The organism is Agrobacterium tumefaciens (assembly GCF_013337285.1).
In the GTDB taxonomy this organism is placed as follows: domain Bacteria; phylum Pseudomonadota; class Alphaproteobacteria; order Rhizobiales; family Rhizobiaceae; genus Agrobacterium; species Agrobacterium burrii.
Map to the genome: position 1 here is coordinate 1 of NZ_SUPW01000009.1, position 115,343 is coordinate 115,343.

At 60.0% G+C, this 115,343-nt stretch carries 101 protein-coding genes and 3 pseudogenes; 47 read left to right on the forward strand and 57 right to left on the reverse strand.

Features of this window, described 5'->3' with window-relative positions; genetic code table 11:
• Positions 1-188, forward strand: a 188-nt coding sequence (locus FCH38_RS23390) for a hypothetical protein (protein ID WP_210267266.1), incomplete at its 5' end; no start/stop codon positions are given.
• Positions 189-246: 58 nt separating this feature from the next.
• Here FCH38_RS23390 and FCH38_RS19935 read toward each other — a convergent pair.
• On the reverse strand, positions 247-909 hold the full coding sequence (locus FCH38_RS19935) for a class I SAM-dependent methyltransferase (protein WP_336510815.1): 663 nt from the start codon (positions 907-909) through the stop codon (positions 247-249).
• Between the two features lie 422 nt (positions 910-1,331).
• Here FCH38_RS19935 and FCH38_RS19940 point away from each other — a divergent pair, with 422 nt between their 5' ends.
• The 10 genes and pseudogenes from FCH38_RS19940 to FCH38_RS23515 all read left to right on the forward strand — a co-directional run.
• The gene (locus FCH38_RS19940; RefSeq protein ID WP_174374881.1) at positions 1,332-2,390 is read left to right on the forward strand and encodes a LacI family DNA-binding transcriptional regulator; all 1,059 of its coding nucleotides are present in this window, start codon (positions 1,332-1,334) and stop codon (positions 2,388-2,390) included.
• A gap of 1 nt (position 2,391) precedes the next feature.
• Positions 2,392-4,002, forward strand: a complete 1,611-nt coding sequence (locus FCH38_RS19945) for an FAD-dependent oxidoreductase (RefSeq protein ID WP_174374882.1) — start codon at positions 2,392-2,394, stop codon at positions 4,000-4,002.
• 29 nt (positions 4,003-4,031) lie between these two features.
• A complete protein-coding gene (locus FCH38_RS19950) occupies positions 4,032-5,291 on the forward strand; it encodes an ABC transporter substrate-binding protein (protein ID WP_174374883.1) in 1,260 nt (419 codons plus the stop codon).
• A gap of 54 nt (positions 5,292-5,345) precedes the next feature.
• The gene (locus FCH38_RS19955) at positions 5,346-6,272 is read left to right on the forward strand and encodes a carbohydrate ABC transporter permease (RefSeq protein WP_078052173.1); all 927 of its coding nucleotides are present in this window, start codon (positions 5,346-5,348) and stop codon (positions 6,270-6,272) included.
• Positions 6,262-7,104 (forward strand): carbohydrate ABC transporter permease, encoded by an 843-nt coding sequence (locus FCH38_RS19960; protein ID WP_153516796.1) that lies wholly within the window; start codon positions 6,262-6,264, stop codon positions 7,102-7,104. Before FCH38_RS19955 ends, FCH38_RS19960 begins: the two co-directional genes overlap by 11 nt.
• A 15-nt stretch (positions 7,105-7,119) precedes the next feature.
• Positions 7,120-8,163, forward strand: coding sequence for an ABC transporter ATP-binding protein (locus tag FCH38_RS19965; RefSeq protein WP_174374884.1), 1,044 nt, complete (start codon positions 7,120-7,122; stop codon positions 8,161-8,163).
• Positions 8,164-8,176: 13 nt separating this feature from the next.
• On the forward strand, positions 8,177-8,656 hold the full coding sequence (locus FCH38_RS19970) for a hypothetical protein (RefSeq protein ID WP_236776665.1): 480 nt from the start codon (positions 8,177-8,179) through the stop codon (positions 8,654-8,656).
• A gap of 180 nt (positions 8,657-8,836) precedes the next feature.
• Complete coding sequence (locus FCH38_RS19975) at positions 8,837-10,255, forward strand: SecDF P1 head subdomain-containing protein (protein ID WP_174374885.1); 1,419 nt, start codon at positions 8,837-8,839, stop codon at positions 10,253-10,255.
• Between the two features lie 152 nt (positions 10,256-10,407).
• Positions 10,408-12,795 carry a hypothetical protein gene (locus tag FCH38_RS19980; protein ID WP_174374886.1) on the forward strand — a complete coding sequence of 796 codons (2,388 nt, stop codon included), beginning with the start codon at positions 10,408-10,410 and terminating at the stop codon, positions 12,793-12,795.
• A 143-nt stretch (positions 12,796-12,938) separates the two neighbouring features.
• Positions 12,939-13,169, forward strand: a pseudogene (locus tag FCH38_RS23515) (VOC family protein); the annotation flags it as partial.
• A gap of 30 nt (positions 13,170-13,199) precedes the next feature.
• On the opposite strand, the gene FCH38_RS19985 reads toward FCH38_RS23515, so the two are convergent.
• On the reverse strand, positions 13,200-14,012 hold the full coding sequence (locus tag FCH38_RS19985; protein WP_174374887.1) for a nickel-binding protein: 813 nt from the start codon (positions 14,010-14,012) through the stop codon (positions 13,200-13,202).
• Positions 14,013-14,252: 240 nt separating this feature from the next.
• On the opposite strand from FCH38_RS19985, the gene FCH38_RS19990 reads away from it, so the two are divergent.
• From FCH38_RS19990 to FCH38_RS20005, 4 genes are all read left to right on the forward strand, one after another.
• Entirely contained in the window at positions 14,253-15,317 is a 1,065-nt protein-coding gene (locus FCH38_RS19990) for a class I SAM-dependent methyltransferase (protein WP_174374888.1), read from the forward strand.
• Between the two features lie 61 nt (positions 15,318-15,378).
• Complete coding sequence (locus FCH38_RS19995) at positions 15,379-16,566, forward strand: AraC family transcriptional regulator (protein WP_236776666.1); 1,188 nt, start codon at positions 15,379-15,381, stop codon at positions 16,564-16,566.
• Positions 16,567-16,840: 274 nt separating this feature from the next.
• Positions 16,841-17,038 (forward strand): hypothetical protein, encoded by a 198-nt coding sequence (locus tag FCH38_RS20000; protein ID WP_174374889.1) that lies wholly within the window; start codon positions 16,841-16,843, stop codon positions 17,036-17,038.
• A gap of 394 nt (positions 17,039-17,432) precedes the next feature.
• Entirely contained in the window at positions 17,433-20,426 is a 2,994-nt protein-coding gene (locus FCH38_RS20005) for an autotransporter domain-containing protein (protein ID WP_174374890.1), read from the forward strand.
• Between the two features lie 314 nt (positions 20,427-20,740).
• Here FCH38_RS20005 and FCH38_RS20010 read toward each other — a convergent pair whose 3' ends face one another.
• The 8 genes and pseudogenes from FCH38_RS20010 to FCH38_RS20045 all read right to left on the reverse strand — a co-directional run.
• Positions 20,741-21,070 (reverse strand): cytochrome C oxidase subunit IV family protein, encoded by a 330-nt coding sequence (locus FCH38_RS20010; RefSeq protein ID WP_153516790.1) that lies wholly within the window; start codon positions 21,068-21,070, stop codon positions 20,741-20,743.
• A 27-nt stretch (positions 21,071-21,097) separates the two neighbouring features.
• Positions 21,098-21,820 carry a heme-copper oxidase subunit III family protein gene (locus tag FCH38_RS20015; RefSeq protein ID WP_153516811.1) on the reverse strand — a complete coding sequence of 241 codons (723 nt, stop codon included), beginning with the start codon at positions 21,818-21,820 and terminating at the stop codon, positions 21,098-21,100.
• Between the two features lie 12 nt (positions 21,821-21,832).
• Positions 21,833-22,534: a cytochrome c oxidase subunit 3 gene (locus tag FCH38_RS20020; RefSeq protein WP_174374891.1), complete on the reverse strand. Its 702-nt coding sequence runs from the start codon at positions 22,532-22,534 to the stop codon at positions 21,833-21,835.
• Entirely contained in the window at positions 22,531-24,309 is a 1,779-nt protein-coding gene (locus tag FCH38_RS20025; protein WP_174374892.1) for a cytochrome c oxidase subunit I, read from the reverse strand. The genes FCH38_RS20020 and FCH38_RS20025 overlap by 4 nt, the downstream gene beginning before the upstream one ends.
• A 46-nt stretch (positions 24,310-24,355) precedes the next feature.
• A complete protein-coding gene (locus FCH38_RS20030; RefSeq protein WP_174374893.1) occupies positions 24,356-25,156 on the reverse strand; it encodes a cytochrome c oxidase subunit II in 801 nt (266 codons plus the stop codon).
• A gap of 46 nt (positions 25,157-25,202) precedes the next feature.
• Positions 25,203-25,589, reverse strand: coding sequence for a c-type cytochrome (locus tag FCH38_RS20035; RefSeq protein WP_174374894.1), 387 nt, complete (start codon positions 25,587-25,589; stop codon positions 25,203-25,205).
• A 101-nt stretch (positions 25,590-25,690) separates the two neighbouring features.
• Positions 25,691-26,506 (reverse strand): DUF2189 domain-containing protein, encoded by an 816-nt coding sequence (locus FCH38_RS20040; protein ID WP_174374895.1) that lies wholly within the window; start codon positions 26,504-26,506, stop codon positions 25,691-25,693.
• A 315-nt stretch (positions 26,507-26,821) separates the two neighbouring features.
• Positions 26,822-27,172: pseudogene (locus tag FCH38_RS20045) on the reverse strand (transposase); the annotation flags it as partial.
• A gap of 20 nt (positions 27,173-27,192) precedes the next feature.
• Between FCH38_RS20045 and FCH38_RS20050 the strand changes: the two are divergent.
• Both FCH38_RS20050 and FCH38_RS23395 read left to right on the forward strand, forming a co-directional pair.
• Positions 27,193-27,639 (forward strand): DUF3732 domain-containing protein, encoded by a 447-nt coding sequence (locus tag FCH38_RS20050; protein WP_210267268.1) that lies wholly within the window; start codon positions 27,193-27,195, stop codon positions 27,637-27,639.
• 273 nt (positions 27,640-27,912) lie between these two features.
• Positions 27,913-28,083 (forward strand): hypothetical protein, encoded by a 171-nt coding sequence (locus tag FCH38_RS23395; protein ID WP_194287730.1) that lies wholly within the window; start codon positions 27,913-27,915, stop codon positions 28,081-28,083.
• Positions 28,084-28,147: 64 nt separating this feature from the next.
• Here FCH38_RS23395 and FCH38_RS20060 read toward each other — a convergent pair whose 3' ends face one another.
• Positions 28,148-29,071: an SRPBCC family protein gene (locus FCH38_RS20060; RefSeq protein WP_153516783.1), complete on the reverse strand. Its 924-nt coding sequence runs from the start codon at positions 29,069-29,071 to the stop codon at positions 28,148-28,150.
• Positions 29,068-29,409 (reverse strand): ArsR/SmtB family transcription factor, encoded by a 342-nt coding sequence (locus FCH38_RS20065; protein WP_153516782.1) that lies wholly within the window; start codon positions 29,407-29,409, stop codon positions 29,068-29,070. The genes FCH38_RS20060 and FCH38_RS20065 overlap by 4 nt, the downstream gene beginning before the upstream one ends.
• 286 nt (positions 29,410-29,695) lie before the next feature.
• Here FCH38_RS20065 and FCH38_RS23520 point away from each other — a divergent pair, with 286 nt between their 5' ends.
• From FCH38_RS23520 to FCH38_RS20080, 4 genes are all read left to right on the forward strand, one after another.
• Positions 29,696-29,914 carry a hypothetical protein gene (locus tag FCH38_RS23520; protein WP_149901330.1) on the forward strand — a complete coding sequence of 73 codons (219 nt, stop codon included), beginning with the start codon at positions 29,696-29,698 and terminating at the stop codon, positions 29,912-29,914.
• 46 nt (positions 29,915-29,960) lie between these two features.
• Positions 29,961-30,365 carry a hypothetical protein gene (locus FCH38_RS20070; protein ID WP_046800489.1) on the forward strand — a complete coding sequence of 135 codons (405 nt, stop codon included), beginning with the start codon at positions 29,961-29,963 and terminating at the stop codon, positions 30,363-30,365.
• A gap of 322 nt (positions 30,366-30,687) precedes the next feature.
• Entirely contained in the window at positions 30,688-31,581 is an 894-nt protein-coding gene (locus tag FCH38_RS20075) for a DMT family transporter (protein WP_174374896.1), read from the forward strand.
• Positions 31,582-31,731: 150 nt separating this feature from the next.
• Positions 31,732-33,741 carry a hypothetical protein gene (locus FCH38_RS20080; protein ID WP_174374897.1) on the forward strand — a complete coding sequence of 670 codons (2,010 nt, stop codon included), beginning with the start codon at positions 31,732-31,734 and terminating at the stop codon, positions 33,739-33,741.
• A gap of 452 nt (positions 33,742-34,193) precedes the next feature.
• On the opposite strand, the gene FCH38_RS20085 is transcribed toward FCH38_RS20080, so the two are convergent.
• The 3 genes from FCH38_RS20085 to FCH38_RS20095 form a co-directional block, all read right to left on the reverse strand.
• Positions 34,194-36,983 carry a bifunctional aconitate hydratase 2/2-methylisocitrate dehydratase gene (locus FCH38_RS20085; RefSeq protein WP_174374898.1) on the reverse strand — a complete coding sequence of 930 codons (2,790 nt, stop codon included), beginning with the start codon at positions 36,981-36,983 and terminating at the stop codon, positions 34,194-34,196.
• 241 nt (positions 36,984-37,224) lie between these two features.
• Positions 37,225-39,168 carry a methyl-accepting chemotaxis protein gene (locus FCH38_RS20090; protein WP_149901335.1) on the reverse strand — a complete coding sequence of 648 codons (1,944 nt, stop codon included), beginning with the start codon at positions 39,166-39,168 and terminating at the stop codon, positions 37,225-37,227.
• Positions 39,169-39,469: 301 nt separating this feature from the next.
• Entirely contained in the window at positions 39,470-40,360 is an 891-nt protein-coding gene (locus FCH38_RS20095) for a LysR substrate-binding domain-containing protein (protein ID WP_174374899.1), read from the reverse strand.
• Positions 40,361-40,471: 111 nt separating this feature from the next.
• On the opposite strand from FCH38_RS20095, the gene FCH38_RS20100 reads away from it, so the two are divergent.
• Positions 40,472-42,004 (forward strand): MFS transporter, encoded by a 1,533-nt coding sequence (locus tag FCH38_RS20100; RefSeq protein WP_174374900.1) that lies wholly within the window; start codon positions 40,472-40,474, stop codon positions 42,002-42,004.
• An 88-nt stretch (positions 42,005-42,092) separates the two neighbouring features.
• Here FCH38_RS20100 and FCH38_RS20105 read toward each other — a convergent pair whose 3' ends face one another.
• Genes FCH38_RS20105 through FCH38_RS20115 form a run of 3 tightly spaced genes read right to left on the reverse strand, consistent with a single transcriptional unit; the run spans position 42,093 to position 44,840 of the window.
• Positions 42,093-43,172 carry an alpha/beta hydrolase gene (locus FCH38_RS20105; protein WP_174374901.1) on the reverse strand — a complete coding sequence of 360 codons (1,080 nt, stop codon included), beginning with the start codon at positions 43,170-43,172 and terminating at the stop codon, positions 42,093-42,095.
• A gap of 19 nt (positions 43,173-43,191) precedes the next feature.
• Positions 43,192-43,650 (reverse strand): cyclophilin-like fold protein, encoded by a 459-nt coding sequence (locus FCH38_RS20110; RefSeq protein ID WP_174374902.1) that lies wholly within the window; start codon positions 43,648-43,650, stop codon positions 43,192-43,194.
• Positions 43,647-44,840, reverse strand: a complete 1,194-nt coding sequence (locus FCH38_RS20115; RefSeq protein ID WP_174374903.1) for an MFS transporter — start codon at positions 44,838-44,840, stop codon at positions 43,647-43,649. Before FCH38_RS20115 ends, FCH38_RS20110 begins: the two co-directional genes overlap by 4 nt.
• A 122-nt stretch (positions 44,841-44,962) precedes the next feature.
• Between FCH38_RS20115 and FCH38_RS20120 the strand changes: the two genes are divergently transcribed.
• Together FCH38_RS20120 and FCH38_RS20125 are read left to right on the forward strand one after the other, a co-directional pair.
• The gene (locus FCH38_RS20120; RefSeq protein ID WP_174374904.1) at positions 44,963-45,856 is read left to right on the forward strand and encodes a LysR family transcriptional regulator; all 894 of its coding nucleotides are present in this window, start codon (positions 44,963-44,965) and stop codon (positions 45,854-45,856) included.
• 65 nt (positions 45,857-45,921) lie between these two features.
• Positions 45,922-46,389, forward strand: a complete 468-nt coding sequence (locus tag FCH38_RS20125; protein ID WP_174374905.1) for a heme-degrading domain-containing protein — start codon at positions 45,922-45,924, stop codon at positions 46,387-46,389.
• Positions 46,390-46,435: 46 nt separating this feature from the next.
• On the opposite strand, the gene FCH38_RS20130 is transcribed toward FCH38_RS20125, so the two are convergent.
• From FCH38_RS20130 to FCH38_RS20170, 9 genes are read right to left on the reverse strand one after another with little or no spacing between them, the layout of a single operon-like run.
• Entirely contained in the window at positions 46,436-47,383 is a 948-nt protein-coding gene (locus FCH38_RS20130) for a LysR family transcriptional regulator (protein ID WP_174374906.1), read from the reverse strand.
• 38 nt (positions 47,384-47,421) lie between these two features.
• Positions 47,422-48,930, reverse strand: a complete 1,509-nt coding sequence (locus tag FCH38_RS20135) for a carboxylesterase/lipase family protein (protein WP_174374907.1) — start codon at positions 48,928-48,930, stop codon at positions 47,422-47,424.
• 1 nt (position 48,931) lies between these two features.
• A complete protein-coding gene (locus FCH38_RS20140) occupies positions 48,932-49,720 on the reverse strand; it encodes an ABC transporter permease (protein WP_149901344.1) in 789 nt (262 codons plus the stop codon).
• Positions 49,721-49,728: 8 nt separating this feature from the next.
• A complete protein-coding gene (locus FCH38_RS20145) occupies positions 49,729-50,604 on the reverse strand; it encodes an ABC transporter permease (RefSeq protein ID WP_174374908.1) in 876 nt (291 codons plus the stop codon).
• Positions 50,604-51,659 carry an ABC transporter ATP-binding protein gene (locus FCH38_RS20150; protein WP_174374909.1) on the reverse strand — a complete coding sequence of 352 codons (1,056 nt, stop codon included), beginning with the start codon at positions 51,657-51,659 and terminating at the stop codon, positions 50,604-50,606. Before FCH38_RS20150 ends, FCH38_RS20145 begins: the two co-directional genes overlap by 1 nt.
• A 20-nt stretch (positions 51,660-51,679) precedes the next feature.
• Positions 51,680-52,753: an ABC transporter substrate-binding protein gene (locus FCH38_RS20155; protein ID WP_174374910.1), complete on the reverse strand. Its 1,074-nt coding sequence runs from the start codon at positions 52,751-52,753 to the stop codon at positions 51,680-51,682.
• Positions 52,754-52,782: 29 nt separating this feature from the next.
• A complete protein-coding gene (locus FCH38_RS20160; RefSeq protein WP_174374911.1) occupies positions 52,783-53,784 on the reverse strand; it encodes a dipeptidase in 1,002 nt (333 codons plus the stop codon).
• Complete coding sequence (locus FCH38_RS20165; protein ID WP_174374912.1) at positions 53,781-54,422, reverse strand: 2-hydroxychromene-2-carboxylate isomerase; 642 nt, start codon at positions 54,420-54,422, stop codon at positions 53,781-53,783. The genes FCH38_RS20160 and FCH38_RS20165 overlap by 4 nt, the downstream gene beginning before the upstream one ends.
• Positions 54,415-55,914: an NAD(P)-binding domain-containing protein gene (locus tag FCH38_RS20170; protein WP_174374913.1), complete on the reverse strand. Its 1,500-nt coding sequence runs from the start codon at positions 55,912-55,914 to the stop codon at positions 54,415-54,417. Before FCH38_RS20170 ends, FCH38_RS20165 begins: the two co-directional genes overlap by 8 nt.
• Positions 55,915-56,299: 385 nt before the next feature.
• Between FCH38_RS20170 and FCH38_RS20175 the strand changes: the two genes are divergently transcribed.
• From FCH38_RS20175 to FCH38_RS20190, 4 genes are all read left to right on the forward strand, one after another.
• Positions 56,300-57,625: an LLM class flavin-dependent oxidoreductase gene (locus tag FCH38_RS20175; RefSeq protein ID WP_174374914.1), complete on the forward strand. Its 1,326-nt coding sequence runs from the start codon at positions 56,300-56,302 to the stop codon at positions 57,623-57,625.
• A gap of 153 nt (positions 57,626-57,778) precedes the next feature.
• The gene (locus FCH38_RS20180; RefSeq protein ID WP_174374915.1) at positions 57,779-58,774 is read left to right on the forward strand and encodes an aliphatic sulfonate ABC transporter substrate-binding protein; all 996 of its coding nucleotides are present in this window, start codon (positions 57,779-57,781) and stop codon (positions 58,772-58,774) included.
• Positions 58,771-59,640 carry an ABC transporter permease gene (locus FCH38_RS20185; RefSeq protein ID WP_174374916.1) on the forward strand — a complete coding sequence of 290 codons (870 nt, stop codon included), beginning with the start codon at positions 58,771-58,773 and terminating at the stop codon, positions 59,638-59,640. The genes FCH38_RS20180 and FCH38_RS20185 overlap by 4 nt, the downstream gene beginning before the upstream one ends.
• Complete coding sequence (locus FCH38_RS20190) at positions 59,637-60,365, forward strand: ABC transporter ATP-binding protein (RefSeq protein WP_174374917.1); 729 nt, start codon at positions 59,637-59,639, stop codon at positions 60,363-60,365. Before FCH38_RS20185 ends, FCH38_RS20190 begins: the two co-directional genes overlap by 4 nt.
• On the opposite strand, the gene FCH38_RS20195 is transcribed toward FCH38_RS20190, so the two are convergent.
• On the reverse strand, positions 60,358-62,283 hold the full coding sequence (locus FCH38_RS20195) for a helix-turn-helix domain-containing protein (RefSeq protein WP_174374918.1): 1,926 nt from the start codon (positions 62,281-62,283) through the stop codon (positions 60,358-60,360). The two genes, FCH38_RS20190 and FCH38_RS20195, sit on opposite strands and share 8 nt — an antisense overlap.
• 121 nt (positions 62,284-62,404) lie before the next feature.
• Between FCH38_RS20195 and FCH38_RS20200 the strand changes: the two genes are divergently transcribed.
• Together FCH38_RS20200 and FCH38_RS20205 are read left to right on the forward strand one after the other, a co-directional pair.
• Positions 62,405-63,628 carry an MFS transporter gene (locus FCH38_RS20200; RefSeq protein WP_174374919.1) on the forward strand — a complete coding sequence of 408 codons (1,224 nt, stop codon included), beginning with the start codon at positions 62,405-62,407 and terminating at the stop codon, positions 63,626-63,628.
• A gap of 9 nt (positions 63,629-63,637) precedes the next feature.
• A complete protein-coding gene (locus FCH38_RS20205; protein ID WP_174374920.1) occupies positions 63,638-65,029 on the forward strand; it encodes an amidohydrolase in 1,392 nt (463 codons plus the stop codon).
• Positions 65,030-65,119: 90 nt separating this feature from the next.
• Here the strand turns inward: FCH38_RS20205 and FCH38_RS20210 are convergent, their stop codons facing one another.
• The 5 genes from FCH38_RS20210 to FCH38_RS20230 form a co-directional block, all read right to left on the reverse strand.
• Entirely contained in the window at positions 65,120-66,028 is a 909-nt protein-coding gene (locus FCH38_RS20210; RefSeq protein WP_153516756.1) for a homocysteine S-methyltransferase family protein, read from the reverse strand.
• A gap of 77 nt (positions 66,029-66,105) precedes the next feature.
• Entirely contained in the window at positions 66,106-66,795 is a 690-nt protein-coding gene (locus FCH38_RS20215; protein WP_149901392.1) for an ABC transporter permease, read from the reverse strand.
• A gap of 12 nt (positions 66,796-66,807) precedes the next feature.
• Positions 66,808-67,533: an ABC transporter permease gene (locus tag FCH38_RS20220; RefSeq protein WP_174374921.1), complete on the reverse strand. Its 726-nt coding sequence runs from the start codon at positions 67,531-67,533 to the stop codon at positions 66,808-66,810.
• A gap of 11 nt (positions 67,534-67,544) precedes the next feature.
• Positions 67,545-68,318 carry a transporter substrate-binding domain-containing protein gene (locus FCH38_RS20225; protein WP_174374922.1) on the reverse strand — a complete coding sequence of 258 codons (774 nt, stop codon included), beginning with the start codon at positions 68,316-68,318 and terminating at the stop codon, positions 67,545-67,547.
• Positions 68,319-68,362: 44 nt separating this feature from the next.
• A complete protein-coding gene (locus FCH38_RS20230) occupies positions 68,363-69,142 on the reverse strand; it encodes an ABC transporter ATP-binding protein (protein WP_174374923.1) in 780 nt (259 codons plus the stop codon).
• A 167-nt stretch (positions 69,143-69,309) separates the two neighbouring features.
• Between FCH38_RS20230 and FCH38_RS20235 the strand changes: the two genes are divergently transcribed.
• Positions 69,310-69,774, forward strand: coding sequence for an Lrp/AsnC family transcriptional regulator (locus FCH38_RS20235; RefSeq protein WP_149901396.1), 465 nt, complete (start codon positions 69,310-69,312; stop codon positions 69,772-69,774).
• Positions 69,775-69,819: 45 nt separating this feature from the next.
• On the opposite strand, the pseudogene FCH38_RS20240 reads toward FCH38_RS20235, so the two are convergent.
• Positions 69,820-70,068: pseudogene (locus FCH38_RS20240) on the reverse strand (substrate-binding domain-containing protein); the annotation flags it as partial.
• A 9-nt stretch (positions 70,069-70,077) separates the two neighbouring features.
• Positions 70,078-70,971 (reverse strand): LysR family transcriptional regulator, encoded by an 894-nt coding sequence (locus FCH38_RS20245; protein ID WP_174374924.1) that lies wholly within the window; start codon positions 70,969-70,971, stop codon positions 70,078-70,080.
• 153 nt (positions 70,972-71,124) lie between these two features.
• Between FCH38_RS20245 and FCH38_RS20250 the strand changes: the two genes are divergently transcribed.
• From FCH38_RS20250 to FCH38_RS20280, 7 genes are all read left to right on the forward strand, one after another.
• On the forward strand, positions 71,125-71,769 hold the full coding sequence (locus tag FCH38_RS20250) for a hydrolase (RefSeq protein WP_174374925.1): 645 nt from the start codon (positions 71,125-71,127) through the stop codon (positions 71,767-71,769).
• A 451-nt stretch (positions 71,770-72,220) separates the two neighbouring features.
• Positions 72,221-73,372, forward strand: a complete 1,152-nt coding sequence (locus FCH38_RS20255; protein WP_174374926.1) for an extracellular solute-binding protein — start codon at positions 72,221-72,223, stop codon at positions 73,370-73,372.
• Between the two features lie 32 nt (positions 73,373-73,404).
• A complete protein-coding gene (locus FCH38_RS20260; RefSeq protein WP_336510816.1) occupies positions 73,405-74,253 on the forward strand; it encodes an ABC transporter permease in 849 nt (282 codons plus the stop codon).
• Position 74,254: 1 nt separating this feature from the next.
• Positions 74,255-75,079, forward strand: coding sequence for an ABC transporter permease (locus tag FCH38_RS20265; RefSeq protein ID WP_174374928.1), 825 nt, complete (start codon positions 74,255-74,257; stop codon positions 75,077-75,079).
• A gap of 8 nt (positions 75,080-75,087) precedes the next feature.
• Positions 75,088-76,122 (forward strand): ABC transporter ATP-binding protein, encoded by a 1,035-nt coding sequence (locus FCH38_RS20270; RefSeq protein WP_174374929.1) that lies wholly within the window; start codon positions 75,088-75,090, stop codon positions 76,120-76,122.
• A 2-nt stretch (positions 76,123-76,124) separates the two neighbouring features.
• Positions 76,125-76,961, forward strand: coding sequence for a glycerophosphodiester phosphodiesterase (locus tag FCH38_RS20275; protein WP_174374930.1), 837 nt, complete (start codon positions 76,125-76,127; stop codon positions 76,959-76,961).
• Positions 76,958-77,764 carry an inositol monophosphatase family protein gene (locus FCH38_RS20280; RefSeq protein ID WP_174374931.1) on the forward strand — a complete coding sequence of 269 codons (807 nt, stop codon included), beginning with the start codon at positions 76,958-76,960 and terminating at the stop codon, positions 77,762-77,764. The genes FCH38_RS20275 and FCH38_RS20280 overlap by 4 nt, the downstream gene beginning before the upstream one ends.
• A 63-nt stretch (positions 77,765-77,827) precedes the next feature.
• Here the strand turns inward: FCH38_RS20280 and FCH38_RS20285 are convergent, their stop codons facing one another.
• The 9 genes from FCH38_RS20285 to FCH38_RS20325 form a co-directional block, all read right to left on the reverse strand.
• Complete coding sequence (locus FCH38_RS20285; RefSeq protein ID WP_174374932.1) at positions 77,828-78,589, reverse strand: SDR family NAD(P)-dependent oxidoreductase; 762 nt, start codon at positions 78,587-78,589, stop codon at positions 77,828-77,830.
• Between the two features lie 3 nt (positions 78,590-78,592).
• Positions 78,593-80,275, reverse strand: coding sequence for an SMP-30/gluconolactonase/LRE family protein (locus FCH38_RS20290; protein ID WP_174374933.1), 1,683 nt, complete (start codon positions 80,273-80,275; stop codon positions 78,593-78,595).
• Positions 80,272-81,255: an NAD-dependent epimerase/dehydratase family protein gene (locus FCH38_RS20295; RefSeq protein WP_174374934.1), complete on the reverse strand. Its 984-nt coding sequence runs from the start codon at positions 81,253-81,255 to the stop codon at positions 80,272-80,274. The genes FCH38_RS20290 and FCH38_RS20295 overlap by 4 nt, the downstream gene beginning before the upstream one ends.
• Positions 81,252-82,334, reverse strand: coding sequence for an ABC transporter ATP-binding protein (locus FCH38_RS20300; RefSeq protein ID WP_174374935.1), 1,083 nt, complete (start codon positions 82,332-82,334; stop codon positions 81,252-81,254). The genes FCH38_RS20295 and FCH38_RS20300 overlap by 4 nt, the downstream gene beginning before the upstream one ends.
• Before the next feature lie 2 nt (positions 82,335-82,336).
• On the reverse strand, positions 82,337-83,167 hold the full coding sequence (locus FCH38_RS20305) for a carbohydrate ABC transporter permease (protein ID WP_174374936.1): 831 nt from the start codon (positions 83,165-83,167) through the stop codon (positions 82,337-82,339).
• 10 nt (positions 83,168-83,177) lie between these two features.
• A complete protein-coding gene (locus FCH38_RS20310; RefSeq protein ID WP_142843108.1) occupies positions 83,178-84,104 on the reverse strand; it encodes a carbohydrate ABC transporter permease in 927 nt (308 codons plus the stop codon).
• An 83-nt stretch (positions 84,105-84,187) separates the two neighbouring features.
• Complete coding sequence (locus FCH38_RS20315; RefSeq protein WP_174374937.1) at positions 84,188-85,459, reverse strand: ABC transporter substrate-binding protein; 1,272 nt, start codon at positions 85,457-85,459, stop codon at positions 84,188-84,190.
• Positions 85,460-85,483: 24 nt separating this feature from the next.
• On the reverse strand, positions 85,484-86,650 hold the full coding sequence (locus FCH38_RS20320; RefSeq protein ID WP_174374938.1) for a mandelate racemase/muconate lactonizing enzyme family protein: 1,167 nt from the start codon (positions 86,648-86,650) through the stop codon (positions 85,484-85,486).
• Complete coding sequence (locus FCH38_RS20325; RefSeq protein ID WP_174374939.1) at positions 86,647-87,555, reverse strand: dihydrodipicolinate synthase family protein; 909 nt, start codon at positions 87,553-87,555, stop codon at positions 86,647-86,649. Before FCH38_RS20325 ends, FCH38_RS20320 begins: the two co-directional genes overlap by 4 nt.
• A gap of 115 nt (positions 87,556-87,670) precedes the next feature.
• On the opposite strand from FCH38_RS20325, the gene FCH38_RS20330 reads away from it, so the two are divergent.
• The gene (locus tag FCH38_RS20330) at positions 87,671-88,582 is read left to right on the forward strand and encodes a 2-dehydro-3-deoxygalactonokinase (protein ID WP_174374940.1); all 912 of its coding nucleotides are present in this window, start codon (positions 87,671-87,673) and stop codon (positions 88,580-88,582) included.
• Positions 88,583-88,754: 172 nt separating this feature from the next.
• On the opposite strand, the gene FCH38_RS20335 is transcribed toward FCH38_RS20330, so the two are convergent.
• On the reverse strand, positions 88,755-90,089 hold the full coding sequence (locus FCH38_RS20335) for an aspartate aminotransferase family protein (protein ID WP_174374941.1): 1,335 nt from the start codon (positions 90,087-90,089) through the stop codon (positions 88,755-88,757).
• Positions 90,090-90,192: 103 nt separating this feature from the next.
• Here FCH38_RS20335 and FCH38_RS20340 point away from each other — a divergent pair, with 103 nt between their 5' ends.
• Positions 90,193-91,041: a LysR family transcriptional regulator gene (locus FCH38_RS20340; protein ID WP_174375005.1), complete on the forward strand. Its 849-nt coding sequence runs from the start codon at positions 90,193-90,195 to the stop codon at positions 91,039-91,041.
• Here FCH38_RS20340 and FCH38_RS20345 read toward each other — a convergent pair.
• The 3 genes from FCH38_RS20345 to ampC form a co-directional block, all read right to left on the reverse strand.
• On the reverse strand, positions 91,038-92,366 hold the full coding sequence (locus FCH38_RS20345; protein WP_174374942.1) for a solute carrier family 23 protein: 1,329 nt from the start codon (positions 92,364-92,366) through the stop codon (positions 91,038-91,040). The two genes, FCH38_RS20340 and FCH38_RS20345, sit on opposite strands and share 4 nt — an antisense overlap.
• A 196-nt stretch (positions 92,367-92,562) precedes the next feature.
• The gene (locus FCH38_RS20350) at positions 92,563-93,972 is read right to left on the reverse strand and encodes a sensor domain-containing diguanylate cyclase (RefSeq protein WP_174374943.1); all 1,410 of its coding nucleotides are present in this window, start codon (positions 93,970-93,972) and stop codon (positions 92,563-92,565) included.
• 200 nt (positions 93,973-94,172) lie between these two features.
• On the reverse strand, positions 94,173-95,330 hold the full coding sequence (ampC, locus tag FCH38_RS20355) for a class C beta-lactamase (protein ID WP_174374944.1): 1,158 nt from the start codon (positions 95,328-95,330) through the stop codon (positions 94,173-94,175).
• 133 nt (positions 95,331-95,463) lie between these two features.
• Between ampC and FCH38_RS20360 the strand changes: the two genes are divergently transcribed.
• Positions 95,464-96,342 (forward strand): LysR substrate-binding domain-containing protein, encoded by an 879-nt coding sequence (locus tag FCH38_RS20360; protein WP_174374945.1) that lies wholly within the window; start codon positions 95,464-95,466, stop codon positions 96,340-96,342.
• 6 nt (positions 96,343-96,348) lie between these two features.
• Here the strand turns inward: FCH38_RS20360 and chrA are convergent, their stop codons facing one another.
• The 5 genes from chrA to FCH38_RS20385 all read right to left on the reverse strand — a co-directional run bounded on the left by chrA (position 96,349) and on the right by FCH38_RS20385 (position 101,933).
• A complete protein-coding gene (chrA, locus tag FCH38_RS20365) occupies positions 96,349-97,557 on the reverse strand; it encodes a chromate efflux transporter (RefSeq protein ID WP_174375006.1) in 1,209 nt (402 codons plus the stop codon).
• Positions 97,558-97,743: 186 nt separating this feature from the next.
• Entirely contained in the window at positions 97,744-98,226 is a 483-nt protein-coding gene (locus FCH38_RS20370) for a hypothetical protein (protein ID WP_174374946.1), read from the reverse strand.
• Between the two features lie 119 nt (positions 98,227-98,345).
• Positions 98,346-98,888 (reverse strand): hypothetical protein, encoded by a 543-nt coding sequence (locus FCH38_RS20375; protein WP_174374947.1) that lies wholly within the window; start codon positions 98,886-98,888, stop codon positions 98,346-98,348.
• 227 nt (positions 98,889-99,115) lie between these two features.
• Positions 99,116-100,984 carry a tyrosyl-tRNA deacylase gene (locus FCH38_RS20380; protein WP_174374948.1) on the reverse strand — a complete coding sequence of 623 codons (1,869 nt, stop codon included), beginning with the start codon at positions 100,982-100,984 and terminating at the stop codon, positions 99,116-99,118.
• Between the two features lie 49 nt (positions 100,985-101,033).
• Positions 101,034-101,933: a hypothetical protein gene (locus FCH38_RS20385; protein ID WP_174374949.1), complete on the reverse strand. Its 900-nt coding sequence runs from the start codon at positions 101,931-101,933 to the stop codon at positions 101,034-101,036.
• A 566-nt stretch (positions 101,934-102,499) separates the two neighbouring features.
• Here FCH38_RS20385 and FCH38_RS20390 point away from each other — a divergent pair.
• Both FCH38_RS20390 and FCH38_RS20395 read left to right on the forward strand, forming a co-directional pair.
• The gene (locus tag FCH38_RS20390) at positions 102,500-103,330 is read left to right on the forward strand and encodes a hypothetical protein (protein ID WP_153516726.1); all 831 of its coding nucleotides are present in this window, start codon (positions 102,500-102,502) and stop codon (positions 103,328-103,330) included.
• Positions 103,331-103,414: 84 nt separating this feature from the next.
• A complete protein-coding gene (locus FCH38_RS20395) occupies positions 103,415-104,131 on the forward strand; it encodes a GntR family transcriptional regulator (protein WP_153516725.1) in 717 nt (238 codons plus the stop codon).
• Between the two features lie 46 nt (positions 104,132-104,177).
• On the opposite strand, the gene FCH38_RS20400 is transcribed toward FCH38_RS20395, so the two are convergent.
• Complete coding sequence (locus tag FCH38_RS20400; protein ID WP_174374950.1) at positions 104,178-105,158, reverse strand: 3'-5' exonuclease; 981 nt, start codon at positions 105,156-105,158, stop codon at positions 104,178-104,180.
• Positions 105,159-105,341: 183 nt separating this feature from the next.
• On the opposite strand from FCH38_RS20400, the gene FCH38_RS20405 reads away from it, so the two are divergent.
• The 4 genes from FCH38_RS20405 to FCH38_RS20420 all read left to right on the forward strand — a co-directional run bounded on the left by FCH38_RS20405 (position 105,342) and on the right by FCH38_RS20420 (position 111,642).
• Complete coding sequence (locus FCH38_RS20405) at positions 105,342-106,244, forward strand: hypothetical protein (protein ID WP_149901421.1); 903 nt, start codon at positions 105,342-105,344, stop codon at positions 106,242-106,244.
• 140 nt (positions 106,245-106,384) lie between these two features.
• Entirely contained in the window at positions 106,385-106,894 is a 510-nt protein-coding gene (locus FCH38_RS20410) for an RNA polymerase sigma factor (protein ID WP_174374951.1), read from the forward strand.
• A gap of 86 nt (positions 106,895-106,980) precedes the next feature.
• Positions 106,981-107,907 carry a FecR domain-containing protein gene (locus FCH38_RS20415; RefSeq protein WP_174374952.1) on the forward strand — a complete coding sequence of 309 codons (927 nt, stop codon included), beginning with the start codon at positions 106,981-106,983 and terminating at the stop codon, positions 107,905-107,907.
• A 147-nt stretch (positions 107,908-108,054) separates the two neighbouring features.
• Positions 108,055-111,642, forward strand: coding sequence for a TonB-dependent receptor domain-containing protein (locus FCH38_RS20420; protein ID WP_236776668.1), 3,588 nt, complete (start codon positions 108,055-108,057; stop codon positions 111,640-111,642).
• Between the two features lie 68 nt (positions 111,643-111,710).
• Here FCH38_RS20420 and FCH38_RS20425 read toward each other — a convergent pair whose 3' ends face one another.
• From FCH38_RS20425 to FCH38_RS20435, 3 genes are all read right to left on the reverse strand, one after another.
• Positions 111,711-112,124, reverse strand: a complete 414-nt coding sequence (locus FCH38_RS20425; RefSeq protein ID WP_149901423.1) for a hypothetical protein — start codon at positions 112,122-112,124, stop codon at positions 111,711-111,713.
• 148 nt (positions 112,125-112,272) lie between these two features.
• Positions 112,273-113,181, reverse strand: a complete 909-nt coding sequence (locus tag FCH38_RS20430) for a lytic transglycosylase domain-containing protein (protein WP_369809600.1) — start codon at positions 113,179-113,181, stop codon at positions 112,273-112,275.
• Positions 113,182-113,410: 229 nt separating this feature from the next.
• A complete protein-coding gene (locus FCH38_RS20435; RefSeq protein WP_174374953.1) occupies positions 113,411-115,195 on the reverse strand; it encodes a methyl-accepting chemotaxis protein in 1,785 nt (594 codons plus the stop codon).
• Positions 115,196-115,343 lie beyond the last annotated feature (148 nt).

Consider the following 115,343-nt stretch of genomic DNA (forward strand, 5'->3'; position numbering starts at 1 on the left):
AGCAATATAAATCAGGCAAACAGGGCGGGCATGAACGGGGAAACAAAAAGCCTTCCCCGAAGCTAAAGAATCTAGGGGAACAGCGTCAATTCGTTGAAAACATACATCCTTTCAAGTCGAAATATGCAGGCGGCAACCACGGCTGCCAGTCAAAACAACTTTTCGCTTTGGCTTCATCGACAAGCTAGCATGATTATGTCCACTTCTGGCCCTGAACGGATATCATTTACAAGAAATTATGTTCGCTCATGCGTAGGCTACCCAGCCGCGGAAACTGATTGCTTGATAAAATTGCGTGATGCTCGTGAAACCTGCTTCCTGCAGATATTCTCGCTCTTCTTCCGGTGACCTTATGAAGGCTTTTCTCATCCCTATCTTAGCTGCGTTAAGTCTATCGGCGTCCATCTGTGAAGAAGCGCCAAATTTGACATGCCGTTCGATCCAGGTTGAGTAAGCTGGTTCGCTCAATGGGAAACTGACGTGAGCTAGAACGAACGGCGAGCCCGGTCGTAGACGCTGGCGAATGCCATCAAGCGTGACCTTCCTATCCTCGGGCGAGATATGGTGGAATACGAGCAGACATACTGCACCATCGAAAGGCCCAGCGGGTGCAACAGAGATGCTGCCATTGTGAAGAGCTATGCGCTCAATAAGGTTTCCAATCGTTTTTTGTGCCAATGCAAGCATGTCCGATGACGGATCGACACCATCAAATTTCCAACCTGGCTGCTGTTCAGACAGTGCTTTTAGCTCAAGGCCACCACCCGCACCGACCACGAGCACTCGCCCGTCTTGGGGCACCCGTTCGGCCAAAAGCAGTCCCGCCATGCGATGAAGTCCATCGAGCCCCGGAACGTTGCGTCTAGCTCCTTCGATATAATCAGCCTGCCTTCCATCAAATGTACCCACAGCGACAACTCCTTTTTGCGCCTATCGTAACAACATAAGTTACGTAAGGCGCCGGTGCAATACCTCACATCAGGACAGCGAGCACCGCGGCGACCGCTAATGGCGCAAAGACGCCGCCCACCCATGTCGGCCATCAGCCCAAAGCCGTCGTCGAGCTGCTTTGATATCCAGGTAGAAACGACGTGTAGACATTGCAGCGGGGCCACTCGAACCCATCAGATAAAAATCGCTGCCAAAACAACACGGTGCTGCTGGCGGCATCGGGTCTATGGCTGGGAAATGTCCGATAGGTCCCATAAATGGAACGGTTTGCTCTGACGCATTATCGTGATGTTTCTCACTCTTGACATCCTTTCGCAAACCTTGTTTATACGCATAAGCAGCTAATACGAATTAGCAGAGCAGCAGGAAACGGGGTTTCGATGGTTAGGCGCTTGACGCAACGTGACATTGCGATCTTCGCGGGGGTCAGCCAGGCAACGGTTTCGCTCGTGCTCAACGAGGCGAAATCCGCTGAAGGCCGTATCCCGCCTGAAACGCGGGAGCGCGTGCTGAAGGCCATTCGCGACACGGGTTATGTGGCGGATCCCATTGCGCGCAGCATGGTCAAGGGCGCCAACCGGATTCTGGGTGTATTCACCTACCAGCCGGCTTTCCCGATTGCGCAGGCGGATTTCTACACGCCTTTTCTGATGGGAATAGAGGAGGAGGCGGAGAGGCTGGGCTACGACCTTCTGCTGATGACGGCCGCCGCGCGCGACGATAACGGCCGCAAGCGCATCTTCGGGGAAACAGGTCGGCTTCGACTTGCTGACGGGTGCCTGATTCTGGGCAGCCAGTTCGATCGCGATGAGCTGGCCCAACTGGTTGCCGGTGACTACCCTTACGTCGCAGTCGGTCGCCGTGACGATGCCGGTGGGCCTGTGCGTTATGTTGGCGCGGATTACGTCACCGCCACGCATGCTCTTGTACGAGAGGCACTTGCCGCCGGCCATCGCCGTTTCGCCTTCATCGGCGCGACGGGTCCGGCGGAATCCATCAGCGACCGCTGGCGTGGTTTTCTCGCCGCAATCGAGGGCGCGGCGGAGCTGGTTTATTCCCATGAAAGTGAAAATGGCGATCCGGCCGAGCAACTGGCCGCCGTTCGCGCCAGCGGAGCAAGCGTCGTTTTTTTTGCCGAAGTGGCCGAAGCGGTGGTCTTCGACAATCACGCCCGTGCGCAGGGGGTGAGCGTCCCCGGCGATCTTTCCATCGTCGTGCTCGGCAGCGGCACGCGCACGCATACGCTCCGGTTGCAACGTGTCTTCACCTCCTATGCCATCCCCCGCGAAGAGATGGGCCGGCAGGCGACCTCCATGCTGGTCGAAACACTCACCAGTCCCCCCGGCCCCGTAAGGCAGATACTGCTGGGCTGCGACATCGTGGCGGGCGAAACGCTTGCTTCCCCAACTCAAGGCCCAACTCAAGGAAAGAGAACCTGACGTGAGAGAGTACAATGCAGATATTCTTGTGGTTGGCGGCGGGCTTGGCGGCGTGGCCGCGGCGCTTGGGGCCCTGCGCAACGGCCGCAGCGTTATCCTGACGGAAGCATTCGAGTGGATTGGCGGCCAGCTGACCAGCCAGGCCGTGCCACCCGACGAGCACAGCTGGGTCGAACAGTTCGGAATCACCGCCAGCTATCGCGCGCTGCGCACGGGCGTGCGGCAATATTACCGCGACCACTATCCGCTGACGGACGCCGCCCGGGCGGATCTGACGCTCAACCCCGGTGACGGCAACGTATCTCGCCTGTGCCATGAACCGCGCGTTTCGCTGGCGGTGATGGAGGCGATGCTTGCCCCTTACGCGGCCGGCGGCAAGCTGACCATTCTCAAGCCGTATGAGCCGATCGCCGCAGAGGTCGACGGCGACACCGTGCGGGCCGTGACGCTGCGCCATTGCAATACGGGCGATCTCGTTTCCTGTTCGGCCCGCTACATCATCGACGCCACCGAACTGGGCGATCTGCTGCCGCTGACCGCAACCGACTATGTCACCGGTTTCGAAGCGCAATCCGAAACCGGCGAGCCGAGCGCGCCGGCCGAAGCGCAACCGCACAATCAGCAGGCCGTCTCGATCTGTTTCGCCGTCGATCAGGTTGACGGCAATCATGTCATCGACAAACCCGCCCGGTACGACCACTGGCGTCAGGTTGCCCCCGAATTCTGGGGCGGCCCGCTGTTGAGCTGGGACTCGCCCAATCCGCGGACGCTGGAGCGCAACCGCCGGTTCTTCGATCCCAACCCGGTCGATAACGCAACACGCGACGTTGCCGACCAGCGCCACAGCGCCGGCGATATGAGCCTGTGGATATTCCGCCGCATTGCCGCCCGGCATACATTTCGGCCCGGCGCCTATGCCAGCGATATCTGCCTCGTGAACTGGCCGATGATCGATTATTTCGAAGCACCGATCATCGACGTTACCCCCGAACACTATGCCGAGCGGCTGGCCGACGCGGCAAGCCTGTCCTATTCCATGTTCTACTGGATGCAGACCGAGGCGCCTCGCCCGGATGGTGGCCAGGGCTTTCCGGGCCTTCGCCTGCGCGGCGACGTTACCGGCACGGAACATGGCCTGGCCATGGCGCCCTATATTCGTGAAAGCCGTCGCATTCGTGCCCTGACCACGGTGGTGGAACAGGATCTGTCGCTTGCCGTGCGCGGCGATCGCGGCGCGGTGCATTACCCTGATAGTATCGGTGTCGGCATGTACCGCATCGACCTGCACCCCTCGACGGGCGGCGATAATTACATCGATGTCGGCGCCTGCCCTTTCGAAATTCCACTGGGTGCCCTTATTCCCCGCCACAAAACGAACCTGCTGGCGGCATCCAAGAATATCGGCACCACGCATATCACCAATGGTTGCTACAGGCTGCATCCGGTCGAATGGAACATCGGCGAAGTGGCCGGCATGCTGGCCGCCTATTGCCTTGACAGGGGCGAGACCCCGCATGGCGTGCATGCCGATGAAAAGCGGTTGGCGGAGTTTCACACCCACATCGAACGCCAAGGGGTGGAGCGCCATTGGCCCGATATTCGCGGCTACTAGCCAAAACGTATAATCTGGGAGGATTATTCATGCGCAGGAGTATAGTCAAAATTGCATTGACCGGTTTTCTGGTCACATCCGGGCTGGTTTCGCCAGCTTTGTCGCAGGAATTGCGGATGGCCATCTGGAGCGCCAACGAAGCCCATCTCGCCCTCTTCAACGAGATCGCCGATGAGTTCGAAGCCAGCCATCCCGGCGTCAAGATCACCTACGATTCGCTTGCCTACGAAGGTTATGCCACCACCTTGACCACCCAGATCGCCGGCGGCAATCCCCCCGACCTGGCCTGGCTGTTCGACACGACCGCCCCTGACTTCATGGCGGCCGGGGCGCTTTATCCCCTTACCGAAACCTTTGCCAATACCAAAGGTTACGACATGGACGACTTCCCCCCCGCAACACTCACCGCCTGGTCGTATGAAGGGGTACAATATCTCTATCCCTTCTCGACATCGCCCTTCGGCGTTTTCGTCAACAACGACATGATCCGGGCGGCAGGCGCAAAGACACCCGCCGAGATGATCGCTGCCGGCGAATGGAACTGGGACAGTGCCATTGCGACAGCCGCGAAAGTTGCGGCCACCGGCAAACAGGGATTGATCATTCGTGATTTCGAATACAAGGCCTGGGAAAACCTTGCCGAAGTCTATACCGGGTGGAATGCCTATCCCTGGTCGAAGGATACCAAGTCCTGCGCTTTTGCCAGCCAGGAGATGGTTGATGCGATGCGCTTCATTCACGATGCGATCTTCGTGAAAAAAGCCATGCCAGGCCCCGGTGTTTCTGCCGACTTTTTTGCCGGGGATGCGGCGATGACGACCACCCAGATCAGCCGCGCAGCGCTACTGCCGAAAGGCGACAAGGCCTTCGATTGGGATCTCGTGCCGTTGCCTACAGGACCTGCAGGTGACTATGCCGTAACAGGTCGGGCAGGCATTGGCGTCATGGCCAGCGGCAAAAACCCAAAGCTCGCGGCGGAATTCCTGGCGTTTTTCTCCTCCAAGCCTAATGTGGCCAAGCTCGCGCGGTTTTTCCCGCCGGCACGGCAGAGCTTGCTCACCGCCGATGTCCTCGCGGCCGCCAACCCATTGCTGTCGCGTAAACAGATAGAGGCCGTGGTCATTCGCGGCGTCGCCACCGGTCAATCAACGCAGCAGGTCCGCAATTTTGCCCGGCTGCAACAGACCGTTCGCGCTGGCCTTGACGGTCTCTGGCGTCCCGATGCCGATGTCGCGGCTGTCCTGCAAGCGCTCTGCGGCCGTCTCGATCCGTTGCTGGCGGCCAATTGACGCTTGGTAGTCATTCGATTTCCGCGGATGCGAAAGGCAGAAGGAAGAAAAGCCATGACGCTTGCCCTCCAGACAGCGCAGACACAGGCCCGGCGCGGTTTCTGGACCATGGCGCGCCGTGACGCCGCCACCGGTTATCTGTTCATAGCGCCGCAACTCATCGGTATCGTTGTCTTCGTGCTCGTGCCGCTGGTGCTGGTCTTCTGGTATTCACTGCATGAGTGGAACGTGCTGGCAGGCTCGTTCCGGTTCACCGGCGTCGCCAACTACCAGAAGCTGCTCAGCGACCCGGCCATAGGCGAAGTGCTGGCCGTGACCGCCGTATTCTCCGCCGGGCTTGCCCTGCTCAATATGAGCCTGGCGCTGGGGCTTGCGTTGCTCCTGAATCAGAAGCTGGCCTTCATGACCGTGTTTCGCACACTGTTCTTTTCGCCTGTGGTGGTGTCGCTGGTCGCATGGACAATCGTCTGGAGTTTCTTGCTGCAGAACAATGGCGGCATCAACGGCCTCCTGCAAATGATCGGCGTCGAGGGGCCCAACTGGCTGCGCCACCCCACGACGGCGATGATCTCGGTCATCGTCGTGCAGGCGCTCAAAAATCTCGGCCTCAACATGATCCTGTTTCTAGCCGCGCTGCAGGGCGTGCCGCGTGAACTGTTCGAAGCCGCGCGCGTCGACGGCGTGCCGCGCTTCAAGCAGTTCTATCGCATCACCCTGCCGATGATCAGCCCGACGATCCTGCTCGCCTCCATCGTCACCATCGTCGGCGCGTTGCAGGTCTTTGCGCAGATCATGATCCTCACGCAGGGCGGGCCGGGCTTTTCCACGACGGTTCTCGTTTATTACCTCTATCAGCAGGCCTTCCAGTTCTACCTCTTCGGTTATGGCTCGACACTCTCCATCATCCTGCTGGTCATTGTCGGCGCTCTCACCTTCATCCAATGGCACCTGCGCAGAAAGTTCGTATTCTATGAAAACTGAACTCAGCCCACGCGCGCAGGCGCTGATCTATTTCATACTCTGCGTGCTGCTTGTCCCCTTCGTCTTTCCGACCTGGTGGATGGTGACGTCATCGGTAAAACCCGTCAGCCAGATATTTGCCTTTCCACCCGACATCTGGCCACGCGCCTTTGATTTTTCATCCTATTCCGACGTTTTCAGAATACAGCCCTTCGCGCTGCAATACTGGAACTCCGCCTATATCGCCGCAATCGTCACCATCGGCACCATGGCCGTGGCTTCGATGGCCGGATATGCCTTTGCGCGCATCAGGTTCCCCTTCGCCAACGCCATCTTCATGGTGGTGCTGGTGGGATTGCTGATCCCGTCCGAAGTGACACTGGTTCCGCTGTTCCGGATGTTTCTCAAATGGGGCATGATCAACACGCACTGGCCGCTGATCCTGGTGCCGATCTTCGGCGCGCCGGCGGTCTTCGCCACCTTCATCATGCGCCAGTTCTTCATCTCCTTACCCGTGGAGCTGGAGGAGGCCGCGCGGGTCGATGGTCTCGGCCGGTTCAAGATATTCTGGACCATCGCCCTGCCGCTTTCCCGTCCGGCGCTGGCCGCCGTTGCGATCTTCACGTTTCTCGGCAGCTGGAATCTTTATCTCGAACCCATCGTCTTTCTTTCCAGCCCCGATAAGTTCACCCTGCCCCAGGCGCTGACACAATTTACCGACGCCTATGGCGGGCCGATGTGGAACATCCAGCTTGCCGCCGCAACGATGACCGCCATTCCCGTACTCATCGTTTTCATCGTTGCGCAGAAACAATTCGTCGAAGGCCTCGCCCATACCGGCCTCAAAGGCTAATCGAAAGGCTGACCCATGGCACCCGTTACCCTTAGATCCGTAAAGAAAAGCTATGGCGCATTCGCCACCATCCATGGTGTCGACATCGATATTGCCGATGGCGAATTCGTTGTCCTCGTCGGCCCATCGGGCTGCGGCAAATCCACCCTGCTCCGGATGATCGCAGGCCTTGAAACCGTGACCAGCGGCGATATCTCGATCAGCAGCCGTGTCGTCAACGAGATCGAACCGAAAGACCGCGACATCGCCATGGTCTTTCAGAACTACGCGCTTTATCCACACATGAGCGTGGCCAGGAACATGGCGTTTTCGCTCGAACATCGCGGCGGCAGCAAGGCCGAGATCGCCGAACGGGTGAACTGGGCAGCCGACATATTGGGGCTGACGCCGTTGCTCGAACGGTTCCCCCGCCAGCTTTCCGGCGGGCAACGGCAGCGTGTCGCCATGGGCCGCGCAATCGTCCGCAATCCGCAGGTTTTTCTGTTCGACGAACCGCTCAGCAATCTCGACGCCAAGCTGCGCGTGGTGATGCGCGGTGAAATCAAGGGGTTGCACCAGCGTCTGGGGGTCACGACCGTCTATGTCACGCATGACCAGGTGGAAGCCATGACCATGGCCGACAAGATCGTGGTGATGAATGCCGGACGGGTCGAGCAATGCGGGGCGCCGCTCGAGCTTTATGACCGGCCCGCCAATCCCTTCGTCGCGGGCTTCATCGGTTCTCCGGCGATGAATTTCATCAAGGGGCGATTTACCGCCGATGGCTTCGAGGCTGACGGTATCGTCTTGCCCCTTCCGCCCGGCCCGGCCACAGGCGAAGCGATATATGGCGTCCGCCCGGAACATTTCGAACTGGTCAACCATGGCCTCCCCGCAACCGTTTTACTGGTGGAGCCAATGGGGTCGGAAACGCAGGTCACGATGATGCTCGGCCATCACCAGGTCATCGGCGTCTTCCGCGAGCGTGTGCAGGCGCAGCCGGGCGCGACCATCCAGGTTCAGCCCGACCTGAAATCGATCCATTTGTTCGATGCCGCGACCAATCAACGCCTCAACTAACGAACCCCTCGCCATGACACGCCATCGCAAACCGGGTCTGAAGACGCATCGCGCCGACAGGCCACCTCCCGGCGTATTTTCACCATCCGAAATTGCATCGGATCCCTCATGGGTTCCGGATATGGCTGCTTCAGGCGAGCCGGCGATGACTGCGGAAACCTATATTGCCGCATATCTTGCCGACGTCGATGCATGGTGGTGGTCAACGAACCTGCATCACGAGCCAGGAGGTTTAGCGTTAAAACGCACCCTCGCTATTATCGCGCAAGCAAGGATGCCCGATCAACGAGCTCTCGGCCAGTTGGGTGTCGATCCACTGGAGAATATGATGTCCGATGAACTGCTTGAGCTTTTGAGAGCCTGGATGCCGTTCACTCCCGCAATGTGCTACGCCCTCGGCTGCGTGCGGATGGAGTTCGAACCGCCCCAACTGCAACGCCGCCTGAGTGCAATGGTAGCGGAATCGCGACGCAAAACAGAATTCAATGATTAAAAATCGCTGCCCGGAAACGCCATGTTGGGTTGAACTTGGGATGACCATATGAAATCGACGTGTCAGGTGTTGGAAAGCCGTAATCGAAGGGACAGGCAAATTCGCACGAATGTAACGCGCCGTAATATCGGTCTGGTTCCTCCCCTCTTTCTCGCTGCCGGGCTGATATTCCAGGCAACGATGGCAGTCAGCCCGGCCCAGGCGGCGGAGAGCGTGACCGTTCCCCCTTATGAACCTGCCATCGGGGCCGAGAGCCATTATCGCGTTCAAAAGACGACCGAGACCGACATGTCGCTTTGGCTCGACAAACCGGAAGCATCGTCCGCTGTCATGCGTGGCGATTTCCGTCAATCGGCAACTGTCCTGTTGCGCGACGCCGACGGAATGCGGATGAAATGGAGGCTTTCCGCAGACATTCCACCGGACGCGACAGGCGCTGCGGATTCCTATGCGATGAACGCCCTGTTTCGCAATTCGCTCGCCGCTTATGGTGTGAAGGCGCTGGAATTCGACGCCGATCCGAGCGGCACTCCGACGGCGCTTGTGGGCGCCGATCAGATCATCGCCAATATGGAAATGCTTCTGTCCACGTCCGCGTCAGATAACACGGCCTCCCGCATGCTCCAGACCGTTAAAGGTAATCCTCTTGTCGTTATCGACGTGCTTGCGCCGGAAAGCATGATCCTTGCGCTTGGGCAATCATCCGAAGCTTTCACGACAGATATCGGACGGGAATGGACCGTTGAGGGAAGCGAAGAACTGAAGGGGATGCTCGTCCCGACAAGTACCGTCTGGAAACTCGAAGCCGCCGACAGGATCAGGCAAACAGCCACGTTCAGCGCGACGGTAACCTACGATCCGGTTGCCCTGCTGCAATCCCAGCAATCTTCGATCGATGGCATGATCGCAAGCTTCGCTGACCGGGCGAAGCAAATGACCGACGCGCAACTGGCGCAGGCCAGAAGCGCCGGCAAGTCGCGGACTGTGACCTATGTGAATTCAACACGTGACGGCTCGACAATCGAGGTGCTGGAAAACACGGTCGCAAATGTTGGCGGCATGAAAGTCACCGTGGCCATGCATATCTGGCGAGAGGATCAGCCACCGGTCCTGCCTGCGCCACATGCATGGACTGCCCAGCCCCTGTCCGGCCAACGCGTTGAGCCGTTACCCGAAAACAATACGCAAGCTTCGATCGATCTGGACCAGTACCGCCCGAAGACCGATGCCGATACCGCTTCCTCTTCCAACCAGAATGATGGTGACAAAACTTCTAAAGACAGCGGCGGCGGGCACATTGCACCGATTTCGCTCAAGGTCGCAAAGGTGAAATCCTCGGTCGATCCCGCTGCCGGACCTACGGTGGAAATTGCGTTGACGCCGGAAAGCGCCAAGGCCTTCGGGGATTTCACACGCGCAGCTCTCGGGCAAAAGACCCAGCTGCTGGTTGATGGAGACGTCATCTCCGAACCGGTGGTGAGAGAGCCGATTATGGGCGGCAGCGTCACCGTCAATGGTCTTGATTCAGCGCAGGCTCTGGCCATCGAGCAACGATTGTCGTCTTCCGAGGCCACGATCATCGTGCGGTTGGCACCATAATCTTGCAACGAGGAATTCTTCCGGTGAGGGCAGATTGCTCGCTTCAGAGGCGAGTGACATTATAGATTGAACGCGAGACCCAGTGGAATTAGGTATGGCTGTAATATCTCGTCTGAGAAGATTGTGCACAAAGGGCGTGGGAAAGTCAGCTGATGAAGAACGATAAATCGTCGCAAGGGCTGAGTGAGATCCTGCGTGATCTCGTCCAGGAGGGCGGCCAGCTGGCGGAGGCGTTACGGCTCACAGAAGCACATCTTGCCAGTGCGCCTGACGATACGGACATCTTGGAATGGCATATTCGCGTGCTCGAGCAAATGGATCGCAGCGAAGAAGCCCTGGTTGCATTCGAGCCATACAAGACCGCAGTTCTTGGCCGAGAGCCTGAAAGCCCGCATCGCTGGCAAAAACTCGGGTTCGCGCTCTTTCGGCAAGCAGAGATTTGCCGCGCTCTGGGCCGCAAGGAAGAGGCGCGGCACCTGGTTCTTGAGGCAGTGACCAGGATCGGCAGCTTTAGCGATCACACGGCCTGGATGACGGCAGCGCGATGGTTCTGGGACGACGGCGAATTCAATGGCGCCGGGCGGCTCTGGTACGATATCATGTTCAGGAGCAACGCCGACGATGGCCTTGCCGCCAAAATTCTCGAAACCACAACGACCCTGGGCGACGAGCACAACCATGATTGGGTATGGCTCGCACGCATGCGGGCGACACTGGCCGCCCGAGAGCGCAGACGCGAGCGCATCGAGGCGATGTTCCTCCGTGTTGCGCATCAGCCGCTCGCCTGGCGCATCAGGGCCAGGGCGCGTGCGATGGCGGATGATCTCGACGCGGCCTCCGCCGATCTTGATCATTATCTCGAACTCGGCGGCGACCCCAGGGCACAGGTCTGGCGGGCGCAGCTCAACCATCAAATGGGGCATGCACACGGCCTGGAACAGATCGTGTGGAACAGGACGAGCGACGCGGGCGCACGCGACTATTATGCGGCGGGCTGCGATGTCATGGGATTCATCGAGGAGCTCCAGGAGGAAGGGCAATATGTCGGTGCCGAGGATTTTGCGCGCGCCCGTCGAGTGGAGGCCGAGGTCTATAAACTCGGAGCGGAGCGTTTCGAGCATTACTTCGCGACTGGGGAAGGCAATAGTGAGGACGCCGATCCACACGTCTATGCCATGTTATGCAACAATCTCGGTTCGTCTTGGGGCATCAACCAGGAACGCTACCTTGAGGGCATTGCCTGGCATGACAAGGGTTGGGCAGTTTCGCCATTCTGGGAGCAATACAGTAACCGGCTGCGCAATCAGCTCCATGCTCGCCAGTGGGCGGGCGTGATCGAATCCTATGAGGTCCTGCGTCAGGCTTTCGGCAGGGGCTGGCAATATGAAAAACGGTTGAATGGCGTTGGCTATGCCTATGATCAGCTCGGACGCCATGGAGACGTACTCGCTCTCTATGACGAATTCGCCGACTGGTGCTGGACATTCGAGACGAACTCGCTCGAATTCGATGAGGAAGAAAACCAGATCGGGCTGTTGTTGCGAGCAGCAAAGGCTGCGGTGCACGAGGGACGCAACGATCTGTTGCGTGAAATCACGCACCGGCTGCGGGCCTCCGATCGCCTGACCCCGAATATGGCGGACTTTCTCGCCACGGCTTGGGCGGATCACGGTGATCCGGCCGAAGCCCAGCTTTGCCGGCAGGCGCTCACCCCGCCGGAGCCACCGGCGATGCCCGATATGCCGAGGCTTCCTGACCTCGTGACACTGCAGCGGATTCACGATGGCGTGCCGCTGAATTCGGGTTATGGCGCCCTCACTCTGACAGCGGAAGATGAGCAGGGCTGGCATTTCACGGTCACGCGTTATCTCGCGCCGGCCAATGGCGATGCCTTTTGTCCCGTCAATATCGAGGCGCAGCGCGGACAGGAACCAGGCACGCTTGCCTGGCAGGTCGGCCAAGTCGAGGAGCCAGCTGGATGGCTGGCGCGCCTCGGTGGCCGCAAGATCAATCGACGTGTCCAACTCACCCGCTCTCCCACAGGATCGCCCGATGCCGAGGCGCTCCAGACTGCGGACGAGGCGGAGATCGAGGCTTTCTGGCCGCAATTCCTGCGCCGTTACGAGAGAGCGGACAATATCTGGCAGCAATTGTCGGGCACGATCACCATCGAGCAAATCAGGGTGCTTCTCGCCGAACTCGAGGCTGCCGGTTATGATTATGACCAATCACTGAATCTGGGCATCTGCACGGTGCAGCGCACACTCATCAACGGCCGGCAGGAGATCAGCCTTTGTTTCGACCGTCTGCGGGATGGCGATCCCGCCCGCCCGGGCAAGGCCTGTGATTTCTACTATCACCGCTATCAGATCGCCGGGACTGAAGAGGAGCCCGTTCTCTGCTATATGTATCAGGACAAAAACCATCAGACAGCCCGGGATGTCGAACCGAGCGACTCCGATCTGGCGCTGGCCTCACTCGCTCACTTCCGGCGCATGATGCGCCGTCTGGAACGGCATCGTAAACTACAAAAGAGCTGACAGGCCGATCGCGATCGCCTTGGAAGACCCATATTGGTTCCGCATCGGCGGCGTATAACGTGTATGCCGGCGTTCCCCTGTCCGCGTAACGGCGCCGATAGAAGTGGCTCGGTTTGTCTGAACAGTTTCGGGCGTTTTGCTAAGTGGATTTCCGCCTCGATTATGCTGCCACCATCATTGGTGCCAGCGCGTGGGCCGGTCGCGTCACGGGTCTCGGCGACCAGCATGTCGAGATCGCCATGATGCGCACTCCGGACGGACACGGTCGGCTGGAGCTTTCGCGCTTCCTCCGTCCTGAAATCGTTGCCGATCACCGGACTTCTCCCGTGAACGCTCTTGGATATCTGCGTACCATGTTCACAGTCGGCGACGTCTATTTGTGCATGAGATTTCAAATCGCGCAGCTAGTGCAACCATTCACACTGATAGGCCAACACCGGTTCGGCAAATCCTTTCAGTCTGTAACGATCACCATGCACGAGGACATCGGCGCTGCCATATTCCTGGAAGGTCTTGTCCGATATCAGGATTTGATCGCTCCCAGCGGCCGCACAAAGCCTTGCTGCCAGTTGCACGGTCGTGCCGAAGAAATCATTGTGGTCTTCGACTGGCTCACCACAATCCAGCCCGATGCGGATGTGAATGGGCTCGCCGTTGTCGCTGTTGTAGCGATGGAATTCGCGTTGGATATCAATGGCGCAGTCCACGGCAAATGGCGTGGAGGAGAACACGGCCATGATGCCATCACCGGTGTGCTTGACCTCCCGCCCCGATCGTCGCCCAAGGCAGCCACGAACCAGAGCGTCATGCGCCCGGACGAGTTCAGCCGACATGCGATCGCCAAGGCGGGACGTCATTTCGGTTGAACCGACAATATCTGTGAAAAGGATCGCACGGTGGCCGGCGTCCATGGCTTGCGAGACAGCCCCAACCGTAACGGGATCCTGTATTCGCCCGAGAAATGCTTCTACGGCTGACAGGGCAACTTCCACCACTTCACTGGCGATAAAGCCGTGCGCTTCCCGATGCACGCACTGCGCGGTTTCAGCGTCCGGGGCATCCATAAGGCAAAACGCCGTACCACGCCTTTCATCAAACCAGTAGGTCAAAAACCTGACGCCATACTGATCCTGGATGTTGAGATCTTTAAGGTGTGCGGCGGCAATATCAGCCGCTGAAACTCCGGCAAGCTCGTGCCGGTCCATGAAGATAGGCATTGGTTTCCTCCCAAGAGTATATCGTTGCCTCCTCTGCCGGCGAGTTTACGACTTCCCCGAACTATCGTCTATCGCTCTTACGGGTGACCCTTGACAGTGACGGATCACCGGAAAGAGCGATATGCGTTTGCGTGACAATTTCAGCGCATTCGGCTATGTTACAAGGCCTACGAGCATTCACTGACGCATCAATTTGCGGTCAGCCTTTGCCCGCCAACGAAGCGAATTGGGGGGAATGCGATGACACAGCTCGATGAAACAAAACTGAATTCTCTCATTGGCAAAATGCTGGGCGACCTTGGAGGAGCCTTCAGCGTTCCAACCGTCAGGATTGGTTTGAGACTGGGCCTGTTCGAGGCGCTGCATCGCGTCGGGCCGGTGACGTCCGCAGGCCTGTCGGCAGCAGCTGGCGGCCTGTCGGAGCGATATGTCAGGGAGTGGGCACTGGCACAGGCGGCAAACGGCTACATCGACTACGACAGCGGTTCCGGGATGTTCAGTCTCTCACCCGAGCAGGCGATGGTGTTCGTCCACAAAGACAGCCCGGTGTATCTGGAAGGCGCTTTCGATCTGGTAGCCGCGATGATCGAGGGAGAGCCGAAGGTTGAGCGCAGCTTCCGAACCGGCGGCGGGGTGCGATGGGGAGACACCGCAGGTTGCCTGTTCTGCGCAACGGGGGCGTTCTTTCGTCCGGGTTATGTGAACAACATCGTGCAATCGTGGCTGCCTGCCCTTCAGGGCGTCGAGGAAAAACTGGTGAGAGGCGCCAGGGTGGCCGATGTCGGCTGTGGTGTCGGTTTTTCGACCATTCTTATGGCCGAGGCATACCGCAACGCCAGCTTCATCGGCTACGACTTCCACGAGCCATCGATAGAAGAAGCGAATAAACATGCCCGAAACCACGGGGTGGACGACCGGGTGAAGTTCGTGGCGGCAACGGCCAAGGACATCAAGGATACGGACTTCGATCTCATCACCAGCTACGACTGTCTGCACGACATGGGTGATCCGCGTGGATGCGCGGGGCACATGTCTCGCATTCTCAAGAAGGACGGCACCTGGATGATCGTCGAACCCATCGCAGGCGACCGCCCGGCGGACAATATGAATCCCGTCGGCCGTCTCTATTACAACGCGTCAACCATGATCTGCGTGCCCACCTCACTTGATCAGGAGGTCGGTGAAGGATTGGGCGCGCAGGCCGGCGAAGCGAAGCTTTCCGAGGTCATCCGCTCGGGTGGCTTTACCCATGTCAGGCGCGCCTTCACGGGACCCTTCAACATGGTCCTGGAGGCGCGCGCCTAGGATGTCTTGCCTTCTACTGTAAGGGGGCATGGCGCGGCGCGGTTGACCACGGTCGGGCGCCATGACTGTGCGTCTCAAATGCTTGACCGAGCGTCCCAGGCAATTGACTACTTCGACAATTGAATATCTTCTCATACGGTTCGGTCGGTGCGGTGCCGGTACAGAAGACAGTCGAAAATTCAAACACTGGTTCCGGATGCGCAAAGCCGACAGCACTTTTGATATGGCTTCGTCACAGCGAGTTGATTGGCCATTTCCACCAGGCGAAGAATGTTTCGCAGCTTGGAAAAGTGCGCTTTCTCTGCTGGTAGACTGTTCCATACCCCGGGATGCAGATCCTGCGCTTTTCGATTTTCATGGTTGCAGCTGGCAGCTTCCGGGAGCCTTTCTGCATGCGAACGGCGGATCGGCGATGGTGATGTCGCGGACGCAGCAGGTCATCGATGAGCGACCGACCCCGCATATGGTGCTGTTCATGCTCCTGGAAGGGCGGGTCACGAGCAACTATGACGGGCTGATTCAGGCGCATGAACCCGGAGACATCGTCATCGTCGACTATTCGTTGCCCTATGAGAGCGAAACCTCGGGCTTCGAGGCGATCGCGCTGACCTTCGACAAGGCCAATGTGCTGGTCGAGTTTCTGAATAATGCCCACGGTCTTGTGCTGACGCCGAACGAGCATGCCGGCGCTATGCTTGGAACCCAGATCAAGGCACTCGTGGAGCATATTGGCGGTCTCAGCATCCACCAGAGCCAGGTGGCGGTCGATGGCATCCTGCGTTTTGCCGCGGCCGCCTTTGCGGCCCCCGCAACGCGAGAAAGACGCGACAAGCGTTTCCTTTTCCAACGCGCATCTTCGAGCGCGCGACAAAGGCTGTCCGATCCCGACTTCGGTCCGGATGAGTTGGCGGCGGTCCTGGGGGTTTCCCGGTCGAAACTGTTCCGTCTGTTCGAACCGCATGGTGGCGTACAGCGCTGGATGCTCGTGGAACGGCTAAGAGGAAGCTTGCAGAGCATCATGCGATCGACGCCAGATCACAAGATCGCCGTCATCGCCCGTAACCACGGGTTTCGCAGCGAGGCGCACTTCAGCCGCGCGTTCCAGAAGCGATATCAGACCAGTCCGAGTTCCGTCCGAGCTCTCGCCAAGGATTCAGTGCGAATAGCCGCATATGAGACCTTGTTGAAGCAAGGCGGCGGAAACGGAGCAGCGATCGTCGAAGCCTGGCTCGCTTCCGCCCGCGTTTGATTCCGCCCAGCCGCATCAGCTCCTGACACGACGATTGCTCCCTGCCGGCCGAGCCGACCATCGCTGATCGGAATTCGTCATTCGGCACGCCGGGCACGATGACCCTACGTCTCATCTTGATGACTGAACGTCCCAATATGCGCGGCAAGCTCGCTCGGGGCAGTGACAGTGCGAGCGACATCGCAGACAGATGTTTTCGGTTTTGGATTCAGGCCTTCTGGCTGGCCATGGGGGCGGCAAGAATGAGCAATGGGGAGGCACGGATATGTCGGACGTGGCAGTTCAGACGCAGCAGATTACCGATACGGAGCACCCCGCGCACTGGCCGTCGTATCTTGGCAGGGCACTCAGCAAGGCATGGGCTCTGGTAACGCCGGCCGACCCGCGCGAACAAGAGCCGGACGGTCTGGAAGTGCTCGATATGCTCGGCGGCTGGGAAGGCTCCGACGCCAGGCGGCGCAGCATCAGCTAGCACCCTGCCAGTCAACTTGCCCGCAACGGCAGGCAGGCAAATGAAAATTCCATTGACCAGGATTGACCGGCCCAGGACGTTTTTCGCGTTCAGGGCGCAGGCAGATTGTCACCTCAAAGCCTGACGCTCTCAGGTCTTCGGACACATTGGCAACCACCGAAACCGGCCTCGATCTCGACCCATCCGCGACGCTTCAGCCTGCTGAACCCAGCAACACGGCTTCAAGGCCAACTTCAACATGAGATTCATGCGCATCAGTTCATTACCCTGTTCAACGACAAGCCCTGCCGATGAATCTTCCATTATGCGTCCGCCCCGCTTCGGGCGTCTGCGGCCCCAGACGTTGCGGGGTTCGACGACGCTATGCGGGTTCGTCTCCGCCGGTGTTTACTCTGTGTTGGCGGTAACGGCGCTGGGTTTGGCTGCGCAGCCGGCTCTCGCGCAATGCGCTCCAACAGCGGGCGGCTTCGCCTGCTCCGGAGCCAATATAACGGGGCAAGACATCGACGCCGACGATACCACTGTCACGACGGCCCCTGGCTTCAGCGTCGATACGACGGCGCCGGGCGAACACGCCCTCTCCATTCAGGGGTTCGGCCATATCAGCTACATCGACGGCAATGGGGCGGCCCTCACGGCGGGCTCGGGTCAAATTGGTCTGAACATCCAGGCGAATGGCGATAACGGCGCAACTCCGGGCGCAATAACGGTCGTGACTGGTGGGGCCGTCACCGGCGGTGACTCAGGTATCGTGGCCATCAACTATGGCACCGGCACGACCTCCGTTACCGCGACAGCCCAGGTGACCGGGACCGATAGCAGCGGCATCTACACCGAGAATGCCATCACGGCGAGCGACCTGACGGTGAACGCCGCAGGCGTCACCGGCGGCGACACCGGCATTAACGCCGCCAATAACGGCACTGGCGCGACCTCCGTCACCGCAACAGGCCAGGTGACCGGGATCGGTCTCAACGGCATCTGGGTCCAAAACGCCACCACGACAACCGACCTGACGGTAAGCGCCGCAGGCGTCACCGGCAATGCCGACGGTATTTACGCTTACAATGACGGCACAGGTGCGACGAGCGTTACCGCGACAGGCCAGGTAAGCGGCACCAATGGCATCGGCATCAACGCCTGGAACGCCACCACGGCGACCGATCTGACTGTCAACGCTGCGCGTGCTACCGGCCGCGACACGGGCATTCTCGCCTATAACGGCGGCACCGGCGCGACCAGCGTCATCGCGACGGGTCTGATCACTGGGATCGAAGGGAACGGCGTCCAGGCCTATAACGGCGCTACCGCAAACGGCCTCAATGTGAATGTCGTGGATGTCACGGCCGACAGCTTCGGCATCAACATCTCCAACTACGGCCGGGGGGCGACAACGATCACCACGTCCGGTCAGGTGACGGGGGCCGACGACACCGGCATCTATGCCTATAATCACCTCGCGACAACCGACATGACGGTCAATTCCGCAGGCGTCGCCGGCAGGCTGTATGGCATCAAGACAAGTAATAACGGCACCGGTGCGACCACCATCACGACCAGTGGGCTCGTGGAAGGCGGGGTCAGCGCCATCTCGGTCCAGTCCGGCGGCCAACCGATCGCCATCGTCACCAACGGGTTGGTGCGCAATACCTCACACGATTCGACACGACTTGCGATCGAGGCTTTCGGCGGCCCGGTGGCGCTGACCAATGCCGGCGGCATGATTGGCACGGTCGACTTCGGCGTGGGCGCCAATATCATGACCAACAACGCGGCCTGGAACACGGCGGGCGGCGAAAACCACTTCGGCGGCGGCACGCTGACCAATAGTGTCAATGACACAATTATCGGCGGTGGAAATGGCGCCGTGCCGGTGCAGACCCTGTTTGACAACCTCGGCAGTTTTGTCAATCACGGCACGCTCACCATGGCCAATGGCGTGGCTGGCGATGTGGTCAGCCAGACCGGCGGCAATGCGCGGTTCGAAGCAGGATCGGTTCTGGTGATCGACGTCAATGCCCTGGGACAGGCGGACAAATTCATCACAACCGGAAGCGCGACGCTGGCCGGCGGCACGGTAGCAATCCCTGACGTGGGCGGGGTCTATCTGTCGGGCCGCCAGTGGACAATCCTCACTGCGGCCGGCGGTGTCAGCGGCACCTTTGCCGCGCCGTCCGAAGGTCTGCCCTATATCGACGTGTCGCTCGGCTATGACGCCAGCAACGTCTATCTCGGTGTCGCCCGCAACGGCGTCGCCTTCTGCCTCACCGGCTTCAGCGGCAACGAATGCGCAAGCGCCAGTAGCGTCGAATTGCTCGGTCAGGGCAACACCCTCTACGACCTTGTCGCTTCGCAGGCGAGTGCCGAGGCTGCGGCCTACGTCTTCAACCAGGTCTCGGGCGAAATCCACGCTTCGGCCAGGGGCATGCTGCTCGAAGACAGCCGTTTTGTCCGCGACGCCGCAGGCGATCGCCTGCGTGCTGCTTTCGGCGGCACCGGCGCTGCGCGCGCGCCAGTGCTGGCCTATGGCGAGGGTGGGGCCGAACTCGTCGCGGCGGATACCGACCGCTTCGCCATCTGGGGTCATAGTTTCGGCTCGTGGGGCGGCACAGGCGGCGACGGCAATGCCGCCGCGTTCGACCGCTCCATCGGCGGATTTTTGCTGGGCGGTGATGTCCCGGTCGGCGATGCATGGCGTGCAGGTCTTGTGAGCGGCTTCAGCCGTTCCTCCTTCGATGTCGACAACCTCGCATCTTCCGGCAACGCCACCAGCTACTCTTTCGGTGCCTATGGCGGCGGCCAATGGGGCGCGGTGTCGTTACGCGCGGGTGCCGCCTACAGCTGGAACAGCATCGAGACCCGCCGCGCGGTGGCGATCCCTGGCCTGTCCGAGGTGCTGTCGGCCGACTATGACGGCGCCACGGCACAGATATTCGGCGAGGCCAGCTACCGCATCGACACGGCGGCAGCGACTTTCGAGCCTTTTGCCAATCTCGCTTATGTCAATTTACGCACCGGCGGGTTCACCGAGACGGGTGGGGCGGCAGCCCTTTCACAGGCGGGTTCGAATGCCGATACCACCTTCACCGCGCTCGGTATCCGCGCCTCGGACGACTTCGCGCTCGGCAACATCAACGTGACTGCGCACGGCATGCTGGCCTGGCGTCATGCGTTCGGCGAAGTGACACCATTGTCGACCGGAGCCTTTGCCGGCGGCAACACCTTCACCATCGCCGGCGTGCCGATCGCAAGGGATGCCGCGGTGCTCGAGGCCGGCCTCGACTTCGATATTGCGCCCATGGCAAAGCTCGGCGTCTCCTATACCGGGCAGTTCGGCTCGGGCGTTTCCGACAATGGCGCCAGGCTGGATCTCAACGTCAGGTTCTGAACCGCCCGCGCCCGCGATTTGCCGGCCGAGTACAAGGCCTGCCCATCGAAGCAAGCTGCGGCTTCCGCCAGGAAACCGCAGCTTGCCGTTCGCCGGCAGGTTCGTTTTCCGCTGCGCCGGAAACACCCGAAACTCAGCAGGATGGCCTGAGTAACGAACGGAATGCTGAACGCAGAAATCGACCGGCAATCAAATGCAGATCGTTTCCGACCTTGAAAGATTGCGCGAGAGGTTTGGCGGACACGCAACGCTTTCTTGCGCATCAGGCCATTGGCCGACAATGAAAACGGCGTACCAGAGGAAACAGCCTGATCCTACGGGCCGCCCAAAAAGGCCAATCGGTTAAACACCGTGTACTGGGATTCCGACACCATCAAAGCGGTAAAGACAAGCACGATGACCGGAGGAAGGAGGATGGCGTAAATCAAGGCCAGCCTTTCCCACGCCATGTGCATGAAAACCGCAACGATCAGCCCCGCCTTCAGGGCCATGAACAGAAGGATCAGAGCCCATCTGGCATAACTCTGGATGCCAAGGTAATCGACGAGGTAAGAGAAGGTGCTGAGGACGAAAAGCAGCCCCCAGACCACCAGATAAAGTCTTATCGAATGCTGTTGTCCCGAATGCGCCTGCTCTTGTGCCATGATGTCATCCTCACGCGGATAGAAGCCTCACCACAGATAGAAGAATGCAAAAATGAATACCCAGACCAGATCCACGAAGTGCCAGTAAAGCCCGGTTATCTCTACGATCTCGTATTGGCCCTTGCGGCTGGTGAAAAATCCCCGCCTTTCCTGATCGAAGTCCCCCCGCCATACCTTGCGCGCCATGATGAGAAGGAACAGCACGCCGATTGAAACATGGGTGCCGTGAAAGCCCGTGATCATGAAGAAAGACGAGCCGAATTGCGCGGCACCGAACGGGTTCTCCCAGGGGCGAACCCCTTCCCGGATCAGTTTGGTCCATTCGAATACCTGCATTGCCACGAATGTCGCGCCCAGCGCCGCCGTCGCAACCATCAGCGCGGCGGTTTTGCGGCGATCGCGGCGATATCCGAAGTTGACGGCCATGGCCATCGTGCCGCTGCTGCTGATGAGAACGAAGGTCATGATGGCGATCAGGATCAGCGGTACGTCCTTGCCCGCGATCGTCAGGGCGAAAACCTCGCTCGGATTGGGCCAGGCCACGGTGGTCGACATCCGCGCTGTCATATAGGCCACGAGAAAACAGCCGAAAATGAAGGTGTCGCTCAGGAGGAATATCCACATCATCGCCTTGCCCCACGAGACGTTTTTGAACGCCCGCTGGTCCGATGAGAGATCGGCGGCAACGCCGCGCAGTCCCTTCACCTGGCGGTGGGGATCATGTGCCGGTCTTTCCATGGATGTGGTCATCATCGAACCTCCTCAGCTGACCAGTTGACGGCAGAGATCGACGAAACTGTTCGCCCAGCCGGCAAACAGCGCAAAAAGGACGAGCCAGACGACAAACATGAAGTGCCAATAGATGGCGCAGAGACCCACGCTCAGACGAATTCTCGCTACAGGGCCGATCCGGGCGCGGATTGTGGTGCGTCCAAGCACGAGAAGCCCGCCCAATATATGCAGGCCATGCAATCCTGATATCATGTAGAAAAAGCTGTTCGAGGGGTTATCCGCCAGCACATAACCCGCAGACGCCAGCTGCCGCCACGCCAGAACCTGCCCGGCAACGAAGAGGACAGCCATGACGAAAGCCGCCGCAAGCGCCGTGTTCAGCCTGTCGCGGCGGTCCCTCTGGGCTTCTGTTTTCGCCCATTGCAGCGCGACGCTGCTGGCGGCAAGGGCCGCAGTGTTCACCCATAACAGCCGCGGCATGGGAATACCCCACCAGTCGGCGCCGCTCATGCGGCCGAGATAGGCGCTGATGAGCAATGTGAACAATGCGCCGACGACGGCAAGAAAAATTCCGAGCCCGAGTTTCGCGATTGTTTCCGATGATCCCCGCATCCCCGGCGCATCGCCTGCCAGACCCTGTTCCAGCCAGGGCTTCGAGGTGAGCCGCTGGCTTGCCATCCACCAGCCTATGATGCTGGCGATACCGGCCATGAAAATGAGAATGGCGCTCATGACAACGCCCTCTCGGACGGCCCGGCCACAGCCGGCTGGTTTTGCGGCAGGAAATCCTGCGCCGCTCCGGGCACGCTGTAATCATAGGGCCAGCGATAGACGATCGGCAGCTCCCTGCCCCAGTTTCCGTGAACCGGCGGCGTTTGCGGCGTTTGCCATTCCAGTGTCGTTGCCCGCCACGGATTACCGCCCGCCGGTTTGCCCCAGCGAAGGCTCCAGGCGAGATTGAACAGGAACAGCAGCTGCGCCGCACCGACGATCAGCGCCGCGACGGTGATGAACATGTTCAGCGTATGTGCCGATGGTGGAATGAATGCGGTTTCGCCCAGTTCGTAATAACGGCGCGGCACGCCCATCAGGCCGAGATAATGCATCGGGAAAAAGATGGCATAGGCGCCGAGAAAGGTAATCCAGAAGTGGATATGCCCCATCGTCGCATTGAGCATGCGACCGGTGACTTTCGGATACCAATGGTGGATCGCGCCGAAGACCACCATGATGGGTGCGACCCCCATGACCATATGGAAATGGGCGACGACGAACATCGTATCGGAAAGCGGCACATCAACGACGACATTGCCGAGGAAGAGACCCGTCAATCCGCCATTGAGGAATGTCACGATGAAGGCGAGCGCAAACAGCATCGGCAAATTCAGATGGATATCGCCGCGCCAGAGCGTCAGCACCCAATTATAGACCTTGATCGCCGTCGGCACGGCGATGATCAGCGTCGTGGTGGCGAAAAAGAACCCGAAATTCGGGTTCATGCCGCTGACATACATATGATGCGCCCAGACGACGAAGCTGAGCGCCGCGATGATGACGATCGCCCAGACCATCATCCGGTAACCGAAGATGTTTTTGCGCGCATGGGTGCTGATCAGGTCCGAAACGATGCCGAAGGCGGGAAGTGCGACGATATAGACTTCCGGATGGCCGAAGAACCAGAACAGATGCTGGAACAGGATGGGACTGCCGCCCCCCTGCTTTGACTGTTCGCCCATCTCGACAATGGCGGGCATGAAGAAACTCGTGCCGAGCAGCCGGTCGAACAACATCATGACGGCGGCAACGAAGAGCGCCGGAAAGGCGAGCAGCGCCATGACGGTTGCGGTGAATATGCCCCATATCGTCAGGGGCATGCGCATCAGCGTCATGCCGCGCGTGCGCCCCTGCAGCACGGTGACGACATAATTCAGCCCGCCGAGCGTGAAGCCGATGATGAACAGGATCAGCGAAGACAGCATCAGGATGATGCCCCAGTCGCGCCCGCCCGGCGTTCCCGACAGCAGAGCCTGCGGCGGATAGAGCGTCCAGCCCGCGCCTGTCGGCCCGCCCGGCGCAAAGAAGCCGGCGACCAGCACCAGGACGGCGCAGAAATAGAGCCAGTAGCTCAACATGTTCGCATAGGGGAACACCATATCGCGGGCGCCGAGCATCAGGGGGATGAGATAATTGCCGAAACCGCCGAGAAACAGCGCAGTGAGCAGGTAGATCACCATGATCATGCCGTGCATGGTGATGAACTGATAATAATGCTCGGCGTCGATGAAGGAGAAGTAACCGGGAAAACCGAGTTGCAGGCGCATCAGCCAGGACAGCACCAGCGCGACCATGCCGATCGATACGGCGGTCAGGAAATACTGAATGGCGATGATCTTGGCATCCTGGCTGAAGACATATTTCGTCCACCAGCTTTTCGGATGATAAAGCTCCACATCCTCGACTTCAGCGGGTTGGATGACCTCTCCCGCGCCGGATCCAATCTCGACCATGCTGCATCCTCCCTGTTTCCTCCGGTGACGTCGACCTCACCGCCGATCACTCCGCCGACGCCACCGATTTTGCGAAGGTCGGCTGCTGTTGCAGCCAGGCCTGATAATCGGTCTCGTTATCGACGACGACGGTGCCGCGCATCTGCGGATGGCCGACGCCGCACAGTTCCGCGCAGAGAACCTCGAAGGTTCCCGTCCGTGTCGGCGTAAACCAGTAATAGGTGACCGTACCGGGGATCATGTCCATCTTGGCCCGGAATTCCGGCACGTAGAAATCATGCACGACGTCGATCGAACGCAGCAGCATCTTGACCGGCCTGCCGGCGGGCAAATGCAACTCGCCGCCTTCAACGATGACATCGTCCATTCCGGCGGGATCCTGCCTGTTGAGGCCGAGCGGATTGTCGGCTGTGACATCGCGCGTGTTTACCCGCCCCAGCCGTCCGTCCGCTCCGGGCAGCCGGAAACTCCATTGCCATTGCTGGGCAAAGACTTCGACCTCGGCGGCGCCATCAGGGACCGTGACGAACTGTTTCCAGACGAAGAGGCCTGGCAGCAGCATTGCGGCCACCCCGATGCCGGTTCCCCCCGCCAGCCACCATTCCAGCCGCTTGTTTTCGGGCTGATACGCCGCCTGATTTCCGACCCGGTGCCGGAAGCGGAGAACGCAATAGGCTATGAACAACACGACGGCTGCGAACACAAAACCGGTGATCCAGAAGGTGATGGTGATCGTATTGTCGATGTAGCTCCAGTTCGAAGCGATCGGCGTCCACCACCACGGGCTGAGCAGATGGAACGCGATCGATCCCACCACCAGCAGAACAAGAACCACGACGACAGCCATTGCCTCCTCCCAGACCCGGCCACGACTATTTCCACGCTCCAATTTGCTATTTGGAGTATTGCTTCAGATAGGCGATGAGATTGGTGATATCGGTATCGTCTTTCAGCCCGGCAAAGGCCATTTTCGTGCCCTTCACCTTCGCTTTGGGGTCAGGCAGATAGTCGCGAAGCGACGTCTCGTTCCATATCAGGCCGGCCTTGCCTGCCTCCTGCATCGCCGGGGAATAGGCGAAGTTCGGATGCGTGCCGGCCGTCCTGCCAAACAGACCGTTCAGCGATGGCCCGACCTTGTTTTGGTCGGTTTCGGCTACATGGCAGATGGCGCATTTTTTGAAAACGATGGCCCCTGCGGCCGGGTCGCCTTCCTGGGCGCGCGCGTCAAGCGGAATGGTAATGGCGAAAAGCAGACAGATCGGAAGAAAACGATACAACATGGCATCCTCACGCTCTCCATCGCCATCCCGGCCGGAATGGCTGCCACCAGGCAGGCCGCAACGACAGGGAAGTGATCTACAGGCAGATTTCCTTTGTGAATTCAGGGCATACGGCTTGGATAAACGGGAACGATCAGTTTTCGATAGAGATGCCAGGTCGCATGTCCGAGGACCGGCATGATGACCGCGAGGCCGACGAAGACAGGGATGGTGCCAACGACGAGCAGCGCCGCGACAATTAGTCCCCAAAGTGCAACCGGTACGGGATTGGCAAGTGTGGCGCGTATGCTCGCATCCACGGCCGCGACCGCGCCGACATCACGATCCAAGAGCAACGGGAACGCCACCACCGTCGTCGCCAGCACAATGACGGCGAAAACGAAACCAGCGAGGTTCCCCCAGATGATGAGGGAGAGACCCTGCTGGGTCGTCAGGACGTCCGACAGAAACGTCGAGAGCGAGATCGGACCGGTTGCGTCGAAAGTCGAGGTATAGAGGTTTTGCGCAACAATCAGCCAGACGATGAAAAGCGCAAACAACATAAGGCCGACAGCGATGATCGACGGCATCGCCGGGGAGTGACGAACCTCCAGCGCATAACGCCATGAGCTATCCATTCCCTGCTCGCGCCGTCGACTGATTTCATAGAGACCGATGGCCGCGAGCGGACCAATCAGCGCAAAACCTGACATCAAGGGATAAATCAGCGGCAACAGATTAGCGCCGGAACTCCACATGACCAGAAAAACACCCGCGATCGGATACATAAGACAGAGAAAGACATAGTGGGACGGCTTCTCTTTGAAGTCAGCAAGTCCCAACCGCAATGCATCGACAATATCCGCGATACCAATCTTACGGACCTCCGGGCGCGCAAATTCGCCGCGCGCACCGGCCATGACATGGAACGCCGTCATAGCACTTCTCCTCCTGCGCCATGATCCGGCTGGCAGTATAGGAACGCCCGGTGACCCTGTTATCCGCGCGTCAAACCGCAACCGGCAGACTTGTATTTTATCAAATCCTGCCACCCTTGTCGCCTATTCTTTAATTTGGGGAAATTAGATCCTCAGCGTGGGCGAGTGACGCTTTGCGACCGATGGCCGCATCCGGCGGATTCCGTTGAAAAACTCTCTGGATTTGCTTCTCATCCGCCCTTTTTGTTTTTCCGGGCGGTGTACCAATGCTTTTGTGCCCCGCGCCTCGGCGCAGGGTGCTGGTCGATGCCGTCCTCAGGCGGCAATGGGACCGCATGGCAGTATCTGAGGCCTGAGTTTGGCCAGTCTCCTCAGGTTCTGTGCCGTTGCCGCAAGCAGGAATTCGTCTCGCGCACCACACGGTCCCCGAAGTCGAAGACGCGCCATCCGTAGAATGCGTTTGAGATGCGCGAAGAGCATTTCGACTTTCTTCCGGCGATGACGCGACAGTTCATATTCTGGTGTGGTCGCAATCGCTCTGGCAACATCGCGCGCATCCTCATTGAGATCGCGCGGCACCTTCCGCATAGGCGTGTTAGGGCAACAACGCTGCTTCAGGTCACAGACATCACAGTCCTTTTTGCTGGCACGATAAATCCGTGTTCCTTCGGCCGTAATCCCCAATCTTGGCGTATCGTAAGTGCGGTGGAACTGCTTCGCATCCTGACCGAAAGGACTATCTTTGGGAAATAGGCAGCGGTGCGAACTGGCTAGCGTACCATGTGGCCGTGACCCTTGCATTGCAGCATTTCTTCAGAGGATTACCCAATCATCCGGTCCCTGGATTTCTTGTCTACGATCAGCCGAGCCAAGTTTACTTTCCCACCGGATTCGAAGATGATCGCAAACAACGACCCGGACGATCACGCGATCAGGACATTGCCGCGGTTAGAGCGATATTCACCGCCATCGCTGATGAAATCGTGGGCGCGGAGGGCCAACTGCAGGCTATTGTCCTAGACCATGCAGGGCCTGACGTCTGGGGTGGCCTCATGGGTGTCACGCTCGCCGCTGAGTGGCGTGGCGACGAGGCGCTAGTTCCGCAGAGTTGGCTCACAGATAGAAATGCATGATCCGGCGACAATCGCAATGATGGTCTGTTCGGACGGACACCGTAGGCGTCACCTGCGGATAACGCGAATGAGGATCAGGAATTGAACGTCATTACAGGAACCGGATTCACCGCTGCCACCCTGCTTTTTTCGAGCTCTGCCGCCTTTGCCGCGCCGACATATCTCAGTTGCGAATTCGCCGGTTCGAAGGGAACCCCTCAGGTGTTCAATTTCGTTCTCGACGAAGCCGCCGGGACATTTGGAGTTTATGTCCCGGTTTCTGGAAGTCAGAGAATGGAGAAAGGCACCTTTGCCGGTGGTAAGGCGAGCCTGAATGAAGGCTCGGTGGCATGGGAGATCGACATCGCCAAGGGTTCAGTCATTCGTGACAAGCGCATGGTTGGCGAGAAGGATGGCGGGACCTGCAAGACGATCTCGCACGCGCAGAGCGGCTTTGAAGAGTAATTGCCGCTCTGGACAAGAGGCCAGTATCGAGACCTCTGCACATGGAGCTGACGGCCCGGCACATCTATAGCGCCCTGGCGAAGCGCTCCAGTTTGCCCAGCGTTTGCTGACCCAGCTCCACGGCGCCGAAACCCTTCGCTTGCTGGAACTCGGCTTCCGTGCTGAACACCATGCCCAGCACAACTTTTGTTGCGCCATCCTGATCTTCGAACGAGGCCCAGGCGTCGGCATGTTTTGGCCCGTTTTCGCCCCACAGCAGCGTATAGGCGAGCCGCTCTTCGGGCCGGACCTCGACATAACGATGATGGTTCGGGAAAACTGTGCCGTCAGGGCCGATCATGTCAAAGACCCATTCGCCGCCGGTCCGCAGATCAATCCTCTTCGTGCGGCAGGAGAACCCGTCAGGACCCCACCATCGCGGCAGCGTCTTCTCGTTCATCCAGGCTTTCCAGACTTTGTTTCGCGGCACCTTTATCACTCGCTCCAGAACCATGGTTCGCCCGGCCACGCTGGCCAGATTGTTGAGACCGGCGCTGAAACCCTGTTGATAACCATCCCGCATATCCTCTGCCAGCGAGGAAAGCTGAACCGTTACGGTCAAGCGGCTACGCTCTTCCACAGCCTGAAAATCGGCAGTGATCAGCGCTGCCGACTGCGTTACGCCGCCGGAGGAAACCACCTCGTAATTCACGCTGCGGCGGGCCGGCTGCAACTCCAGCCAGCCGCATTCACAGCGAATATCCGGCTGGCCGGCAACCTTGCAGAGCGAAACTTCGCGACCGCCAAGCCTGCTGTCCGCCTCCAGGAACTCCACGGTGATCGCGGGTGTGGGAGAAGCCCACACCGCCCGGGCGGCGGGTGACAGCCAGACCTGCCAGAGCGCCGATGGCGGAACGGCAATTTCCCGTTCAAAACTCAGCGTCGCAAAACGGTCCTGTGTCAGATGCGGTTCGGCGCGTGCGCCTTCCTGACCCGGCTTCGTCGTCATTCGGAATCCTCCTTCATGGCCTGCATTGCAAATGCCTCCAGCCGGTCAAGCCGGCTCTCCCACATGGCTCGCTGCTCATCGAGCCACGTGCGCACCGGCTCCAGTGCTTCCGGCACGATCGCACAGGTGCGCACTCGCCCATCCTTGGAGGTGATGATCAGCCCCGCCTCCTCCAGCACGGAAAGGTGCCGCATAACCGTGGGCAGACGCAGCCCCGTGGGAGCGGACAGTTCCATGACCGGTGCCGGCCCTCCGCCAAGCCGCGCCAGAATTGCCCGGCGCGTCGGATCGGCAAGAGCCTGGAAGATCAGTGATAGCTCCTGATAATGCTTAGTCATGTTGCTAACTATCACGGTCCATCGTGGCGGCGCAAGGAAAACTTAGTGAATCAACTAAGTTTTCCTTGGTGGAGTGGTGCCGGGAATAAGGCGCCGATGCCTCCCCCCGGCATGTCGTTCAGGCAACCGAGCCTTTCGTCTCTCCAGCGCCTTGGGGTCGGCAGCCGGCGGCAGATGCAACTATCGAGTCGGGAATTAGCCATCAAAAGTTGCAGAAAAGGATTGACTCTCGTAGCTGTGTGAGTGAGCCTTGCCCGGAAAAAGACGGGGAAAATATCAAATCATCATGTTACCAGAACGCTTTAATCAATGCCTGCGGGTCATCCGCTGGACGCCGATCAACATTGCGTCAGCACTGCAATGTGAGCTTTCGTGGATCGAGGCACTGGAGGCGGGCAATGAGGAGGTTCCCGCCGGTCTGGCCACATGGCTTGAAACGCTTGCACAGGCCCATGAAGCTCTCCCGCCCCCATCAACCTACAGAGGAAAACGGTCGGCATTCTGATGCGGCCGATAACTCTCAACCTTCACCAACAACTGGATTACTCGAAATGAAATATGTCATAGCAGCTCTTGGCCTGATCAGCTTCTCAAGCCCCGCCTTTGCGGCATCCTGCGAGAAGAACTTCGCTGTCTCCGGCGTGCCCATGGTGACGGCTGTCTCTTACAAATCATGGCAGGAATTGCCAAAGGCAAAAGCGCCCGCCGTGCTTCAAAAGCTCGCCCAGGCTGTGGCAGCGGAAGGTTTTTCCGGCATCCAGATCAACAAGGCGCTGTCTTCCATTGATGCGCACCAGGAGACCAGCGGCAGCGGCAGAATTCAGACGCTGCGGGTTGTGGCCCGGCAGAAAGGCGCCGGCGTGCGGATCGACGCTGTTTTCAACATTCAGGCAGGACAGATTGCGGACAAGAACGTCATCCGCGAGGGCATTTGCAATATCATCAACGGCGTGTGAAGTGCTGTAGATAAGACTGTCCTTTCGACGGAGCGGGGCCAGCCGCTTCATCTGCGTCGGCCGTAGCGTGATGGCCGCTTCTGCGGGTGGCAACAGGAAGCAGGCCCGGGCCTCACCATTCATGCGCAGTCTTGATGACGGTGCACACCGACATCGGGAATGGCACGCCGTCGGCTCGCCCGGCACGGGCGGTGAACCAGGCGCTGCTCCACGCTGTTTATGACGATGCTTATGGTATGGCGGGCGAACCCGGAATCTGCGACGGGTGCAGGCAGGGATAGTGTCCGTGGCCGCAAGCGCGCCATGAAGCGACGGGGAAAAGATGCCGATTTATGAACTGGCTGCCGTGGGCGCCGCAACCTGCTGGGCGATGACCGGACTTCTGGCGGCACGTCCGGCGGGGCATCTGGGAGCGCTCGCCTTCAACAGGACGCGGCAGCTTTTTGTCGCTTCCCTGCTGGGGGTCTATGTTCTCGCTTCGGGAACCTGGCGGGAACTGCAGCCCGAGGCGCTATCGGCGCTTCTGCTATCCGGTTTCATCGGCATCTTCGTTGGCGATACGCTGCTGTTCACCTGTCTCAATCGGCTGGGGCCACGCCGCTCGGGAATCCTGTTTGCCCTCAACGCCCCAATTGCCGCGCTGCTGGGATGGGCGGTGCTTGGCGAGGAGCTTTCCGCGACAACGGTCACCGGTATAGGCCTGACGCTGTGTGGTGTTCTGCTCGCAATCCTCTTTGGCAAGCGCAAGGCGCAGCTGCACGAATGGGAGAGAGTGAAGGGACCGCTTTGGCTGGGCGTGCTCCTCGGCCTGCTGGCCGCACTCAGTCAGGCCGTCGGCTCGCTGATCGCAAGACCCGTCATGGCGACCGGGATCGATCCGATTGCCGCTTCCATGCTGCGCGTTGGGGCCGCGGCGCTCTGCCTGACGGCGCTTACCATGCTGCCCATCAAGGCAGTTCGTCCGAATGGACCGCTGACGAAGAGCATTTTCCTGCAGACGGCGCTTACCGGCATCATCGCGCTTGCCTTCGGCATGACGCTGCTTCTTTTCGCACTTTCCGGCGGCAAGATCGGCATCGTCTCGACGCTGTCTGCAACAACACCTGTCATCATCCTGCCATTGCTGTGGCTGAGAACGCGGGAATTGCCGGCACCCGGCGCATGGGCCGGGGCCGCTCTGGTCGTGGCCGGCATGGCGCTGATGTTCTGGAAGTGACCGAAGCCTTAAGCGCCGCAGATGACGCCGCTGGTGCCACGATATACTATTGCAAATAATGTCCAGCTGTCTCGGCCGTACACTTGCGCGGCAACTTTCGCGTGTCTAAAAGACGCGAAATGTTAATTCGCATTACAGAGGACCAACTTCGTGGAACAGGTAAACACTCCAGTCGGCAAGGGCCGGCGCAAGGCTTTATGGGCAGCGGTTGCGATTATTGCCATCGCGGCTGCAGGTGTCATCGGTGGTAAAGCCTTCTACGAAGCAAAGGTCGATGAACTGATTGCACGCAGCGGCGCAACGGCCCGCTCCGTGAACGTTGATTTTCTCGGACAAATCCATATTCGCGAGCTGACCCTGCCGCTTGAAGACGGCAAGAACATCCAGATCGCAGCGATCGACGGGCGTCCCAGACTTCCTTTCCTGGAAGGCGCGCTTGATATGAACGGCATCGATATTGACGTGCCGACCGGCAAGATCTCCATGGCGCATGCCCGTGTCGAGAATGCCGCCTTCAAGAAAGTGGCAGCGGCATCTGGCGATGGCAATGCAAACTCCCTGTCCAGACGCATGGAGCGCTTTGCAGCGACGCGCATTTCGACGCCTGAACTGACATTCACCCAGTCCATCGCCGACACCGAGCAGAAGACCGTTTACAACAACGCGGCTCTCGTGGACATCGCCGATGGCCGGGTCGCCCGCTATACGGTCGACAATGCCAGCTATGACATCAAGATGGCTCTGCCGGACAGCACTGGCACGATGGAAAAGAAGCACATGGTCGTCTCGACGGGTGCAATAACCGGCCAGGACTTCGACGCCGCCTACCTTGCAAGGCTCTACACGGAAAAAGCAGGTCCCGAAGACAAGGAGGCAAAACCTCTTTACGGACCACTCTCCGTCAGCAAGATTTCCTTCTCCGACGGTGACGGTCGCTTCAGCTACGACGAAATACGCAGCGACGGCTTTACCGCTCGCATGCCGGCCGAGCCGCTGCTGGAAACCCTGAAGGCGCTGACGACAACCCAGAATGCCGATGAGCTTTCACCACAGGAGCGGCAGGCATTTTTCGGCAAGGTCGTGTCCATTCTGGACATGATGGGCAAGAGCAACATGCAGCTGCTGGGCTTCAAGGTCGACGCGCCTGATCAAAGCGAAGGGGCGGACGGCAAGCGGGTCAAGGCCACCATCGAGCGCATCGACATGCAGATGGACAGCCGCAAGCTCGATTTCGGCCTGAACGGCATGTCGATTGGCGATGGCGACGGCAAGATCGAAGTCGCCGAGGCAAGCCTCAAGGGCTTTGACTGGAGTTCCACAATCGAAGGTCTCTCCCAGATCGTCGGCTTCGATGAAACGAAGATGGAGACATTTCCGTTCAATCGGCTGATACCGGAACTTGGCAGGGTGCGTGTCGGTGGCATCAACGTTGATATCGCCGCACCGGAAAAGACGGATGAAGAGGCCGCAGGCACGCCTGAACGCATCAAGTTCACGCTCAAGAATTTCGAGATGGGCCTGACAAAGCCCTTCAATGGCATCCCGACCGATATCGAGATCAGACAGGAAGACCTCTCCCTGCCCATCCCGGCGGATTCGACCGAGGAAGTTTTTGTTGAAGCGCGCAAACTGGGTCTGGAGTCGATCGCCCTGTCTTATGCCATGGCCGCAGGCTGGGACGAGCCGAACAAAAATCTGGTGATCCGCGAAGTCTCGTTCAGCAGCAAGGATATTGGCAGCGTCAATTTTTCCGGTCTGGTGAGCGGGTTCACGGAAGAGTTTTTCTCCTTCGACTTCGGTCGCGCCCAGGCTGCGCTTTTCGGGCTTGCCGGTCGTGAGGTCAAATTCACGATCAAGGACGAGGGCATGATGGCCAAGGCGATCAAGCTTTATGCCCTGCAGAACGAGATGACCGAGGATCAGGTGCGTGGCACTTTGACGTTGGTTGCCAACGTGATGCTGCAGCAGGTGGCCGCCGAACAGCCGAAACTCCAGGATGCGGTGAACGCACTCGTCCAATTCATCAACACGCCGGGAACCTTGACCGTCACGGTCAAATCAACAGGCCCAAATGGCCTTGGCCTTTTTGACCTGGCTGCAGCCTCGGATAATCCGATGCTTCTTCTTGACAAGGTCGATATTCAGGCAACAGCCGAATAAGCCGGCCTATCGGCCGCCAATTATCTCAAGCTCAGTTTCCTGAGCTTGAGAAAACCTGAATATACATTTTTCCGCACCATTTGCGGGGCGGCATATTGAAACTTCGAATAGGATTTTTACAAGCTTATTTAATAAGCTATTCCGAAAATCGGAAGTCATGCATTAACAGCAATCACAGATGGAAGCCTGAATATCGCTCCATGGGTTCGGCTCTTCCGCAGCCGACGGAAGGCACCCGACATATTTTCACGCACCGGCCGAAAAGACGGACCGTCTTCTCATCAACGGTGCGGCCGTCGGGCCGGCGATGCGACAATGGCCGCCTCCATGTTGCGATGGACCAGCGTATGGTTTCGGATGCCCGCCCTTCGGCAGGCATCCGTCAGATCGCTATGACGTTCTTCAGATAACACGTCATGTCCGGGAGGTTTTCACCTCCCGGCGCCCAAACCTCAATAATGGACCGAGAGGGAATCGATCGGCGTGCCCTTCGACGGGGTGAACTTGGTCAGGTCGATCCCTTCGACGGCTGCCTTGTATTCCTCAGCGCTTGGCGTGCGGCCAAGGATTGCCGACAGGACGACGACCGGGGTCGAAGCGAGAAGCGACTCGCCCTTCTTTTCGGCCGTGTCTTCCACGACGCGCCCCTGGAACAGGCGAGTCGAGGTGGCCAGAACGGTATCGCCCTTTTCCGCCTTCTCCTGGTTGCCCATGCACAGGTTGCAGCCCGGGCGCTCCAGATAGAGGATGTTCTCGTATTCGGTGCGGTTGGAGGTCTTCGGCTTCAGGTCGTCGAATTCGAAGCCGGAATACTTCTGCAGGATTTCCCAATCCCCTTCCGCCTTCAGCTCATCGATGATGTTGTAGGTCGGCGCGGCAACGACGAGCGGCGCCTTGAACTCGACCTTGCCTTCGGCCTTTTCGATGTTCTTCAACATCTGGGCGACGATCTTCATGTCGCCCTTATGCACCATGCACGAACCGACGAAGCCCAGATCGACCTTCTTGGTGCCGCCGTAATAGGACACCGGACGGATCGTATCATGGGTGTAACGCCGGGAGACATCGGCATTGTTGACGTCGGGGTCGGCAATCATCGGTTCGTCGATGACATCCAGATCCACAACGACTTCGGCGAAATATTTCGCATTGTCGTCGGGGGTCAAGGCGGGCTTTTCACCCGAGCGGATTTCGGCAATACGCTGATCCGCCTTGGCGATCAGGCCCTTCAGCGTCTGGGCCGCATTGTCCATGCCCTTGTCGATCATGATCTGGATGCGCGACTTGGCGATCTCCAGCGACTCGATCAGCGTCTCGTCCTCAGAGATGCAGATCGACGCCTTGGCCTTCATCTCGGCCGTCCAGTCGGTGAAGGTGAAGGCCTGGTCGGCGAGCAGCGTGCCGATATGGACTTCGATGATGCGGCCCTGGAAGACGTTGTCGCCATGCTGCTTCAGCATCTGCGCCTGCGTCGCATGCACAACATCGCGGAAGTCCATATGCGGCTGCATCGCGCCCTTGAAGGTGACCTTGACGGATTGCGGGATCGGCATGGTCGCCTCGCCCGTCGCCAGCGCCAGCGCAACTGTGCCCGAGTCGGCGCCGAAGGCGACGCCCTTGGACATGCGGGTGTGGCTATCGCCGCCGATGATGATCGCCCAGTCATCCACGGTGATGTCGTTCAGCACCTTGTGGATCACGTCCGTCATCGAATGATAGACGCCCTTCGGGTCGCGCGCGGTGATGACGCCGAAATTGTTCATGAAGGACATGAGCTTGGGAATATTCGCCTGCGCCTTCTTGTCCCAGACGGAGGCCGTGTGGCAGCCCGACTGATAGGCGCCGTCCACCAGCGGCGAAATGACGGTTGCCGCCATCGCCTCAAGTTCCTGCGCGGTCATAAGGCCGGTCGTATCCTGCGAGCCGACGATGTTCACCTTGACGCGAACGTCCGAACCGGCATGCAGAACCTTGCCGGGCGTTACGCCGACGGCGTTGCGGTTGAAGATTTTCTCAACGGCGGTGAGGCCCTGACCTTCGATCGCAATTTCCTTGTTCGGGGCAAAGACCGGCGTAGCCTCGACGCCGAGCGTCTGAGCCGCAAAGGTCTGCAGCTTCTTGCCGAAGACGATGGCGTAGGAGCTGCCCGCCTTCATGAATTCCATCTTCTGGGGCGTGAAGGCACCGGCGACGTCGACCAGCTCATTGCCGCTTTCGTCGCGAAGCTTGCGGTTCTTGGCGTCGATCTTGAGGACAGTGCCGGTCTCGACCGAATATTTCTGCTCGAGGATCGGGTTGCCGTCATTGTTGAGGATCGGCTTGCCGTCTTCACCGAGCTTCTTCACCCAGTTCTTCAGGTTGATGCCGATGCCACCAGTCACGTCGACGGTGGTGGCGAAGATCGGCGATATGCCGTTGGTGCCGGCCACGATGGGGGCGAAATTGACGAAGGGCACATAGGGGCTGGCCTGCTTGCCGGTCCACAGCGCCACGTTGTTGACGCCGGACATGCGCGACGAGCCAACGCCCATCGTGCCCTTTTCGGCGATCATCATCACCCGCTTATCGGGGTGCTGTTTCTGAAGCGCGACGATTTCCGCCTGCGCTTCCGGCGTGATCATACACTGGCCGTGCAGCTGGCGGTCGGAGCGCGAATGCGCCTGGTTGCCGGGCGACAGAAGGTCGGTCGAAATATCGCCTTCTGCGGCGATGAAGGTCACGACCTTGATCTCGTCTTCGACATCCGGAAGCTTGGTGAAGAATTCGGCCTTGGCGTAGCTTTCAAGAACACCCCTGGCGATGGCATTGCCCGCCTTGAAGGCGTCACGCAGCCGGAACATGTCGGCGTCGTAAAGGAAGACCTGGGTCTTCAGGACCTCACCTGCCTGCCCGGCAAGTGCCGCGTCATCACCGAGCGTGATGTCGAGCAGCACTTCGACGGAGGGGCCGCCCTTCATGTGCGACAGCAGTTCCAGCGCGAAGGTGGGCGTGATCTCTGGCACGACCGCTTCGCCAAGGATGATCTCCTTCAGAAAAGCCGCCTTGACGCCCGCGGCACTCGTGGTGCCCGGCAGGGAGTTGTAGATGAAGAATTTGAGAGCATCCGTCCGGTATTCGCTACCGGCATCCTTGATCAGCGCAATGATTTCAGCGGTCAATGCGCCGTCATCGATCGGCTTGGGAGCGAGCCCTTGTTGTTCTCTGCTTTTGATCTCAGCCAGGTAATCCAAGTAAAGGTTCATCGCAATCCCAACGTCCTGATATGTATGGAGCCAAAACCCAGCACCACCGAACTGTCACGTCAATAGGTCTGGGTCTTTTATCGGTTTCGAGTACGCCAACCGGGGCCGGCTGACAAGATGTCGCATTTCAGTATAATCGTTTCAATCGTTCCGTTGTCCGACTGTCGCGACAAAAATGGGCGGCCCGTCTCCGAACCGCCCGTTCTTATATCAGACCAGCGTCATGCCGGCGCGACAATCATCAAAACTCCTCCCAGCTATCTGCAGACGTTTTCAGTGCAGCATTGCCGGAAAACGCCGCCTTGATCCTGCTGCCGAGGGCACGCGCCGGGGACGCTGTGGGCCTGTCTGACGAAGAGACGGTGCGGACCGGGGCGGAAGCTTCACTGTAACCGCCTTCGGACAGTTTGAACTGGGCAATAAGCCCGTTGAGCGAAGAAGCCTCACGTGCAAGGCCATGGCTTGCAGCCGTGCTTTCCTCCACCATCGCGGCGTTTTTCTGGGTGTCCTGATCCATCTGGTTCACGGCCGTGTTGATCTGCTGGAGGCCGGAGGACTGTTCCTGCGCCGATTCCGCGATTGCCGCGACGTGCCGGTTGATTTCCTGCACTTCCGTGACGATCAACTCCAGCGCCCTGCCGGTTTCGCCAACCAGTTGCACGCCCTGCTGCACCTGACCGTTCGATGTCGTGATCAGGTTCTTGATCTCCTTGGCCGCTCCCGCGGAACGCTGCGCCAGTTCACGAACCTCCTGCGCGACAACGGCAAAGCCCTTGCCCGCATCACCGGCACGGGCGGCTTCCACGCCGGCATTCAGGGCCAGAAGGTTGGTCTGGAAGGCGATCTCGTCGATCACGCCGATAATGTTGGAAATCTCATCGGCGGATTTGGCGATCTGCTCCATCGCGGAGACGGCTTTCTGCACCACTTCTCCGGACTTTTCCGCGCCGATCTTTGCGCGGCTGACGAGCTGACCCGCTTCCTGGGCGCGTTTGGTGGAATCCTTCACCGTGACGGTGATCTCTTCCAGCGCCGCCGCGGTTTCTTCAACGGCTGCCGCCTGCTGCTCCGTACGTCTTGCCAGATCGTCTGCGGCAGACCTGATCTCGCCCGCACCGGCATCGATGCCGCGCGCATTCTGCGCCACCTGGGTCAGCGTCGATTGCAGCTGTTCGGCCGCCCTGTTGAAGTCGCCGCGAATGCCGTCGAGGCCGGATGCGAAAGGTTGAGCAATGCGGTAAGTCACGTCGCCCTGGGAAATCTTCGAAAGGGCCGTGGCAAGGTTATCGACGGCGAACTGCACGTCGGCGGCTTCCCTGGCCTTCTGTTTTTCGCGCTCGATCCGGTCTTTCTCCGAAGTCGAGCGGTTGGCTTCCGTCTCGTTCTCAAGCCGGATGCGCTCGATTGCATTCTCACGGAACGCCTGAACGGCAGCGGCCATCTGGCCGACTTCATCCTTGCGGTCCATTCCGTCGATTTCGCTTGCCGTATCACCGGCCGCCAGAGATCCCATGCGGGCGCGAAGCCGCGCAATCGGGGTGGTGATGCCACGCGAGGAAACAAACAGGCCGAGTGCGATCAATGCCAGCGAAATGAGTGCTATGCTGACCAGAGCTGTCCAGATCGTCGTATTCGTGCTGGCGGTGAGCTGCTGCCTGCCATCATTCATCACCTGAATAAGCTGCTCGTTGCCCGCGCTGATCTTCGGCGACACTTCGCCGATTTTCCGAAGGACGTTCAGCGCCATCTGCTGCGCTTCGGCGGTTTTTCCCGCCTGCATCAGGGTGATGACCTGATTGCCGATTTCCTCGACTTCAACGACACCTTTCAGGATATCGCGGGCGGCATCCGTGCGGGCCGGCACCAGTTCCATGATTTTGTTCTGGCGTTCTTCGAGTTGTTTGCGGTCTGCCCTGAAAGTCTTGACCGCCGATTCGAAATCGCTGCCGGCCGGATCATTAAGGCTGGCGCGAAGCATCTGCATGCCGAGTGCATTGAGATTGCCGCTGGTTCTGGCGTTCAGTACCGCCGCAAGAGCCTCATTGGCGATGAAATCGCTATAGACCTGATCGGTATTTTTGTATTGCAGGCTGACGTAGCTAATTCCGGACAGCGACATCAAACTCATCAGCGAAATGACAAAAACGACCTTCGTTTTTATCTTGGTATTCTTCAGGAAAGACATGAATGGCCTCAAGGCAAGCGCTCCGCCAGCCGCCCGTTAGGGAGGCCGGGGAAACATAAAATGAAACATCGCGGGTAGCTGTTGCCCCTCCTCATGGGGCGACAAGCGGATGCCCTTGTCCGAGCTGCCACGAGGCAGACCGAGGGGGCCGCTTGTTCTACCGGCTCCGCCGATGAAACCTTGGAACCTGCCTGTTTAGATTTCACAAAACCACTGAATGAAGTGTTACCTAATATATGCAAGTGCTCATAATTCGCTGCGCTGCAACCTTATTCGAGAAGCGATTTCGGGTGGAGCACCGTCAGTTTTCGACGAACAGTTTTTCGACTGCAAAATCGATGAAAACCCGCAGCCTTGGAGCCATGAACCGGGCAGACGGCCAGACTATCGAGAACTGACCCGGCGCGGCGAGATGTTCGTTCAAGACTGGCTCGAGCAGACCATCCCGGATGGCGTCCATCGCCAGAAATTCAGGCATGTAGGCGAGGCCCATCCCATCGATCGCCGCCGCCCGTATCGCTTCCATATTGCCGCAGGTGAGAGCGACACGCATGGTCGACAGGGGGTTATCACCATCTTCCAGCAGCCATTCCTGAAACTTGCCGGAGGTCGGAAAGCGGAACCGCAAAGCTTCATGGTTCGAGAGTTGGTCAGGATGACGGGGCATGCCCATTCGTTGAAAATAGGCTGGCGACGCGCATAAAACGAAACGGAACGGTCCCAGACGTCGTGCGATCAGGCTCGAATCGTCAAGCTCGCCGCTGCGGATTGCCGCATCGAAGCCGCCTTCGATCAGATCGACCCGCCTGTCGTTGAAGTCGAGTTCCAGCTCGATATCAGGATATCGTCGACGGAATTCAGGCACGATCGGCAGCAGAAATCGGTAGCCGATCGTCGGAAGCGTCACCCGCAGACTGCCGCGCGGCAGAGCCTGATTATCCGTGACCGCCTCATGGGCGTCGCGCAGATCGGTCAAGATGGCGCGATACCGCTCAAACAGCATCGCCCCTTCATTGGTCAGCGTGACCTTTCGTGTGGTGCGGTTGAACAGCCGCACGCCCAACGACGCCTCCAGCCGGGCGATACTTTTTCCGACCGCAGACGGTGACAGTCCGAGGCTTTGCCCGGCCTTGGCGAAATTAAGCCTTTCGGCAACGCGCACAAAAGCATCGATCTCGCTCAACTTATCCATAGTCGTTTATTAGAGAATTTTGATCCGCAATGAAAGGCCGACAAGGCCGATTATCGAACTGCATTCGTCGGATGAGAATGTCGCGACATCATTTTCACTATCGGAGTTCGCATGATCGACACTTCTTACAGGCCATCCGTCAGCCGAAATTCGGTTTTGGCGGCGGTATGTCTCGCCGCCCTGACACTTCCCTTGAACTTCTCCGCCGGCGCGGTCGCCACGCCGGCGATTGGACGCGATCTTGGCGGGTCGCCGGAATCTCTTACCTGGATCACCAACGCTTTCATGCTGGCTTTCGGAAGCCTGTTGATGGCGGCCGGCGCGCTGGCGGATCGATATGGCAGACGGCGCGTGTTTCTGATTGGCCTTGCGCTATTTGTCGGCTTTTCCTTCGCGCTTGGGCTGGCGCCTTCAGTCTGGATCATCGACCTGTTACGCGCCGGTCAGGGCGTGGGTGCTGCTGCCGCACTGGCTGGCGGAACGGCGGCGCTGGCGCAGGAATTCGACGGCCATGCCAGAACGCGCGCCTTTGGGCTATTGGGAACGACCTTCGGCGTCGGGCTTGCCTCCGGTCCGCTGCTGACGGGATCGATGATCGAGACCGTCGGATGGCGGGCGATATTCCTCGCCGGCGGCCTGATCGGCCTTCTGGCCCTGGTCCTCGGCCCGCCACGGATGCGAGAAACGAAAGATCCCGATGCTGCGCAGCTCGACTGGCCGGGAGCAGCGAGTTTTACCCTCACACTCACTCTGTTCACCGTGATGATGATCGAGTTGCCTGTTCTCGGGCCTACTGGCGTTACCGTTTTCAGCCTCGGATTTGCGATTTCGCTCGCGGCCTTCATCATGATCGAGATGCGGACGGCGCGGCCGATGCTGGACCTGTCGCTGTTCCGTTATGCGCGGTTTGTGGGTGTGCAATTGTTGCCGATCGCCACCTGCGCCTGCTTCGTCGTTCTTCTGGTTATCATTCCCTTGCGCCTGATCGGCATCGAGCAACAGGGAGCGATCAAGGCGGGGCTTATCATGCTGGGACTGTCGGCCCCGATGCTTGTCGTACCCATCGCGGCGACGATGTTGGCCCGTCATGTTTCACCCGGCCTGCTCTGCGGCACCGGCCTGCTGATCGCCGCTGCCGGCCTCGTCTGGCTTGCCGGTTTCACCGCAGAAGATGGCAGCATGATCGTTCTGCCCATGCTCGTCATCGGCATTGGAGCCGGCCTGCCCTGGGGCCTGATGGACGGCCTGTCCGTCGGCGTCGTGCCGGTGGAACGCGCGGGAATGGCGACGGGCATATTCAGCACTGTGCGGGTTGCCGGTGAAGGCATTGCGCTGGCAATCGTCAGCGCTGCTCTTTCCGCCTTGATTTCAGCCTCGCTCGGACGGTTGACACCCCTCTCCGCATCTCTTTTAAACGAGACAGGGCAACGGCTGGCAGTCGGCGACCTGAGCGGGGCTGCGGCAATATCGTCCCACATCGGGGATGGTGTCTTGGGTGACGCCTATCAGACTGCGTTTTCGACGCTTTGCTGGTGGCTTGCCGCAGTGACGGCGCTCTGCGGGATCGCAATTTTCATCCTGCTGCCGAATGCTGCGACGGTCGCAAACGGTGAGGTCGAGCAACAGACAGCCGCGCAAGGGTAGAGACCGAAAACCCACGGACGCGCGCGGGGCGCGTCGGCCTATCCTGTGATGTGTGCCGGCTGCTATAGCCGACACACTGTGCATTCGATCAAGCCAGATGCTGGTTGAAGAAGCCGGCGATCCGGTCGAACGGGATTTTGTCCGCGCGATCGTAAAGATCGACGTGATGGGTATCCGGAATGATTACGAGTTCTTTCGGTTCAGCTGCGGCGGCGAAAGCAGTTTCACTGAAGTAGCGGGAATGCGCCTTCTCGCCATGGATAATCATGACCGGACGCGGAGATATCTCGGCGATATAGGTCAGGATCGGCATATTCATGAACGACAGCGGTGTGGTCTGCGACCAGGCATTGCCGGAATTGACGGCACGCGCATGATAGCCACGCGGCGTCATGTAGTAGTCGTGGTAGTCGATCAGGAACTGCGCTTCGCCACCCTTTAGTTCGTTATAGGCCGGCTGGTAGGCGGGCGTTCCCTTCTCGGCGTCCACCCAGCGCTGCCGGCTCATCTGCTCCAGCGCCTGTGTGCGTTGCTCAAGGGTGACGCTGTCATTGTAGCCTTTCGACATCACCCGCGTCATGTCGTACATGGTGCTGGCCACGACGGCCTTCACGCGCTTGTCTGAAGCAACCGCATTCAACGCCATGCCACCCCAGCCGCAAATACCGATGACGCCGATACGTTCGCGATCGACATAAGATTGCAGGCCGATGTAATCCACCGCCGCGCTGAAATCCTCGGTATTGATATCAGGCGAAGCAATGTTGCGAGGCTCGCCACCACTTTCTCCGGTATAGGACGGATCGAACGCCAGCGTGGCAAAACCGCGCTCCGCCATGGTCTGCGCGTAAAGTCCCGAGGACTGCTCCTTCACGGCACCGAACGGACCGCTGATGACGAGGGCCGCCAATGGCTGACTTCCGCGGTTCTTCGGCAGGTAAAGGTCGCCCACCAGGGTGATGCCATAGCGGTTTTTGAACGAGACCTTCTCGTGGTCAACATTGTCGCTCTTCGGGAACACCTTGTCCCAGGCAGCTGTCTGGGCGAAGGCCGGTGTCGTGCCTGCAGCCTGCACCATGCCGATTGCGGCAACGGCGATGCCCGTTGCCTTCATCAGGTTGCGCCTGCCGGTGTTGACTGTCTCGGTGGTTTTAATGTCGTTGGTCATGGGAGGTCTCCTGTGTGGATTAAATGCGTTCGATACGCAGCGGAAACTCCCCGGGGAGATGCAGCGCTTCATAACCTTGTTCGAAGCGTCCCAGCCGGATGAGGCCGGGATGCTTGTAGTCGGCATAGAACATCGCCAGATTGCCCCAGGGCATGTAATAACAGAGGTCGTATGGTCGCTTGTTGTCGAACGGCCCATGGCCTTCGACGGTGAGTTTTCGCGGCAGATGAGCGATCTTCTCGTTGGAACTGAAGTCGGCAATCTTGAGATCAAGCGGCAGCATGGATGCGAAGTCGCGCGCCGATGGATTGTCGTAAAGTACGGCAATCATCGTGTTTTTTCCTGATGTCAGCTTGATTTTCACTTCAGTCCGCTCCTGATTGTTCGGGCCGCTTTTACTGAAAGCCCGGCCGGGGACGATGATTGCAGCGATTGCCAGCGCCAGCAGTTCACGTCGTTTCGCATGGGCAAATCTCATGCGCCTGCTGGTCTCCGTGTCACCCGCCAGGCGACAAGGGAAACGAGCGAGGAACAGCTGAGCAGCAGCGCGCTCATGGTGAAGGCCGACCACCACCCGAAAGCGTCGAATAAAACCCCGCCGAACGAGGCTCCGGCCGTAATCGCCAGCTGGATGACAGCGACCTGCAGCCCGCCGCCCGCCTCGGCGTCATCGGGGAGAATACGGCTGAGCCACGTGCCCCAGCCGACGGGCGCGGCGGTTCCAAGAAAACCCCAGCCGACAAGTGCGGCGACGACGGCAATTTTCACATCGCCCAAGGCGACCATGACAAGAGCGATACCGGCCATCAGCAAAGGGATGATCACGAGAATGCTGAACAGGCGTTTGTGCAGCAGCCTTCCGATGACCCATGTCCCGACAGCCCCCGCCAACCCCATGATCAAAAGGAGAAACGACAGCGTTTCGATTCCTACCTGTGTGACCTTTTCAAGAAATGGCCGCAGATAGGTGAAAAGCGCGAACTGCCCCATGAACAACAGGAAGATCGCGGTCATGCCTGCCGCGACAGGCGGGCGGGCGAGCAACCGGAAAACATTGGCGGATTTGCGTTCGCTCCGGGGTGGAAGTGCAGGCAGGGTGATCCACTGCCACAGGAGCGCCAGCAGCCCGATCGGCACGACCAGAAAGAAGGCGCCGCGCCAGCCGATATAGGCGCCCAGCAGGCTTCCGAGTGGCGCAGAAACCGTTGCCGCAACGGCGTTACCGGCGTTGAGCAAAGCTAGCGCCTTTGGCACTTGCTCGCGGGAAACGAGCCGCATCACAATGGCGGTGGACATCGACCAGAAGCCGCCGATCGAAATGCCGAGCAATGCCCGGCCGAGCATCAAAACGGGGAAAGACGGCGCAAAGGTCACGACCAGACCCGATACCATCAGCAGCGCCGTGAGGCCGAGGACGACGATACGCCGGTCAAGCCGCTGCGTCAGGCTGGCAATGAACAGGCTGGTCACCACCGCAAAAATACCCGAGATGGAAATCGCCTGCCCCGTATTTCCTTCCGAAACCCCGAGATCGGCGGCAATCGGCGTGAGCAGGCTGACGGGCATGAATTCCGACGCGATCAATACGAAAGCGCACAGCGTCATGCACAGAACGGCGCTCCACGCCGCGCCTTTGCTTTCTATGTTTTCATTATAGATAAGGGTCACTCGTTCGGTCCCGTCGAAATTTGTTTCTGTGTTCGGACCGGAAGATATTGCCGGGAGACTTTGCCGACAATCCGTGCTAATCCGCATGAACTTATCGAAACTCAATATCAATCGAGGCTTTGATGCAGCGCGAGGACATGAAGGACCTGCTGTGGTTCATGGAGGTGGCCAAGGAACGCAGCTTCACAAAGGCTGCGGCGACGCTTGGAACGTCGCAATCGACATTGAGCTATACCATCAAGCAGCTGGAGGCCCGATTGGGCGTTCGTCTTTTGACAAGGACGACACGCAGCGTTGCAACGACAGACGCCGGCGAGCGGCTGTTTCTGTCACTTGCGCCACGATTTGAGGGCATTGCAGCCGATCTGGTGGACCTCGTCGCTTTCAGGGAAAAGCCCTCCGGCACCGTGCGCCTCACCCTGTCCGACCACGCTTTGCAGATGACCGTCTGGCCGAAATTGGCCCGTGTTCTTTCGGACTATCCGGACATCCATGTCGAGCTTTATAGCGACAACGGCATGCGCAATATCGTTGAGGAGCGCTTCGACGCCGGCGTGCGCTTAGGGGAAAGCGTCGACAAGGACATGATCGCAGTGCGGATCGGCCCGGACTGGCGTCTCAGGGCCGTGGCTTCACCGGACTACTTTTCAAGGCACGGCATCCCGGCCACACCGCAAGATCTGGTCGGCCATACCTGCATCAACACACGCCAGGCAACCTGGGGCGGATTTTACGCCTGGGAGTTTGAGAAGGACGGACACGAGCTGCGCGTCAGGGTTGACGGCCAGTTGAGCTTCAATTCCTCGATGTCCCAGATCGATGCGGCCATAAAGGGTTACGGGATCGCTTACGTTCCGGAGGATATCGTTGAGGAACATATCACTGAGGGCAGATTGCAGGCGGCTCTCGATAACTGGAGCGAGCCCTTCACCGGCTACCATCTGTATTACCCCAGCCGACGCCAGATGTCGCCAGCGATGAAGGTGATCGTCGATGCCCTTCGGCATCATGTTTGATACACCATGACGATGCTACGTCATGATCCGAATAATCCCAATGTCAAAACAGGAGAACCGCTAACATGACAGTACCAACACCATCATTGGCGGCCTTGGCCGAAGAGCAAAAGTCGCTGGAGCTGTCGGCATTCAACTACGAGTTCGCCTGGACGCTGGGAAAACGAATTCGTCACAGGGCGTATGAGGGCAATTTGCCGGTGGCTATCGAGGTTCGCCACGGCATGGACGTTGTTTTTGCAACGCTTGTCGGCGGCGCAACGATCGACAATTTCGACTGGACTCGCCGGAAATGCGCAGCAGTTCACCGTTTCCATCGCAGCTCGCTGCAGCTCAGACTGGAGGCGGAGGAAGGTGGTTATGATTTCAATCAAAAATTCAAGCTTCCGCCGGCCGATTACGTCGCAAGTGGCGGCGGCGTTCCATTGATACTGAAAGGTGGAACGCTCATCGGTACAGTTGCGGTCAGTGGCCTTCCCAATGTCGAAGACCACAATCTCGTGGTGGCCGTTCTCAGGGAGCTCCTGTCATAGATGGCAATTGCGGCTTGGCAGTCGAAGCGACCGCATCAGAGAAAATTCAGTCAGATACTGGGATTTGCGATATTTTGTCGTAGACGACGGCTTGCGGAATATCCGCCACCATTTGTCTTGCGGTGGCCACCAGTTGTTCCACTTCGAAGATGACCGGCCGGCCGGCCGCCGTGACGAGGCCCCACTGGAACGGTATGTGGAATGAAAGGGGCAGAACGCGGACCCCTTCCACCGGCAGACCCCAGAGGGTGATCGATTCGACGATGGCGACGCCGAGCCCCATGCGCGCCAGCGAAAGGGAAACATAGGTCGCATTGCTGTCGATGACAGAGGAAAGATCGACACCGAGACTGGAAAGTACGTCGTTGATCCGCATGCGAAGGCGGAAGGGGTTGGCGGAGGCGATAAGCCGGTGTCCGGCAAGGTCCTCCGCAGAGATCACCGCCTTTTGCGCCAGTGGATGATCCTCCGCAACCACGGCCACGCATGGCACCTCCCCCAGCCAGTGAATGTCGATGCCGGGATTGTCGAGCGGAAGGCTGACCGCACCCAGATCCGCCGTGCCGGCCATCACTGCCTGCACGACATTTTCCGAAGAAATGCTCTGCAGATGCACGTGATCGGGAAACCTGTCGGCCGGCAGGGCCGCGAGCGCCCTCGGCAGAAGGCTGGAGGCAATCGCCGGAATGGCCGCCACCTCGATGGCCGTGCGGCGCGCGGCCCGGATGTGCCGTGCGCTTTCGCTGATCGTTCTGAGGCCGCTGAGAAACAGCTCCGCCTGGGCAAAAAAGGCGACACCCTTTTCGGTAGGGGTGATGCGCGGGCCGTTGCGATGCAGCAGCGCAAAACCGATTTCGCCCTCAAGGTCCTGAATGAGGCGCGTGACGACGGGTTGCGACTTGCCCAGCGCTTTTGCAGCACCGGTAATGCTGCCGATCGAAACCACCGCCACGAAAGCCTCGAGCTGCCGCGTATCGAGATAGTCAGACACCATTTTCCACTCCACCCCGAGACATGTGTTTTTCCGTATCGTCAACGCGCTATACCGGCCGGTTCGCCCGTCTGCAACCAAAGCGCCGCACGCCGGTCAAAGGGATCGAGAGTAGCGCCAAACCCGGCCACAAGCGCCCGCAGAACCATCGGCTTTTCGGCGTGATAAAGCGGCCATTCGCCATTCGGCGCGGCGGGCCGTTCGTCCTTTATGAATGAGACCCACAGTTGGTGGATTGCCTTAGCAAAATCCGTATCCGTCACCCGTTGACGCTCCGGCAGGTCACGGCTGTTGGAGCCATCGCGATACCAGACGGAGCCGACTTCCGCCCCGTGCGGCGCACCCAGTTCATCGGCCTCCAGTGGGCCGTAGAGATATTTATAGACCGGGTTGAAACGGGCATGCAGCCTGGCGAAACGGATAGCGGGGAGCTGGAAAACCAGATCGCCGGCAACCGCGCGCCAGATGCCGCGTGCACTGTGGCCCGGCAAGGCGGCACGATAGCGTTCGACAATGCCGGAACCGGCAAGGCCAAGCGGCAGAACACGCTCATGCAGCAGTTTCGCGCAGAGTGTGAAATCCATCTTCGGCTGCGCCGTCGCGTGGGTAACGTACTCTCCCGTCGTGCAGCCGATCATCATCGGCACGGCGGCGGTGCGCCCTGCCTGCGCGGCAGTTTCCGGGTGTTCCGACAGGCTCACCCCATCGACAACAGGCACAAATGGCACGCCGAGCATCGCCGCCGTCCCGTCGCGGGCAAAATCATGCTGCCCATAGGACTGGTTGCAGAGATCGCGCTGGATTTCGAGCAGCCTGTCCATTGGAAGAGCCGCAAGCGACGCATCGTCCGTATCTGCCGCCGCCAGAAAGCGGTGCGAGAGTTTGGCGGCGTCCTCAAGGGACGCAATTGCCGTGCTTGCCCCGCTCTGCGGCATGGCCCGGTGAAAAAGCCCTTTCGCCCGAGGCATGGCCATCAGCGTCGCGACCGCAAAGCCGCCCGCCGAGCGCCCTGCCAGCGTCACGCGGTCAGGATCGCCACCGAAGGCGGCGATATTGTCGCGCACCCATTCGAGCGCGGCAATGAGATCGAGCAGACCGCGATTGTCAGGCTTGCCCTCGACATGGAGGAAACCCAGTGCACCGAGGCGATAATTGACCGTGACCTCAACGATGCCGCTTGCCGCGAAAGCGCCGCTCTGCAGCACCGGCTCATTGGCCGAACCGACCGCATAACCGCCGCCATGGATCCAGAACAACACCGGCGACCGGCCCGCCGGGTCCGGCGTGCGGATGTTGACGGTGAGAAAATCCTCGCCGAATGCAAGTTTAGAGGTCGCAGCGGTGCCGACCGGACCATAGGTCGGGATTTGTGGACAGACGGGGCAAAGCCGGGTGGCATCGCGCACATCCTGCCACGGCAAAACCGGCTGCGGCGCTTCGAAACGCCGCTCCGGCATGACTGGCGCGGCATAGGGCACGCCGAGAAAGGCGTGAATGCCGTTTTCCCTGATACCCTGCAGCGCGCCGGCTGCCACTTGAACAATCGTCATGTCACAGCACCTTGCGCAATCCAATCAGCCGCTCCACCGCCACGACCACACCGACGGAAATGAGGATGAGGATGACGGAAAGAGCGGCAATCTGCGGATCGGTGGAATATTCAAGATAATGATAAATTTCAGTCGGTAGCGTCGAAGACTTCACAGAGACGATGAAGAGTGAGATCGTCGCTTCGTCGAAGGAAATCAGGAAGGCGATGACCGCGCCGGCGATGAGGCCGGGTCGCACGAGCGGCAGCGTGATGCGCCACAATACCATGGCGGGCGATGCGCCGTGAACGCGCGCCGCTTCCTCGATACGGCGATCCACCGCCATCAGGCTCATGGTGATGGTGCGCACCGTATAGGGCGTGGTGATGCCGAGATGGGCGAGGAAGATGCCGGTATAGCTGTCGAGCAGGCCAAGCGGCCCAAGCACCAGCATCACACCCACGGCCAGCACGATATGCGGCACGAGGAAGGGTGCAAGGATCAGAAAATTGAGCGCGCCCTTGCCGCGGAATTCGTGCCGCGACAGCGCCAGAGACAGAAGCAGCCCCGCAAAGATCGACACGAAACCGACGAGCAGGCCGATGCCGAGGCTTCGCCAGAAGGCGCTGATGAACTTGGCATTGGCGAACACCTTGGCATAGGAGCCGAAGGAGAAACTTTCCGGCGGAAACGCCAGATATTGCCGCGTATCGAAAGAAATGATCAGAACGACGATGATCGGCGCCAGAAGAAACAGATAGAGCAGCGTCAGCAGCAGCGCGTGGGCGAGACGTCCGAATTTCGCGTCCATGGTCGGCCTCACGTCTCAAGCGCGCGCATGGCGCGCTGGTAAATCACGATCACGCTGCCGAACAGGACGAGCAGCAGCACGGAAAGTGCGGCCGCCAACGGCCAGTTCAGCGTCACCGTCGCCTCGTTATAAACCTCCGTGCCGATGACGAAGACACGGCCACCGCCCATGAGGCGCGGCGTGACGAAGGAGGAGATGGCCAGCACAAAGACCAGAAGGGCGGCGGTCAGAACGCCGGGCAGCGACAGCGGCAGCACGATGCGAGTAAACACCCGCAGCCGGTTTGCCCCGAGCATGGCGGCGGCCTCCTCAAACTGCGTGTTCAGCCGGCCGAAACCGCTCAGCATCGCAAGGATCGCATAGGGCATCAGGATTTCGACCAGTGCGACGGTCGCGCCGAAATAATTATTGGTCAGCCGGACGACGCCGTCCGTCAGCCCGGAGGATTGCAGCGCCGTGTTGATCACACCCCTGTCCCCCAAAATGACCATCCAGCCATAGGTGCGCACCACCGAAGAGGTGAGAAGCGGCGCAACGGCAAGTGCGGTCAGCACACCGCGCCAGCGGCTCTGGGTGCGGGCAAGAAAGAGAGCGATGGGATAGGAAAGAACGACCGCCAAAACCGCGACATTCACGCCGAGATAAAGCGTGTTCCAGGCGATTTTCCAGTAGAAAGGGTCGAAAAGAACGGTGCGGTAGGATTCGAGCGTCCAGTCGCCGCCGCGAAGGGCGGCCATCGCCGAGGACGCGAACGATGCCCGCACCAGCCAGATGAGCGGCAACAGGAAGGTCGTCAGCAGCGCGACAAGACCCGGCAGGAGCAGAAGAAGCAGGATGCCGCGATGCGATGCACCGCCACTGGCAGAATGGCTTGCCACCGCCATCAGGCCGCCTCCCCGATCAGCGTCACATCCTCGGGCGCAACGGAAAGCGTCACCCGCTCCCCCCTGGCCGGCAGGGCGGCGGCATGGGTCGGCAGATCGGCCTGCAGGCGATGCTCGCCCGCGCGCACGCCGAGCGTCAACACCTGCCCACGATAGGTAACGTGTTCGACGATGCCGGAAAAGGCGTTGACGCCTTCGCCCAGCACGAAGCGGTGCGGGCGGACCAGAAACCGCGCTTTCTGGCCAGCAGGGATTGCGCCTGAGAAATGCAGGACACCGAGACCGGGGATTTCCGCCCGGCCCGGCGCAACCACGGTACCCGCGAGAAACGAACCGGCACCGATGAAGGAGGCGACGAAATCCGTTTTTGGCCGGTCAAAAATCTCGCGCGGCGTGCCGATCTGCTCCAGCCGCCCTTCCGACATGACAGCAAGCCGGTCGGCCATAGACAGGGCTTCATCCTGATCATGGGTGACGAAAATGCTGGTAACGCCGGTGCGGTTCTGGATGTCGCGGATTTCATCGCGCATCTCATCGCGCAGTTTCGCATCGAGATTGGAGAGCGGCTCGTCGAACAACAGCAGCGCAGGTTCGATGACGAGCGAGCGGGCGATCGCCGCCCGCTGCTGCTGGCCGCCGGAAAGCTGGGAGACACGCCTTTCGCCAAGGCCGGAAAGCTTGACCAGATCAAGCGCCCTCGCCACGCGGTCCTTGCGCTCCGATTTTGGAATGCCGCGCATTTCCAGCCCGAAGGCGATGTTTTCCGACACATTCATATGCGGAAACAGGGCATAGGCCTGAAACACCATGCCCATATTGCGCTTATGGACGGCGGTTGCGGAGATATCGCGGCCATCCAGCCGGATTTCGCCCGATGTTGCCGGGATAAGACCGGCGATCATACGCAGGATCGTCGTCTTGCCGCAGCCGGATGGCCCCAGCAGCGCCAGCATTTCCCCGCGCGGCAGGGAAAGGCTGACGTGATCCACGGAGGGCTTGAGGGCGCCCGGATAGGTCTTCACGAGATTGTCGATCTCGACATGATGATCGGCCATGGCGTCCTCTGCTTCCTGTCTCAATTGGCCGCGATGACCTCGCGGTTGATCCGCTGTATCCATGCCGAATATTTGTCCGCCACGAAGCTCCAGTCGAGCGAAGACTGCGCTGCCTGCGCTTCCTTGCTGCCATATATGCGTGCGGCGACCGGCTCGCTCAGAGAAACCTTGCTGTTGACCGGGCCGTAGAAGCTCTTTTCGGCGAATGTCGCCTGCGCCTCGGCGCTCAGCGCATAATTCACGAAAAGCTCGGCGGCCTCCTTGTTGGCGGAACCTTCGACGAGACCGATCGTGTTCGTCTGGCCGATGGAGCCTTCCTTCGGCAGGCCTACGCCGATCTTGCCGCCCTGCGTGTCATGCAGATATTGCGCGCGGCCATTCCAGCAAATGGAAAGATCAACTTCGCCGCTCTGCACCACCGCATAACAATCCGGCGCCGGCTCGAAGGTCGAGACGCTCGGCGCAATCTCTTTCAGGAAATCGATGCCCGGATCGATGGAGGTCTTGTAGTCGCCGCCCTTCAACTTGGTGAGGATCGGCAGCAGAATGACGCCGCGGGTATCGGAAAGCTTGGCGGCGATCTTTCCCTTGTATTTCGGATCGGCAAGATCGGCCCAGCTTGTCGGCGGCTCCTTCACCGTTTCGGTATTATAAAGGATGGCAAGATTGTCCTGCGAGAACGCGATGGCGCGGTCGCCGTCGATGCGCGCCCATTCCGGCTGGTCTGCAAGGTTCGGCACCTTGGCGGCGTCGAGCCTGGTGAACAATTCTTCCTTGTTCGCCTTGATCGCAACTGAAACGTCGATCAGGGCGACATCGACCTTCGGCTCGGCGCGCTGAAGGGTGAGCAACGCCAGCGTTTCGGCCGAATTCTTGCTCTGTTGATAATTCACCTCAATGCCGGGATGCTGGGCCTTGAAGGTGTCGATGATGAATTTCTGATAGTTATCCGCAAAGACGCCGGAGAAGCCGACGATATTGACGGTGCCTTTCGTCGCATCCTGCGCAAAGACGGTGCCCGAGAGCGATGCGATCCCGGCGGCAACGATGCCGGCGACAATCGCGGCCTTACGGCGCTGATGAGCATTTTTCATTTCAATTGCCTCCGTTTTTTTTGATATTGTCAGTTTATGGGCCGCCAGGCGGCATCCAGCACGCGCAGCCAGTTCTGGCCGAGAAGTTTGAGAACGAGCGTTTCGCTCCAGCCGCGCGCCAGCATGCGGGCGGTGATATTGGGAACCTCGCCAATGCGCTCGATGCCCTTCGGCTTGGAAATCTTGACGGTCGCGAATTCCGTCAACGTGCGCGCCGTGCCCTTGTCACGGTTGGCCCAGAGCTGCCAGGGACCGGGGCGCGGCCGCTCCTGCGAGAAATCCGTGCCGATGCCGACATGATCTTCGCCGACGAGATCAATGACATAGGCCATGGCATCGAGATAATCCTCGACCGTCGCATCATTTCCGGCAGCAAGACCCGGTGCAAAAAGACTGATGCCGATAATGCCGCCCTTTTCGGCGCAGGCCGTCAAAAGTTCATCCGGCTTGTTGCGCTTCACATCGCGCAGCGCGCGCGGCAGCACATGCGAGATGCAGACCGGCGATTTCGAGCGGGCGATGACATCCGCCGTGGTTCTGTCGCCGACATGGCTGAGATCGCAGACCACGCCGACGCGGTTCATCTCCCCAAGCACTTCGCGGCCGAAGCCGGTCAGGCCGCTGTCGTTTTCTTCGAGATAACCGGCACCGGAATAGTTCTGGGTATTATAGGTGAGTTGCATGATGCCGACGCCGAGATCCTTGAATATCTCGACATAATCAAGCCTGTCCTCAAGCGGCGAGGTGTTCTGCCAGCCGATGATGATGCCCGTCTTGTTTTCCGCCTTGGCCGCGTGAATATCGGCCACCGTGCGCACCGGGCGGATCAGGTCGTCGTTTTCGCGCAGAAAACGTTTCCATTCGCTGACATAACCGATGCCCTCGCGGAAATTTTCCCAGATCACGCTCGAAACGTTGACGGCGGTGAGGCCGCCCGCGCGCATGTCCTCGAATATCGAGCGGCTCCACTGGCAGGTTTGCAAACCGTCGATGACAATGGCTTCATTATGGAGTTTTGCGGCATCGGTCATGCGGATGTCCTCACGGCGGATGAAAATTGCTGCTTGAGCGCCCCAAGGGCGCGGCTGGCGAATTCCAGACGGTCCTGCCCCCAGAAAAGCTCGCCGTTCACCACATAGGTCGGTGTTCCGAAAATGCCGAGGCGCTCGGCCTCAGCGAGATTTCCTTGCCACTCCGCCACGATGTCTTGCCGCTGCGGATCGCGCACCAGTGCCGCAGCTTCAGCACCGAGAACGGTCTGCGCGATAGTGCGGAGTGTGTCGAGATCGGCAATGTCGCGATCTTCGCTCCACAATGCGCGCTGGATGGCGAAGGACAGGCTGATCGCATCAAGACCGGCCTTCTGCGCGGCGATGACGAGCTGGGCTGCACGTTCGATGGTGGCGCAGGGGTAATATTTCGGTGCAAGATTGAGCGGCATGTCGAGATAACGACGCCACCGGTCCAGCTCCACGGCATGATAATTCTGTCGGGCATCCGGGCGGTTGCGCAGCGGAATGCCGCCATTGGCCTCAATGATGCGGATGGGGCGCAGCACGATGGCCGCCCCATGGGTGCGGGCGACTTCGACCGCCCGTGGCGCGCCGAAATAGGCCCATGGTGAGGAGATGCCGTAAAATATCTCCAGTTTCAGCACCGGTTCAGCCATTGGCATGCTCCCTTATCTTGTCCTGCGCATCCGCGTCGCGCCATTCCTCGCCGGTGATTTCAGCGGCGTCGTGGTTCATGAAAGTATCGAAATGGCGGGCGCGATCTTCCACGAACAGCGAACGGGCGATGCCCTGCGCCAGACGCTCCGCCCCCTGGCTGACGGCCGGAACGCCGCTGGTGATTTTCCCGTGGGACGGGACGGCCGGATAGGCAAAACAATGAATACGGGAAATTGTCTCCGCCTCCGTGGCGGGCAGACCCGGTTTCGGCAGAAATTCGAAGGCCGCGCCGAGATAAGGATAGGACCCCAGCGCATCGTTGCTCTGTCCGGCAGGCGGTCGATAGGCGTCGCGCCAGAGCAGGACGCGGCCGCTCAGGGTTGCAAATTCCGGCCGCCGGGCAAAATCGACATCAAAGCCGGTGGCAAAAATGATAGTATCCGCCGGATAGCGACCCTTCGGCGTCTCGATTTCCACCGCATCGCCCAGTTCGGTCAGGCTGAGGATGGGACTGGCCAGATGGAAGAAGGCGTTGGCGTGGCGCGAGACCCTGAGGACGCTGTGACGCGGCGGCGGTATCTGCGTGCGCTCCGCTTCGACCATGAAGGCCCAGCGATCTGCATCTGGCAGGCCGATATAACCATGGGTCATGCCAAGGCTGGCGACGCCGCCGAATTTTTCCACGCGCGGAATATCGGCTCTGCGAATGAAGAGATCGACGCGCGCAGCCCCTGCCTCCAGCGCTGCTGCCGCATTGTCCATTGCCGAAGCGCCGGCGCCGACCACGGCAACACGCTTGCCGCGCAATGCGCTCACGTCGAATATATCGCCGCTATGGCGCACGAAGCGGGCGGGCACCGTTTTCGCCACGTCCGGCAGGCGCGGCGCACCGAGACCATCAAGCCCCGTTGCCAAAATCACCCGACGCGCCAGAACATTGCTGCGGCCTTCCGGCCCCTGTAGTTCGAGGTCGAGCAGACCATCCTCACGCAAACCGAGGCCGGCAAGTTCGGTATCGTTGCTCACCGGCAGCGCCAGCACAGTGCGATACCAGACCATGTAAGCCATCCACGCTTCACGCGGGATAAGCTGCATCTCCTCATAAGCGGCTGCGCCGAACTGCGCTTCGAACCATGCGCGGAATGTCAGGGACGGCACGCCGAGAGCGGGACCTGCAAGTTCCTTGCGAGTGCGCAATGTTTCCATGCGCGCGCTCGTTACCCACGGCCCTTCCAGCCCGCTCGCCGCCTTGTCGAAAGCCCTGATATTATCGATCCCGGCAAATGACAGGGCGGCAAGCGCGGTGAGCCCGCAGAGCCCGGCACCGATGACGGCGACATCCAGCACCTCGGCACCGCCGAGATGGGTGCGCGGCACCCACGGCTTTGCCGGCCGCTCGAGCAGGGCAAGTTCCTGCGCAAGCTTCGCCTCGAGCGCCGGCAAGCCACCCGCATCAGCGGACACAGCATTGTTTTTGCGATCTTCAATCATGTTATTTCTGAATTAATGCGCGTTAAACATTCTATTTAAGCATTATAAGAAACACAGAAGTGCGAATGCGGAAAGCAAAATTCTTCTAATCATTTGCGGTTTTCAGCAAATTTTGGCGCAAGCCGCCGGAAGCGCGGCTCGGTCGCCCGCCTGTCGCGGCCAACTGGGGGTGAAGCTCTTGCCCCACCGGCCACGCTATCTCGCGAAATAAAGAATTTCGGAAAAAATCTTTCGGTTTGCAAATCATAATCGGAATAGTCTTTGCCGCGCCAAGTCCCCGGCAGGGATATCGTCGCGATGACGACCGGGCCTGCCTTCGCCTGCCAGAGACCATCGGCAAGACCAGCAGCCCGGATCAGAACCCACGACGAAAGAGTGAAGCCCCATGGCAAATGATCGCAAACTGCATCTCGGCGCCTTTATGCGGCCCGTCAGTCTCCACACTGGCGCATGGCGCTATCCGGGTTCCTTCCCGGATGCGAATTTCAATTTCGCCCATCTGGCGCGCTTTGCACAGCAGCTTGAAGCCGCGAAATTCGACGCCTTCTTCATGGCCGATCATCTGGCGGTGCTGAACATGCCGACGGAAGCCCTGCGCCGCAGCCATACCGTGACGTCTTTCGAGCCATTTACGCTGCTTTCGGCGCTCGCCGCTGTTACTTCCCGCATCGGGTTGGTCGCCACCGCATCCACCACATTCGATGAGCCCTATCATGTGGCACGGCGTTTCGCCTCGCTCGATCACCTCAGCAATGGCCGCGCCGGATGGAACATCGTCACCACCTCAAACCCGGATGCGGCGCGGAATTTCGGCCGCGACGAGCAGCCTGATCACACCGAGCGTTATGGGCGGGCGCGCGAATTCTACGATGTCGTCACCGGTCTCTGGGACTCCTTCGCTGACGACGCCTTCATCCGGGATGTCGATAGCGGGTTGTTCTTCGATCCTGAACAAATGCATGTGCTCAATCACAAGGGACCGGAATTTTCCGTGCGCGGGCCGCTTAATATCGCCCGTCCGGTGCAGGGCTGGCCTGTGATCGTTCAGGCCGGCGCATCCGAGCCGGGACGCCAGCTTGCCGCCGAAACCGCCGAGGTGGTTTTTGCGGCAACACCCACGCTTGCGGCAGGAAAGGCCTTTTATAAGGACGTCAAGGACAGGACTGTCGCCGCAGGCCGTTCCCGCGATGACATTGTCATCCTGCCGGGCGCTTTCGTGCTGGTCGGCGAGACCGTGGAAGAGGCGAGAGCCAAACGCGCCAAGCTGGACAGTCTCGTCCATTATGACAGCGCCATTGCCTCGCTGTCGATCGCGCTCGGTCACGATGTTTCCGGCTTCGACCCCGATGGTCCGCTGCCTGATATTCCGGAAACGAATGCCAGCAAATCAAGCCGTGAAAGGGTCATCGAACTCGCCAGAATCGAAGGACTGACGGTGCGCCAGCTGGCCCAGCGGCTGGGAGGCTATGCCGGTCTCGCCTTCGTCGGCACACCCAAAACCATCGCCGACGAGATGGAGCAATGGCTCCACGAAGAAGGCTCGGACGGTTTCAACGTCACCTTCCCCTTCCTCCCCGTCGGCCTCGACGACTTCACCACCCAAGTGGTGCCGGAACTGCAACGGCGTGGGCTGTTTCGAAAGGACTATGAGGGGCCGACCTTGCGTGACCATCTGGGGCTGCAACGGCCGGCCAATCGTTTTTTCCCTTAAATAACGGGCCATCGCGCCGATTGCGACAAAGCTAGGGAGATTTTCCACACCCGCCCTGAAGTTTGGCATGAGGTTCCAGAAGGGCGGATTGACCTCAAAAACACCCGCCCGTACCTTTTAATTACACAAAATACATAAATTAGGTGAATTAATATGAAGGCTGAACATTCCCGCCGCCAGATCCTCAAATTCGGCATTGCCGGTGCTCTCGCAGCACCGTTTGTCTCAGGCAGTGCGCTGGCACAAAGCTCCCCGGATTTCCCCGCCGAGCTGAAGCTGGACTGGGGATTTTACTCCTCCCACACGCTTTTGATAAAGAACAAGGGCTGGCTTGAGGAGGCTTTCAAGGATGTCGGCACCAGGATCACCTGGGTGCAATCCCGCGGCAGCAACAATTCGCTGGAATTCCTGAAGGTCGGCTCGACGGATTTTGCCGGCTCGGCCGCACTATCCGCATTTCTGGCTCGTGCCAACGGCGTGCCGCTGAAGGTTATCTATGTGGCAAGCTGGGGCGGCTCCTCGATCATTCAGGTGCGGCCGGATTCGCCAGTCAAGACCGTCGCCGATCTCAAGGGCAAGACCATTGCGGTCACCAAGGGAACGGCGCCCTATTTCACACTCGTCCGCGCCCTTGACCAGAACAAACTGTCGATCGACGATCTGAAGGTCGTGAACCTGCAACATCCTGAGGGCTTCAACGCGCTGCAGCAGGGGCAGGTCGATGCCTGGGTTGGTATCGATCCGCATACATCCCAGGCCGAGCTTGCCGGCGACAGGGCAATTTTCGACGAGCGCAGCTGGCGCGATGGCAGCGTCTTCAGCGTGTCGGAAGAGTTTCTGGCCAAGCACCCGAAAGCGGTCGAGCGCCTGCTCGGCGTCTGGGTGGAAACGCAGAAGTGGATCCGCGACAATAACCGCGAATTCATCGATTTCGTCACCAAGGTCACTGGTAACGATGCCAAGATCACCGAGCTAACGATTAACAAGCGCGACTGGAAGGACCCCGTTCCGGGCGAGGAATTGCTGAACTCGATCCGCATCGTTACGCCGCTGTTGGGCGACGACGTGCTGCGGCCAGGCGTCAATGTCGACAATGTCCTTTCATCGCTGATCGATCCGGCACCGGCGAAAAAGGCGCTTGGCGCATGAATTCCCATCCGCGCGAATTCCGGCGCGTGAAGCAGACTGAAAAACAAGCCTCCTCCCGACTGCCGCTTTTGCAGCGGGCGGGGAATTTCCTTGGGCGGTTCGACCTGCGCGGCGCGATCGTGCCGGTCGGCTCATTGGTGTTGCTCGAGCTTTTCGTCCGTTTGGGCTGGGTCAGTCCCTATGTGCTGCCGCCGCCCTCCGAGCTATACGAGACGTTTCTGCGGCTTGCCGAAGGCCCGTTGTGGACGAATGTCGCGGCCAGTACCGCGCGTGTCTTTGTCGGTTTCGTCATCGGCTCTCTGCTGGCAGTCGTCGTCGGTTCGCTGGTCGGACTGGTGATTGCCGCTGAACGCTATCTCGAACCGACGTTTCAGGCGCTCAGAGCCGTTCCGAGCCTTGCATGGGTGCCGCTGCTGATGATCTGGTTCGGCATCGGCGAGACCTCGAAAATCGTGCTGATTGCCAAAAGCGCGTTTTTTCCGGTCTATCTCAACCTCTTCTCCGGCATCCGGAATGTCGACCGCAAGCTGGTGGAGGTCGGCGAGATGTATCGCCAGCCGCTGCCCGTTCTGGTGTGGCGGATTTTCATTCCCGCCTCTTTGCCGCATCTGTTCACCGGCCTGCGTTACGGGCTGTCGCTCGCCTGGCTGAGTGTCGTCGCAGCCGAGCTTCTGGCCGCCTCCGAAGGCATTGGATACATGCTGTCCGACGGGCGGGAACTTTCGCGGCCCGATCTGGTGATGATCGCCATTGTCTGCCTTGCGGTTCTGGGCAAGATTTCCGACAGCCTGTTCAAGATCGTCGAGGAGCGCTGCCTGCGCTGGCGTGACACCTATTCCCTTCACGACGGAGGGCGGCTGCGATGAGCCTGCTCAATGTCGATGTGCGCGAAAAGGCTTTCGGCGATACGGTGGTGCTTCAGGATATCCACCTGACGCTTGGCGATGGTGAAGCGGCGGTTCTGCTTGGCCCCAGCGGCTGCGGCAAGAGCACCTTGCTGCGTATCGCCGCCGGTCTCGACCGGCGTTTTTCCGGCACGGTGAAGGTTCAGCAGGCGGAGGAAGACCAGACCTCTCCTCCCATCGCCTTCGTGTTTCAGGAACCGCGCCTGATGCCCTGGCTGACGGTTGCCGAAAACATCGGTTATGCCGCCGGCAGGAAATATGATGTCGAGCGGGTGGAGGGCCTGATCAACGATGTGGGCCTGAGCGGCCACGCTGGCGCGCTGCCGAAGGCCCTTTCAGGCGGCATGGCGCAGCGGGTGGCCATCGCAAGGGCGCTCTATACCCGGCCGCGCATCTTGCTGCTGGATGAACCCTTCAGTGCGGTGGACGCCTTCACGCGGATGAAATTGCAGGATCTGGTGCTGAAAATCGTCGAACAGCGCGGCATTTCCTTCCTGCTCGTCACCCACGATATCGATGAAGCGCTCTATCTCGGTGACCGCATTTACATGATGGGCGCCCAGGACGGCCGCATCCAGCAGCGGATCGAGGTGGACGTGCCGCGCCCGCGCGACCGAAGGTCACCGCACCTCGCCAGCCTCAAGAACGAGGTGCTGACCGCCCTGCACAACGCCCACGTCATCTGAGGGCGGCGGCCTCACCCGAATAATCGGCGTGAAGCTGGCAGGCGAGGCTGAGCAGGGTAAAATCGGCGGCATCGGCAAGCCTGCGGCCGGTCAGCGTTTCGACCCGCTGCAGCCGCTGGTAGAGCGTGTTGCTGTGGATGTTCAGCGCCTGCGCCGTGCGGGCAACGGACTTCCCCTCCTGAATGTAACGCGAAAGGGTTTCATGCAGGGAGCGATGCCTGGAATCGCGCAGCAGCGGCGCCAGAATCTGTCGGGTGAATTCCATGATATCCTGCCGCGCCCTGCCCTCCAGCAACAGTTCCACACCCATGTCGCGGTGGCGCAGAAGCCCCGATTGGCCGCGCCGCAGCAAAGCCTCGCTTGCCTGCGCCGCCATTTCCCGCGCGGCGGGGTGGCCTTCATTCGCGTCATAAATCTCGCTCGTGCCGACGCAGATGGCCTCCTTGTCGGCAATCTCGGCAACCGCCCGCAGGTTTCGCTCGAGCGCCGCAACGGTGGAGGCGGAAACCAGCATGACAATCTGCTCGTCTTCGTGAAAGATAAGGGAATTCGACGCCGTCATTGCCTGCTGCAAATCTGACTGGGACTTGTAGAGAGACAGCCGTGGATTGGCCGAAACATCGCGGCGCGGACCCCGCGCCACAAACAGCTGATGATAACGATCAAGCCGAAAGCCCTGATGGCTGCGACGGCCATCGGGGTCGACGCCGGCGGCAAGCGCTTCGAAATGCGCCTTCCGGCGCGCATTCAGTACATCCATCCGCGACATATCATGCACGAAGTCCAGCGCCACGAATGTCGCCAATGTGCCGAAAAGCACTTGGTGGAAACCGGCATCCCCCGAGGCTCTGAAATGAAACTGGCCGACAGGCGCTTCGGCGACTTCCACTGTCTGCCGCAGTGTTTCACCCTCTTCCGTCCACCCGGCGGAGCGGTAATCAAGACCCAGTACGCTCTCAAAGCGGAAATCGACGCGAAACAGGTCGGCAACGGCATGAAGCTGCTCCGTCATGCCACTTCCCGCTGCGAAGATGCGCAACAATGCCTCGTGCAATGCGACGGCACGGTCCAGCTCGGCATTCTTGCGTGCAAGATCGCTGCGCATCTGCTCCAGTCGATGCGACGTGGCAACGGCGTTCTGATAGGCAAGCGAGCGCTGATAGGCGACTGCGATCTGCGTCGCCAGCGATTCCAGAACCGTCCTGTCGAACACCGAAAACGCACCGTCGCTGGAAAAACACAGCGTCGTTAACGTGCCCAGACGCTTACCCTCCGCCATGACGGGAACGCAGAGCAAGGCATTGGCGATCTCCGACCGCTCCATGAAAGACTGGCTTTCGGGACGCATGACGCGGTGCGCTGCAATGATGTTCTGCCTGCCATTGTGAATGGCCGGCTGGCCGGTGGCGAAAACCACGCCCGAAACGGACTCATTCGGCTGGACGCGATAATGGGTATAATCGTCGGGCAACCCCTCATGCGAAACAGGAATGAGAAAACCGCTCTCCTCGTCAAACAGGCGAAAGACCCCGGCGTCGCAGTGCGGCAGCACGTTCATCACTTCCCGCAGGACGTTATGGACGATCTCCTTTTCATCCAGCGAATTGATGACCGCTGAATTGACCGAAGCCAGCATTTCGAAAGTTCTTGTCTGAAGGGCGATAACCGCTTCGTGCACAGCCTGAAGGATTCGCCCCGTTATCTCCTCGCCGCCCTCCCCGCGGATCGCAAACTCGGTGCGCTTGGCGGTATAATAGGAATGATCGACCGAAAGATTGAGGCTTTCTTCTTCGCGTTCAATGACATGGGAAATCAGGCTAGACGATTCCCGGCCATCGGCATCGATGGTTCTCAGCTGAACGGCCCGCGATTGCATCAGCTCCCGCAGGACTGGATGCGCATGGAGATCAATTTTCAAGCGCACCGCCTCCTGTGTTAACGCACATTAAATTTCAGATTTTTATGGCGGTTTCAACATATGAATTTTTCGTGACGGTGACACAAACGTTAAAAAGCAAAATACAAAGGGAACCACTAAAATGCTTTCTGCGATAAAACGCCGTCATATTATTATTGGAATGCTGTTCATCTGCTGGGTCGTCGGCTTTCTGGACAAGACCGCAATCAACTACGCAATCATCCCGATCAGCGAAGAGTTCGGTCTGGCCACCGATCATCAGGGCATGATCATCAGCGCCTTTTTCCTCGCTTATTCAATGACGCAACTGGTTGGCGGTTATCTCGTCGACCGCTTCGGTTCACGCCGGGTACTGAGCTCGGCGGTGGCCGTCTGGTCGCTCGGCACCGTCGCCTCCGGGGTCGTCACCAGCGCGGTCGGACTGGCCGCCGCGCGGGCGATCACGGGTTCCGGGGAAGCCATTTTCCCGGCCGGAGGATCGGTCGCGATCACCGAGAATTTCGAGAAAACCCAGATGGCGCGCGCCAAGTCGGTGCTGCAATCGGGCGCCTCCGTCGGCTTCGCGCTCGGTGCGATCGTCATCACCACGCTGATTTCCTTCTATAGCTGGCGCATCATGTTCTTCGTTCTGGGTTCCGTCGGCGTCATCCTGTCGATTGCGCTCTTCACCGTCATGAAGCCACGCTCGCAGACGCTGGCCGCCCGGGACGCCGGCCCCAAGCTTTCCGAAAAGCAGCGCATCGCCGCATTGCTGAAAAACACGCTGACCTGGAAGATCGCCTCGGTCTATTTCTTCACCAATATCGTCTTCTGGGGCCTGCAATCCTGGCTGCCGTCCTACTGGGTGAAGGTCAAGGGCATGAGCATGGTGGAAATGGGCGCATATTCCATGATCCCGCCGGCGCTCGGTTTCGTCTCGTTCCTCACCTGCGGCTGGCTGCTTGACCGCTACTTCCACCAGAAAGAAAAGTACCTCATCTGCATCGGCTCGGCCGTGTCGGCGATCTTCATCTACCTGATGGCGAATGCACCATCCATTCCGCTGGCCTTCGCCTACCTGTCGGTGTCGAACGTGTTCTTGAACGCCATTTCGATCAGTGTCTTCGTCAGCATCATGAAACACTTTCCGCAGAATTCGATCGGTACGGCCACCGGCCTCATCAATTCGCTGGCCCAGCTCGGCTCATTCGCCTCGCCGATGCTCATCGGCGCCGTTCTTTCCGCTACCGGCCAGAATTACGGCATCGCCTTTGGGGTCATCGTCGGCTGCGCCGTGATTGTCTGCGCCATCGCCACCACCTTCCCCGCCATTCACGGCAACAAGACCGTAGAACAGACTGCCTGAAGGACGACCATGACTTATATCGACATCATCGAACGCACCGTCGCCACCCATGCGGATAATCTGAAATCCGTGGCGGATGCCATCTGGTCTTTCGCCGAAATCCGTTACGAGGAGACGAAGTCGGCAGCCCTTTTGGCGAACGAGTTGGAAAAGGCGGGCTTTGCCGTCACCCGCAAGGCCGGAAATATCGCAACCGCCTTCGTCGCCAGCTATGGCGAGGGCCACCCCGTTATCGCCATTCTGGGTGAATTCGACGCACTGACCGGCCTCAGCCAGGAAGGCGGCGTCGCCAGCCACACGCCCGTCATCGAGGGCGGAAACGGTCATGGCTGCGGCCACAACCTTCTCGGCACTGGCGCGCTTGCTGCCATATTGGCGCTCAAGGCCTGCAAGGACGAACTGAAGCTTGGCGGCACGATCCGCTATTACGGCTGCCCGGCCGAAGAAGGCGGCGGCGGCAAGGCCTATATGGCCCGCGAGGGCCTGTTTGCGGATGTCGATGTGGCCTTCACCTGGCACCCATGGGATGAAAACCTCGCTTACAATGCGCGCATGCTGGCCACCAACCAGCTATATTTCACCTTCCGCGGCACCAGCGCCCATGCCGGATTTGAACCGCACCTCGGACGGTCTGCGCTGGACGCGGTCGAGCTGACCAATGTCGGTTCGAATTATCTGCGGGAACACATCATTCAGGACGGCCGCATCCACTATGCCATCACCGACACGGGTGGACGGGCGCCCAACGTGGTGCAATCGCAGGCGCAGGTGCTCTACAAGGTCCGGGCGCCGAGGATGGATCAGGTTCGCGACATCACCGAACGGGTGAAGGATGTTGCGCGTGGTGCCGCACTGATGACGGGAACGGAGTTGCAGATCACCTTCGATGCGGCGTCGGCCGATCTCGTGCCGAATGTGACGCTCGCCCGGATGATGCATCGAGAGTTCGAGAAGATCGGCGTCGCCGCTTTCTCCAACAGTGAGAAGGATTTTGCGGGGTCAATTCAAAAGACATTTTCGGCGGAGGTGCAGACCCGTGTCGCAAGGCGCGGCAAGGTCCTGTCGGAGGACCTGAACGATTTCGAGGAAAAGCCAACGTTCCTGCACGGCTCAACCGATGTCGGCGATGTCAGCTGGTTGGTGCCGACCGGACAGGTCTATGTCGCGACCGAAGCCTACGGCACGCCGCCCCACACCTGGCAGATGGTGGCGCAGGGCACCTCCGGTTATGCCCATAAGGGCATGTTGCAGGCCGGCAAGGTCATGGCCGCCTCCGCCGTGCAGGCAATGCTCGATCCTGACTTGATCTCCGCGGCAAAAGCCGAGCATCGCGAACAACTGAACGGTGAGAGCTATGTGCCGCTGATACCGGCGGACGCGACCCCGCAACGGCTGCGGTGAGTTTCCGGGCGGCCTCCCTGGCCGCCCTTGATCTCCCTCATCGGGAAACCGCCCTCCTTCTGTCCGCATTGACCGAGGAATACGGTTGCCTCAAGCTAAAAGCGTCGTCCTCAGCCGATGAATATGGGCAGCCCCTATGCCGCAGCAGCCGCCGATGATCGTCGCGCCGGCCTCGGCCCAGGAGCAGGCGTAACGTGAATAGACATCGTCATTCAGATCCTTGCGCGTGTCGTGCAGGCCTTCATTGGCGGCCGCCTCACCCTGTTCGCCTTCGAAAGCATTGGCGTAAACGCCGATTTCGAGGCGGACACTCTTCTCCCGGAAAACACGCGCTGCCACCTCCACGGCCCCCTGCATGACCTCGGGCTTGCTGCAATTGAACAGGATGGCTTCGGCACCCGATGAAGCCGCCCAGGAGGCGGCATTTTCCACAGTCTCGGTTGACCGGAGTTTTGGTTCGTCGCCCCTTAGCGCTGCCTCGCCATCCTCCAATGTAAACGAAATCCAGAGCGGTTTGCCCGTTGCCGCAACCGCTTCCCGCACGGCATCCGCCTCGGCGATCAGGCTCAGCGTCTCGCCGAGCCATACATCGACGAACGGCGCAAGGTTTTCGACAAGCACTTTCAGATAGTCCTGCACTCGCGAAGGCTGGAAATTCTGCGGCTCGTAGGAGCCAAAGATCGGCGGCAGCGAACCGGCGACCAGCACTTTCCGATCCCCAGCCGCATCGGCGGCCTCCCGCGCCAGACGGCCTGCGAGGCGGATCAGTGCCGGTCCTTCATTCTGGAACCTTTCCTCGCCGATATGGAAGGGTACGAGGGCGTAGCTGTTCGTCGTAATGATCTGCGTGCCGGCGGCGATGAATTCCTTGTGTACCTCGCGCACGATGTCAGGTGAATTCATCAACGCCAGAGCCGACCATTCCGGCTGCTTCAGCTCAGCCCCCAGCCGCAGCAATTCACGGCTCATACCGCCGTCGAGAATTCGTATTGTGCTCATGAGTTCATCTCCATTCAGGCTGTCGCGCCGTCACCGGCAGCGGGATTTTCAAAACAATGTGTTGGATCTTCCATCAGCTAGCGGCGAACCGGCACCTGTGCTTCGAGACCTCGAAAAACACGGGCGATCACGGCCGTCAGGGCAAGATAAAAGCAGGTAACAACGAGCAGCGGTTCGTAGACCAGCAACGTGTCCTGTCGAACCTTGTTGGCCACGGCGTAGAGATCCATCACCGTGACCGTGAAGGCGAGCGGCGTCGCCTTGAGTTGCATGATGATTTCTCCCGCAATCGTCGGCAGGGCGATGCGAATGGCGCGTGGCAGCCAGATGCGGCGGGTCAGCTTCCACGGTGAAAGGCCAAAGGCCCGACCGGCTTCTAGTTCGCCCTTCGGAACGGCAAGCAGCGCGCCGCGCAAGACTTCGGCCTCATAAGCCGCATAATTCAACGTGAAGCTGACGGCGGCGAAAAAAAAGCCTTCGCGCAAAATCGGCCAGAACAGGCTCTGGCGGATGCCGGGAACCATGGGCAGCAGCGAACCGACGCCGTAATAGAGCAGCCAGAGCTGGATCAGCAGCGGCGTGCCGCGAAAGAACGTGCAGTAGCCACGAGCCAAAAGCCGGGTCAACCTGCCCCCGCTGACCTGTGCGAAAGCAAGCCCGATGGCGAGGATGAAGCCGAACACCACGGAGATCACCAGCAGCGCAACGGTCTGCCAGGCGCCCATCAAAAGCAGCGACCAATAGTTCGGTATCCAGTCAAAACTCATGGGGTGCTTTCCTCAGGCAAGGCGCGGCTGTCCGCGCCGCACCCGTCCTTCGATCAATTTGACGACGACGTTGGAAACGAGCGTGATGGCAAGGTACAGAAATGCCGACGCCAGGAAGAACAGGAAGTAGTGTTTGGTGCTTGCCCCGGCGAGACGGGTGGCGAGCGCCAGTTCCTGATAACCGACCACCGCGACCAGCGCACTGTCCTTGGTGACCGACATCCATAGATTGGCAAGACCCGGCAGCGCATTGGGCAGAAGTGCCGGCAGCAGAACGCGACGAAACCTCAGGACCGGCCCCATGCCAAACGCCTTGGCGGCGTCGATCTGCCCGGCGGGGATGGCAAGGATCGCGCCGCGCAGCACCTCCGTCATGTAGGCGCCCTGAACGAACCCCAACACCGCGACGGCGGCGATGAAGCCGTTGACCTCGACAGGCGGCAGGTTGAGAGCCGCCAGCAGCCGATTGAGACCATCGGTGCCCGCATAATAGAGCCCGACAATCAGGATCAATTCCGGAACGGAGCGGATCACCGTCGTATAGAGATTAAGCGGGAGCCGGAGCAGAGGATGACCCGAAAGCTTTCCAAGCGCCCCGGCCGTGCCGAGCAACAGCCCGATCGCGAAGGCGCAGGCCGAGATGGCGACCGTGGCGACCGCACCTGCCAAAAGCACGCCGCCCCATCCCGGAGGATAGGGAGACAGCAGGTCCAGAATGCCTTGTTGCGCGTTCGCCATCTGATGATTGCTTATTTCGCGCCGTAGATGTCGAAATCGAAGTATTTCTTCGTGATCGCGTCATACTGGCCGTTGGTGTGAACCGCTGCTATTGCCTTGTTCAGCTTGGCTTTCAGTTCGGTGTCGTCCTTGCGCAGGCCGCCCGAAACGCCGGCTCCGAGTATCTCCCTGTCATCGGCGACGTCGCCCATTTTCACGCAGCAATCCTTACCGCCATCGCTTTTCAAAAAGGCGTCGAGTGCCAGTGAATCACCGAAGACATAGTCGATGCGGCCGGCAGCGAGATCCTGAAATGCCTCATCGAGCGTCTGGTAGGTCTTTTCGTCAGCGACACCGGCAAAATACTTCTTGTAATATTCGGACTGAATGGTCGAGACCTGAATGCCGATGGTCTTGCCTTTCACATCTTCAGCCGCGGCGCCCGGCTTCTGGTCTTTGGGGCCGATCAGCGTGCTCGGCGTGTTGTAATATTTGTCGGTGAAGTCGATCACCTTCGAGCGCTCCGCCGTGTTCGACATGGACGACCAGATCACATCGAACTTCTTGCTCTGCAGCGCCGGAATGAGGCCGTCCCAGGAAATATCGACGATGGAGCATTTTTCCTTCATCTCCTCGCAGACCGCGTTCATCAGGTCGATTTCCCATCCGTGCCATGTGCCCGAGGCATCCTTGGCGAAGAAGGGCGGATAGGATTCATTCATGATACCGAAGCGGACTTCGGCCTGTGCCGTGACGGCCGACAGTGCAAATGCCGCACCGGCGAAAAACATGGGAAGCAGTTTCATTCGCAAGGATCTCCTGAGGGGGTGTTGTCGATGATGTTGGGGCGTCAGTGGGCGATCAGGCCGGTGAATTCCCGGCATCGGGCGCTGACGGGTGCCCCGAATATCTGCTCCGGCGGACCTTCCTCTTCGATCTGTCCATGATGCAGGAAGAGAACGCGGTTGGAGACATCGCGGGCAAAGCGCATTTCGTGGGTGACGATCAGCATGGTTCTGCCCTCTTCCGCGAGATCGCGGATGACTTTGAGAACCTCGCCGACCAGTTCCGGATCAAGCGCCGATGTCGGCTCATCGAACAGCATGACATCAGGATCGACGCAGAGCGCTCTGGCGATCGCCGCGCGCTGCTGCTGCCCGCCGGAAAGGAAGGCCGGATAGGTGTCGCGCTTTTCGAACAGCCCGACCTTGTGAAGCAGGGCCTCGGCTTTTTCGACCGCCTCCCGCCGCGGCATGCCCATGACATGCACCGGCGCCTCGATGACGTTTTCCAGCACGGTGCGATGCGCCCATAGATTGAAGCTCTGAAAGACCATGCCGAGCCCGGTCCGCAGCCGTTCAACCTGCCGCCAGCTGCGCGGCTGCAACCGCCCGTCGCGCCCGGCTTTCAGCGCTATCTCCTCACCGTTCACGGCAATACGACCGCGATCGGGCGTTTCCAGAAAATTGATGCATCTGAGGAAGGTGCTTTTGCCGGAACCGGAGGAACCAATGATGGAGATCACATCAGACTTATGGGCCTGCGTCGAAATCCCTTTGAGAACCTGATGCGAGCCGAAGCTTTTATGGAGATCTTCGACACGAAGAGCAGGAAAGGGTTGGTCTGGCATGCATGGTTCCGACTAAAATGAATTTGCGGAGGATAATGACAAAAGGACGCGGTTTTTTCGCGCAATTTCCATCTAATTTGCATTTTTCATGCAAAATAATCTTTCCTTTGCGGTATATAAGGCGAAATACATGAGTTGCCGCTGCGAAAACCCGACTGGATTGCATAATGGAACAACTGGATCGTTTTGACCGTGACATTCTCGATATCGTTCAGCGCGACTGCCAGATGAAGGCTGAGACCATCGCCGAACGCGTGGGTTTGTCGGCCTCAGCCGTGCAGAGACGATTGAAACGCCTGCGCGAGGACGGGATTATCAAAGCGGAAGTTGCGGTCGTCGATCGGAAGGCGACGGCAACATCGATGGTGTTCATCGTCGGCATGGAGATCGAGCGGGACAATTATGACGCGCTGGCGAAGTTTCGCGTCTGGGTGGAGAAGCAGGATCACATCCAGCAGGTCTATTACGTTACCGGCGCGGTCGATCTGATTGCGATCGTTACCGCCCGCGACGTCGAGCATTATGACGATATTGCCGCGCTGATCATGGCCGAAAACCCGCAGATCCGCCGAATGCACACAAATGTGGTGCTTCGGGACGTCAAGCTCGGCCTGTTCGTGCCTCCGGAATAATGACGGAAATGCCCCTGCGGTCAGCTATCTGCCGAAATTCCTCTCTCAACTCTGCGGCTTGCGCAACAAAGCCTGCGCGGTGGATTTCCGCTCAATCAGGCGCGACACGATCCTTATGCTACGCGGCGGCTGATCCTGGTTTCGCGGCCGGTCAATCCGCTCACTAAGCAAGGCAAGGGCGGCGGCTCCAGCTTCGCGACCAAACACCCGTACCGTCGTTAGCCGTGGTGAAATCTGGGTGGCCGCAGAATAATCGCCAAATCCAACGACCGATACGTCATCCGGGATCCGATATGCTCCTTTTCAACTATCCACGCCCCAGAGTTCCGGGTTCCGTTTGAAATATTCAGTCAGCATTTCAGTGAGCACCCGCACTTTGCGGGTGGGATGCTGGCTGGGCGGGCGTACGACATAGGTGGCGCCCGGAGGGACGGGATAGCGCGTCATGATCGGAACCAATGCGCCGGAGGTCACATAGGCGTGGGTGATGCAGTCGGGCAGCCAGCCGATGCCAAGACCTGCCGCTGCCGCCGCGGCAAGCGCTGTGGCGCTGTCGGCCTTGAACCTGCCCTGCGGCTGAACCGTGACGATTTTATCGCCATCCAAAAACTGCCAGACTTCCGTTCCCTGCATCAGCGCCTGATGGTTACCGAGCTGCTCTACCGTTTCAGGGGAACCGTGCGCCTTGATGTAAGCCGGGCTGGCGACAAGCTTTCCATGGATCGGCCCGACGCGCTTCGCGATCAGGTTTGAATCCTGAAGGTAGGCACTCCGGATCGCACAATCGAAACCCTCTGCAATGAGATCGACCAAGCGATCACTATAGGAGGTATGAATGTGAAGCTGCGGGTGCAGATGCGCCATTTCCGCGAGCACGGGGGCGAAGTGGGTCGGGCCGAAAGTAAGCGGCATAGCGACCCTCAAGCGGCCGCGCAGCTCGCCGGTGGGAAGGATCGTTTCCCTGGCGGCATCGATCTCGGCGGTGGCTCTTGCCGCGTGTTCCCTGAACGCGATCCCCGCTTCCGTGAGCGCCGCGCCGCGGGTCGTTCGCGCCAGCAGCTGCACGCCAAGTTCGGCCTCCACCCGCAACAACCGCCGGCTGACGATTGATTTGGAGACGCCGAGCCGGCGTGCGGCGGCCGAAACACCACCGGCATCAGCGACTGCGACGAATGTCTGGAGATCTTCGATGTCCATTCCGGTGTTCCTCGTTTCGCGACACAGCTCGCCAGACTATGGCACTATCGCCCCACCAAAAGGAACAGCAAATTGCTTCCAGGCACGTCGCCCACTGACGCGTGTCCCTCTTGAACCCATCGCCGTCCATGACGGCAGAGAAAGGAAGTCTTGATGACCCTTCGTAACGGCCTCGATTCTCTTCTTCGTCCCGAAGATTCGGTCCTCGTTCTGATCGACCATCAGCCCTACCAGCTCGCAAATCTTAACAGCCACGATCCGCAGGCTGTGGTCAATCTCACGACCGCGCTGGCGAAGCTGGCAAAAGCTTTCAATGTTCCGACCATTCTCACCAGCGTGATCGCAGCGCGCGGCGGACTCCTCTTCAAGCAGATCACCGACGTATTTCCGGGCCAGGAGGTCATCGACCGGACCTGGGTCAACACCTGGCAGGACGAGAAGGTCGTGGACGCGGTCAAGGCGACAGGCCGCAAGCAGCTGATCATTGCCGGGCTGTGGACCGAGGTTTGTGTGGCAATGCCTGTTATCCAGGCCGCCGGCGAAGGTTGGGACGTGACCGTGATCACCGACGCGTCGGGCGGCATTTCGAAGGAATCCCACGAAGTTGCCGTCCAGCGGATGATCGCGGCCGGCGCGAACCCGATGACCGTGATGGCGCTCGCTGGCGAATGGCAGCGCGACTGGGCGCGCACCAAGCATGTCGAAGAGCTGACCGAGATTCTCATCCAGCACTTCGGCGGCAGCGGCATCGCCTATCTTTGGGAGCAGCAGCTCCTCAATACGCCAGTCGCTGGCTGATCCCGGCCGACACAGCGAGTATCTTGGTGAGGGCCGGAACGATTGGTTTACCGGCCCTCACCGCCTTTAGCCCACGGGGAAGCTCTCGACCGACAAGTCCGCTCAAGTGCAGAGATCGCGCGTGCCGCAGGGCCGCCACCCGCTACACTCCAGAGGGGAACACAACGGCCATGGTTCAGCTTTCACGCCTCCTTATTGCTCGTGCAAAGTGAGAATTCCTCGCCTCACGCAGAATTTGTTCGCCTGCTGAGAGCGAGCGAAAACCGCGACGGTGCCGGTCAGTGGCCACCAGTGCCGCCGGGTGTCACGAAAGCGTTAATGAAAGACATTAGAAACGCCGCCGGTCCGTTAAAAAATGCACGGCTGTGCAAAGGCGGGCCAGCGCCGTTCCGATCTTTCCAAAAGGGTCAGCGCTCAACAATTCCACTCGCCGAGAGCACTGGAGACAGAGATGAAACGCCGCACCTTTATGATATCAACCGCAGGCGCCGCCGCTGGCCTTGCCCTTGCGCCGCGCATGAGCTTCGCCGCCCCGGGCACGATCGACTGGTATACTGGCGCCGACAGTAACATCCTCGATTTTTGGACCAACACGGTGAAGCCCGCTTTCGAGGCGGCCAATCCGGGCATCAAACTCAACCTCGTGGACGCCGGCGATAATGCCGGCATTATCGCCATCGGCGAACGCGCCATTGCAGCAAAGCAGACAGGCACCGATCCGCAGGCTGACTATTTCGAGCATTCCGATCCGCTGCTGCCCGCAGGCGCGATCGATGCCGGCATCTATGTGAACATGGCGAAAGCCGGTCTCTCCAACTATTCGCGCGTCAACCCGCTTGCCATCCGCAGCGAATACAGCCTGCCCTATCGCGGCAGCCAGGTTCTGCTCGCCTATGACACAGCCAAGCTGAAGCCCGCGGATGCCCCGAAGACCTGGGAGCAGCTGGTCACCTGGATCAAGGCCAATCCCGGCCAGTTCGTCTATAACCGTCCCGACAAGGGCGGTTCCGGCGGCAATTTCGTTCGCCGCGCCATCCATCAGGCCAATGGTCTCGACCCCAAGGCTTTCACGGTCGACAACTACACCCAGGAATTCGGCGACAAGGCATTGGGCAAGGCGTGGGATCTGCTGACCGATATCGCCCCGTCGCTTTATGACAAGGGCGCCTATGCCTCCGGCAACACCCAGTCTCTGCAGCTGCTGTCGCAAGGCGTCGTGACGATGACGCCCGTCTGGTCCGATCAGGTTCTGAAGGCGATCGATCAGGGTGTGCTTCCTGCGGAAACGGGCCTCGTTCAGCTTCAGGATCTCGCGCTTTGCGGCGATTTTTCCCGGGCCGTGGTGCTGGCAAATGGCGCCAATCGCGACGCCGCGCTCAAACTGGCGAATTTCGTCCTCTCCGAAGAAATCCAGGGCGCAATCCTCACCGAACTCGGCGGTTTCCCCGGCGTTTCCTGGGACTATGTCTCCGCCGATCTGCGCAAGCGCTTCGCCGACATCATCCCGCAGACCATCCCGACCTTCCCGGCCGGCAAATGGGAAACCGCCATCAATGACGGCTGGTACCGTCACGTTGCTCCGAACGTCGACCGCAAGTCGTGACCGAGGCAGCAGAAGGAGCGGTCCGTCCGCTCATCGACAATACGGCAGGCAGGAGGCCCATCGGCCTCCTGCTCGTCGCCATTCCCGTTTTTCTGGTGATCTGGCTCGTCATCTGGCCGGCGATCAATGCCATAGGCCGCACCGTCTGGCGTACCGGGACCAATGGAGAAACGACGTTCGATCTTTCGAGCTATGTGTTCTTCTTCTCGGATCGCTATAGCCTCGACAATCTTGCCGTCACGCTCTGGACCACGTTGGTCTGCGCCATGCTTCTTCTGGTGGTCTGCCTGCCGATCGCGCTCTATCTGCGCTTTTCCCAGGGCCGCCTTTCAGCCTATGTGCAGGCGCTGGCCATCTTTCCGATGTTCGTGCCCTCCATCATCCTCGCCTTCGCCTTCATCCGCGTCCTCGGGCCGAATGGCATGGTGGATATTCTGCTCAACGCGGTCGACCTGCCGAAAATCCGCACGCCCTATCTGACCCCCTGGGGACCGGTCATCGGCCTTGTCTGGGACAATATCCCGCTGACGGTGCTGATCCTTCTGGCGGGCCTCGGCAGCGTCGCCAACCAGTCCGTGGAAGCGGCGCGGGATGTGGGGGCCAATGCGCTACAGGTTTTCTGGCACATCATCCTGCCGCGCATTTCCAATTCCATTCTCGTGGCGCTTTCCTTTTCGGTGCTCGGCATTTTCTCCTCCTTCACCCTTCCTTATCTGCTTGGCCCCGCATCGCCGGAAATGATTGGTCCCTTCATGCAGCGCACCCTTCGCGACGTGCAGGACCCCATCGGCGCCATGACCCAGGCCGTTATCGCCTTCGGCTTCTGCATTGCCTTCGGCCTCTTTTATGTGCGCTCAGTCGCACGCAATCAGGGGAAGTAACATGGCCGCTTTTGCACCGGCGCGCAGGCGCCTCGACTGGCCCGGCATATTCTTCGCCGCCCTTCTGACCATTGCGATCGTCGGGCCGCTCATCGTCGTCGGAACCTGGGCTTTCACCGAAGTCTGGCGTTACCCCAACGTCGTGCCGCAACAGTTCGGCTTCCGTTTCTGGGGCCAGACACTCGGACGCCCCGATGTGTGGAACGCCCTGATGCTGAGCCTGCAACTATCGACGGTCGTGACCCTGCTTTCGGCGCTGATCTGCCTTCCTGCCGCCTATGCCTTTGCCCGCATGAGCTTTCCCGGCCGAAACCTCTTGTTCTTCTCCTTCCTTGCCGGTCATGCCTTCCCGAAATTCGGGCTGCTGGTGGCGATTGCCGCGATCTTTCTGCAGCTCAACCTCATCGGCACCTTCTGGGGCGTCGTCCTGATCCAGCTCGTTGGCACGCTGATGTTCATGATCTGGATACCCGTCGCCGCGTTTCAGGCTGTCGACCGCCGCATGGAAGAGGCGGCCCGCGATGTGGGGGCCAGTCCCCTGCGGGTCTTCTGGTCGATCACGCTGCCGCAGGCCGGGCCGACCATTGCCGCCGCCGTGCTCCTGAGTTTCGTCGGCACCTTCTATGAAACCGAAGGGGCATGGCTCATCGGCGCGCCCGGCATCCGCACGATGCCGGTGCTGATGATCAGCTACATCAACAACCAGATGGTCATCCAGTACGGCGCGGTCCTGTCCGTCGTGCTCTGGGTGCCGTCATTCATTGCCCTCATGTTCGCCCGCCGCGTCATCGGCGGCGGCGCCTTCGCCCGCGGCTTCGGCGGTTAGGAATATTCATGTCCGTACTTCATATCCGCGGGGTCACGAAAACCTTCGCCGGTGGCACCAAGGCAGTCGACAACTTCTCGCTCGACGTCGCCGATGGTGAACTAGTCTGCCTTCTCGGCCCGTCCGGTTCCGGCAAATCGACGCTGCTGCGCATGGTCGGCGGTTTCGAACAACCGACCGGCGGGCAGATCACCATCGACGGTGAAGACGTCACCCATCTGTCACCGGAGCGCCGACCCACGGGCATGGTGTTCCAGAGCCATGCGCTCTGGACCCATATGAATGTCTTCAAGAACCTCGCCTTCGGCCTCAAGCTGCGGCGCATGCCAGCCTCCCTCATCAAGGAGAAGGTCGAGGCCGTACTCGAACTGGTTGGGCTTTCCGGTTATGGCGAACGCGCCACCAGCCAGCTCTCCGGCGGACAGCAGCAGCGCGTGGCGCTCGCCCGCTCGCTCGTCCTCGAGCCGAAAATCCTGCTTCTGGATGAGCCCTTCGCCAGCCTCGACCAGCATCTGCGCGAGCGTCTGCGGGAAGAGGTGCGCGATATCCAGCAGCGTCTCGGCATCACCACGCTGTTCGTCACGCATGGGCAGGACGAGGCTCTTTCCATGGCCGACCGCATTGTCGTGATGAAGGATGGCAGGACCGAACAGATCGACCGGCCGAACGTCATCTACCGCGAACCGCAGACCCCCTTCGTCGCCGGCTTCATCGGCACCATGAACCTGATCGAAGGCGTGGTTTCGGGCGGAACCTTCACCCATGCCGGCATGACCGTGGCGCTGCCCGTCTCCGACGGTCCCGCCATTCTCGCCATTCGCCCCGAGGCCGTCGATCTGACGGCATCCGAGACGCCGCAGGCAAGCGTTCACCGGGTGACAGATTACGGTACCCATGGCCTCGTCGATCTCGATCTGCCCGATGGTATCAGGATCAAATCGATGGTCGCCCATCCCGATCTCTTCCGGGCCGGACAGGGGGTCGATATCCTGCCGCGCGCCGTCACGGCCTTTCGCGACAACCGGCAAATCTACCGGAGCTGACCATGAACATGCCTATCCTCCTCGAACGCGACGGCCATCGCACCTGGCTCAAATGGCATCGCGGCCGCCGCCGCGCAGCCGATCCCGCCTTCACCGGCGAGCGCATCATCGAGGCCATGTGCCTTGGCGCGAGCATCGAAGTCGATCTCGTCATTCACGCCGACCATGGCTGCGCCGTGCTGCATGATCTGACGCTGGAGCGGGAAACCACGGGCACCGGAAGGGTGCGAGACGCCTCCGCCGCCAGCCTGCGCCAGCTGCATCTGCGCGACAATCAGGGCCAGCCCGTATCCTCAAGGGTGATGCTGCTAGAAGACCTCTGCACCCTGCTCGCCCGCGAAATCATCCATCCCGATGCCCTGTTGCAGCTCGATTTCAAGGAAGACCGGCACGCCCTCACCCCGCAGGTCATCGCCGGTTTCAGCGCAAGCATCGCGCCATTGGCGGGCTCCATGATCCTGTCCGGCGGTGATTTCGACGCCATCGCCGCGCTTGCCGCATCGGTCCCCGATCTTAAGACCGGATATGACCCGTGTGAGGACGACACACTCGCCAGGCTACAGCAGGACGGAAACTTTTCCGGCTTCATCGAACAGGCGCTCGCCACGGCACCGGCTGCCGGAATGATCTATCTCGATTACCGGATCGTCCTTGCCGCTGAAGACGCCGGCATCGATATCATCGCCCCCATCCACGCCGCCGGCCGCCGTGTCGATGCCTGGACCATCAACCGCATCACGCAGCAATCGATCACCGATGTCGAGCGGCTGTTGCGGCTCAAGGTCGACCAGATCACCACCGATGACCCGGAAGGGCTAACCGAGGCATTCAGCCGATGACCGTCAATTACACCGCCATTCTGGAAGACATGATCGCCACCACCCGCGAGGCCGGCGCATTGACGCTCGAGCATTTCAGGCGCTTCCGCGACATCGAGATCGGCGTCAAGGGACCGGGCGACTTCGTGTCCGATGCGGACCGGCAGTCCGAAACGCTGATCCGCGAACGCCTGCTCGGCCGGTATCCCTGGGGGCTGACCGGCGAGGAATTCGCTCCGGTTGACGGGTCGGATGCCGAGCATCGCTGGCTGGTCGATCCCATCGATGGCACCACCAATTTCATCTATGGCCAGCACTACACCATCACCATTGCGCTGCGCCGCGGCAACGAGACGATCTGCGGGCTCGTCTATAATCCCGTCGCCGACGAGATGTTCACCACGATCAAGGGCGAAGGTGCATATCTCAACGGCGAACGCCTGCGCGTCAACGCCAGCAGCGATATCGCGCTCATGTGCGTCGGCACCGGCCTGCCAACACCCAACCTTTCGCTTTATCCCGGCGCCTATCAGCGTCTCGACGATATTCGTGCCCCCATCGGCGCGGTGCGGGTCGTTGGCAGCGCCGCCAATTCCTGCGCTTACGTGGCCTGCGGCCGGCTTACCGGTTATTACGAGGAGACGGGCTTTGTCGACACCGCAGCCGGCATCCTGCTCGTTGAGGAAGCCGGCGGCATCGTGACGGACTGGTGGGGGCGCGGGCCTGATATCTATGAGCGAACCGGCACGCTGATCGTCGCCAATGCCGCAACCCACGCCTATCTTCTCGAGCGGCTTCGCGGCGTTCCGCCCAAGAATCCGTGAGCGGCGTAGCTCGTGGTCAGCACGTATCCGCCAATATGCGCGGGCCTGCGAAGGAGAGCCTGATCAGTAACCGCCCGTCATCAGCACGGTTTCACCGGTCATGAAACTGCAGGCCTGCGACGACAGGAAGATGGCGGCACCCACCATTTCTTCCGGCTGCCCGGCACGGCCCATCCAGTTCAGCGTCCGGACGTATTCTGCCCAGCCTTCGGGGTCTTCATCACGACGGTGGGCATTGCGGTCTGTGTCGATGAGACCGGGCGCGAGTGTGTTGAGCAACACATTGTCGCGGGCATAATCCCGCGCCTGACTCTGGATCAGATTGTGCTGCGCTGCCTTGGTGGCGGCATAGGCGGTAACGATGCCCTTCGGCCGCAGCTGATTGACCGAGCCGATGGAAACCACCCTGCCCCATTTGCGGGCCGCCATGCGCGGCAAGGCCGCCTGCAGCATATCCACCGTCGAGCCCAGATTGACCGCCAGCTGAAACGCCAGATCGTCCGGCCTCAGTTCCGACAGCGCGGCATTGATCTGGGCGCTGGCATTGATGACAAGAATATCGACCGGTGCGACCGCCTCGGCCCGTTCGATGAGGTCACGACCGGCACCGGGTTCGGAAAGATCGCCCGCCAGTTCCTGCGCCGTGCCGCCGCTTGCGACGATCCGGTGCTGCACGGCTGCGGCAGCGCCCGGCTTCACGCCATGCAGGATGACATGGGCTCCCGCGCCCGCCAGCCCCTCGGCAATGGCAGCGCCTATTCCACGGCTGGAACCGGTGACGAGCGCCGTGCGGCCCTTCAATCCAAAGACGCTTTCGAGACGCATCCTTTATCCTTCAAACAGTGAGATGCGCGCGCCGGCAATTCCCGGGCGGCAGGAAAACAGGCCGCCGGAGAGCGGCGCGTCGGCGAGTGTGGAGGCAGGCAGGCGCGTGCGGGCGCTGGTGATGAACAGCGTCGACAGGTCAGGCCCGCCAAAAGCGATGCTGGAAGGGCGCGGCACCGGCATGTCGATCACCTGGTCGAGCTTGCCGTTCGGAAGATAACGGCGCACGCACCAGCCATCCCAGATGGCGCACCAGACACCGCCTTCGGCATCCACGGCCAGACCATCCGGCCGGCCATCGGCCACCGGAATGCGGGCGAATTCACGGCGCTGCGACAGCGCGCCCGTCGCCGGATCGCAATCATAGGCATGGATGAGGCCGGGCACGGTATCGACGAAATAAAAGGTCCGGCCATCGGGGCTCCAGCCGAGACCGTTGGAGACGATGATGCCGCCTTCCTTACGCTCGGATGCGCCATTGGCATTGATGCGATAAAGCGCACCCGTGGGCTTGGAGGCATCTATGCGCATCGAGCCGACCCAGATCGCGCCATCCGGCCCGCATTTGGCATCGTTCAGGCGGTTGTCGGCGATGCCCGCTTCCGGACTGACGAAGGGTGTCAGCCGGCCGGAGGCGAAATCCAGCCATTCGACGCCATCCTGCGACGCCACCAGCAATCGCCCGCCGGTGACCGGAATGACGGCGCTGACCAGCTTGCCGGTTTCGCAGGTTTCGTTGCGGCCAGTGGCGGGATCGAAGCGGTGCACCGCCGGATGCAGGATATCCACCCAGTAGAGCGCGTTTTCCCCCGCGTGCCAGACCGGGCTTTCCCCCAGTTGCGCACCCCATGGCAGAATGCAGCTGAGTTCGGCGCTGGGGCGACCCGTTGCCGAACGCGGGCGTGGCCGCGAGCTGATCGCCACCGCTCCAGCTGCACCGGTAATGCGGCGGGCGGCGGCAATCAATTCGCGCCCGGCGGGATGGATATTGGAGGAATCCAGTCGCGATGACGGCCCGAGCGCAACGAGCACACCCATCGGCGTATTGTCCCGGCCCATGACAGGGGCGGCGACCGAATTCACCCCCGGCAGATGCTCCTCGTAGGAAATCGAATAACCCCGCGCCCGCGTCAGCGTCAGATCGGCCTGCAGCGTATCGAGGGTGGTGATGGTCTTGGGTGTCTGCAGATCGAGCGTCAGGCGATCCAGCAGGGCGCGGCCAACGGCGGGATCCTGAAAGGCGAGCAGCGCCTTGCCCGGTGCCGTGCAATGCAGGGGCACGCGGCGTCCCACCTCGACGCGCACCGATAGACCGTTCGGCGAGCGTTCGGCGAGATATTGCGTCATGGTGCCGTCAAGCCGGCACAGCGCAACCGTCTCCCCCAGTTCGGCGGCCAGCCGCTCCAGTTCCGGCGTCGCCGCCGAGACGAGATCGAAGCTCTCCCAGACCTTATGGGACATTTCCAGAAAACGCTGGCCCAGGACATAGGTGCCACGGGCCTCATCCTGACGAACGAGGCCATAAGCGATGAGGGTGCGAAGGATGCGCGCGAATGTCGGCTTCGGCAGGCCGGAGGCGCGCAACAGCTCGGCAAAACGTAGTGGTTCCGGCGCATCGGCGACCATGTCGAGCAGGGTCAGCCCCTTGGCCAACGCCGCCGTGCCGCCCGGCGTCTCCGGTTTCATTGCCTCTGCTCCTTCGCGAGTCGCTGCCGCCTTGCGGCCGCCGCGTCGTCCAGCATCCGGTCCATCGTCCATTCCGCTTCAAACCCCAAAGTGTTTCTGATCCGCTCGTTGGACGTATGGTAATAAACGCCGTCGCCGGGAAAATCGACTGTCACGATGGGCAGGCCGGTCAGCTCCGCAATCTTCGGCAGAAGCGCGGCGAAATCGGCCGGCTCATCGGCGCCGAGATTGAAGGTGCCACCCGCCGCGTCGGGATGGTCGAGAGCAAGCAGAATTCCCGCCACCATGTCGCGCGTATCGGTGATGTGCATACGGAACGGCCGGCCGTTTTGATTGCGCGCCAGAATGTGCGCGGGTTCGCCGATATCGCGGGACTGGAGCAGTTCGGCGAGGGCAGTGTTTCCGAAATTCTGCTGCTGGCGAATGCGCGGCCGCAGGAAAAAACGGGGACCGGAAAAGAAACTCTCCTCATCCAGCAGTTCCGCCGCATCCTGCGTATGCGAAAACCGCAGGATCACTGTTTCCATGGTGCCGCTTCGCTGGTGAAAGCGCACCAGCTCTTCGCCCAGAAGCTTGGTCAGACCATAGGGTGAATTGGGGCAAAGCGGATGGTCCTCGGTGACCGGCAGGAACTCCGGCCGGTTTTCGGGATAGACCTCACCCGAGGAGGCGAAGACGAACCGCCGCACGCCAGCCGCCGAAGCCGCATCCAGAAGCCGACGCGTGCCCTCGACATTGACGGCGAACATGCGGTCGCGATCCGCCGGAGCCCATGACATGAAGGCGCCCAGATGCAGGACGGCGCTCACGCCCTTGATGGCCTCGGACAATGCCTGCGCATCCTCCAGCGACCCGACGACTTCCTCGCCGCCGGTTGCCGATGGCCTGAGATCAAAGCCGCGAACGGCGCGACCCTGTGCGCGCAAGGCGGCGACAACGGCGCGGCCGACACGGCCTGCCGATCCGGTAACGAGGATCATAGCCGTGCTCCTGTCTTTGCATCGAAGAGATAAAGCTGGGCCGGATCGAAACCGAGCCGGAGCGCCTCATTGCCGGGAAGGTTGCCGGTATGCGAAACGCGCGCGATCAGCCCCTTGGACTTGCCCTCCTCGCCATCCGCAACCCTTGCGCCATCCGCATCGAAATAAACGTATTTTTCCGATCCCAGGCTTTCCACCAGCGTCGGACGGACATCGAAGGTGACCGGCGCATCGCCCAGAACGAGATGTTCCGGCCGCAAGCCCACGATCACGCTGCCCTGACGGTCGACGGCACCCGGCAGGGAAACCGGTTGCCCAAACAGGGTCACAGTGCCGTCACGCAGTTCCGCATTGAGGAAATTCATGCCTGGCGAGCCGATGAAACCGGCAACGAAAAGATTGGCCGGATTGTTGAAAAGCTCGTCGGGTGCGGCGATCTGCTGGATGATGCCGCCCTGCATGATGACGACGCGGTCTGCCATCGTCATCGCCTCGACCTGATCATGCGTCACATAAACGGTGGTGACGCCGATGCGCTTGTGCAATGCGCCGATTTCGGCACGCATGTGGACGCGCAGCTTGGCATCGAGGTTGGACAGCGGCTCATCCATCAGGAATGCCTGCGGCTGGCGCACGATGGCACGGCCAAGTGCCACGCGCTGGCGCTGGCCGCCCGAGAGATCCTTGGGCTTGCGGTCGAGATAGGGGGTCACTTCCAGAATGCGCGCCGCATCATCAACCCGGCGGTCGATCTCGGTCTTGTCCGTGCCGCGCATCTTCAGGCCGAAGCCGATATTCTGTCGAACGGTCAGGTGCGGATAAAGCGCATAGTTCTGAAACACCATGGCGATGTCGCGGTCACCCGGCGCCAGATCCGTCACTTCGTTATCGCCAATGAAGATCTGGCCTTCGCTTGCCGGTTCGAGACCGGCGAGGATTTTCAGCATCGTCGACTTGCCGCAGCCGGAAGGCCCGACCAGCACCACGAACTCGCCGTTCTCGATCTCAAGCGAAAACGGCCTGAGCACGTTGAGCGCGCCATAGGACTTGCTGACGTTGCGAATGGAAATATTGGCCATGCTTATTTCTCCGCGCCAGCGGTGAGGCCGCCGACCAAATAACGTTCCAGGAACAGGTAGATTGCGATGATCGGCAGCGCGATGAACACGGATGCGGCGGAAATGTCGTTCCAGTAGGTGACATATTCGCCCTGCATCGTGGTGATGCCGAGATTGGCCGTCCAGTTGTCCGGCGAGTTGACGAGGAAGGTGCGCGCATAGGCATAGTCTGCCCAACTGAGCACGAAGGCATAAAGTGCGGTGGCGGCAAGCCCCGGCGTGGCGATGGGAAGCACGACACGCACCATCGCGCCTATCGGCGAGCAGCCATCGACCATGGCAGCCTGTTCCAACTCCTTGGGGATGGTGTCGAAATAGCCTTTCAGCATCCATGTGGCGAAAGGAATGATCATCGTCGAATGCGCCAGAACCAGCGTCCACAGGCTGCCGATCAGGCCGAAGCTGGAAAAGATCGAAAACAGCGGAATGACCAGCAGCGTCGCGGGTAGCATCTTTGCCGTGAGCACGAACATCCCCATGGTTGCGCCGCCCCGCATCGAATAGCGTGACAGCGCATAACCGGCGCTGACCGAGACCAGCATCGACAGCGCCACCGAACCGATGGCTGCCAGCATGGAATTCCAAAGCCACAGCAGGATCGGTTTTGCTGCCCAGACCCGGGCGAAGATGTCCCACTGCGGATCGTCCGGCCAGAAGGTCGGCGGCAGGCGGTAGAGTTCATCGGTGGTGGAAAGTGCGGTAACCAGCAGCCAGTAGACCGGGAACAGGATCATCACCAGCGTGAAGATCACAGTCGCGTAAAGGGCAAGGCTCTGTAAAAATGTCCGTTTCATCAAAGCCTCCTCAATAGATCGATTTTGAACGCCGGCCGAGCATCAAGAGGCTCGCGACGATGCAGATCACCAGCGTCAGCACGCCGACGGCGGCGGCACGACCGAAATTGTGATACTGGAAGGCTTGGTCATAGGTCATGATCGACAGTGTCTGGGTTGAACGCAGCGGCCCACCGCCGGTCAGAACCTTGATGATGGAAAAGTCGCGGAATACCCACAACAGCGTCAGCACCAGCGTCACGCCCAGTACCGGCATCAAAAGCGGCATGGTGATCCAGCGGAAACGCTGCCACACGCTCGCGCCATCGACCTTCGCCGCCGCATAATAATCGGCTGGAATGGACTGGAGGCCGGCCAGACACATGATCGAGACGAAAGGAAAACCCTTCCACACCATGGTGATCGCCACGGCCCAGAAGGCGGCCGTGGAACTGCTGACCCACGGGATCATCTGGTCGGTAAAGCCGAGCTTGATTGCCAGCCAGCCGAACAGGCCGAAGGACGTGTCGAACATCCAGGCGAAGATGACGACCGCGATAATTTCCGGCACCGCCCAGGGCAGCGCCATTCCCAGCCGCGCAATGGTGCGGCCCTTGAAACGGTTATTGGCCAGAAGCGCCGTGCTGAGGCCAACAGCAACGCTGCCGGCGGTAACGACGATGACCAGTTTCAGCGTTACCCAGCAGGCCAGCCAGAATTCCGGCGACGAGAACAGCCAGGTGTAATTGCTCAGCGAAAACGGCCGGCTGGCGCCGCCGAGCCTTGGTATCTTGACCTGCTGGAACGACAGGTCGATGGCCAGCACGAGCGGCCAGACGATGATGGCGGCAACCATCAGGACCGCGGGCGCGATCAGAATATAGCCGAGGAGATGCTGCCGGCTGGGACGCGCAAGATCGAAGAACTTGCGACGCCCAGCCCGAACGGGTTCGGTCATGGATGGTCCTCCTGCCGGATGCGGATGATGGCCATGGCCCCTGACGGGCCATGGCAGGACAACAAGATCAGGACAATGGGGGATCAACCCTTGATGGCTTCGGCCTTTGCCTGCATGGTTTTTGCCACCGCCGCCGGATCGAGATCCTGAATGATCATCCGCTGGCTTTCTTCCATCACCATCTTGCTGAACTCGTTGTAGAAAAGCTCAAGCCCGGTCGGAATGCGGTCAATACCGGCCTCAGACGCAGCCTTCATCGTTTCGATCAGCACCGGGAAATGCGGGATGGTCTTTTCAACACCCGAGACATCCGCCTTCGGGCTTGGCGGGGTGTTGCCGCCCAGGGTGGCGTAACTGCGCTGGAATTCCGGCGTCATCGTCAGCTTGATGAAATCCCAGACCAATGCCTTCTGGTCGTCGGGAATATCGGCCGGCATGGCCAGCACGTTGGACGATCCGCCAAGCGGCGGATGGAGCGGCGGTGCGGCATAAACGATGTCGCTCTTGGCCGAACCCTTTTCGGTCGTGCCGTAAAGCCATGGTCCATCGAGCCGCATGGCCATCTTGCCATCGGCAAACAGCTTGCGCACGTCGCTGGCGCTCATGTCCACCGGGCTGATGCCGCTCTTCATCACGGTTTTCCAGCGTGAAAGGCCCTCGGCCATCTGTGGCGTGTCGATGGTGATGTTGCCGTCCTTGTCGGTCCAATAGGCGCCGGCGTCGAGGATATAGTTCAGCATTTCCGTCAGATATTGCCCCGGACCGCCCTTGGTTTCGTGGCCGGTGCCGAACTGGTCGATGATACCGTCGCCGTTCAGATCCTTGGTCGTGGCTTTTGCGGCGGCCAGGAACTCGTCATAGGTCTTCGGAACCGCAACGCCCGCTTCTTCCAGCAGCTTCTTGTTATAGGCCATGACGAAACCGAAATAGTTGGTCATGATACAGACGGTTTCCCCGTTCCATTCGCATTTCTGCTGGCCGGCCCAGCCGGTCATGTCGATTCCGTCCTTCTTCAGCCATGGGTCGAGCGGTTCCAGCCAGCCGCTATCGGCAAACATCTGGAATTCGAACGACGCCAGATGCACGATCTGCGGCGGCTGGTTGGCGGCGAAAAGCGTGGTCATCGTATCCGCGTAGGAACTGCGCTCCGCCTTGGTGAATTCGATCTTCACCCCCGGATGCTGTTTCTCGAAGGCGGCGATGGCGGAACGCCACCATTCGCCCGTTCCGGCATCGTCGGTCTGCCAGGAAATGAACTTCAGCACGGTATCGGCCATGGCGGGCGCAACAGCGCCCATCGTCATCAAAACGGCGGTCGCAGTGCCGAGCGCCAGCTTCTTCATTCTTTTGGTCATGGTTTCCTCCTCCAAAAAACCAAATCAGATACGTTCAATCAGACCGAGCGCCGCCTCCGACGGTCTTACCCCAAGTCCCGGTCCGGACGGCAGGTGATATCTGCCTTCGCGGCAATCCATGTCGCCTTCCAGCAGGCGGCGGTTCGGCTCGAAGATCGAGTGCTGGAATTCGTGTCCCTTCAGCATCGGCAATGTCGACGAGGCCTGCAGGCTGGCGGCAAGGAATATGCCGGCGCCGACGGTGGCATGCGGGATCACGTCAATACCGTGCTCGGCGGCAAGAGCGCCGATGCGGATGAAATTGGTAATGCCCTTATGGCCCATTTCCGGCTGCACGATCGCGATGCGGCAGCGTTCGATGCGGGCGCGCATATCCCAATGGGTGCGCCATTCCTCGCCGACGGCAATCGGCACGTCGGTATTCTTCGAAACCTTCTCCAGACCGGCAATGTCCTCCGTCCAGACGGGAGCCTCGGCAAACCACGGGTCGAAGGGCTGCATTTCGGCGATCAGTTCCAGCGCCCGTTCCGGCGTCTGGTTCCAGTGCATGTCGGCGGCGATCTTTGCCTGCGCGCCAAGCACCTGCCGGAGATTGGCAATTTCCGCCGCCGGACCGTCATCAGCCACCGGCGTTGCGAATTTGAAAGCGTTGAAACCGCGATCCTGCCAGTATTTCGCCAGTTCTCCGCGCGCTTTCAGCGTCCTTTCAGGCAGACCGGAAACATAGGCCGGAAACGTGTCCACGCCGCCGCCGAGAAGCTCGCGAACCGATTTGCCGGCTTCCTGTCCGGCAATATCCCAGAGCGCGATATCGAGCGCGGCAAGCGCATCGACGTAAAAGCCGCCGGTATAACCGCGCACCCGCATCATGTCGTAAAGGTCGTCATAGATCGCCGAAGGATCGGACGCGTCGCGGCCGATCACGAAACCGGCGAGAAGATCATTGATGAGGGCGGCGACCGCGCCGGGGGCGACGATGCCATAGGTCTCACCCCAGCCGACGGTGCCAGCCCCGGTGGTCATGCGCACCAGCACGCTGCGGTCAAAGGTGGGGTAGACCGTGCGATTGCCCTTGCGCACGATGTAGCCGTTGGGATTGACCACCTCGCCTTCCCTGAGCGCACCAAGATAGGGCACCTTGCGCGGCTGGGTCAGCGTGAAGACTTCGACGGTTGCGATGGGGCTGTTCATGCGGCCTCCGCGGCAACAAGGCCAAGTTCGACCAGATTGGCGTCGATATCGGCAATGGCCGCCGCATCAAGCTCGGGTGTCGGCGCACGCACACCGACGCCTTCGATCACACCGCGACGGGCCAGCACATATTTGGTCAGCCGCATGCGATAGACCGCCTGCAACACCAGAAGCGGCAGGGTGCGGACATAGATCCGGCGAGCCTCCTCCTGTCGCCCGGCAACAAGCGCCCGGTCGATGGCCACATGTTCCTCGGCGATCTCCAGCGCCGGCATGGCCGCCGTCGCACCGCGGGCGTATTCGTCGAGAATGTAACGCGCGCCGCCACCACCGATGACGCCCTTCAGCGTCGAAGGCGCATGGGCGATGATGTGGCTGATGGCCGGGCCGGCGGGAAGCGTCTCTTCCTTGACATAGGTGACCCGCTGCAAGGCGCGCACGATCTCCACGATCGCCTGCGGCGAAAGGTCGGAGCCGCGCGGCGCAGGCGCGTTCTGCAGGATGATTTCAACGTCGGGCAGCGCCTCGACAATCCGGCCGAGGAATTCGATCAGCGCCGGCGCATCCGTGCCGACCGACTTGGGCGGCTGCACCATCAGGTGGCGAATGCCAAGCGCCGATGCCGCCCGCCCATGCTCGACCACGTCACGCCAGTCGGCCGCACTGGCGCCGGCCACGACCGGCACCCGGCCAGCCACCACATCCACGACGATCTTCAGCAGCGTAGCGCGCTCGGCGGCATTCAAAGTCTCCACCTCGCTGGCGAAACCGGGAAACACGACACCATCCACGCCCTTGTCGAGCGCAAATACCACCAGTCGCTTCATACCCGCTTCGTCAATGCCGCCATCAGCCAGAAACGGCGTGGGCAGAACAGGCAAAATCCCCTTGAGGCCAGCCACCATCTTTCTCCTCCCAATTAAGTATCATATATTGATACCTTGAATTCACTAATTGACACTACATAGACTCGCACCCTATGACAAGCCCCAAGATGAAATGAACGAGGAGGTTCAAGACATGGCAGCACCGGCGACATCGATCATCGTCGATTGGGGAACGACATCACTGAGGGCGGCGCTCGTCGGTGAAGGCGGCGAAGAACTCGATCATCTTGAAACCGCCGATGGTATTTCGAGCCTTGGCAAGGGTGAGCATGAGGCCGCGCTGATGGCTGCACTCGCACCCTGGTTCTCGCGCTACGGGGCCTTGCCCGTCGCCGCCCTCGGCATGATCACCAGCCGCAATGGCTGGGTCGAAGTCGCTTATGTGCCGTGCCCGGCAGGCCCGGCGGAACTTGCCGCCGGCACGGTGCGCAGATCGCTGCCGAACGGGTCCGATCTTGTCTTCCTGCCGGGTCTCAACGACCCCGCCCGCCAGCCCTTTCCGGACGTGATGCGCGGCGAAGAAACCCAGATCGTCGGCCGCGGCCTTGGCGAAGACGCCACCCTCATCATTCCCGGAACCCACAGCAAATGGGCGCGGGTGAAGGCGGGACGGATCGACGGTTTCCAGACATTCGTGACCGGTGAAATCTTCAACCTGCTCATCAATCATTCCTTCATCGCGCGCGGTTCCACGCAGCCGCCGGTCGATGATCCGGAGGCCTATCGCTGGGGTCTGAAGGAGGCCAAACGATCCGCCGCCATGCTGTCGCTGCTGTTTTCGGCGCGAACCGGCGGGCTTGCCGGCCGGCTTTCGCCGGATCAGCTGCGCTCCTATGTGCGGGGACTGGTCATCGGGCAGGAATTTCGGCAGGCACGCGATGCCGGATGGTATGCGGAGGGAGACGAGGCAGCTATCGTCGGCAATGACGGGCTGAACGATCTTTATCTGGTTGCCGCAGATGTGTTCGGGCTCAAGACATCGATGGGCGCGAACGACGCCCTGACCAAAGGGGCGCTGGCCGTCCTCAAACAGTCGCTTTCCTGAGCGCCGACGATGGCCGGACGCCGAAACGGCGGCGTCCGGCTTTCAGATTAGCGGTTTTTGAGAACCGACATATACAATTTTCCGGTCAGCATCGGCACCAGCTGCGACGAAGACCTGCTCGCCTGAAACCTTTGAGCTCCAGGTGAGCGTAAAGACGAGCGTCGTCGAGACCCTATCGCGTGGCCTGCGCCGATTGGATCGAATCCGCCAATATGTCCAATCCGAGGTCGATTTCGGCATCCGACACGGTCAGCGCCGGCGCGATACGGAAGACGCCGCCCATGCCGGGCAGTTTGACGATATTCATGCTCATGCCACGCAGCATCGCTTCGTGCATGATGCGCGCACCGAGTTCAAAACCGGGGGCCTTCGTATGCCGGTCGGCAACGACTTCCAGCCCCAGCAGGAGCCCACGACCGCGCACGTCACCCACACACTCGAACCTCTGCTGTAACGACAATAGCCCGTCCTTCAGGCGGTTTCCGCGGGCAATTGCCTGTTCCACAAGACTGTCACGCGCAACCACGTCGAGGACCGTCACGCCGACAGCCGCCGGCAAGGGATCGGACACATGTGTCGTATAAAACAGGAAGCCCCTTTCGAAGGCTTTCTGCTCCACCTCGGCGCTTGTCATCACGGCCGCGAGCGGCAGGCCGGCGCCCAGCGTCTTGGAGAGCGTCATGATATCCGGTGTCACACCATCACGCTGGAATGCGAACATGTGCCCCGTCCGGCCGACGCCGGTCTGGGCTTCGTCGAGGATAAGCAGCATGCCGCGCTCCTCGCATTTCTTCTTCAGGGCGGCGAGATAACCGAGCGGCAGTTCGAGAATGCCGCCGCTCGATAGGATCGGCTCGGCGATGAAGGCCGCGAGATTGCCGGTCGACTGGCGATCGATCAGTTCGAAGGCATCGTCAAGCTCGGCCTGCCAGTCATTCGATCCATCGGGGTTGCGGAAGCGTGGGCGATAGGCATTCGGGGCGGGAATGACAAGCGAACCGGCCGTCGCCGGGCCGTAGCCCCTGCGGCCGGCGCTATAGGTGGCAGACGCCGCAGCGCCGGTCATTCCATGCCAGCTCTGGGCAAAAGCGACGACCTCATGGCCGCCGGTGACGAGCTTTGCCATGCGGATTGCCGCTTCATTGGATTCCGCCCCTGTCGTCAGCAATTGCACGCGGTCGAGACCGGGCGCCAGCGCCGCCAGCCGCGCGGCAAGTTCGACGACCGGGCGCGACAACATGCCGGAGAAGAGATGCGCGACCGAGGCCATCTGCCGGTTGACGGTGGCGACGATATCCGGATGGGTGTGGCCTATCAGGGCGCTCATCTGGCCGGAGGTGAAATCGAGAATGGCGCGGTCATCCGCATCGTAGACGAAACTTCCCGCGGCGCGTTCGACAATGATGTCTTCAAAGGCCGGCCCATAGCGGGTCAGGTGTTTGTTGGCGGCGGCCCAGAAGGCCGGCTCGTCGTTCAAAGAAATGGCGTTTTTCGAAATGTTGTCCATGGCGCGTTCCCCAAGAGGTGATCCTGACGAACGGTAACAGGCCCTTGCGCAGGCAGTCCAATTGATAGTATCTGAAGCAGATATCGATAATTTTGATATCGCCATGCTCGACCTTACGCTTCTAAAAAACTTCGTCATCGTCGCCCGCGCCGGCTCCATCAGCGTCGCCGCCATGCAGGTCGGACGCACGCAATCGGCGCTCAGCACGCAGATGCAGCGGCTTGAGGAACAGGTGGGCCACAGCCTGCTGCAGCGAACGGGTTCAGGGGTGCGGGTGACTGCGGCGGGAGAAAAGCTGCTTGCGCACGCCAATGCGTTGCTTGCGCGGCATGATGAAATCCTTGCGGATATGAGCGAGGCGATCCTTCAGGGAACCGTCAGCCTTGGATGCCCGGAGGATTATTCCATCGCCTTCCTGCCGGAACTGCTGCGGGGCTTCTGCGCAACCTATCCGAAAGTCGACCTGCGGATGGTCTGCGCGCCAACCATCGAGCTGCATCCGCTGCTTCGCCGCCGCCAGATCGACATGGCGCTGGTCTCACAGGCAGATCCTGATCATCCCGAGGTTCTGCGCAGGGAAAGTTTCGTCTGGGTGGCGGACAGGCCGGAACCCGATCTTCTGGCCAAGGACGTGCTGCCGCTGGCGCTCTCGGCACCGGCGACGCTGGATCACCGCGCGGCGTGCGACGCCATGGAAAGCGCCAATCGCCGCTACCGGGTCGCCTTTGCCAGCACCAGCCTTGCCGGCCTCATCGCCATCGCCCGCTCCGGCCACGCCATCAGCGTGCTGACGAAAACAGCCGTTCCGCCCGACCTTCACATCATCAAAAACGGCCTGCCGCCGCTGCCGACGATCGGAATAGCCATCGCATTTTCCGATCCCCAGACATCATCGGCGGCCAAGGCCCTTGGCGATCACATTCGAGCGGTTCTTCCGAGCCTCAGTCTTTAGCGTGATTTCCCCTGGGCCGGAGCGCCGAGGCTGAGAAGATGGTAAAAGACGATGGCGCCGATCGTCGCCGTGCCGATACCATCCAGCGTGAAACCGCCGACATTGAGCTTGAAGTTGCCGGCACCCAGCACCAGCGCGATGCCCACGGTGATGAGATTGCGCGGTTCGGAAAAATCGACCTTGTTCTCGACCCAGATGCGCCCGGCGGTCGCGGCGATCAGGCCGAACACCACGACGGAAAGACCGCCGATGACAGGCCCCGGTATCGTTTGAATGAGCGCACCGAATTTCGGCGAAAAGCCGAGGAGGATGGCGACCAGTGCTGCCACAAGGAACACCAGCGTCGAGAAAATGCGGGTGATTGCCATGACGCCCATATTTTCGGCGTAAGTCGTCATTCCCGTTCCGCCGAAGGCGCCGGAAAAGATGGTGGCGATGCCATCGCCGATGAAGGCGCGGCCAAGATAGGGATCAAGATTGCGGCCGGTCATCGCGCCGATCGCCTTTATATGTCCGAGGTTTTCCGCCACCAGAATGACGACGACCGGCGCAATCAGCGCGATAGCCGGCGCGGAAAATTCCGGCGTTGTGAATGTTGGCAGCCCGAACCAGGAGGCGGCCGCAACGCCGGAAAAATCGACGGGCTTGCCGAGGCCGAAGCTGTTGGCCAGCACCAGATAGGCGATGTAGGCAATGGCGCCGCCGAGGAGAATGGGCAGGCGTCGCGCCATGCCGGGCGCATAGACCGCGATTGCACCGACGGATGTGACAGTCAAAATCGCAATCCAGCGCGACAGCTGGTCGCCATCGGGATTGCCCGGACCGGTGCCGGAAGCGCTGGCAATGGCAATCGGCGCCAGCACCAGACCGATCGCGGCAACGATGGCACCGGTCAGAACCGGCGGCATCAGCCGTTCGATCCAGTTATGGCCGGCAATCATGACGATGACGCCGATCAGGGCATAAAGCACGCCCGCAGCAATGATGCCGCCAAGGGCAAGCGCGATATTCGGGCTTGCCGCACCGGCGGCGGCACCTGTCGCCACCAGCACGGGGCCGATGAAAGCGAACGACGAACCGAGATAGCTCGGCACGCGGCCACCGACGGCGATAAAGAAGATCAGCGTCGAGATGCCCGAAAACAGGATGGAGACGTTCGGATCGAACCCCATGATCAGCGGCGCAAGCACCGTGGAGCCGAACATGGCGACAACATGCTGCAAACCGAGAACCGCGGTCTGCCCGGCGGGCAACCGCTCATCCGGCATGATGCGCCCTTCGGTTTTCAATCGCCAGCGCGGAAAATAGCCACCCGTATTGCTCATCGTCACGTCCCCCAGAAAGCGGCTGGCGCGATTTTGACGAACGTCCCCGTTGCAGATCGCAGCCGCATAAAAAGATTTGTCTTTATGTGATATGCGACCGTCGTCCCGGACCGAATCGGTGGCGGCGCATCCTATCTCCGGTAGCGCGATTGCCGGCTGCTGTCATCGGGCATCAAGGGGTTACCCACCCCTCAGTTCAGCCAAACCGGCGAACGGGTTCGATCTCGCAGACTGATGTCATGACCTTGCCGCGGCCTTCACCCTTCGCGCGATAAAGCGCCTCGTCAGCACAGCGGAAGGCCTCGTCGCAGGACGTTTCCGCCCCGATGACGCTGCTCAATCCGAAGGACGCACCGATGATCATCACGCTGTCATCGACAACATAGGGCTCGGAGAGAAGCAGGCACAGCTGCCGGCAGCGCATTTCGGCTTCGGCAGGGGAAATGGCGGGCATCAACACGGCAAACTCGTCACCGCCCAACCGGAACACCACGTCGCGGTCCTGACAGGCTGCGCGAAGGCGGGCGGCGACCGCCTTGAGCAATGCATCACCGGCGGCGTGTCCGTGGCTGTCATTGATGACCTTGAAACCGTCGAGATCAAGGCAGGCGACAGTCAGGTCTCCCTGCTGGGACAGCCTTGCGAATTCGGAAGAGACAAGCGACCTGTTGGCCAGCCCCGTGAGGAAATCATGCGTCGCGGCATGTCGCATCTGTTTTTCGGCCTCGACAAGCGATTGAACCGCACGGCGGGAAATCCGCACCGCGAAGATGCCGCCGGCTATGAGGACGACAAGAACCGTGACGGCAAGCGGCAGAGATTGGCGAAGCAGATCCCGCGCAGGCGTCAACGGCTGCCAGGACAACGCCTGTGTCTGCCCATTCGGCCCCATGGCGATCTCCACCCTTGCGCGATCCGCCGGAACGCTGCCGGCCGGCCCAACGGAGGCATCGTCCAGAAGGAAGCGGTTTCCGAGAAACTCCTGCAGGCTGCCGGCGATGGGGATTGCGGAAATCAGCACGGGCGCGCGCTCACTGCGGGGCGTCGCTGTCCTGAAATCCGACTGGAAGAGGCTGGCCGTCAGAAGGACGGCGTCATCGCCGATCACCTCGATCTTGCTGAAGGCGATCGGCTGCGGAATGCCCCCCGGCCTTTCGCCGCGTTCCTTTGCACGAACGGCATCCACAAGCGAGCGCGCATCCTGCGCAATCACTGGCGCACCCCGGGCAAAAAACGGGCGTTGCAGCACTTCGTCATCCGTCTTCGAGTAGATCAGATCACCGTCGCCGTTGAGAATGCTGACAAAACGGGTGCGTGAGGTGCCGATGAGCGACCGTCCGATATTTCGGTCGGTCCACTCGAGGTCGAACAGATTGTCGATCTTGGCGATGGATTCATCCCAGATCGTCCATGCGGTCAGGGCAAACTCCACATCGGAAATCCATATCGAGATATTGCGCCCGACCAGTGTTTCCTGCCGCTGGCGAAGCTCCGCGTCCAGACGCGCAACACCATAATAGGGAATGGCCGCCAGCCCCGCCAGCAATATGGCAATAAGCACTGCGGCCGGTCCGGCAAGCCTGAGTTGGGTGAAACGCATCGTCATTTATGGTCCGATTATTTGTCGGATGTCATTTTCGACGCGGCACGTTTCATCGCCGTTACCAAAGCGGGAATTTCAGGCAGGTCGGTTAACGCTTGGTTCCTGACGCCAGCGGGCGTTTCGACGAAAGCGCAATCCGCCTTGACGCGGGAGCAATTCAACTCCCGCGCCGGAGTGGCCGGCAGCAGACCGGCTCGCGCGTATTATTGCGCTTTGTCAAGCGCCGTCAAAATCTCATAGGCCAGGGCGACACGGTCCTCATTGGGATAGTTTTTATTGGCCAGAATGACGACGCCGCGTTTCTGCTGCGGTATGAAAGCGACATAGGCGCCAAAACCATTGGTGGAACCCGTTTTGTTGATGAGGACATCCTGACGCGGTTTCATCGGCGGGGTGATTTCGGAAACCGGGACCGTCTTCAAAAGGGCGCCGGAATTCAGATCGACCAGCGTCGTCAGGGCAACCGGATAGGCGTATTGTTCCCAGACCATGTCCTGCACCATCGCGCCGACACCGAAATATCCCGTATGGGTGTTGAGGAGCGCCTGCTGCATTTTTCCGTCCAGCGTCTCAAGACCCATATTGGCATTGACGAAACGGATCATGTCGCTTGCCGACGATTTGACGCCGTAAGCCTCCGAGGAGAGAATGGCCGGCGTCACGCGGGCCGGTTCTCCACTGCGCTTATAGCCCTGCGCATAATCCCCCATCTTTGCCTTCGGCACCACGGTAAAGGTGTTCTTCAGCCCCAGTCCGGGCAACAGCGTGCCTTGCATCGCATCATCAAAGCTCTGGCCCATTGCCTTTGCGGTGACATAACCCAGCATCCCAATGCTGGGATTGGCATAGGTGCGATGGGTCCCGGCCTTGTAGGAGGGCTTCCAGTCCTTGAGATAGGCCAGAAGCTGCTGTTCCGTCTTGACGTTATCTGGTACCTGCAACGGAAAGCCGCCGGCGGTGTGGGTGCCGAGATGCATCAGCGTAACATCGCCGAACGGTCTGCCCTTCATGGACGGAAGATAATCCGCAACCTTGCCGGACAGCGACAGCTGGCCATTCATTTCGGCATAGGTGCTGAGCGACACCGTGAATGTCTTGCTGATCGAGCCGAGCTCGAACAAGGTCTGCGGCGTGACCGGCTGGCCGGTGCTCCTGGACATGACGCCATAGGTGAAGACGTGATTTTCGCCGCCGACACTGATGGCGACAGCCAGACCCGGAATGCCGTTTTTCTCCATCACAGGCTTTATCGCGGCATCCGTTATCGCCTTCAACTTCGCCTCATCGGCGGCGGAGGCCTGTGTGAACAGGCCGGCCGAGAGCAGCGCGGCAAAGGCAATATGTCCGTGATTGAGTTTCATCTTTCGCATTCTCCAAAACCTCAGGTAGATGACCGGCGTTTGCACCGTCCCCAGCGAAAGAGCTTTAGCCGCCCTACTTTGCACGAACAAACCATGATATCTCGGAAGAGATACAAGAAAATCTAGGTCTCAAATGGTTCGGCAATTTCTTCCCCTCAACGGTCTTCGGGCCTTCGAGGCATCGGCAAGACACCTCAGCTTCACGCGTGCAGCCATCGAACTCTGCGTCACGCAGGCGGCGGTGAGCCAGCAGGTGAAGGTGCTGGAAAAGCGGCTGGGCGTCGCGCTGTTTCAACGGCTTCCGCGCGGGCTGAAAATCACCGCCGAGGGTGAAGCGCTTCTGCCCACCGTCACCAGTTCCTTCGACCAGATGGCGACGACGCTCGACAGGATCGAGGCCGGACAGGTGCGTGAATTGCTGTTTCTGGGGGTCGTTGGCACCTTTGCCGTCGGCTGGCTCCTGCCGCGATTGCAGGAGTTTCAAAAGCAGCATCCCTTCATCGATATCAGGGTTTCCACCAACAATAACCGGGTGGACATGGCGGCCGAAGGGCTGGATTTTGCCATTCGTTTCGGTCAGGGTTCATGGCACGGCACCGATGCCTTCCGGCTTTTCGATGCGCCGCTTTCGCCGCTTTGCAGGCCCAAACTGGCGGAGACTTTAAAAACGCCCGCCGATCTTGTCGAGGCGACGCTTTTGCGCAGCTACCGGTCCGACGAATGGAGCACATGGTTTGCGGCCGCCGGCGTGACGCCCACAGCGCAGGTGAATGCCGGGATCGTTTTCGATACCTCGCTCGGCATGATGGAGGCCGCGCTGCAGGGGCTGGGCGTGGCGCTGGCGCCGCCATCGATGTTTTCGCGGCATCTGGCGTCCGGGGCAATCATCCAGCCCTTCCCCGTCACCATATCGCTTGGAAGCTACTGGCTGACGCGGCTGCAATCAAAACCGCAGACATCCGCCATGCAGGCCTTTTCAGACTGGATGTTGACCCATGCTGACTTTGCCTGACATGGCTTACAGCAGCGCCAGCAGAACACCGCCGGCAGCACAGATCACCACCACGACCCATGGCGGCGTCTTCCACACCGTCAACAGGATGAAACCCGCAAGGGCCAGCGTGAAATCCTTCGGGGTGAAGATGGCGCTGGTCCACACCGGATCATAAAGTGCGGCACCAAGAATGCCGACCACGGCGGCATTTGCACCACGCATGGCCGCCTGCGCCAGAAGATGCCGGCGAAACCCTTCCCAGAAGGGCAGCGCACCGATGAGAAGCAGCATGCCCGGCAGGAAGATCGCGACAAGGGCGATGGCAGCGCCTGCGACACCGTTCGGCTGCGGTCCCACCACTGCGCCGAGATAGGCGGCGAATGTGAATAGTGGGCCGGGAACCGCCTGTGTCGCGCCATATCCGGCGATAAATGCATCCTCCGTCACCCAGCCGGTGGCGACGACTTCGGATTGCAGCAGCGGCAGGACCACATGCCCGCCGCCGAAGACCAGCGCGCCGGCGCGATAAAACGCATCGAACAAAGAAAGGCCCTGCGATCCCGCCACCGCCGCAAGCAGCGGCAACAGGCCGAGAAGCAGGATGAAGGCAGCGAGCGCGATATATCCGACGCTTTTCGGCACCCGGAACTGAAGATGGGCAGCTTCCCGCACCGCTCCGTCGCGACAGAAGACAAGCCCGGCAATGGCGCCGACGGCGAGCGCCAGGATTTGCCCGAAGGCTCCAGCCAGAAAAACCACACAGACGATGCCGGCGAGCGCGATGCTGGCCCGCTGCCGATCCGGCGCAAGGCTTTTTGCCATGCCCCAGACCGCCTGCGCCACCACGGCGACGGCGACGATCTTGAGGCCATGCAGCAGGCCGGTGCCCACCGGCCCCTCGATCGAAGCGGCGATGGTGGCGAACAGCAAAAGCAGGATGGCGGATGGCAGGGTAAAAGCCGTCCATGCCGCCATAGCGCCGAGCGGCCCGGCCCTCAAAAGCCCGAGCGCGAAACCCACCTGGCTGGAGGCCGGGCCGGGAAGAAACTGACAAAGCGCCACGAGATCGGCATAACCGGCCTCGTCGATCCATTTGCGCCGCACGACCAGCTCATCGCGAAAATAACCGAGATGGGCGATAGGACCACCGAAAGAAGTGACACCGAGTTTCAGGAAGGCGGCGAAAACCTCGCCGGGCGTGCCGTGCCTATGGCTGCGCACTTCGGTCTCCATGATTCGCGTTGACGACTTCACCAAAGAACTCCCTGCGTGCAACGGCTATTCGTCAACACATATCAGCCTAAAAACGGTTTCGGTATCAGATACCATTATGACAGGCATATGAAGGGGCTGGCTGCAACGACGCCGGAAAGTTACGATAACTTTCCGGCGTCGTTTGGCGACTATCCGGCGAAGGGCCTATCGCCCGGTCGGCAAGAGGTCGGCGAAGTGCGAAATCCAGCCATTTTCATCGGTGCCGCCGGAAAAACCCGTTGCCTCCCAGATGATGTGATGCCTGTTGCTGCCGTTGTGAATAGTCACTGCGGCGGCGATGGGGGTCGGGGATCGCCACGAAAAATTGCGGTGCGCCCCGGGTTCGAGATGGCTGAGGGATTCGAGCTGGACATCATCGAGGAAAAGCACCGTGCTCATCTGGGTCTCATAAAGGTTTTCCCATCGCGCCTGCGCCAGCGCATTTGCTGCCGCAACGAGAAGATTGCTCTCGCCCACAGGATCAGCCAGGGCCGCAAGACGCCATGCGGCAAAGATATTGGCGATATCCCCCGTGCTAAGCCCGAGGCTTGATAGGAACTCGATGGTCTGGTCATTGCCGAAAGCATTATAACCCGCTTCACCGAAGGGCCGGATATGCTTGACCACGAAATTGCTGAGAATTGGCATGTGTGTCTCCTTTTTTGGACATGAGCCACCTGTCCCGGACGTTGACGTGCAGGATCGCATGGTGGAATTTTTGGTTGCTTCGGTGCCGACCGGCAATCGAAGGGAGTGTGGTTGGCGGCCTAGCCGAAGGTGATGGCGACGCGGGCCGGCATTCCCAGGAACTCCTGCAGGCCGATGCGTGTTCTGGCGCCACCCCGCCCGGCCGGCCATGGATCGAGGATATGAAGTTCGAGATCCTTGCCATCCACGGTGTAGCCATAGACGAGGTAATAATGGTACTCCGTGCCGATCACGAAGACGCGGTTGTTGTCGATCTCGTGTCTGACGATATCGGTGGTCAGACCATTGACGAAGTGGCCGTTGGTCGTTGTGTGATCGAAGGCATTCCACTGGCTGGAAACCAGCTTGACGATATTGCTGTTCGGATTTGCCCCGCCCAGTTCAAGGATGCCAGCGGATTGATCCAGAACCTGCGCCAGCTCCCAGCGTTCCTGAACCTGCGGGTCGACGGTCGCGAGCGCTGCGGTATTGCGTCTCGCAATGTCGTATTGCGCGGCCGCAGGAAGCCCACGATAGGCCCGCACCATCTGCTCGACGGCGGCAAAGCACCAGGCGGGGGTGCCCTGAGGGACCAAAACGGGAGGGTTGTTGACTGTCGGCACGGTCTTCTCCTTCTTGAAAATGACGCAGCACAGGTTGCGCTTCGATGGCGTCCGGATGCCCGTCGTTGATTTTGCGTTGGTGAATGGTGAGATTTCGTTCCTAGCCGTCCTGCCGGCATATTCGCCGGCAGGACATTGCCCATGATCCATGCCAAGGGGACGATTCCGGCTGAGACCATGGATACGCTTCCTGCCGGGCCGGAAAAGGAACGGCAGTCTCTGGCGCATCAGGCGCTTTTGTTTAGATCCGCACGATAGGCCTGCAACGATGCGATCTTTGCATCTGCTGCGGCTTCGCGTTCGGCGACGATCTCGGTGAGTTTCACCGAGGCCTCGGCCATATAGTTCGTCAGTTCGATGCCCGAGAGATATTTGCCTTGCAGCTTGTTCAGCTTCGACCAGCCATCCGCAAAACTGCGGCTGAACCTGTCGCAGACAATCACAACCGCATGCCATTGACCGGTTTGCCTGACGAAAAACTCATCGACGGAGCGGACGAGCTGCGCGAAGCGGTTCTTTCGAATGACTTCCAGTTCGGCAACGCTTTCGATGCCGCTGATCTGGTGCTGGGCGTCATCGGCGATGGCCTGCATGAAGTCGGCGAAGGTCTTGAAGAAAAATGCAACCTCCTCGATGATCTCCTTCATGCGCTTCAGGGCCGAGAGACTGACATTCAGCGACTGGACCGCAAGCTGGATTTTGTCGTCTTCGGTCTGCTTGCCTTTGAGCAGGGCGTTGATTTTCACCAGTTCGGCGGATTGGGTGCGGCGTTCCTTTTCATAGGCTTCCGCCTTGTCGATCATTTGCATCTGGATTTCGCGCAGGCTCGCCGCCTGTTGCTGTTGCTCGTCGGAAAGCTTGCCCAGCCCCTTGTCCAGGGCATCGAGCGAAGCCTGCAGGCTGGAAACGATGGTTTCCTGCTTTGCAACCTTTTCCTCCTGCGTCTTGAGTTCGTCAGACCGCGCCTTCAGACGTTTTTCGAGTTCGGCAAGTTCGACCGCCTTGCTCGATTTCGGATCGGCGCCTGTAGCCTCATCCGCCAGCTTCGACTTCGATTCCTCCAGCGATTTGATATCGCCCTTCAAGGAATCGCGCTTTTCCTGGCTTTTGCGGAGCTCGGCTTTCTGTTCGGAAAGCTCGCTCTGCTTGGCGGCTGCATCGCTCTTGCCGCCGCCTGTCGCCGGGTTGCGCGAGCCTCCGCCCTGCCCCTGCCCATCGGCATCCTGACCACCCTTGGGTTGCCCCGAAAGCGCGCCGCCGACCGAAGACGCCAGCATCGAGGCAGGACCACCAGCCACCATGGCGATGGCGGGAATGGCGCTTGAGATCATCTGCGCGCCGACACGAACGATCGACATGACAAATGCGCGTTGCTCTGCCGTATTGGCGCGCTTCTCGTATTCACTCGCTTTCTTCTCGAATTCGGCGACCTGCACCCTCAGGTCGTTGACGAGCGATTCAAGCTGTTCGCGTCGCGCGCCCGCTTCGGTGATTTCCCGTTCAATCGCGGCCTTGTCGACAAGCCGTTTGCTCAAAACGGTTTCGCTCTTGTCCGTTGTCTGCACCGTGTCCTTGATGATGACATCATAGGTGGACGCGATAACCAGAAGCTCGTTGCGAACACTCAGCGCCCTGTCGCGGACGTTTTTGGCGAGTTTAATCAGATCATTGGAGACAAATGCCTTGATCTCGGCCTGATCGTTTCCCTCCCGGACGTCGAGCCAGTCCGGGAACAGATCGGCGATCGCCTTGCCGATCCTGCCGGCCTCATCCATCGCGTTTCGCATGGTGAGTTCGCTTTTCTGCTGCGCCGTTATCAGCTTGTTCATGATCGCGCTGATGCGCACGCGAACGTCGCCTTCCTCCTGCGGGGTGGTGTTGTAGGCGATGTAGAGCAGATCGATCGCGTTGTCGGTATCGCGCTTGGCCCGCTCGACATCGTAAGTTCCCTGGATCTTGTCGACATAGGACCGGACGAGCGCCGTATCTGACTTGGGAAGATTAAACTTCGGCTGCGAAAGGATCGTATCGACACTGGCGTCGATCTCGCTTTTGATTTTGGCTTCCCGGCTTTCAAAGGTCACGACATTATTCATTTTCATGCTCCTGTTGATGGTTGTTACGGAGAGTCAGGGGGTTGATCGTTCACGATCCGCATTGTTTCCTGGCATCCTCAGGCAGTCCGGCCTCGGTGGAGGAAATAAACTGCGGCACGTCCTTGGTCAGGCCGCCGATCTCGGCGGACAGCCGGTCGACCTGGCGTATTTTCGCGTCGTCAGGATTGACCTCGCTCGCTTCCTTCAGAGCGTTGGTGAAGTTGCCCACCTGAATGTTGAAGTCCTGAACCTTGCCGTTGATGGTGGAAATCGCCGCTTTGAGCCTGGTGATCTGCTCTTCCAGATTTTTCACCGCGCTCTGGTTTTCCGCGTGGCTCTGCTGTGCCGCAATCAGCTGGCGGCGATTGTTTTCGAGCTGGTTGCGAACGCCCTCAAGCGCCGCCCGGGCATTGTCCAGCCGCGGCTGTGCGATGCGGTATTCCCTCTCCGCATCGTTCATCCAGCCGAACGCCTTGACCGCGGCGTCACCGGCCTGGCAAATTCCCGGCAGGAAGAAGAGGACGCCGCTGCATATCGTTACTCTCTTGGCCTGCTCGTCCCTTTCCCTACGGGCTTTTTCGAAGGTGGCCTGACGCGCCCTGACGTTCTCGCTCTCGGACTGAACCAGCTCCTCGTAGCCCTTCACGCTGGTTTCGGACTGCGCCACCTGCCGTTCCAGCTCGATCTGCAGGTACATGGCCTCTCCCAGCGCCCTCTCCCGTTCGGCGCTGAGCTGCTGTTGCGCCGTCAGATGTTCCATCAGGCACACGGATCGGCGGCCGAGCAGCTCCCGGCTTGCTTCCGCCTGTTCAAGTTTTGACTGGAAAGCCGCCACCTGCTCGGTGGTGAGGGCGGCCGCATTTGCAATGGCCGGCTGGCCCATGGACGGAATGTCAAACTGCATCGCGATTGCCGCAAGGCCGGCAAAAATAACATGTCGAAGTTGCATCGCTTTATCCTCCTTCTGAGAATTGTGGTGAATGGACGTGCCGTGGCCCACCCGGCATTGCTGCCGGACGCGCCAGAAACTCGGTAGAAACATGCGGATGCCTGGCGGCTTCGGAATGCAGTTTTCGCCACTCCGTCAAGGCCGAAAAAACAACCATCAAAGATTGTGTTTTCGATTGCCCAACGAAAGATTTTATGTCCGAAGCCAAATAAAATTATGCAATAAAAACAGACGATAAAATTGTTATTATCGCCGCTCTCGCAAACCGTTCCAAAAGGGCACATATTTCAATGCGTCCTTTAACACTCAATTTATGAGAGTATTTTTTAATACCCTCAAGGAGAGCGGCGCGGGAGTGCAACAAATTGCACGCATCTCCCGAACCCGGAACATTTCAGCTGTCATGCGAGCCTGAACGGCCGCAGCCGGCGAACAAAATTCATATTTTAAAATTCGCCATAAAGTAGCGAAACTTAGAATTCCGTGGGAGAAAGGCATCTGGAAAAGCAGTTGCGCAGGATTCAAAATCGCTCCCGCAAGGAGACCCCGTTCGGCCGCAGCCGGACATGCTTCAGGAGAGGCTGACACCCCTTGCAAACCGGATCCTGAATGATGCCGCTTTTGACGAGACTGCCATCCGTTTTTGCTCGCAGATATCGACGGTCTTCAAGCAGGAGCCGCGCCTCGTCCGCGCCATCGGTGATTTCGGCGCATTCGCAACGATACTGTGCGCCATCGCTCTGGCGTCGATCCATGGCGGCCAATTTACCCTGGCTGCGGTTCAGGCCATCGTCGTCCCCCGGGGCTGGGCCTCCAGCCGCAGGACACGGGCCTTGATCGACTGGCTGGAACTCGAAGGCGCCGCCCGGCGGCATCAACCCCGTGACGACAACCGCGAACGTCCGTGGTCGTTGTGTGGCTGGCTGATCATGGCGATCGAGACGCTCGCCGAGGCTTATCTTGCCGCAGCCGCGCCATGGGGGGCGCAACCGGTTATGGACAGGCCGGCGAAAGATGACATCGGCATCAACAGCCTTATCGGTGGCGTCGGCTGGCTTTTGAAGCAACCGCAGGAGTTTATCCCGACATCAATGGAAACCCTGATGTTCCTGGGCCATGCCCCCGGGTTTCCTCTGCTGCTGGATCTGCTGTCTGCGGCCAAAACTAGCAAATCCGATGCTTCAGATTGTGAGTTTTCCCGCAAGGCGGCTGCGCGCGCCTATGGGGTAAGCCGCGCCCAGGTCACCGCCCTATTGGCCAAGGCAGAACGTCTGACCATTCTGAAGAGGGACGGGTCCCGCATACTTCTAAGCGACAGGACATTGCAGAATGTGCAAAGGGATATCGCCCAGCAACTGGCATTTGTTGTCGTGTGGCTGGGGATTTTGAGAGCCTGACGGCATCAGCGGTTGCTCGCGACAATGGCGCCACTAGGAAAACCGACACCGCCGGGTTAGAAGAAGCGATACCGGATGCGTGACATGACCCTGCCAGAAAAGACCCCAGCCGTGGATGCCACAATCGAGGATCGCTCGCTCCTGATCCGCGAATCCCTGCGCAATGCCATCATCGACCGGCGGATCGCGCCGGGAACGAAGCTCCCGGAGGCGGAGGTCGGGGCGCTTTTCGACGTCAGCCGCACGGTGGCGCGTGCCGCTTTGCAGATTTTGGCCTTCGAGGGGCTGGTGAAGACCGAGCGTAACCGTGGGGCCTTCGTTTCCACGCCCTCGCCGGAAGAAGCGCGCCAGATTTTCGCCTCGCGCCGCCTGATCGAGCCGGGCATCATCGCGGCGGCGGTGGAGCACATCACGCCTGCGGATATTGTGCGGTTTCAGCATCACCTCGTCGAAGAGGCGCAATATATGAATGAGCGTGGCCCGGCCGCGCGCCGGGCGGAAATAAAGGCCTCGGGCGATTTCCATCTCCTGCTGGCGGCCCTGTCCGGGAATGTCATCCTCCAGCGGTTTATGGATGAACTGGTCGCCCGCTCCTCGCTGGTCGTCGCCCTTTATGGCCGCTCGGGTATTTCGAGCTGCGGCCACAATGAACACCTTGCCATTCTCGAGCTTGTCGCAAAGGGCGATGCAAAAGGCGCTTCAGATCTTATGATCCATCACCTCGATCATATCGAGGCCGATCTCGATCTGCAGCCGAAGCAGGGTGTCAGCCTGAGAAACGCGCTGACACCGCTCTCCTGATCGCTGGCGGATGGCCGGCAATGTCGGTTGCTCGGACACGAATGCGCTAGTTTGCCTTGAAGCGGTCGAAAGCTGTGAGGTGCTTGACCGGGGGATCGGCCTCCCAGCGGTAAATCTCGGTCCGCAGGAAATGCAGCTCCTCATCGAGCTTTTCTTCGGCTACTTCCACCCACCAGGCTTTCGGCCGGCCATCCGAACCATCCGACCAGCGGTAGCTGCGCTTTTTCAGATGATCCTTCATGTCGAAGGGGCTGTTTTCCGCATAAATGCGGACCCTTGAGCGCTGGCTTGCCTGATACAGTTCTGCGAAGGGTGCTTCGCCCTGCCCCGCACGCGCATGACCCAGCACCTCCAGAAGCGCAAAACAATCATCGACGGCGCGATGGCCGTCGTGGAAATAACCGGACTGCCCAATCAGATAGGCAAGTTTGCTGCCTTCAAAACCCCGCGCCCGCCAGTCGATCTCGGAAACCGAACAGGCCCATGCCTTCTCGCGGAAAATCGGCGAGAAGGCCTCGCAGAACGGACGGTCAAAGCCGGCATTATGGGCGATGATCAGATCCGCCCGAGCAACAAGCGCGCTCAGGCGGTCCATGTCGATCACCTGTCCGGCGACCATCTCGTCGGTGATCCCGGTCAGGCGCGTGATCTCTTCCGGGATAGTGACGCCGGGCTGCCGCAGGCCGCCATAGACGCCGGTAACGTCGCCGATCGCACCATGATCGTCGAATGTGAAGGCGATAACGCCGATCTCGATAATCTCGTCGGTTCGATGATTGAGGCCCGTGGTTTCGGTATCAAGGATAATGCCCTGACGGGGGAACTCCGGCCGCGGTCTGTCTACGACGGAACGCGGCATGAGCCGGCGTGAAACACGGTAATTTCCGGTGGATTCAAGATATCCGGCAAGCGTCTCGTCATCCGCAACATTCGCCTTTGCCGTTTCGCGGCCGGCCGCTTTTCGTCCCCGTTCACTTTGGGGAAGCCGCGCCGCCGCGGAACCGAAAAAATCCAACTGGGAGCTCATTATGCGCCTGTCCGCCGTGTCCGGAAATCGTGATTTAAGTAGTCCAGCATATGTGCAGAGGCTCACGGTAACAACAGCGGTTGCTTTCATCCACAGAAACTGACCCACACAGGTTGCGGGTTGCACCTTCTCGTTGCGGTGTTAGAAGGGAAACACTGTTCCGTGTTCAAGGAGAGAAAACGAATGCCGATCCCATCGCTTTCCAACCCGAAAACGCTCGCTGACCAGAGCCGGTTGAAGCTGTTTCCGCTGCAAAGCGGCCCGCAATTCGCCAATGTGAACATTTCCACCGGAGCAAGCGGCATCGTCTTCACCGGTTATACGAGAGATGCGAGCGCCGATAACGACGCCTTTTCCTGCTGCGGCAGCTATACACTGCGCAACTCCGTCCACGCCGCCATTGCCGGCATGACCAGCGACAATTGCACGCTGTTTGCCCTGAAAAGCGTCATCAATCAGCGCCCCTGCCTCGCGGTCGGCGGTTTCGATGCGGAGGGAAAGCCCGTTCAGCTGTCGCAGACGGAATTCGAACAGGTCACCAGACCCCTCTTCAATTTCGCCGACAAGGTTTCGCCGATCCTCGGCAGCGAACCGGCCCCGGGCATTCAGGTGCGCAGCGGCGACGCCTCCTACAATTATCAGGTCGATGCCCGCAGCGGCCGCTTCCGATTCACCTACAAGGACAGCATGAATGGCGGGCTTTTCGGACCATCAGCCGACGGCAATGTTTCGCTTGAGCACGACGGACACCGACTTGCCAGAATAAGTGCGGGTGGCAGCTATAGCCAGTCGGACAATTCGATCAGCGGCTCGGCCTATCGCGACATCGATTCCCGTGGTTTCGACGCGACTGTCCGCAGCGGGCAGGCGTCTGCCATGTTCGGAAGAACCTATACGGAAAACGCCATCACGCGCAAAATCGGCATTGGTTATGGCAACACCTCGTTGCGCCGCGAGGACACGCCCGGCGGAACGATCAAGGAAAGCCTCGAGCACAAGCTGGAAAAAGTCACCCTTGAAGTGTCCCGCACCCGCGACCGGGCGAAAGGCACCGAATATATGCTGACGATCAAGATGCAGCTGTGACGCCTTCCCAGCTCGGTGCGGCTCGGATATGCACGTCCGCCGCGATCAGGGCCTGCCGGCGTTAACATGATTATTTTAGTTAAGTATTGAATTTGCGTCTGCCACGGGGTATCGCCTGAAGTTCAATCTCCAGGTCGGTCATGACGCAGCGCGACGACAAATTCCTTTCGGCATTCCTGAAAACCCAGTCGGATATCAAGCGATATCTGACGCGGATGACGGGTTCGCGCGAGGATGCCGAGGACCTTGCCCATGAGGCATGGATCAAGCTGGCGAGAAACAGCTCGAATGCATCCGCAGCACCAGTGCCTTATCTCAAGCGCATCGCCAGATCGCTGGCCATCGATCACGGGCGGGGACGCAGGCACCGGGCCACGACCGAACAGATCGAGGACGCTCTTTCCATCCGCGACGAGCGCCCGGGTCCAGACCAGCAGGTGATCGACCGCGACCAGATTCGGCAGCTTATGCGGGTCATCGGTGAACTGCCGGATCGACAGAGAAAGATGCTGGTCGCGGCGCGGCTGGAATTTCGTCCCTATGCCGAGATCGCGGCGGAGTTCCATGTCTCCACCCGCACGGTGGAGATGGAGATCAACCGCGCCCTCAACTACTGCATCGAGAAAATGGGACATGAGCGGCGCAGATAATTTTCGGATTTACCGTTTGTGATCGTTAGAGCTAATGAGGTTCATGTGAAATTCCGGCATCCAGACGGTTTTTTGATAGGGGTTGCGTGTTGAACGAAGGATCCGATGCGCTCAGAAGAATGGCCACGTCCTTTATCGTCAGGCTGCGCTCCGGCGCGGCCACGGTTGAGGATACGGAGGCGCTCCGCCACTGGCGCAGCCTCAGCGCCGATCACGAACGCGCCTTCATCGAGGCGTCGGCGCTCTGGCGCGATCTTGGCCCGGCCCTGCAAGCGCAGACGCAGACCCGCGTCAAAGCCACATCCAGACGATCCTTTCTGGTGGGCGGCAGCCTTGCCGCCGGCCTTGCCGGCATTGCCGTCGCGCTGCCGGAACTCGGTTACCTGCCCTCCATCGGCGCAATGCTCGCGGATTTTTCAACTGGTGTCGGCGAGCAGCAGAATGTCAGCCTGCCGGATGGATCGACCGCCTTTCTCGATGGCGGCTCCGCCCTGTCGCTGGAGCGCGGTGAACGGCAGTTCGATCTCACGGCAGGTGCAGCGGTTTTCACCGTCCAGCAGGCGGCGAATATTCCTTTTGTGGTCAAAGCCGGCAATGGTCGTGTGCAGACCTCTGGCGGCACGTTCAGCGTCACCCACAATGCCAGCGGCGTGACGGTGGAATGCCTGTCCGGCCCGCTCAGCGTGCACTGTCTCGGCGATGCGCAGTTGCTTCCCGGAGAGGCAATCGTCTATTCGGACGCTGGCCTTGGGGAAAAATCGGCAATCGACCTCGAGACGGCATCGGCATGGCGTGAAGGCATGCTGGTCTTCAACAATCGTCCGCTGGAAGACATCGTCGCGAGCCTGAACCGCCACCGGCGCGGCAGGATCATCATTACCCGTCAAAGCCTGCGCTCCCTGCACGTCTCCGGCGTCTTTCAGCTCAACCGGCCGCAGGACATTATCGCCCACCTTGAAGAAACCCTGCATCTTCATGCGGTCGGCGCGGGCGGAATACTGCTCCTCGTCTGAACCTTTTCGAACCGGCGACAGCGCTGGATTCCGGACGATCCGAAAATATTACAAAAAAACTCCACAAATCTTTTCGGGTTCATGCGCCTCGGTCGTCTTCCCTATCAGAGGCCACAGCAAGGCGGCGAAATGGAAGGGAATACGGGGATGACTTTATTGGCGACGGGACATAAATCCGGTGGTCGCGAACGGCGTTTGAGGCTTGCAGCATTCTGCGCATCACTGGCCTGCTCCGTATCCTTGGTTGCCCATACCCAGGCCGTTGCGCAGGAGCTGCGCCAGTTTTCCATTCCCGCCGGGTCCCTCGATGTGGCGCTGACGCGCTTTGGCGCCGCAAGCGGTATCCAGATTTTCTACGACGCCTCGCTGACACGCGGGCTCAAGACCTCCGGCGCGGCCGGCTCCCTGCCGCCGCGGGAAGCACTCGGCAAGCTGCTTGACGGCACCGGCCTCAGCTTCCGCTTCACCGCGCCCGATCGCGTGACGGTTTCCAACGCCTCACAGGCACCGGAAGCAACCTCTGCGGATGGCTCGCTCATTCTCGAAACAATCACCGTCACCGGCAAGTCAGGACGATATGGCAGCCCGGACGCACCTTATAGCAACGATGCCCCGACCGCCTTCATTTCGGGCGAGGATATCGAGCGCTTCCGCGGCTCAAGCCCAGCCGACATGTTTCGTGGCACGGCCGGCGTCATGTCCGGCGAAGCGCGAAACGGCGCCGGCGCCATCGACGTCAATATTCGCGGCATGCAGGGAATGGGCCGCGTCGCCACGACGATCGACGGCGCGGAAAATTCCGTGACGGTCTATCAGGGTTATCAGGGCGTCTCGAACCGCACCTATGTCGATCCCGATTTCATCGCCGGTGTCGACATTACCAAGGGAGCCGATGCCGCTTCCTTCGGCAATGCCGGATCGGTGGCGATGCGAACGGTCGGCGCCGACGATATCGTCAAGCCGGGCGAAAAATGGGGGCTAAAGGTCAAAGGCGGCTTCGGCACCAATTCATCAAGCCCGACGGAAGGGGCATTGAGCGGCTATAGCTATCAGTCTGGCGCAGGCACCGCGACCCCGTCCGCCGATGGCATGGACAGGCCAGCCTTCCTGAAGCCGACGACCGGTTCCGGCAGCGTCATCGGCGCTTACAAGGGCGAGGACATTGATGTCGTCGCCGGATATGCGCATCGCCGTCAGGGCAATTATCACGCCGGCAGCCATGGTCCTGTCGCATCCCCGAAAAACATCGGCGACACGAAATATTGGGGCGGCACTCTGCCCAACACGATGATCAATGAAGGCCTGGTCAACTATCGCGGCGGCGAGGAAGTCCTCAATACCGAGCTGGAAACGCAATCGCTTCTGGCGAAGGTCACGGCGCGTCTATCAGACGACCAGACATTCCAGATCGGTTACATGGGATATAGAAGCGAGGCCGGAGACAGGCTTGCCTCGCGGCTGACCTCGAATACCGGACAGGCGCAGCAGCAGGAACAGACCGTCAGCACCAGCCTCGATACATTTACCGCCAGATACAACTGGAACCCCGAGGACAATGACCTCATCGACTTCAAGTCGAATTTCTATTTCAACCATCTCGAAGTCCGCAACCCCGTGCGCGGCGGGCGTGGCCTGACGCCGGAGAAGATCGGCCTGCCATCAGGCTTCCGGGTGGGCACCGATACCAATATGTGGGGAGTGGAGATTACCAACCGCTCGCAATTCAGCCTGGATTACGGCGATTTCGACCTGAATTACGGATTTTCCTACCGCGCCGAAGACACCAAGGGCAGCGACCACACGGCCGTTCTGGAGGGCTGGCTGACACCGCGCGACGCCATCCGCCATGAAGGTGCAGCCTTTGCCAAGGCAGCTTACAAGCCGGTGGACTGGCTCACGCTTAATGGCGGCCTGCGATATTCCCATTATTGGGTCGAAGACAGGTTCGATCCCTATGAGCGTTACCAGGTGCAGGGTAAGCCGGTTGGCCTGAAAGTGGATGACGGCGGGTTCAGCCCGTCTGCCGGAGTGACGCTGGAACCGTTCGACAACACCCAGTTCTACGTCAATTATTCGAATACGCTGCGCTCGCCATCCATCATTGAATCTGTCTCGGCCTTCAACAGTGTTATCGCAAATTCGGGTGTCCTGCCGGAACGCTCCAGCAACTGGGAAATCGGCACCAACATCATTCGCGACGGCATCTTCTCCGACGATGACACCGCCATGATCAAGTTCGGTTATTTCAACTGGGATGTGAAGAATTACATCTCGCGCACCGTCGTGACCGAACCGCAGCTGACGCTGAATATCGGCAATATTCCGCGCGCCAAATTTTCCGGTCTCGAACTTTCCGGCCGCTACACCAATGGCGGATTTTCGGCCGATCTTTCTGCCAACTACTTCCTGAATGTCGAATATTGCCGCACGACGCAGACCTGCGATAGCAAGTCTCTCTATGGCGACTATGCGACGAACCATGTTCAGCCGGAATATACGGTCGACCTGACGCTTTCGCAGAAATTTCTCGAGGACCGGCTGACGGTCGGGGGCCGCATCTCCTATGTCGGCCCGCGCGCCATCGGTCACGGCGACGTCACCGCGCAGGGCGCGTCGGAATTCATCGCGCTTGTCGACTGGGAGCCCTATACGCTGGTCGATCTGTTTACCGAATACAAGATCAACGACAACATGACGGCGAGCCTGCGGGTGGAGAACCTGTTCGACCGTTTTTATGTCGATCCGCTCGGCCTCGTCACGCAGCCCGGTCCCGGCCGCACCATTTATGCCAGCCTTACCGCGACGATCGGCGGCGGCGAGGCCCTGCCCGGCCTTTCCCCCTTCAGCAGCCCGACGGACGCTTCCTTCGTGCGTGACTGGACCGGCTTCCATGTGGGTGCCCATGCCGGCGGTGATTTCCTGAATTTTGCGGGAAATACGACCTCGCTGGATGGCACATTCAACGGCGCGGCCGCACGGGAATCTGCTGATTTCAACCTGCGGGGCGGCGCATTCGGATTACAGGCCGGTTATGACCGGCAGCTGGAAAACGGCGTCGTCGTCGGCGTCGAGGCAGATTACACCAAGACCTATCTTCGTGGCATCGAAAAGTTCGGTTCCACCGATCCGGTGCTGGCGAAGAGCGGCCACCTGGACGCAACGACCAGCTACGATATCGACTGGACGGCCGGCCTGCGGGCGAAGCTCGGTTACGCCGTGAATGACAGGCTGCTCGTTTACTCCACCGCCGGCCTGGCGCTGGCGAAAGAAACCCAGTGGCGCGACCAGTATATTTCAGACGGCGCGAGCGCGACCAATCCTCTCGGCTCTGAAACGACGGCATTCTTCGTGGAGAAGGCTTCCGGAACACGTGCCGGCTTCACCGTCGGTCTCGGTGCGGAATATGCGTTGAACGACAATTGGTCGATCCGTGCGGATTACAGCTACAGCCATTTCCGCGCCAAATCGTTCAAGTTCAAGAACGCCCGTGCCGGCACCGGCAAAGACTATCGCACCAGCGAACAGACCGGCACCGAGATGGTCGATCCCGGCTTGAAGAATGATCCGAACATGGCCTGGCTTTGCGATTCCATGCCGGAAATCTGCGAGCCCTATGAATCACCGATCTACGAATATGTAGACCATGTCGGGACATCCGGAATTGTAAACGGTCGCAACGCCTCGAACTCGTTGAACCTGCATGCCATCAAGGTCGGGTTGAACTATCGCTTCTGAGGAACCTCTCCTCAAACTTTCTAGCCGTGCGCCTGCCTGCCGCGCGGCTCACAGAAACATAAGGTCGCTCAGGAAGCCGGACGATTGAGAATGGTTTCGCAACTCGCCGGATTGCCGATGATCTCGCTCGTTTTGATGATGGAGCCGGCATCCGCAGTGATCTTGATGATGCAATCGCGGCGGTGTTCCTTGATTTTCATACCCTCGGTCTGCGTCATCTGGGTCTGTCCATCCACGGACTTGTATTCACGCCGGTTGCTCAGCCCGGCATAGGTCTCCACGTCAACCTTCAGCCAGTAGGATTCGGTTGCGCCCTTTTCGATAACCACCTTGTTGGGGCGACCAAGCCTGGCAATGGCCGCGTCCTGCGGCTGCCCCACGAAGGCTGCGACCGTGCGGGAAATATCGGTTTCTCCGGTTGAGGTGCAGGCGGTGACAATCATCAGCGCAGCCGCCAGACATCCGGTTTCAATCCATCTCATTTTCAATCGTCCCCTCGCAAAATATCGCCAGCCGCATAGGTTGCCTACTGCCGCTGCGGCGCAAATCTAGGGTCAATGATTTTATGCTGAAAGGAGGGCGGACCGAAATCCCGATCAACTTGTTATGATCGACGGGCGTCAAGCGCCTCTATCTGTTGCGGAACACGGTGCAAGGGACGCCTGCCTGCCGGATCTCTCCGCAGAGCCTGTTGGCTTCGGCGCGGGTCTCACGGCCGATGCGGGCGGCATAACGCGGGCGCGAGCCGAAATTCCCGCCTCTTTGCCTGATGATAAGGGCACGTTCCGCATTGAGGGGTTCCGACAATCCGCCAATCGCGCGGGTAAACAGCCGGTTCGCCACCGCCGGATTGTAGTGCGCCGCAAGCTGCACACCCCAGGGCGCCCAGTCGGCCGAGGAGATGAGAACGGGATCGTTCATGGTGCGGGTGTCGGCCAGACGCAGGCAGGCGTCGAGGAAGGAGCGGCCGTCATCCAGCGCCGGGGCGGCCTTTTCCGGCGGGTTGTCTTTCCAGTTCTCGACAGGATATCCGGTGATGGCAAACACGTAATCGCGGGTTTCCATCGGCAGGCGGCCGGTGGCGATGAATGTCCGCAACCCCGCCTCGCCGGCATTATAGGCCGCGGCGGCAAGACCGAAATTGCCGAATTGACCATTCAGCTCGGAGAGATAACGCGACGACGCCTCAAGCGCGGCAATGATGTTGAAACTGTCCTCGAGACCACGCAGCCTTGCCGTTCCGGGCATGAACTGGGCGATACCCTCGGCCCCTTTCGGGCTGACCGCATCGGCGCGGAACAGGCTTTCGCGCCAGATGAGCCGGGCGAAATAATCCGGTGGCACGGCGTAACGTCCGGCCAAAACCTCGATGGCATGACACAGATCGCTATTGTAGCTGCCCACCCGAATGCACAGTTCCGGCGCAACGGCATGGCTATAGGCACAGGCGTTTTTCCCCGCTGCCGGCTCTTCAGCCCGGGCGGCACCGCCGGCTGTCACCAGCAGGCAGAAGACGAGAACGACACGGCCTGTCCATATCCCTGCCCATATACGTGCCAAGCAAACGACCCCACACTTTCAGACGCAAAGCACCGATTATCGGCAATCGCGAAAATATGCCCCGACCTTCGGTCCTGTTCAATGGTCGTTTCGGTTTCGCGCTGCCGATGTGCATCCGCGCTATCAAAAGGCTCGGCGTAAAACATCCAGCCGGCCCGATTGCCGGACCGGCTGGACTTGTCATTTACCCGCTCTGGCGAGAAGCCGTCTAGAACTCCTGCCATTCATCGTGATTGAGGGCAACCGCAACAGAACCACGCGCCGCAACGGACCGGGATACCGGACGGCGCGATTGAGCCGGCGCCGGCCGCATCTCCGGGCTGCTTCGTGAGGAAGATGCCGAACGCGGAGCCTCATCGAACCTGAATTGCCCCAGAAGCTCGAACAAGGCCGTTGCTTCCCGCGCAAGGCTGTGGCTGGCGGCAGTCTGCTCCTCCACCATCGCAGCGTTCTGCTGTGTGCCCTGATCGACGGTATTGACCGCCTGATTGATTTCGGCAAGTGCGGTGGACTGTTCACGGGCGGCTTCGACAATCGCCACGACATTGCTGTTGATATCACGAACCTGCGCCGCGATTTCCTGCAGCGCCGATCCCGCTTTGGTAACCAGACCGACGCCGTTTTCCACCTGCGAGCCGGACGCGTTGATCAGGCTCTTGATTTCCTTCGCAGCCGTTGCCGAGCGCTGCGCCAGCTCGCGCACTTCCTGCGCGACGACTGCAAAACCCTTGCCCGCTTCACCTGCACGCGCCGCTTCCACGCCGGCATTCAGCGCAAGCAGATTGGTCTGGAAGGCGATCTCGTCGATCACGCCGATAATGTTGGAAATCTCGCGCGATGATTTTTCTATCTGATCCATGGCGCCGATCGCATCGCGCACCACCTGGCCCGAATGTTCGGCATGGTCGCGGGCCCGGGCGACGATCGTGCCGGCCTCTTCGGCCCGGCGGCTGGAATCGTTGACGGCGGTGGTGATCTCCTCCAGCGCCGCGGCAGTCTCCTCGATAGAGGCGGCCTGCTGTTCCGTGCGTTTGGCAAGATCATCGGCGGCGGAGCGTATCTCGTTGGAGCCCGAGGATATCGCGCCGGCATTTTCAGATACCAGCGTCATCGCTCTCTTCAGCTTTTCCGAGGCTGCGTTGAAATCCGTCCGCAATCTCTCAAGCGAGGGGATGAATGGCTTGTCGATGCTCTGCGACAGATCGCCATCAGCCAGGTCTGTAAGACACTGCGCGAGCTTTTCGACATTTTCGACACGACCGGTCACGTCGGTCGCAAATTTGACGACCTTGAACACCTTGCCGTTCAGATCGAAGATCGGATTATAGGAGGCCTGAATGAAGACCTTGCGGCCCCCCTTGCCGAGCCGCATAAATTCATCCGCCACGAGATCACCGCCGCCGAGCCTTTCCCAGAACTGCTCATACTGCGTCGACTGCGTATAGGCCGGTTCGCAGAACATCGAATGATGCCTGCCCTGCACTTCCGCCAGCGAATAACCGAGCGCCGCCAGAAAATTCTCGTTGGCCGTCAGGACATCACCATCAGGTGAAAATTCGATGATGGCCTGCGCCCGCGACAGGGCGTCGATCTTGCCCGCATCTTCCGCCGCCTTCAGCTTGCGCCCGGTGATATCGGTAGCGATCTTGATCACCTTCACCGGCTTGCCGCGGCGAAACACCGGATTATAGGAGGCCTCGATCCAGACTTCCCGACCGCCCTTGCCGAGGCGCTTATATTGCTGCTGGTCGAACTGACCGGCGGAAAGTTTCGCCCAGAAGATCTTGTAGTCCTGCGAAGACACAAGCGCGGGCTCGACGAACATGCTGTGATGCCTGCCGACGATTTCCGCAAGCTCATAACCGAGCGCACGACAGAAATTCTCGTTGGCGGTAAGAATTTTCCCGGAAAGGTCAAATTCTATGATGGCCTGGGATTTAGAAAGCGCGGCAAGAACCGCGAAAGCATTGGCACCACGATCAAGAAAACTCACGCGCGATCCTCCGATGGCAGACAAATGATTCTCTATTACAATCATTCAATAATATTACTGTTACAATATTAAATAATATTTAAGAATAAGGTTTATGTTCCATCACGCAGACTACAAAATTCATGCCGAATTTAAACTCTCCACCGTT

Bases quoted from the DNA above. Each gene is read 5' to 3' on its own strand.
- FCH38_RS20095 (WP_174374899.1), bottom strand. From the start codon at position 40,360: ATGGATAAGTTGAGCGAGATCGATGCTTTTGTGCGCGTTGCCGAAAGG.
- FCH38_RS19990 (WP_174374888.1), top strand. From the start codon at position 14,253: ATGACACAGCTCGATGAAACAAAACTGAATTCTCTCATTGGCAAAATG.
- FCH38_RS20270 (WP_174374929.1), top strand. From the start codon at position 75,088: ATGTCCGTACTTCATATCCGCGGGGTCACGAAAACCTTCGCCGGTGGC.
- FCH38_RS20120 (WP_174374904.1), top strand. From the start codon at position 44,963: ATGCAGCGCGAGGACATGAAGGACCTGCTGTGGTTCATGGAGGTGGCC.
- FCH38_RS20125 (WP_174374905.1), top strand. From the start codon at position 45,922: ATGACAGTACCAACACCATCATTGGCGGCCTTGGCCGAAGAGCAAAAG.
- FCH38_RS20410 (WP_174374951.1), top strand. From the start codon at position 106,385: ATGACGCAGCGCGACGACAAATTCCTTTCGGCATTCCTGAAAACCCAG.
- FCH38_RS20175 (WP_174374914.1), top strand. From the start codon at position 56,300: ATGGCAAATGATCGCAAACTGCATCTCGGCGCCTTTATGCGGCCCGTC.
- FCH38_RS20075 (WP_174374896.1), top strand. From the start codon at position 30,688: ATGCCGATTTATGAACTGGCTGCCGTGGGCGCCGCAACCTGCTGGGCG.
- FCH38_RS19950 (WP_174374883.1), top strand. From the start codon at position 4,032: ATGCGCAGGAGTATAGTCAAAATTGCATTGACCGGTTTTCTGGTCACA.
- FCH38_RS20315 (WP_174374937.1), bottom strand. From the start codon at position 85,459: ATGACCAAAAGAATGAAGAAGCTGGCGCTCGGCACTGCGACCGCCGTT.
- FCH38_RS20105 (WP_174374901.1), bottom strand. From the start codon at position 43,172: ATGACCAACGACATTAAAACCACCGAGACAGTCAACACCGGCAGGCGC.
- FCH38_RS20340 (WP_174375005.1), top strand. From the start codon at position 90,193: ATGCTCGACCTTACGCTTCTAAAAAACTTCGTCATCGTCGCCCGCGCC.
- FCH38_RS20185 (WP_174374916.1), top strand. From the start codon at position 58,771: ATGAATTCCCATCCGCGCGAATTCCGGCGCGTGAAGCAGACTGAAAAA.
- FCH38_RS20280 (WP_174374931.1), top strand. From the start codon at position 76,958: ATGACCGTCAATTACACCGCCATTCTGGAAGACATGATCGCCACCACC.
- FCH38_RS23520 (WP_149901330.1), top strand. From the start codon at position 29,696: ATGTTACCAGAACGCTTTAATCAATGCCTGCGGGTCATCCGCTGGACG.
- FCH38_RS19960 (WP_153516796.1), top strand. From the start codon at position 6,262: ATGAAAACTGAACTCAGCCCACGCGCGCAGGCGCTGATCTATTTCATA.
- FCH38_RS20085 (WP_174374898.1), bottom strand. From the start codon at position 36,983: ATGAACCTTTACTTGGATTACCTGGCTGAGATCAAAAGCAGAGAACAA.
- FCH38_RS20110 (WP_174374902.1), bottom strand. From the start codon at position 43,650: ATGAGATTTGCCCATGCGAAACGACGTGAACTGCTGGCGCTGGCAATC.
- FCH38_RS20145 (WP_174374908.1), bottom strand. From the start codon at position 50,604: ATGGCGGTGGCAAGCCATTCTGCCAGTGGCGGTGCATCGCATCGCGGC.
- FCH38_RS20040 (WP_174374895.1), bottom strand. From the start codon at position 26,506: ATGACGGCGTTCCATGTCATGGCCGGTGCGCGCGGCGAATTTGCGCGC.
- FCH38_RS19980 (WP_174374886.1), top strand. From the start codon at position 10,408: ATGAAGAACGATAAATCGTCGCAAGGGCTGAGTGAGATCCTGCGTGAT.
- FCH38_RS20235 (WP_149901396.1), top strand. From the start codon at position 69,310: ATGGAACAACTGGATCGTTTTGACCGTGACATTCTCGATATCGTTCAG.
- FCH38_RS20205 (WP_174374920.1), top strand. From the start codon at position 63,638: ATGACTTATATCGACATCATCGAACGCACCGTCGCCACCCATGCGGAT.
- FCH38_RS20160 (WP_174374911.1), bottom strand. From the start codon at position 53,784: ATGACCGATGCCGCAAAACTCCATAATGAAGCCATTGTCATCGACGGT.
- FCH38_RS20320 (WP_174374938.1), bottom strand. From the start codon at position 86,650: ATGAACAGCCCCATCGCAACCGTCGAAGTCTTCACGCTGACCCAGCCG.
- FCH38_RS20265 (WP_174374928.1), top strand. From the start codon at position 74,255: ATGGCCGCTTTTGCACCGGCGCGCAGGCGCCTCGACTGGCCCGGCATA.
- FCH38_RS20420 (WP_236776668.1), top strand. From the start codon at position 108,055: ATGACTTTATTGGCGACGGGACATAAATCCGGTGGTCGCGAACGGCGT.
- FCH38_RS20100 (WP_174374900.1), top strand. From the start codon at position 40,472: ATGATCGACACTTCTTACAGGCCATCCGTCAGCCGAAATTCGGTTTTG.
- FCH38_RS20010 (WP_153516790.1), bottom strand. From the start codon at position 21,070: ATGGCACAAGAGCAGGCGCATTCGGGACAACAGCATTCGATAAGACTT.
- FCH38_RS20295 (WP_174374934.1), bottom strand. From the start codon at position 81,255: ATGATCCTCGTTACCGGATCGGCAGGCCGTGTCGGCCGCGCCGTTGTC.
- FCH38_RS20325 (WP_174374939.1), bottom strand. From the start codon at position 87,555: ATGGTGGCTGGCCTCAAGGGGATTTTGCCTGTTCTGCCCACGCCGTTT.
- FCH38_RS20225 (WP_174374922.1), bottom strand. From the start codon at position 68,318: ATGAAACTGCTTCCCATGTTTTTCGCCGGTGCGGCATTTGCACTGTCG.
- FCH38_RS20035 (WP_174374894.1), bottom strand. From the start codon at position 25,589: ATGTTGTATCGTTTTCTTCCGATCTGTCTGCTTTTCGCCATTACCATT.
- FCH38_RS20130 (WP_174374906.1), bottom strand. From the start codon at position 47,383: ATGGTGTCTGACTATCTCGATACGCGGCAGCTCGAGGCTTTCGTGGCG.
- FCH38_RS20255 (WP_174374926.1), top strand. From the start codon at position 72,221: ATGAAACGCCGCACCTTTATGATATCAACCGCAGGCGCCGCCGCTGGC.
- ampC (WP_174374944.1), bottom strand. From the start codon at position 95,330: ATGAAACTCAATCACGGACATATTGCCTTTGCCGCGCTGCTCTCGGCC.
- FCH38_RS19970 (WP_236776665.1), top strand. From the start codon at position 8,177: ATGACACGCCATCGCAAACCGGGTCTGAAGACGCATCGCGCCGACAGG.
- FCH38_RS20200 (WP_174374919.1), top strand. From the start codon at position 62,405: ATGCTTTCTGCGATAAAACGCCGTCATATTATTATTGGAATGCTGTTC.
- FCH38_RS20065 (WP_153516782.1), bottom strand. From the start codon at position 29,409: ATGACTAAGCATTATCAGGAGCTATCACTGATCTTCCAGGCTCTTGCC.
- FCH38_RS20140 (WP_149901344.1), bottom strand. From the start codon at position 49,720: ATGGACGCGAAATTCGGACGTCTCGCCCACGCGCTGCTGCTGACGCTG.
- FCH38_RS20220 (WP_174374921.1), bottom strand. From the start codon at position 67,533: ATGGCGAACGCGCAACAAGGCATTCTGGACCTGCTGTCTCCCTATCCT.
- FCH38_RS20400 (WP_174374950.1), bottom strand. From the start codon at position 105,158: ATGAGCTCCCAGTTGGATTTTTTCGGTTCCGCGGCGGCGCGGCTTCCC.
- FCH38_RS20030 (WP_174374893.1), bottom strand. From the start codon at position 25,156: ATGGCTGTCGTCGTGGTTCTTGTTCTGCTGGTGGTGGGATCGATCGCG.
- FCH38_RS20070 (WP_046800489.1), top strand. From the start codon at position 29,961: ATGAAATATGTCATAGCAGCTCTTGGCCTGATCAGCTTCTCAAGCCCC.
- FCH38_RS20290 (WP_174374933.1), bottom strand. From the start codon at position 80,275: ATGAAACCGGAGACGCCGGGCGGCACGGCGGCGTTGGCCAAGGGGCTG.
- FCH38_RS20285 (WP_174374932.1), bottom strand. From the start codon at position 78,589: ATGCGTCTCGAAAGCGTCTTTGGATTGAAGGGCCGCACGGCGCTCGTC.
- FCH38_RS20180 (WP_174374915.1), top strand. From the start codon at position 57,779: ATGAAGGCTGAACATTCCCGCCGCCAGATCCTCAAATTCGGCATTGCC.
- FCH38_RS20250 (WP_174374925.1), top strand. From the start codon at position 71,125: ATGACCCTTCGTAACGGCCTCGATTCTCTTCTTCGTCCCGAAGATTCG.
- FCH38_RS20150 (WP_174374909.1), bottom strand. From the start codon at position 51,659: ATGGCCGATCATCATGTCGAGATCGACAATCTCGTGAAGACCTATCCG.
- FCH38_RS20245 (WP_174374924.1), bottom strand. From the start codon at position 70,971: ATGGACATCGAAGATCTCCAGACATTCGTCGCAGTCGCTGATGCCGGT.
- FCH38_RS19975 (WP_174374885.1), top strand. From the start codon at position 8,837: ATGGCAGTCAGCCCGGCCCAGGCGGCGGAGAGCGTGACCGTTCCCCCT.
- FCH38_RS20345 (WP_174374942.1), bottom strand. From the start codon at position 92,366: ATGAGCAATACGGGTGGCTATTTTCCGCGCTGGCGATTGAAAACCGAA.
- FCH38_RS20170 (WP_174374913.1), bottom strand. From the start codon at position 55,914: ATGATTGAAGATCGCAAAAACAATGCTGTGTCCGCTGATGCGGGTGGC.
- FCH38_RS20380 (WP_174374948.1), bottom strand. From the start codon at position 100,984: ATGAATAATGTCGTGACCTTTGAAAGCCGGGAAGCCAAAATCAAAAGC.
- FCH38_RS20025 (WP_174374892.1), bottom strand. From the start codon at position 24,309: ATGGTCGAGATTGGATCCGGCGCGGGAGAGGTCATCCAACCCGCTGAA.
- FCH38_RS23395 (WP_194287730.1), top strand. From the start codon at position 27,913: ATGGAGAAAGGCACCTTTGCCGGTGGTAAGGCGAGCCTGAATGAAGGC.
- FCH38_RS19955 (WP_078052173.1), top strand. From the start codon at position 5,346: ATGACGCTTGCCCTCCAGACAGCGCAGACACAGGCCCGGCGCGGTTTC.
- FCH38_RS20165 (WP_174374912.1), bottom strand. From the start codon at position 54,422: ATGGCTGAACCGGTGCTGAAACTGGAGATATTTTACGGCATCTCCTCA.
- FCH38_RS20215 (WP_149901392.1), bottom strand. From the start codon at position 66,795: ATGAGTTTTGACTGGATACCGAACTATTGGTCGCTGCTTTTGATGGGC.
- FCH38_RS20135 (WP_174374907.1), bottom strand. From the start codon at position 48,930: ATGACGATTGTTCAAGTGGCAGCCGGCGCGCTGCAGGGTATCAGGGAA.
- FCH38_RS20210 (WP_153516756.1), bottom strand. From the start codon at position 66,028: ATGAGCACAATACGAATTCTCGACGGCGGTATGAGCCGTGAATTGCTG.
- FCH38_RS20090 (WP_149901335.1), bottom strand. From the start codon at position 39,168: ATGTCTTTCCTGAAGAATACCAAGATAAAAACGAAGGTCGTTTTTGTC.
- FCH38_RS20385 (WP_174374949.1), bottom strand. From the start codon at position 101,933: ATGCAACTTCGACATGTTATTTTTGCCGGCCTTGCGGCAATCGCGATG.
- FCH38_RS20425 (WP_149901423.1), bottom strand. From the start codon at position 112,124: ATGAGATGGATTGAAACCGGATGTCTGGCGGCTGCGCTGATGATTGTC.
- FCH38_RS19995 (WP_236776666.1), top strand. From the start codon at position 15,379: ATGACTGTGCGTCTCAAATGCTTGACCGAGCGTCCCAGGCAATTGACT.
- FCH38_RS20060 (WP_153516783.1), bottom strand. From the start codon at position 29,071: ATGACGACGAAGCCGGGTCAGGAAGGCGCACGCGCCGAACCGCATCTG.
- FCH38_RS20405 (WP_149901421.1), top strand. From the start codon at position 105,342: ATGCCGATCCCATCGCTTTCCAACCCGAAAACGCTCGCTGACCAGAGC.
- FCH38_RS20310 (WP_142843108.1), bottom strand. From the start codon at position 84,104: ATGACCGAACCCGTTCGGGCTGGGCGTCGCAAGTTCTTCGATCTTGCG.
- FCH38_RS20330 (WP_174374940.1), top strand. From the start codon at position 87,671: ATGGCAGCACCGGCGACATCGATCATCGTCGATTGGGGAACGACATCA.
- FCH38_RS20275 (WP_174374930.1), top strand. From the start codon at position 76,125: ATGAACATGCCTATCCTCCTCGAACGCGACGGCCATCGCACCTGGCTC.
- FCH38_RS19965 (WP_174374884.1), top strand. From the start codon at position 7,120: ATGGCACCCGTTACCCTTAGATCCGTAAAGAAAAGCTATGGCGCATTC.
- FCH38_RS20360 (WP_174374945.1), top strand. From the start codon at position 95,464: ATGGTTCGGCAATTTCTTCCCCTCAACGGTCTTCGGGCCTTCGAGGCA.
- FCH38_RS20230 (WP_174374923.1), bottom strand. From the start codon at position 69,142: ATGCCAGACCAACCCTTTCCTGCTCTTCGTGTCGAAGATCTCCATAAA.
- chrA (WP_174375006.1), bottom strand. From the start codon at position 97,557: ATGGAGACCGAAGTGCGCAGCCATAGGCACGGCACGCCCGGCGAGGTT.
- FCH38_RS19985 (WP_174374887.1), bottom strand. From the start codon at position 14,012: ATGCCTATCTTCATGGACCGGCACGAGCTTGCCGGAGTTTCAGCGGCT.
- FCH38_RS20370 (WP_174374946.1), bottom strand. From the start codon at position 98,226: ATGCCAATTCTCAGCAATTTCGTGGTCAAGCATATCCGGCCCTTCGGT.
- FCH38_RS20390 (WP_153516726.1), top strand. From the start codon at position 102,500: ATGCTTCAGGAGAGGCTGACACCCCTTGCAAACCGGATCCTGAATGAT.
- FCH38_RS20305 (WP_174374936.1), bottom strand. From the start codon at position 83,167: ATGAAACGGACATTTTTACAGAGCCTTGCCCTTTACGCGACTGTGATC.
- FCH38_RS20155 (WP_174374910.1), bottom strand. From the start codon at position 52,753: ATGAAAAATGCTCATCAGCGCCGTAAGGCCGCGATTGTCGCCGGCATC.
- FCH38_RS20015 (WP_153516811.1), bottom strand. From the start codon at position 21,820: ATGACCACATCCATGGAAAGACCGGCACATGATCCCCACCGCCAGGTG.
- FCH38_RS20395 (WP_153516725.1), top strand. From the start codon at position 103,415: ATGACCCTGCCAGAAAAGACCCCAGCCGTGGATGCCACAATCGAGGAT.
- FCH38_RS20300 (WP_174374935.1), bottom strand. From the start codon at position 82,334: ATGGCCAATATTTCCATTCGCAACGTCAGCAAGTCCTATGGCGCGCTC.
- FCH38_RS19940 (WP_174374881.1), top strand. From the start codon at position 1,332: ATGGTTAGGCGCTTGACGCAACGTGACATTGCGATCTTCGCGGGGGTC.
- FCH38_RS20335 (WP_174374941.1), bottom strand. From the start codon at position 90,089: ATGGACAACATTTCGAAAAACGCCATTTCTTTGAACGACGAGCCGGCC.
- FCH38_RS20350 (WP_174374943.1), bottom strand. From the start codon at position 93,972: ATGACGATGCGTTTCACCCAACTCAGGCTTGCCGGACCGGCCGCAGTG.
- FCH38_RS20020 (WP_174374891.1), bottom strand. From the start codon at position 22,534: ATGAGCGCCATTCTCATTTTCATGGCCGGTATCGCCAGCATCATAGGC.
- FCH38_RS20190 (WP_174374917.1), top strand. From the start codon at position 59,637: ATGAGCCTGCTCAATGTCGATGTGCGCGAAAAGGCTTTCGGCGATACG.